Below are 90,358 nucleotides of genomic sequence, written 5' to 3'. Positions count from 1 at the left end.
CTTCTACAATCTGAAGCGCCGCCACTCGACACTGGGCTATCTCAGCCCCAATGACTTTGAAACAAAGGTGGGATTAGCTTAACTCGGTGTCCGAAAAACCGGCAGCAGGCCACAATTCCTTTTTCTTCGAAAGTGAATGCCTGAAAATCATTCCACGTTTCGGTTCCACGTTCAATCCAGTCTCGATCTACGTACTCATCCCCGTCTTCCCCTTGCAGGGCAATAAGATGGGACCGAACCTCGCTTCGAATAGTATCTAGAGCAGCTGTTGCATCCGCAAAGATCATCTCCAAGCTACGAATACAGCAGAGTGGGTCCACGAGAAAGCAATACGTCTTGATGCCATGATTGGGATGCGCTGCCCTAGCGTAGTAGCTATGCAACCAATACGCCAATGACAGTATGCGTCCTTTGATCTTGGGTGTCTGTGGAGACGCGTCGAAGGTGTGGGTGCGCCTATACTTGTCTTGACCGAAATTGAACGCTTCCGGATCAGGTAGGAGAGTTTCATGCCGTAAGTCCGCCAATTCCAGAAACAGTTCACCGCGCACGATGTCTCCGATTTGGGAGACCATCGGGTGTTTCGTTGAACTCAAGCGCGGCAGCCTGAAATCAGCTTCGCATCCTGGAATGCCGTCGCGGAACTCGCGATGACTGTAGAACTGCCAGCTTATCTCGGCCTCATTCTGTGCTACCTCGATTGCGAGCCCAAGGCGTTCTAGCTGGTGCCTAACGGCGTCTAGCAGATGCTCCTGAAATGCTTCATCGTTGTACCGGATGAACTGTAGATCTTTGATCAAATCGGGGACGGTGACGTCCTCATCGAGAAGGACGGGAATAAGGTAGATGTCATCAACCAGCTTTTCCTCTGCCTTCTCCAATGCCAATCGGATTTCCCGTTGGACATAGCCCCGTTTACTTACAGACTTGTCTGAAATGAAGACGACCAAAAGTGCAGCCTTGTCCAGCGCCCTGCGAATCTCGAAATCCCAGTTCTGACCTGCCTTTAATCGCTTCTTGTCCATCCACGCATCTACGCCAGATGCGATAAGGGCGTCGGCGATTGGCTCGACACGATCGCGGTCGCCGGACGTATAGCTAATAAAGACCAGTTGCTCGTCTTCCACCATGTCGCCCCCCGCTGCTGAGAATCGTCAGCACCACAAGTTGCACTTGACGCACACAATTCTCAAGTACTTGCGGCGAAGCAACCACCCACAGACGTCGCGCGCACTAACGCTGCGGCCGAGCCGAAGCAGCGTGCCGGCAGCCAATTCGAACTTGGTCTTAACGATTGGTCTGAATTGGTCTAAGCAAGACCTCGAACTCCGGCCTAGCCTTTTCATTTCATTAAAAAGTCTGAGGGCTATAGAAATTTGGTGGAGCTAAGCGGGATCGAACCGCTGACCTCTTGCATGCCATGCAAGCGCTCTCCCAGCTGAGCTATAGCCCCATCAGGGTACCGGGTATGTTTCCGGCTCCGGGAACCCCTTGAAAGCAGCGCTTCCGTCGGGGTGGCGGCTTGATACTTCCGGTTATCGGAGATGGCAAGCCGAAAAATGAAAGCCCGGGCATTTTTTTGTGCCCGGGCCCGAAATGTTTGAATTCTCAGACTTCGTCATCGTCACCGGTGACGCCGATGAGGCCGGACATGTCGTCGTCGTCATCGTCTTCGTCGGCTTCGAGGAAGGTGTCGTCGTCGTCGCCATCGATCTCGACGTCATCATCGCCCATATCGGGAAGATCATCGCCGCCGGCAGCGTCGTCGCCGTCCTCGAGCGAGACGAGCTCGACATCGGTGTTTTCGGTATCGACTTCCGCCACGTCCTCTTCTTCAGCCTTTTCCATGATGGCTGCGACCGAGGTTTCCTCGAAATAGGAAAGCGGCCAGGACTTGCCCGTGTACGGCGACACGATCGGGTCCTTGTTCAGGTCGTAGAATTTCTTGCCGGTGTCGGGGCAAGTGCGTTTCGTTCCAAGTTCTGCCTTCGCCACTGTCAAAGCCTCATGAAGTCGTGAAGATTAAGGGCATGCGCCTAGCGCCCGGCGCGAGGCCGGCCAAACTGTAGTCGGTCCCCTTAATCGCTGGCGCACGTCCTGTCAAAGGCAATCTGCGCAGGTATTTTGGCAAGCTGCCGATCGAATGCATCGCTTGGCAATCCCATCCAAGATTTGTATCAGCGAGGACATGACAGGCAGAATGGAAGAGGGCCGGATGATCATCGCCATCGACGGACCGGCTGCAGCCGGCAAGGGGACGCTGTCGCGCCGGATCGCGGAGACCTACGGCTTCCACCATCTCGACACGGGGCTCACCTATCGGGCGACCGCAAAGGCGCTTCTCGATGCAGGCCTGCCGCTCGATGACGAGGCGATTGCCGAGCGGATGGCTCTGGCCGTGGAGCTTGCCGGGCTCGACCGGGACATACTCTCTGCCCATGAGATCGGCGAGGCGGCCTCCAAGATCGCCGTCATGCCGGCGGTTCGCCGGGCCCTCGTGGAGGCCCAGCGAACCTTTTCGAAACGCGCACCCGGCACTGTCCTTGACGGACGCGATATCGGTACGGTCGTCTGCCCCGAGGCGCCCGTAAAGCTCTATGTCACGGCCTCGCCCGAGGTGCGCGCAAGACGTCGCTATGACGAAATCCTGTCGAAGGGGGCCCAGGCCGATTTCGAGGCGATCTTTGCGGACGTGAAGAAGCGCGACGAGCGCGACATGGGACGCGCCGACAGCCCATTGAAACCAGCGGATGACGCGCACTTGCTAGACACGTCTGAAATGAGTATAGAGGCCGCATTCTTGGCGGCGAAGGCTCTCATCGACGCTGCCCTGACAAAATGAAGTGACCAGGGGTCGGCAAAGCCGGCGCCTGAGGGCCGACATCCAGTCCCCGCGCCGGAATTGCTCTTTTGAAGAGCGGATCGGTTGCCGGCCAAGATCAACACCAACCCCCGGCGCTCACGCATCCAGTGGGATGCGACTAGGAGATTTCATGTCTGTTTCTACCCCGTCGCGCGAGGACTTCGCAGCCCTCCTCGAGGAATCCTTTGCCAAGACCGATCTGGCCGAAGGCTATGTTGCCAAGGGCATCATCACGGCCATCGAAAAGGACGTCGCCATCGTTGACGTCGGCCTGAAGGTCGAAGGCCGCATCGCTCTGAAGGAATTCGGTGCACGCGCCAAGGACGGTTCGCTGAAGGTCGGCGACGAAGTCGAAGTTTATGTCGAGCGCATCGAAAACGCTCTCGGCGAAGCTGTTCTGTCGCGCGAGAAGGCTCGTCGCGAAGAAAGCTGGATCAAGCTCGAAGCCAAGTTCGAAGCTGGCGAGCGCGTTGAAGGCGTCATCTTCAACCAGGTCAAGGGCGGCTTCACGGTTGACCTCGACGGCGCCGTTGCCTTCCTTCCGCGTTCACAGGTCGACATCCGTCCGATCCGCGACGTCACCCCGCTGATGCACAACCCGCAGCCCTTCGAAATCCTCAAGATGGACAAGCGTCGCGGCAACATCGTTGTCTCGCGTCGTACGGTTCTTGAAGAGTCCCGCGCCGAGCAGCGTTCTGAAATCGTTCAGAACCTCGAAGAAGGCCAGGTTGTTGACGGCGTGGTCAAGAACATCACCGATTACGGTGCGTTCGTTGACCTCGGTGGCATCGACGGCCTGCTGCACGTCACCGACATGGCATGGCGCCGCGTCAACCATCCTTCGGAAATCCTGTCCATCGGCCAGTCGGTCAAGGTTCAGATCATCCGCATCAACCAGGAAACCCACCGCATCTCGCTCGGCATGAAGCAGCTCGAGTCGGATCCGTGGGATGGCATCGCTGCCAAGTACCCGGTCGGCAAGAAGATCTCCGGTACCGTCACGAACATCACCGACTACGGTGCATTCGTCGAGCTGGAGCCGGGCATCGAAGGCCTCATCCACATCTCGGAAATGTCCTGGACGAAGAAGAACGTTCATCCCGGCAAGATCCTTTCGACCACGCAGGACGTAGACGTCGTCGTTCTCGAAGTCGATCCGTCGAAGCGCCGTATCTCGCTCGGTCTCAAGCAGACCCTCGAGAACCCGTGGCAGGCATTTGCCTACAGCCACCCGGCCGGCACTGAAGTCGAAGGCGAAGTCAAGAACAAGACCGAATTCGGCCTGTTCATCGGCCTCGAAGGCGACGTTGACGGCATGGTTCACCTGTCGGATCTCGACTGGAACCGTCCGGGCGAGCAGGTCATCGAAGAGTACAACAAGGGTGACGTGGTCAAGGCCGTCGTTCTCGACGTCGACGTCGAGAAGGAACGCATCTCGCTCGGCATCAAGCAGCTCGGCCGTGATTCGGTCGGCGAAGCTGCCCAGTCCGGCGACCTGCGCAAGAACGCTGTCGTCTCTTGCGAAGTCATCGGCATCAACGATGGCGGCATCGAAGTGAAGCTCGTCAACCACGAAGACATCACCTCGTTCATCCGTCGCGCCGACCTTTCGCGTGACCGTGACGAGCAGCGTCCGGAGCGTTTCTCGGTTGGTCAGGTTGTCGACGCCCGCGTCACCAACTTCTCCAAGAAGGACCGCAAGGTCATGCTGTCGATCAAGGCTCTCGAGATCGCAGAGGAGAAGGAAGCCGTTGCTCAGTTCGGTTCGTCCGACTCGGGCGCGTCGCTCGGCGACATCCTGGGTGCAGCCCTGAAGAACCGCAACAACGACTAATCCTCGCTGTTGAGTGAATGAAGAACCCGCCGGGATCGCTCCCGGCGGGTTTTTTGTCGTTCTTGAGAGTTTCAGGTGAGTCCGGCCATGCGGAGATAGAGCTCGTGGGCCGGCTCCGGCTGGAACTGCAGGGCTTGATCCGAGGGCGGTAGCAGCAATGGCGTCTCGGCGACGGTCGTCTCGGCGGCGGCCGCAGCGATTGCCGTGGTTACCGGGGCCGGAGACTGCACCTCGCTGGCCGCGTCCGGATCTTGATCCTCGGCCTCTTCGCCGGCATCCCGACCCGTCTCCTCATCATCCGTGCCCTGACTGTCCTCCTCCTTCTCCTCAACACGTTCCATCTCGTCGTCGTCAGCGATCAGATAGGGCACGAAAGGCAGAGGCATTCCGTCGCGGACAACGGGATTACGGAGCAAGGCTTGCTCGGGCACGGCAATGGGGAGAGGCGGCGAACGCTCGTCCGCAGGATTCCTGGTGGCGGCTTCGGGCGTCTGCGCAGCCTCTTCGGCAGCGCTGCCGAGAGTCTTGCCGGCTGCGCCATCCTTCAAAGGCTGCTCGGCGACGGTTTTCTCTGAGCCTGGCGGGCCCGAAGGTCTGGCTGCCGCCTGGGGATCGAAAGGCAGCGTCTTCAGCTGCAAGAGGGTGCGGACGAAATCCGTTTCGAACAGTTCGGCGAGCCAGCTTGTCGGGGGAGACACAGAAGGCCGGGTCTGCGGCTGGGCAGGCATCGCCGGGATGGCCGAAGCTGCGGATCGATCTGCGGATGGTCGCAGGCGGTCCTCGAGCGGTTGGTCGGCCTCACCTGTCGGCATGTTTGGTACGGCCGGAAGCCGCTCACGGCCGTTTGCACGCGATTGGGCAGCGTCGGCCAAGGCAGAGGAGCGGCCATCCCCTTCCGGTGCTCCGCTTGCCTGCCTTGTGATTGCGGCTTTCGGATCCGGCTGGGCAGTCAATCCATTTCGCGGTGCCGCACGGAGTTCGCCGGGGGTTTCCAGGTCAATCGGCAGGGAGGGCGACGATGGAGCCGCGCCCCTGGGCGAGACTGTGGCGTCCTGCGCCGTACGCGCCAGCGGCGCGGAAGAGGAGGAGCCGATGTCTCCCCTGCCCCGGATGTCGCCTCCAGGCATCCTCTGCGGCTGACTTGGATCGACCGTGGGCTGCGCTATCCGTTGAGGATCGGGTGACGGCCGGCTGCTATCATTGGCGGCGGCGGGACGGCTCGGACCTAGCGCGCCGCCTCGACCTTCGGCAGCAACTTCACGGTAAGACGAAATCACCGAACGCATCGCCCCGTCCTTGTCGGTCTGGCGATAGAGTTCGAGATAGAGTGCGAGCGTGGCACGCTCCGGCCCGGAGGGGGTGGCCATGGCCTCCAGCAGCGTGCGCAGCTGCAGTCCGGCAAAGGATTGGGTCAAGAGCTTCTGCAGCCGGAGGCGATCGGCCTGAGGCAGATTTGCAATGCTCTCGATAAGGCGGGCCATATAGTCGTTCAGGCCCTCTTCCGGTCGTCGCTCGAGCTTCAGGGCATTGCCCAATACCTCTGCGAGCGTCGCGAGGTTCTGAGACATGCGCTGGGGACCAGAGAGCAGCATGATATTGAGCTGTCCTGCGATGGTCGAATTCTGGCTCAGGCCTGTCGCCTGCGCTGGCGCAGGAGGCGTCACCGGTCGAGGCGTTGCCGACGGATCCGGACGCAGCCGTGGCTCGGCCGCCGTAAAGGTTGCAGGGGACGCAGGGACTGGAGGAAGCATAGGCAACCTCTCCGGTTCTGGTGCCTCGGGATTTTTCAAGGTCGGTCGATCACCATGACGGCATGAAGCGGAACGCTCACATCGTCGGCGGACGCCGATCCTCGATCCTCCCGCATTACGGTTAACGAACCCCTAAATAAGTGGAGTGACGCCCACTCCAGCCTCGCGCATAGATAGGGGTGGATCATGGACGTGCGGCGCACAACAGCCGAATCGAGCAATCACAGGCCCAAGCATGACAGACAATCTTCTTCTGAACACCGACAGCTACAAGCTTGGCGTCTTTCTTCAGTATCCGCAGAATACGCGCGCAGTGAGCGCCTTCGTGACGACCCGAGGCAATTCGTTCCGCCCGGAAGTGATGTTCTTCGGGCTGCAGATGTTCCTTAAACAATACCTGTCCAGGCCGATCACGAGTGCTGATATCGACGAGGCGGAGGAGGTTGCACGCGCCCATGGCCAGCCCTTCGATCGCGGTGGCTGGCAGCATATCCTGAAGACGCATGGCGGCGTCCTGCCACTCAGGATCGAGGCGCTGCCGGAAGGCATGGCCATTCGCCGTGGTGTTCCTGTCATGCAGGTCGTCAACACCGATCCGCGCGTGCCCTGGCTTACGTCCTATATGGAGACGGCCCTTTTGCGAGCTGTCTGGTATCCCTCGACCGTTGCGACAACGGCCTGGCGGCTGCGTCTTGCGATCCAGCCATTTCTGGACAGGACAACCGACGATCCGGCGGGACTACAGCCGAGCCGCATCAGCGACTATGGCTGCCGCAGCACCTCGAGCACGGAGCAGGCCGCCATCGGCGGCGCGGCGCATCTCGTGCATTTCAACAGCTCGGATTCGCTCCCGGCCATCCTTCAGGCACGCCGCTTCTACAGCGCCTCGATGCCGGCCTATTCGATCCCAGCAGCCGAGCACGGAACCATCATCGCCTGGGGACAGTCGCGTGAGGCGGAAGCCTATTCCAACATGATCGACAACTTCGCGAGCTTCGGCGCCTATTCCGTCGTTTCCGACAGTTTCGACCTGCACAATGCCGTCTCGGAAATCTGGGGCAAGAAGCTGCAGACAAAGGTACGTGCCGCCGGCGGCGTGCTGGTCGTGCGTCCCGACAGCGGTGATCCGATCGACACCCCCGTCCAGGTGGTCGCGCAACTCGCCTACGCCTTCGGCACCCGGCTGAACGGCAAGGGATTCAAGGTGCTCGACGGCAATGTCCGGGTCATCCAGGCAGACGGGGTGTCGATACAGGACATCCAGATGATCCTTGGCCGCCTGGAAGGCATGGGCTTTTCGGCCGAGAACATTTCCTTCGGCATGGGATCGGGACTGCTGCACAAGATCAACAGAGACACCATGTCGTTCACGATGCGCACGAGCGCCGTGCAGGATGATGGCGGACAATGGCATCCGATCGCGCGACGTCCCTCCAATCCGCAGGAGAAGGCGCCGATGGCGGGTCGGGTGGCCGCTATTGCGGATGGCTACGACGTTGTGGCCATCCCGCTGCAGGATCTCGGCAACAGGAGCAATCTTCTGCAGCCCGTCTGGCAGGACGGATCGCTGATGATAGACTGGAGCCTGGACGAAATTCGGGCAAGAGCGACGGCTGCCAGCCTGCCGCGTTAACAGATGACCAAATCGATGATCGCAACCTATGGGTCCCTATCATCGAGATCAGGCATCAATCCACGAGGCGCATGTAACTCGGATAGAGGCCGGCCTCGTCAGAGGGGAGTGGAACGCGCTCCCCGAAAGCCTCATCGGAGCGGCTGCGCTCATCGACGATGAAGGCATCGAGCCAGTTGGCCGGGGCGTATCGCGGACCTTCTTCCACCGCAGCTTGCTCATAGGATGAGTCGATCAGCTGGACATCATCGTTGAACGGATTGCTCGACATGGGCTCAAGGAGGATACTGGATGCTTCCATCATGGTCGCCTGATCAACGCTTCTGTAATGCGGGAGACTTGAAAGTCCCCTCTTTGCCACCGATTTGTATGCGGGGATGATGCGAAGTCTCGGTTAACGAATCCTTGGCGAATAGCGCCAACGTCCCATCAATTCTCATCCATGAGAAGATCTAGGCATGAGCTTCAGGCCCCCTGCTTCCCTGCTGTCGTCGGCTTCCAGTCAGGCCCTGACGCCGCTTGACATCGAACTGGCCGGTGAGAAAGCGGACGCGCTCGCACGGGCAGGCCGCAAGGCCGAGGAAGCGCTTGCCACGCTTTCACGCGCGCGCGATCAGGGCAAGGCGGGGCTCGATAACCTGCTTCACGATGCGGCAGATGCCGTGTTCGCGCTGATGGTTCAGCGAGAGCTCTGCGGGTTGCGGAATCAGGCCGACATGATCCGTCGCTATGCCATACCTGCGGATGTCATGGCACGTGTCGGGGTCAACCGCAGAAGGTAGGCAACGATTGTCTGTCAGCTGTGGGCGAAGATATCGGTCTCCTCCCAACCAAGCAGGTCCAGCTTTGACCGGGTCGGGAGGAAAGCGAAACAAGCCTCCGCAAGCTCCATGCGGCCATCACGCACCAGGCGCTGGATCAGTTTTTCCCGCAGAGCATGCAAATGGAGCACATCGGATGCGGCATATTCAAGCTGAGCCTGGCTCAAGGTCTCGGCGGCCCAATCAGAGGATTGCTGCGCCTTGGAGATATCCACTTCGAGCAGCTCCTTGAGATTGTCCTTCAGTCCATGGCGATCGGTATAGGTCCGGCTGAGACGCGAGGCGATCTTGGTGCAGAAGATGTTGGTCGTCGTCACGCCAAAGGTTTGGAAGAGGACCGCAATATCGAAGCGACCATAATGGAAGATCTTCTGTCGTGCAGGATCGGTCAGCATCGCCGTCAGGTTGGGAGCTGTGATCTGCCCCCTTGCGATGCGGATCACGTCAGCTGTCCCATCGCCCGGCGAAAGCTGCACCACGCATAAGCGATCCCGACGTGGAACGAGGCCCAAGGTTTCGGTGTCGATCGCGACCGCATCCACATAACGAGCGGCATCTTGTGCAGAGATGTCACCTTCGTGATAGCGAATGGTCGTCATTGGCGCCTCCGGACGTCATGTTTTTTCGTCAATCCGCTATAGACCAAAGCACATCCACGTACCATCCCGGCACTCCCCATGGCCGTCGATGCATGATCGGGGCGCTCACAGCCTTGTGATAGATGCATGAGAAACTGCTAAGCAGCGTGTAGATTTGCTCAATTGCTACGCAAACGCGCTTTCGTTTTCCCAGAATTGCGTCAATGCGAAAGATATGAAAGCCTTTTTGGACAAGAATCGCGGCACTGATTCATCCGACGGGGCACCAGCCATGCGTTTTTCGCACTGCTGCGTTGCAACAAGCGCGCTTGGCAGGATCGGGCAGCGGGCGTATAACAAAACCATCGAAGCGGCGCACTCCTCCTCCCAGCGCCGCTCGGTAGGATCGGCAATACTCCTCCTCCTCCCAATTGCCGATCAAGTTTAAGAGCCTGGCGCATCCTCCTCCCGCGCCAGGCTCTTTTCGTTTATCCACTTGCTCCCCGCGATCGACGTGCTCGCAGCCCGCTTATGCTTGATGCATCGGGTCGCCGGGCCATATAAGGCCTTCTGTCGGAAAGACGCTCAGGAGGCAATGATGACGGTGAAGTTTGGAACAAGTGGCTTGAGAGGGCTTTCGACAGATCTGGTCGGCTCGGTTTCCGCACTCTATTCGACAGCCTTTGCGCGGCACATGCTGGACAGCGGTGCTCTGAAACCTGGGGCGCCCATTGTTGTGGGTCGCGACTTTCGTCCTTCCAGTCCGCAGATTTCCGCAACGATCCTGGCGGCCGTGAAGCGACTCGGTCTGCATCCCATCGATTGCGGAACAATCCCGACCCCGGCGCTCGCCCTTTATGGTGCCTCGATCGGCGCAGCCGGCATCATGGTTACGGGCTCCCATATCCCTGCCGATAGAAACGGCATCAAATTCTACCGGCCTGACGGCGAGATCAACAAGGCCGATGAAGAGGCCATTACTCGCCTGGCGCAAGAGCTTCACGCCGACCAAGGCGCAAACCGGGTCGAGGCGGGATCCGGCGAGGATCGCGAAGCGGAAGCCACCAAGCTCTTCATCGACCGCAATCTCGGCATGCTCGCGCCCGATGCCCTTGAAGGCAAGCGGATCGGCGTCTACCAGCACAGCTCAGTGGCTCGGGACATGCTCGTCACGGTCTTCAAGCACTTTGGCGCGACCGTCTTCCCATTGGGACGCTCCGAGCAGTTCATTCCAGTCGATACGGAAGCCGTTTCCCCAGACACCGTGGTCAAGCTCGCCCAGTGGACGGACGAACTTGCACTCGATGCGGTGCTTTCGACGGATGGCGACGGAGACCGGCCGCTTGTGGCCGATGAACACGGCGTGCCGCTGCGCGGCGACCTGCTTGGCTTGATCGCTTCTCGCTTCCTGGGCGCAAAGGTCGTCGCCACGCCGGTCACCTCAAACTCCGGTCTTGAACAGGACGGGAGCTTCGTCGTTCGCCGCACACGGGTCGGGTCGCCTTTTGTCATCGCCGCGATGGAAGATGCGCTCGCGGCCGGCGAAACAGGCGTGCTGGGCTTCGAGGCCAATGGCGGCCTGATGCTCGGTTCCGATTTCACACTCGGGGAGAAATTGATTACGGCGCTTCCGACCCGGGACAGCTTCCTGCCGGCAATGGCGGTGCTCGGAACCGCCGCTGAACGGGGACTGTCGCTGTCGCAGCTGGTCGAGGATTTCAGTCTGCCCGTGGCGCTCAGCGATCGCCTGGAGAATTATGCGAGCGAACGCAGCACCTCGCTGATGGCGCGTCTGAGGGCTTCGCGAGAACAGTTGTCCGCGTTTCTCGCCCCGCTCGGCGAGCTGGCGACGGTCAGCGATATCGACGGGCTGCGCGTGACGCTGGCCGATGGTCGCGTCATCCATTTCCGCCCATCGGGCAATGCCCCGGAGATGCGCTGCTATGTCGAGGCGGCAGACAAGGCGAGTGCTGCCGCGCTCCTGGAAGAGGGGCTTTCGCTGCTGGGGCGCTGGTCCGCCTGAACCGTAAGAGGTCCTGCGGCGTATTGGTCATGACAGAAACAAGAGGATGCCATGACCAAAATCGCCTGGATTACCGGTTCCAGCACCGGCATCGGTCGCGCACTTGCCGAACGGCTTGTGCGCGACGGATATCGTGTCGCCGTCAGCGCGCGCAGTGAAGAAGGCCTTGCTACAATTGCCGCGCCCCATCCTCGCAAGGTTGGAGTTTACCCGCTCGATGTGACGCAGCCCGATGCCGTGAAACAGGTGTTCCAGCGGATCGAAAGCGAGATGGGTCCTGTCGATCTCGCCGTCTTTGCCGCCGGTTCTTACACGCGCGACTACGCGGAGGATTTCGATAGCGCCCGCACACGCCAGATGTTCGAATTGAACGTGCTGGGCACGGCTTCGTGCCTGGACACCGTCATGCCGGCCATGATCGCTCGCGGCCGCGGCCATATCGCGGTGGTCGCTTCGGTCTCGGGCTATGTCGGCCTGCCTGGTGCGGCAACCTATGGAGCGACCAAGGCAGCGCTCAACGTCATGTGCGAAGCGCTCTATCCCGAGCTGGAGCGGCATGGCGTCAAGATGACCATCATCAACCCGGGTTTTGTTGATACACCTCTGACGAAGAAGAACGATTTTCCGATGCCATTCCTGATTTCTTCCGAGGAAGCCGCAGACACAATCGCCAAGGGGTTGGAAAAGGGCAAGTTCGAGATCATCTTCCCCTGGAAGATGGCGCTTGCGATCCGGTTTCTGCACGCCCTGCCACACGGCCTGCGCTTTGCTCTGACGCGCAAGATGCTTCGGCCCAGGCCGTGAGCCAGAACGTCGACAACCTCATGCGTGGGTTATGTTCAGGCTGGTTTGTCCAGCCTGAACTGTACGACGTCGATGCGGCCAAAACGGAAGCCAACTGAGCAATAGTGCAGGTAAAGCCGCCACATGCGATAGAAGCGACGGTCGAAGCCGAGCGGCTCGATCTTCTGCCAATTGGCGGTGAACGCGCTGTCCCAGGCGATCAGTGTCCGGTCGTAGTCGCGGCCAAAACGGAAGCGATCTCCAACTGACAGTCCTGCAGCCTGTGCATCCCGTTCGAAGACGGTGACCGACGGCAGCATACCGCCGGGGAAGATATAGGTCTGGATGAAGTCGGCGCTACGGCGATAGTAGTCGAAGCGGCTTTCATCAATGGTGATCGTCTGGATCAAGGCCTGGCCGCCCGAGACGAGGCGCTCCTGTACGGTCTTGAAATAGACCGGCCAGTTTTCTTCGCCCACGGCCTCGAACATCTCGATGGAGACGATCTTGTCATATTGGCCGCGGCAGTCGCGATAGTCTTCGAGGCGGATGTCAACGCGGTCGGCGAAACCGGCCTTTTCCAAGCGCTCACGGGCAAACTTCGCCTGCTCGGTGGACAGTGTCAGGCACGTCACCCGACAACCGGTCTTGCGGATCGCGTGTTCGGCAAAGCCGCCCCACCCACAGCCGATTTCCAGCACATGATCATCCGGACCGATCTTCAGCTCGTCGACGATGCGGGCGTATTTGGCTTCCTGTGCATCGGCAAGCGTCATGCCGGGCTGGTTGTAGAGCGCCGATGAATAGGTCATCGTGCGATCAAGCCAGAGGCCGTAGAAGGTGTTTCCCAGATCGTAGTGGTAGGCGATGTTGCGCCGGCTGCCCTTCCTGGAATTGCGGCGAAGTCTGTGGCGCAGGCGCGCAAGGGTCATGAAGATCGAGGAGGATGCCAGAACCCGACCGAGCTGCGCTTCATTGGCCAGCGCCAACTCAAGGACAGCGCCGATGTCGGGCGAATCCAGATCGCCATCGATGAAGGACTGGGCAAAGCCAAGCGTGCCATTGGTGAGAATGCGCAGGACCGGGCTCGCATTGCGCACGCAGAGGACGGCATTCGGACCTGCATCCGCCCCTATGGCGACATGCTCGCCATAGCCTTCGAATTGCAGGGTCAGCCGGCCGACGGCGATGCGATCGGCCCAGCGGCACATCATCCGCTGCCAGAATGTGAGAGAGCTAACGACAGGGTGCATTTCCTGTTCAGCGTGACTCATGACTTGTTCATCCCATTCTGCACAACGATCGTGGAGGCTATTCTGGCTGCGGCGGGCTTGTGTCGATAGATCGGAACTCCCTTCCACCAGAGCTTCAGTGCCTCCCAATGAATGCCCCCCATCACCTTGAGAGTCATCAAAGGATACTTCAGCGCCATGTGCAACAAGCCCTTGTCCGACAAAGGACGGCGCCGACCGGAAAAAGTTGCAAACAGCAGCGGCCCCTCGGGATCATTTTCGCCGATGTTGATGGCGACATCGTCAGAAGGCGGGCTGATGCGGAAATTATACTCGCAATTCATCGGCATGAAGGGTGAGACGTACATCTCCTTGGCGCAGCGATGCCGAAGGATCGTGTTGCCATCGCCTTCGACGGGAATGACGTAGGTGTGGCGTTCATTGAAGGTGTTGCAGACCTCGTAAAGCACGCCAGCCAGCTCGCTTTCCGGGCTGTAGCAAAAGTAGACCGTCAGAGGATTGAATACATAACCCAGGATTCGCGGATAGCAGAGCATCCGTATTTTCCAGCCCGAGCCTTCGAGCCCCGCTGCCGCCAAGCGCTCTTCGACCCATGCTCTCAGCTCGCCGGTGCGGCCATTGCCGTGGTCGACATCGTGAACCGAATAGAGGGCTGCCCGGTTATAGCCGAATAGGCGCAGGCCCTTGTTCAGCTGGTCGATCTCGTCGAGGTCGACGAGGAGCGAAAAGACGCTGTAACGAAGGCTGTGTTTTTTGGGCCGGCTGCGGACATGCAGCACATGTCCCGCATAGATCGCGGAATTCAAGGTCATTCAGCGGCCTCGAGCTGGCGGCCGATCACGATGCGGCCGGACTCGTTTTCGACAGACCAAGGGCGGCGTAGACCACCGAGCGCCTCAGCGACGGCGAGGCCCGCCTGAAGACCGTCCTCGTGGAAGCCGCTGCCAAAATAGGCGCCGCAAAACCAGGTGTTTCGACGCCCCTGCAGCTGCCAGACCCGACGCTGGGCGCGGATCGCCGCCACGTCGAACAGCGGATGCTCGTAGTTGAACGTCTGGATGATCTTGCCCGGATCGATCGGGCGGCAGGGGTTAAGCGTCACGAAGAGCGGCGTTGCCGGATCAAGCGACTGCAGCATGTTCATCCAATAGGTGACACAGAGCGTCTCGCTGGCATCGGCCTGCTTTTCCGCCACATAATTCCAGCTCGACCACACGGCCTTCCGCTTCGGCATCAAGTTCTCGTCCGAATGCAGAACGGCGAGATTCGGCGTGTACTGGAAGGCTTCCAGCACTTCACGCTCTTGCGTGTCGGCATCTTCGAGCAGGTCGATGCTCTGGTTGGCATGGGTGGCCAGCACGACATCATCGAAGGCATCGACACGGCCATGTATATCTGTCACCTCAACACCGGAAATGCCGCGACGAACGCCGGTTACGGCCGTGCCGAGGCGCACTTCGCCGTCGAAATCGGCGAGGATGCGGGCGACATATTCGCGGCTGCCGCCCTTGACCGTTCTCCAGCGCGGGCGATCCTTGAGCACCAGCAAGCCATGGTTGGCGAAGAAGCGAATGAAGGCGTGCAGCGGATAGAGACGCATCTCGGATGCCGTCGTGGACCAGATGGCGGCACCCATCGGTAGAAGATGATCCTCGACAAAGGAGGGCGCATAGTCGGCGGATGCGAGGTAGTCGCCGAGCGACACACCCTCGAGCTCGCGACGTTCCAGAAGGGCGGGCGCCTCCTTGTAAAAGCGTAGGATGTCCTTGACCATCTTCCAGAAGCGCGGGCGGAAGATGTTCGACTTCTGACCCAGAAGGCCTGAAAGCCCTGATCCGGAGTACTCGAATGCACCGCCGCCGAGCGAGGCTGCAAACGACATGTTCGACGGCAGGGTCGGCACGTCGAGGTGTTCGAAGAGCTTCACCAGATTCGGATAATTGCGATCGTTATACACGATGAAGCCGGTATCGACCGGGATGTCCTTGCGGCTGCCCGGCGCCAAGACGGTGTTGGAATGACCGCCTGGTCGGTTTTCAGTCTCATAAAGAACCACATCGGTGGTCTTGGAGAGCAACCAGGCACAGGAAAGACCTGAAATACCCGATCCGATGACCGCGATCCTGCGTTTACCGCCGAATGCGGCCTTCGTCGTACCAGTGTCCATTACCCGCCCTTTGCCAATCGTTCCATCCAATGGGTTTGTGCCTGATTACGCAAGGCAAATCTCAATGGATTGATCGACACGAATAAATTCACACGAAGTGATCCGGGCGAAGCGCTCCGGCGTAGACCGGCTCATGATGAACGCGATACACATCTCGGCAGATGCGTGCCACAATGACCCCGGGCGGACTGCGCGGCAACAGGTCGTTGCGCCGCTCAAACGAGGGAAAAAAAGCGTTTCGATGACCGAGTCTGTGGAAGAACTGGACCAGCGTAACTTCTCGCAGCTTCTGGCCGCCGTCGGCCGCGATAGAGACATCGAGGCTTTCGAGACGCTTTTCAAGTATTACGGTCCAAAGGTGCGCGCTTACATGGCAAAGCTTGCCCGTGACGGGCAGGCTGCCGAGGAACTGATGCAGGAGACGATGCTTGCCGTGTGGAACAAGGCCGAGCAGTTCGACCCGACCCGCGGCAATGTCTCCAGCTGGATCTTCACGATAGCTCGCAATCAACGCATTGACGCCTTCCGGCGCGAGCGACGACCGACCTTCGACCCGTCGGATCCAGCCTTCGTTCCCGATGACGTCCCCGCAGCCGATGTCGAATACGAAGGCAAGCAGGAGGCAGACCGCCTTCGCCGCGCCATGGAAACCCTACCACCCGAACAGCTCGAACTCCTCAAAATGTCATTCTACAGAGAAGCATCCCACAGCACGATCGCAGCCGAACTCGGCCTGCCTATGGGAACCGTGAAATCGCGCATCCGCCTCGCCTTCGCGAAGCTGCGCGCAGCTTTGGAGGAGCGTGCATGAGCCTCCACGTCCAACACCATATCAGCGACGAACTGCTGCTCGATTATGCCACCGGCAATCTGGCCGAGGGCTGGAGCATTGCTGTCGCGACGCATCTGGCCCTCTGCCCGTCCTGCCGTGACCGGCTGTCGTTCATGGAGCATACTGGCGGCCAGCTTCTTGAGGCGACCGAAGTCAAGGCAAGCGAACCTGCCTCTGCAGATGACAGTTGGGCCATGATGAAGGCCAAGCTCAGGGAGCAGGGACCGTCGCGCGCAGTCGCAGCGACACGCGTCGCGGCGCCTGCAGACATCCCGGTTCTACCGGAGCCGCTCCGCTCCTATCTCGGCAGTGACGTCGAGGGGCTGAAGTGGAAGGCGCTTGGTCGCGGGGCCTATCATATTCCGATCAAGACCGGGGACAGCGAAAGCCAGGTGCGCCTTTTGAAGATCCCGGCCGGCAAGCCGGTGCCCGAGCACTCGCATGGCGGTCGCGAACTGACGCTTGTGCTGAAGGGCGCGTTCACCGATGGTGCGACCGTGTTCAAGCGCGGCGACATCGAGGAAGCGGACGAGACTTTGACACATCAGCCGGTGGCGACCCCTGACGAGGACTGCATCTGTCTGGCGGTCACGGATGCGCCGCTGAAGTTCAAGAGTCTGCTGGTCCGTCTGGTTCAGCCGGTTCTGGGAATCTGAGTGTTGGCCGGGCACCCGCCCGGCCCAAGGGGAAGACCAATGCCTTATGTTATCGCCTATGTCTCGACGGCCGTGGTCTTCTTTGCACTCGATTATCTCTGGCTGACGCGCATTGCGATCGGTTTCTACCGGGAGCATATTGGCGCGCTCCTGCTTGCAACGCCGAACTTCGCAGCCGCGGGCATCTTCTATCTCTTCTATGTCGTAGGCCTTGTCTATTTCGCTGTCATGCCTGCCGTCTCCGCCGGCAGCATCCTGACGGCACTGATCAACGGTGCCCTGCTCGGGCTTCTCGCCTATGGCACCTATGACATGACCAATCTGGCGACACTCAAGGGCTGGTCGCTGCAGGTCAGCCTGGTTGACATGGCCTGGGGTGCATTTCTGTCGGCCACTGCTTCGGCAGCGGGCTATCTGGCGGTATCGCGTTTTGCCACCAACTGATGGCTGGCAGCGCTTGAAGCGCCGCCCTATGTTTTCGGCATGATCAAGCCGGACCTTCTTCTTCATCCGACTCCCGGCGGGCTCTATTGTCCGCTCGGCGACTTCTATGTCGATCCGGTCCGGCCTGTCGGACGGGCGCTCATCACGCATGGCCATTCGGACCATGCACGGTCCGGACACACTCATGTTCTGGCGACAAAACAGACACTCGATATCATGGCGATCCGCTACGGCGCGGACTTCTGCGGCACGTCGCAGAGCGCCGCTTTTGCCGAGACCCATGTGATCAACGGGGTTTCCATCCGCTTTCATCCGGCCGGGCATGTCCTGGGGTCCGCACAGATCGAGATCGAAGCACAGGGGACGCGGATTGTCGTGTCCGGCGATTACAAACGTGGAGCGGACCCCACCTGCGCCAGTTTCGAGCCGGTTCCCTGCGATGTCTTCATCACCGAGGCAACCTTCGGACTGCCCGTGTTCCATCATCCGGACCCTCGGCTGGAGATCCAGAAGCTTCTGACCTCCCTGCATCAGTTTCCCGAACGCAGCCATCTGATCGGTGCGTATGCGCTGGGCAAGGCGCAGCGGGTGATCTCGCTGATCCGCCGCGGCGGTTACGAGAAGCCGATCTATATCCATGGCTCGATGGCCAAGCTTTGCGACTATTACACCGAGCAGGGCGTGGAGCTCGGAGAGCTTCGACCTGCAACAACCGAAGACAAGAAGTCCGGAGCGTTGAAAGGCGCGGTGGTGATCGGGCCTCCATCTGCCTTCAACGATCGCTGGGCAAGACGCTTTGAGGATCCGCTCGCCATCTTTGCCTCCGGCTGGATGATGGTGCGTCAGCGTGCGAAGCAACGGGGTGTGGAACTGCCGCTCGTCATCTCCGACCACTGCGACTGGCCGGAACTGCTCGATACGATCCGCGAGGTCGGGCCGCAGGAGGTCTGGGTGACCCATGGCCGGGAGGAGGCGCTGGTGCGCTGGTGCGAACTCGAGGGCATTTCGGCACGACCTCTGCATCTCGTTGGCTACGAAGACGAGGGGGATTGAGATGAAGGCCTTTGCCCGCCTCCTTGACCGCCTGGTTCTCACCCCGAGCCGCAACGGCAAACTGACTCTGCTCACTGATTACTTCCGCGACACGCCAGACCCAGATCGCGGCTATGCGCTGGCGGCGCTGACGGACGGTCTCGACATCAAAGGGGTGAAGCCCGCTTTGCTCAAGGAGCTGGTGCTGGAGCGGATGGACCCGATCCTGTTTCAGTATTCCTACGACTATGTCGGCGATCTTGCCGAGACTATCTCGCTCGTCTGGGATCCGCAGGCACCAGAGGCCGAAAGCGATCAGGATCTTGAAAGCCTTTCCAAGATCGTCGAGCGGCTGCAGCGGCTTGGGCGTAACGAGACGCGGTCAGTCATGCGCGACCTCTTCGACAGGCTCGACACATCCGAGCGGTTCGCGCTCATCAAGTTCGTGACCGGGGGGCTCAGGATCGGGGTGTCTGCCAGGCTGACCAAGCAGGCGCTGGCACTTTACGGCGACAAGGATGTCGTCGATATCGAGAGCCTCTGGCATGGGCTGAAACCGCCTTACACCGAGCTGTTCGCCTGGCTGGAAAACAGGGTCGAAAAACCTGTCTTGTCGACGCGGGCGATCTTCCATTCGGTCATGCTCTCGACGCCGGTCGAGGACAGGGATCTTCCCAATCTCGATCCGAAGGACTTCGCTGCCGAGTGGAAGTGGGACGGCATTCGCGTGCAGCTGTCCTGTTCCGGCGGGAAGAGCAGGCTCTATTCCCGCTCCGGCGATGACATCTCGGGGGCTTTTCCTGACATCATCGAGGCAGCACAGTTCGAGGGCGTGATCGACGGCGAACTGCTCGTCGGTGGTACATCCCGGACAAATGCGCCGACGCGAACCTTCTCGGATCTTCAGCAGCGGCTCAATCGCAAGACAGTCACCTCCAAGATGCTGGAGGACTATCCGGTCTTCATCCGCGCCTACGACATTATGTTCGACGGCGACGCCGATGTGCGACCGGAGACCTTTCTCACACGCCGCGAACGCTTAAGCGCGCTCGTCGAGCGGCAGGAGCCCAGACGTTTCGATCTCTCGCCGCTGGTTTCCTTCTCGACGTGGGAAGAACTGGAGCAACTGCGCGCTACCCCACCCGATCCCGTGATCGAAGGGGTGATGCTGAAGCGGCTGGACAGCAGCTATCAGGCCGGGCGCGCCAAGGGACCGTGGTTCAAGTGGAAGCGCGACCCGATGAATGCCGACGCGGTGCTGATGTATGCGCAGCGCGGGCACGGGAAGCGCTCGAGCTACTATTCCGACTTCACCTTCGGTGTCTGGACGGCGATCGCCGGGGAAGGGGATGTTCTCGTGCCTGTCGGCAAGGCCTATTTCGGCTTCACCGACGAGGAACTCGAGATCCTCGACCGCTTCGTCCGCAACAATACTGTCGATCGGTTCGGGCCTGTCCGGGCTCTCAGGGCCGAGCCGGAACACGGGTTTGTGGTGGAGGTCGCTTTCGAGGGACTGGCACGCTCAACCCGCCACAAGTCGGGGGTCGCGATGCGGTTTCCCCGCATCGCCCGTCTGCGCCAGGACAAGCTGCCCAGGGATGCCGACCGGCTGGAGACTCTGGTCGCGCTGATCGACAAATAGGTCAGCGGGTGGTCAGGCAGCGGGAGACGCTGTCCTGCCAGCCGGCAATCGCGGCTTCCCGTTCGTCCACATCCATGCCCGGCTCGAAGCGGCGGTCGCGCCGCCAGGTCGCGGCAAAACCCTTCTGGTCCGGCCAGAGGCCGGCGCGGGAGCCTGCGAGCCAGGCTGCACCGAGAACCGTGGTCTCCAGCACGACGGGACGATCGACAGGGGCGGCCAGGATGTCGGCCAGCCGCTGCATCGTCCAGTCGGACGCCACCATGCCGCCATCGACGCGCAGAACCGTCTTCGACGCGCTGCCGTTCCAGTCCTTCTTCATCGCCTCCAGGAGATCATGGGTCTGGTAGGCGACGCTTTCGAGCACGGCACGGGCGAATTCGGCCGGGCCCGTTCCACGGGTCAGGCCGAAGATGGCGCCGCGGGCGTCGGCATCCCAGTGTGGTGCGCCGAGGCCGGTGAAGGCTGGCACAAGATAGACACGCTGATGCGGATCAGCCTTGCTGGCCAGCGCATCGGTTTCGGAGGCGACCTTCACAAAGCCCATCTGGTCGCGAAGCCACTGGACGGCCGCGCCGGCGATGAAGATCGAGCCCTCAAGGGCGTAGGTGGTTTCGCCATTCAGGCGATAGGCGATCGTCGTCAGCAAACGGTTGGACGAAGCGACGCGGTCGGGGCCGGTGTTCAAAAGCGCAAAGCAGCCCGTGCCGTAGGTCGACTTCATCATGCCCGGCTCGAAACAGGCATTGCCGATGACGGCAGCCTGCTGGTCGCCTGCGACGCCGAGAATCGGGATTGCGGCGCCGAGCACGGCAGCATCCGTGATGCCGAAGTCGTCGGCACAATCCTTGACCTCCGGCAGCACGGCGGCGGGAATTTCAAGGATTGACAGAAGCTCGTCGTCGAAGCGGTTGGCGCTGATGTCGTAGATCAAGGTGCGCGAGGCATTGGTCGCATCGGTCACGTGAACCTTGCCGCCGGTCAGCTTGTAGATGAGCCAGCTATCGACCGTGCCGAAGCAGATCTCGCCTTTTTCCGCGCGGGCCTTGAGGCCGTCGACATTTTTGAGGAGCCAGGACAGTTTGGTGCCTGAGAAATAGGGATCAAGCAGCAGGCCGGTCTTGCTCGTGAAGAGCGGTTCCAGGCCCTTCTGCTTCAGTTCGTCGCAAAAACGGGCGGTGCGGCGGTCCTGCCAGACGATGGCGTGGTGGACGGGCTTGCCGCTTTTCCGGTCCCAGACGACAACGGTTTCTCGCTGGTTGGTGATGCCGATCGCCGTCACGTCGCCGATCTTGATCCTGGCAGCGGCGACCGCCTTTTCGATGGTCGCAAGCACAGTCTGCCAGATCTCGTCCGCATCATGCTCGACCCAACCGGAATCCGGGAAATGCTGGGTGAACTCCTGCTGGGCGACGCCGACGATATGCATCTCGTGATCGAAGATCATCGAGCGTGTCGAGGTCGTTCCTTGGTCGATGGCCAGAATGTAACCGCTCATCAGGCTGAGACTCCTTAATTGAAGAAGCCGGGGCGTAGATTTCGCCCCGGCAGTTGTCAATGATCAGGGAATGATCCGGCTCACTTCTGCCAGCTCTTGACCAGTTCGTCGTAGTTGACGGTGATCGGCTTTTCCTTCTCGTTCTCGATCTTCAGCTGCGGAGCAAGGTTACCCTTGGCGACAGCGTCGGCGTTCCACTCTTCGAGGGTCTTTTCCTCGGCGAGCTTCGGTCCGATATCGCCCTGGACGCCAGCGCGCTCGAGACGCTCAAGGACCTTTTCCTGCTCGGCGCAGAGCGAGTCCATGGCTTCCTGGGCGGTCTTGGCGCCCGAAGAAGCGTCACCGATTGCCTGCCACCAGAGCTGAGCGAGCTTCGGATAGTCCGGAACGTTGGTGCCGGTCGGCGACCACTGCAGGCGAGCCGGCGAGCGGTAGAATTCGACCAGACCGCCGAGCTTCGGTGCGCGATCGGTGAAGGACTGGTGGTCGAGGGTCGACTGACGGATGAAGGTCAGACCGACATGGCTCTTCTTCACGTCAACCGTCTTCGAGGTGACGAACTGTGCGTAGAGCCAGGCAGCCTTCGCACGGTCTTCCGGGGTGGACTTCATCAGCGTCCAAGAACCGGCGTCCTGATAGCCGAGCTTCATGCCGTCCTTCCAGTAGACGCCATGCGGGCTCGGAGCAAAGCGCCACTTCGGCGTGCCGTCCGCGTTGACGACCGGCAGGCCTTCCTTGACGAAGTCGGCGGTGAAGGCGGTATAGGTGAACATCTGCTGAGCGATTTCACCCTGCGACGGCACCGGACCGGATTCAGAGAAGGTCATGCCCTGAGCAGCCGGAGGGGCATACTTTTTCATCCATTCGAGATACTTCTCGATGGCGTAGACGGAGGCAGGGCCGTTGGTGTCACCGCCGCGGGCGACGCAGGAGCCGACCGGACGGGAGTTTTCGTCAACCTTGATGCCCCATTCGTCAACCGGGTTGCCGTTCGGGATGCCCTTGTCGCCGTTACCGGCCATCGACAGCCAGGCGTCGGTGAAGCGCCAGCCGAGCGACGGGTCCTTCTTGCCGTAGTCCATGTGGCCGAAGACCTTCTTGCCGTCGATTTCGCGACCGGTGAAGAATTCGGCAATGTCTTCATAAGCGGACCAGTTGACGGGAACGCCGAGGTCGTAGCCGTACTTGGCCTTGAAGTCTGCCTTGTTCTTTTCGTCGTTGAACCAGTCATAACGGAAGAAATAGAGGTTGGCGAACTGCTGGGTCGGCAGCTGATAGAGCTTGCCGTCCGGAGCGGTGGTGAACGACTTGCCGATGAAGTCATCGATGTCGAGGGTCGGGCTGGTGACGTCCTTGCCTTCGTTCGCCATCCAGTCGGTCAGGTTGCGGACCTGCTGGTAGCGCCAGTGGGTGCCGATGAGGTCGGAGTCGTTGATGTAGGCGTCGTAGATGTTTTCGCCCGACTGCATCTGCGTCTGCAGCTTTTCGACGACGTCACCTTCACCGATCAGGTCATGGGTGATCTTGATGCCGGTGATGGCGGTGAAGGCCGGAGCGAGGACCTTCGATTCATATTCATGCGTGGTGATGGTTTCAGAAACGACCTTGATTTCCATGCCGGCGAAAGGCTTCGCGGCATCGATGAACCACTGCATTTCCTTTTCCTGCGTGGCACGGTCCAGTGCCGACATGTCGCCGATTTCGGCATCCAGGAACTTCTTCGCCGCTTCCATATCGGCGAAGGCTACGCCCGTCATGGCAAGAAGCATGGCGGCCGTCGTCGTCAAAAGGTGCTTTCGCATTATGTCCTCCCTAAGGTTGCGATTGCATTCGGTTTGCAGTCTCGAGAATGGCGACCTCCCGCCGCCACCCCGTCTTGTCTGCTCTAGACGTAGCGGAAAACGCCGATGGCGTAGACCACGGACAGAGCAAGAGCCCACCACAGGTTCGGTCCAACGAGACCGAGCCAAGCGAGATGGATGAACGCCGACCCGAGCAGCGACACGAAAAGACGGTCGCCACGGGTGGTTTCGAAGCGCAGGATGCCGATCCGCGGATTGCCGCCCGGGGCGATATACTCCCAGACCGCCATCGACAGGATCAGGCAGAAAATCACGATGAAGAAGATCGCGGTCGGCGTGGTCCATGCCATCCATGAAAAGTCCATGGAAACCTCCTCAGACGCGGCCCAGGGCAAAGCCCTTGGCGATGTAGTTGCGGACGAAATAGATGACGAGCGCACCCGGGATGATGGTCAGCACGCCGGCTGCGGCGAGTACGCCCCAATCCATGCCGGACGCGGAGACGGTGCGGGTCATGATGGCGGCGATCGGCTTTGCATCCGTCGTGGTCAGCGTGCGAGCAATCAAAAGCTCCACCCAGGAGAACATGAAGCAGAAGAAGGCCGCGACACCGATGCCGGAGGCAATCAGGGGCATGAAGATCTTCACGAAGAACTTCGGGAAAGAATAGCCGTCGATATAGGCCGTCTCATCGATCTCCTTCGGCACGCCGGACATGAAGCCTTCCAGGATCCAGACGGCGAGCGGCACGTTGAACAGGCAGTGCGCGATGGCAACGGCGATGTGGGTGTCGATCAGGCCGAAGGCGGAATACAGCTGGAAGAAGGGCAGAGCGAAGACCGCCGGCGGCGCCATGCGGTTTGTCAGCAGCCAGAAGAACAGATGCTTGTCACCGAGGAAGCGATAGCGCGAGAAGGCATAGGCTGCCGGCAGCGCGACGGCGACCGCGATCACGGTGTTCATGCAGACGTAGATGATCGAGTTGATGTAGCCCTTGTACCAGGACGGATCGGTGAAGATCACGACGTAGTTGGCAAGTGTCGGGTTGGCGGGCCAGAGCGAGAAGGCGCCCGTGATCTCAGCATTCGTCTTGAAGCTCATGTTGACGAGCCAGTAGATCGGCAGGAGCAGGAAGATAATGTAGATCGTCGGGACCAGGAAGCCGAGGCCGGCGCGATTATCAGTGCTTTTCATCGATGTCTCCCTCAGTCCTTCGCGTCACTGTTGGTCATGACGGTGTAGAAAACCCAGGACAGAGCCAGGATGATCAGGAAGTAGATGATCGACATCGCCGCCGCCGGACCAAGGTCGAACTGGCCGACCGCCATCTTGACGAGATCGATGGACAGGAAGGTGGTCGAATTGCCCGGGCCACCGCCCGTCAGGACGAACGGCTCGGTATAGATCATGAAACTATCCATGAAGCGCAGAAGCACGGCGATCAGAAGCACGCGCTTCATCTTCGGCAGCTGGATGAAGCGGAACACCGACCAGCGTGATGCGCCATCAATCTTGGCCGCCTGGTAATAGGCATCCGGGATGGAGACGAGGCCGGCATAGCAAAGCAGTACGACGAGGCTCGTCCAGTGCCAGACATCCATCACGATGATGGTAACCCAGGCGTGGATCGGGTTCTGTGTGTAATTGTAGTCGAAGCCCATGGCGTTCAACGAATAGCCGAGCAGACCGATGTCGACGCGACCGAAGACCTGCCAGATTGTGCCCACCACATTCCACGGAATGAGCAGTGGAAGTGCCATCAGGACAAGGCAGACCGGAACACCCAGTCCCTTTTTCGGCATGTTGAGCGCGATGAAAATGCCAAGCGGCACCTGGATCGCCAGAATGATCATCGAGAAGATCAGGTTGCGTCCAAGCGCATCCCAGAAGCGGTCGGAAGACAGGATGTCGGCGAACCAGTCAGTGCCCGCCCAGAAGAACTGGTTGTTGCCGAAGGTGTCCTGAACGGAATAGTTCACCACGGTCATCAGCGGTATGACAGCCGAGAAAGCCACCAGCACGAGGACCGGAATGACCATGAACCAGGCCTTGTTGTTCCAGGTCTTTTCCATCGTCAGCCCTCCAAACCTACGCGCCAGGAATCGGCGTAGATACCGACTCCTTCGGGAACGAATGTGATCTTGGGATCAGCCGGGATTTCGGCATCCTCCGGCACGACAATAGACAAAAGCTGCCCCGCGAAGCTGGCCCGAACGATCTTCTGGCGGCCGATATCCTCGACCTTAACCACGGAGACCGGCATGCCTTCACGCCCGAGGCGGACGAATTCGGGACGAACCCCGAGCTCGATCTTGCCCTGACCGGACAGCTTGGGTGCTCCGGGCAGACTGACGGTCTGGTCGCCGACCGTGGCTGTCGCGCCGCTCACCTTTGCCGGCATGACATTCATGCCGGGGGAACCGATGAAATAGCCGACGAAGGTGTGGCTGGGCCGCTCGAAGAGTTCGGCGGGCGTGCCGATCTGGACGATCTGGCCGTCATACATGACGACGACCTTGTCGGCGAAGGTCAGGGCCTCGGTCTGGTCATGGGTGACATAGACCATGGTGAAGCCCGACTGGCGATGCAGACGCTTGAGCTGCGAGCGCAGCACCCACTTCATATGCGGGTCGATGACGGTCAGCGGTTCGTCGAAGAGGATGGCGTTGACGTCAGAGCGGACGAGGCCCCGACCGAGCGAGATCTTCTGCTTCTGGTCGGCGGTCAGGCCCTGGGCGCGCTTTTTCGCCATGGGCTGGAGGTCGATCATGTCCAGGATCTCGTTGACCCGCTTGTTGACTTGGTCTTCCGGGACATGGCGGTTCCGTAGCGGGAAGGCCAGATTGTCGAAGACGGTCATGGTGTCGTAGACGACCGGGAACTGGAAGACCTGCGCGATGTTGCGGGCGGCCGTCGGCAGGTTCGTGACGTCGACGCCATCGAACTCGATTCGGCCGTCGGACGGATGCAGGAGACCCGAAATGATGTTGAGAAGGGTGGTCTTGCCGCAGCCAGACGGGCCCAGCAGCGCATAGGCGCCGCCGTCATCCCATTCGTGATGGACTTCCTTCAAGGCGTAGTCGCCAGCCGCCCGAGCGGCGGGGGAGTATGCGTGACGGATATGGTCGAGGTTGATGCGTGCCATGACGTTGCTCCTCACGCGGCCAGTTCGGCAGGCGCGCCAAGCGCCCTGCCATCGGCGCCGAACGCCATCAGGTGACGGGTATCAATGAAGACGTCGATCTCGCGGTCCGGATCGATGTCGTGGATGCCATGCGCCAAGCAAACCCAGCGGGCATCGCCATATTCGACGTGAATGAAACTCTCGGAGCCTGCGATCTCCGAGACCAAAGTGCGTGAGCGCATAGGGAGAGCCGAGGGCAGTGCCGCAAGCGACAGATGATGCGGATGAAAGCCGACGGTGACAGGACCGTCTGCGATCGCCGCGAGATGAGCGGGCACGCTCAAGACCGGCTGGCCGTTCAGCTCGAAATGCGCGCCCCGCTTGACCAGCGCAATGGTGTTGAGCGGCGGATCGGCGAAGGTGCGGGCAGTCAGGAGATCGAGGGGGCGGCGATAGACATTGATCGTCTCGCCGAACTGCGTGACCCGACCTTCGGAGAGCGTTGCCGTGTATCCGCCCAACAGCAGGGCTTCCGACGGTTCTGTCGTCGCATAGACGAAGATCGCGCCGGACTCGGCAAAGATCTTCGGCAGTTCCTCGCGCAGTTCTTCGCGCAGCTTGTAGTCGAGGTTGGCCAGTGGTTCGTCGAGGAGCACAAGTGTCGCCTTCTTGACGATCGCCCGGGCGAGCGCCGTGCGCTGCTGCTGGCCGCCGGAGAGATTGAGCGGGGTTCGCTCAAGATAGGGCGTGAGCCGCAGGAGATCGGCAGCCTTGCGAACCTCGCGATCGATGGTGGCTGCATCCTTGCCAGCGACACGCATGGGCGATGCGATGTTTTCGTAGACCGTCAGGGCCGGGTAGTTGATGAACTGCTGGTAGACCATCGCGACATTGCGCTTCTGGACCGGCATGCCCGTGACATCCTGGCCATCGAAATGGATCGTGCCAGACGTCGGCTTGTCGAGGCCCGCCATGAGGCGCATCAGGGATGTCTTGCCCGAAAGGGTGGGCCCGAGCAGGACGTTGAGCGTACCCCGCTGCAACGTCAGGTCGGTCGGGTGAATATGAAATTCACCTCCCGCCTTCTTCGAGACTTTACGCAGTTCCAACATATGTCCTCGGGCCTCCTCCAAACCGTCGGTCTTTATCGAGATGGGCGATCAGGCCGCCGCCAGCATCCCCAGATAGGAATCGAGCCCCTTCGCCTCCTCCGGCGTCAGGAACAGTCCTTGTTTCGTTCGGCGCCACAGCACGTCTTCCGCCGTCACCGCCCATTCCTGCTCGACGAGCCAGCGGACTTCCGCTTCGTAAAGCGTGCCGCCGAAATGGCGACCGAGATCGGCCACGTTCTTCGCCCGCCCGAGAATCGCCTTCGAGTCGGTGCCGTAGCAGCGGATCAGTCGCTCGGCATGGATACGGTCCAGGAACGGATAGGCCTTCAACAGATCGGCGACCGTCGGCTCAAAGGCCGTTGCGGCGAAATCACCACCCGGCAGGCGACTTCCTGCGGTCCAGGGCGTGCCCTTCTGGCCGATCGCTTCACCGATCTTCTCAAGCGCATGTTCCGCAAGGCGCCGGTAGGTCGTCAGCTTTCCGCCGAAGACGTTCAAAAGCGGCCCATCGCCTGCGGTTCCCTCGACCTTCAGGACGTAATCGCGCGTTGCTTCCTGGGCTTTGGAGGCCCCGTCATCGAATAGCGGGCGCACAGCCGAATAGCTCCAGACGATGTCGTCGGGACGCACCGGTTCCTGGAAATACTCGCTTGCCGCATCGCAGAGATAGCTCACCTCTTCGGGACTGATGCGAACATCCTTCGGGTCTTCGGTGTAGTCCCGATCCGTCGTACCGATCAGCGTGAACTCGCCTTCGTAGGGGATGGCGAAAATGATGCGGTTATCCGGGTTCTGGAAGAAGTAGGCGCGCGGGTCGGTGAACTTCTTGCGCACGATAATGTGGCTGCCCTGCACAAGCCGGACATTATGCACGTTGTTGCGACCGAAGGCTCCGGCCAGCACCTGATCGACCCAGGGGCCGGCGGCATTGACGAGCATGCGGGCACGATGGGTCACGGTCGAACCGTCGCGCTGCGATTTCGTCGTCACGACCCAGTGGCCGTCTTCACGATGGGCCGAGACCACACGGTTGCGGCTCAGGATCGTCGCGCCGCGGATCTGCGCATCGCGGGCGTTCAGAACCACCATGCGGGCGTCATCGACCCAGCCGTCGGAATATTCGAAAGCCTTGGAGAAGACCGGCTTCAGCGGCTTGCCGGCGGGATCGCGGCGCAGGTCGAGCGTCTTCGTCGCCGGCAACAGTTTGCGACCGCCGAGGTTGTCGTAGAGGAAGAGGCCCAGGCGGATGAGCCAGGCCGGGCGGATGCCACCCTTCTGGAAGGGAAGGACGAAACGCAGCGGCCAGATTACATGCGGGGCCATGGCCCAGAGCACTTCGCGCTCCATCAGCGCTTCCCGCACGAGACGGAATTCATAGTGCTCGAGATATCGCAGGCCGCCATGGATCAGCTTGGTGGCGCCGGAAGACGTGCCCGAGGCAAAATCGTTCATTTCAGCCAGGGCAACGGAGTAACCACGGCCGGCCGCGTCGCGCGCGATCCCGCATCCGTTGATCCCGCCGCCGATCACAAAGAGATCGTAGATTGGCTGCCCCGACATCGTTCCTCCGCATGTTCGCACCTGCAGCATTTGCTGCTATTGCGAAAGTGTGAGTATATTTTTCGAAATTTAAACGAATGTCAAACGAAAGTTATTCCGCAACGGCGTGGCGGTTTTCAGGCGCTGTTTCGATGATGCGCACATCCCGTTCGGCGCAGATCTCGCGGACGCTGACCGAGGGGCAGTGGTCGGTGATAAAGGTCTGAACCTGGGAGATATGGCCTATGCGGACAGGTGCGGTGCGCTCGAATTTCGATGCGTCGGAGACCAGGATGACATGGCGCGCATTGGCGATGATGGCCTGGGCCACTTTCACTTCGCGAAAATCGAAATCGAGAAGTGCCCCATCCTGATCAATCGCCGAAACGCCGATGACGGCGAAATCCACCTTGAACTGCCGAATGAAATCGACGGCCGCTTCGCCCACGATACCACCGTCGGAGCCCCGCACCACGCCGCCCGCAATCACCACCTCGATCGAGGGAAAAACGCGCAAGCGATTGGCGACATTGATGTTATTAGTGATGACCATCAATTCCTTGTGGTCGACCAGGGCGTCGCCCACGGCTTCCGTCGTGGTGCCGATATTGATGAAGAGCGAGGAATTGTCCGGGATCAGAGCGGCTGCGGCGCGCCCGATTGCCTGTTTCTCTGTCGCCGCCATGGAGCGGCGCGCTTCGTATTTGACGTTTTCATTTCCGCTTGGATAGACCGCCCCGCCGTGGATGCGGTTGAGGGCGCGCGAATCACACAGGTCGTTCAAATCCTTGCGAATAGTCTGCGGCGTGACCGCAAAGCGTGCCGCGAGCTCATCCACCAGAACACGGCCATGCTCCTTGGCCAGAGCCATGATCTCCGCCTGCCTTGCCGAGAACATCATGTCGGCCCCTCCCCTTTTTCGTTTTTCTTCAATCTAGGCAAAAACGAAAGAGGAGCAATAGAGGAAACGGAATTAGCGGCGACGCAGGAGGAGAATGAAGGCGACGCCACCAACCAGTCCTGTGACGACACCGATCGGAACGTCTTCCGGTGCCATGATGGTGCGGGAGACGATGTCGGCGAGGATTAGAATGAGGGCCCCGAGGATGGCAGAGCAGGGAATGACCCTGACATTGTCGCTCCCCACGATCAGACGGACAAAATGCGGGACAAGCAGCCCGACGAAGCCGATGGCACCGGAAAAGGCGACCATGACGCCGGTCAGGAGTGCGGTGACGAGAAACAACTCGGCGCGGAAGCGCGCAACCCTGACGCCGAGGGTGGCGGCCGTTTCATCCCCCATGGCGAGGGCATTGATTTCCCGCGCCCTCAGCATGACGAAGGAAAGGCCGACGGCGAGTGTCACGGCGGGGTAGAGCAGATGCTCCCACTGCGCGAGCCCCAAACCTCCCAGCATCCAGAAGACCACGGTATGGGTGGCGCGCGGATCGGCAAAAAAGATTGCAAGATTGGCGAGCGCCGTGGCGACGAAGGCGATCGCCACCCCTGAAAGCACCAGACGGTCTGCGGCTGCGCCCGAGAAGCGGTTGACGGCCAGGACGGCCGCGGTTGCAAGGAGAGCGCCACCGAACGCGAAAAGCGGAACCGTGAGAAGGCCGAAGACAAGGCCCGTGTGGAGGAGCGCGATGACAGCACCGAGCGCGCCGCCGGAAGACACGCCGAGCAGGTGTGGATCGGCCAGGGGGTTGCGGGTCACGGCCTGCAGCACCGTCCCAACCACCGCCAATCCTGCGCCGACGAGCGCCGCCAGCAGGACACGCGGAAAGCGGACATCCCAGACGATGCTTTCGCGCCCCGGTGACCAGGTCGGCTCGAAAGTGCCCGGCGCGAGCTTGTTGACGATGATCGCCCAGACGGTTTCGGCCGGTATGGCGGCCGAGCCCAAAGACACACCCGCAGTTACGCACAGGACGAGCAGCGCCAGGGCCAGACCCGTCCAGAGAAACAATCGACCCTGCATCAATGCTGCCTTGCCTATTCCTTGCCAAGCGGGGCCGCGTCAACGGCCCCGCCACAAGTGTCACATATTGCGAGGATGGAAGGCCTTCGCGAGGCGATCGATGGCCTGGACATTGCGCGGACCGGGCGTGGCCTCGACATATTCCAGCACCACGAAGCGATCCTGCTTGACGGCGTCGAGGTTCTTGAAGGCAGGGTTTTCCTTCATGAAGGCGATCTTCTGCTCGGCGGTCACTTCGCCGTAGTTGACGATCACGACGACTTCCGGATTGCGCTCGATGACGGGCTCCCAGGATACCTCGGTCCAGCTCTTCTCCACGTCTTCCATGATGTTGACGCCGCCAGCGGCCTCGATCATCGCCGTCGGAATGCCAAAGCGGCCCGAGGTGAAGGGCTTTTCGGTGCCGGAATCATAGACGAAGACGCGCACGGGCTTGTCGACGGCGCCGATCCTTGTGGTGATGTCGGCGAGCTGCTTGCGGTAGCCGGCTACCAGAGCCTCTGAACGATCCTCGACGCCGAAGATCTTGCCGAGGTTCAGGAGATCGACGAACATGTCGTCCATCGTCGGCTTGTTCTTGGCCATGATGTGAATGCAGGATTCGGTCAGCTCATAAACCTTGATGCCGAAGGGAGCGAGCGTGTCGGGTGTGACTTCGCCGCCGACCTTCATGCCATAGTTCCAGCCGGCGAAGAAGAAATCGGCATCGGCGTTCAGCAGGACTTCCTTGCTGGGATATTTGGGCGACAGTTCCGGGAGTTCCCGGACACCTTCCCGCAAGCTCTCGTCCAGGGTCTTCCAGCCGGAAACACCGGTATAGCCGACCATTCGATCCTGAAGCTTCAGCGCCAGCATCATTTCGGTCAGGTTGACGTCGTTGGAAATCGCGCGGGCTGGCGCGGCGTCAAAGGTGACATCGCGGTTGCAGCTTTTCACGGTCACGGGAAAAGCGGCTGCGGACGTTGCGCCAACCAGTCCTGCAACGAGAGCGATCGAGGAAGCGATGAGAGAAATCTTGAACACGGGTTATGCCTTTCAGGTTTAGCTGAGCGTTCTGAAAAAGGTGAAATGGCCGGCATGGCTGGATGCGCTGGGGACCGAATACATGCGGGCACTGACGCCGAAGGTCTGCGATACCGCATCCTCGGTCAGGATCGCCTCCGGACTGCCGAATGCGGTCATCCGGCCGTCATGCATGATGGCGACATGCGAGGCGAAAGAGGCGGCAAGATTGATGTCGTGCAGCGTGGTGATGATGGTCAGCCGGAGCCCAGCCAAGAGATCGAGGATCTCCAGTTGGTGGCGAATATCCAGATGGTTCGTCGGCTCATCAAGGATGATGATCTGCGGGTCCTGAGCGAGGGCTCGGGCCACCAGCACACGCTGCTTTTCCCCGCCTGACAGGGTGGAGAACTGGCGATGAGCAAGCCGCACGACGTCAAGATGTTCGAGCGCATGAAGAACAGCCTGATGATCCCGTTCGCCCCAGCCGGCAAGACCTTGACGCCAGGGCACCCGCCCCATCATCACGACGTCCCGGACGGTGAAGGGGAAATCGGCCGGCATTTCCTGGAGGACGACGCCGATCTTGCGGGCCAGTTCACGCGGCGCGTAACTGCGCAGATCCGCGCCGTCCAATTCAATTCTGCCTTCCAGGGGTGTCACCGCGCGGTAGAGGCAGCGCAGAAGCGATGTCTTGCCCGCACCATTCGGCCCCACGATTGCCAACCGATCACCGGCATCGATGCTGAAGTCGACACCACGAACGAGATAGTGGCCGAGCTTGGGTCCCCAGGCGAGACCGGATACCGTGACCGGGCAGCCGAGCGTATTGCAGCTCATTGCACGCCCTCCGCAGCCAATTCCGACACGAGAATGGCGGCCGGGATGCGTGCCAGGGTCTTGCCACGCAGGCCTGCTGGTCGCTCGGCCTCACGCGTCATGCCATCCGGCATTCTCAGATACAGGTCCGCGAAATCGACCAGAGATGCGATGTCGGTGTCTGGCCGGATGTCGCCAAAGAGATAGGTGGCCTTGCCCGATGCCTGGAAGGCAATCGTGCAGGGGCGATCACAGCCGGCCATGCAGACGGTTCCCGCCACCATGAAGTCGGAGCCAGCGTCGGCACCGAGCCTATGAAGGCTGTCAGTCAGACGATGCAGCAGATCGAGGCCAGGCCGACATGTTTCGCCGCGCCGTCGGCAGTCGGTGCACACAGTTACATGATGTCGTTTTGATTCTGCCACTTAGGCCCTCCGCAGGAGATCTCCGGAGGCAAAATGACTATGTATCGCACGCGCGAAGACGCGCGGCCGCAAAGCCAGTTCGTATCCATCGGCACACCCCGTCCGCTACGTTTTTCCCACTTGACGGCAGGTCTCCTGGCTTACGGATATCTGCTGCATCCACCTTCCCACGACAAAGCGCAGTGGCCCGGCGCTGGCGCGCCGAAAGGATGACAGCAATCCGCCTACAGTTGCGGGGGCAGCCACGGTCTTGGTCCCTATTGGGTCGTCCGCACCGTGTTCCCTATTAATCCCCTCGGAGTCATCCGGCGGGGAACCGTCACCTGCTTGCATAGGGCTAGAAGGACCTCACGGTCAAGTGTCTCTCTCTTTCTGGTAATGTAATATCATTACGCTTATAATCTGAGACTTCTCTTGTCCAGCCCTGGATGGATACCCATCAAACGTGAATTTTGGCCCCGTGGGGAGGCTGATCCGTCGCCACCGCGTCCTCATCGATCAAGCGCGCTCCGCGCTGGCGGGTGACGTAACGCCAGATCCACTGAATGCTGACCAGCATACGCTTCTCGAAATTGACTAGCAGATAGACATGCACGATCGCCCACAGGAGCCAGGCGAGGTATCCTTTCAGCTGCCAGGAGCCGAAATCGAAGATCGCGGCATTTCTGCCGATTACGGCGGTGTTGCCGCGGTTGTGGAACCGAAATGCAGGTATGGGTTTGTCCTTAAGCAGATTTGCTTTCAGCGCTCGTCCCAGGAAAACACCCTGCTGCTTGGCCACTTGCGCCAGCGCTGGGAGTGGCTTGCCATCCTCTGCCTCGGCGAGAGCCGTATCGCCAAGCGCGAAGACATGTGCCTTCCCCTCCACAGAGAGATCGGACGCCACCCGCAAGCGGCCCCCGGGGCCCGGCTCGACATGCAGCCAAGTCGCAGCAGGTGAGGCCTTCACGCCCGCACCCCAAATCATGCAGCCTGCCGGAAGCAGGCTCCCTGAGACCTGCACGCCTTCTGCGGTTATGTTCTCGACACGGGTGTTCAGGCGAATATGCACACCGATGCGGGTCAGATAGTCGACGGCGTAGCTTGAAAGCGATTCCGGGAAGGTGGCGAGAATACGGGGTCCCGCCTCGATCAGCAGAACCTGCAATTGATCAGGGCGAAGGCTTCGGAAATCGCGGGCAATCATGAAACGCCCGAGTTCCGAAATGGCACCAGCCATCTCGACACCCGTGGGCCCGCCCCCGATGATCACGCTCGTCAGAAGTCGACGCTTTTCCTCATCGTCCTTGCTGCGCTCGGCCTTCTCGAAGGCAAGCAGAAGACGGTGGCGGATCTGCCTTGCTTCGTGGATCGATTTCAAACCGGGCGCGTGCTGCTGCCAGTCCTTATGGCCAAAATAGTTGTAGTCCGATCCGGTCGCCAGTACGAGCCGGTCATAAAGGATCTCGTCGCCATCCTTCAGGCCTATGCTCTTTCTGCCCGCATCGACGGCAACGACTTCCCCCATGACCACCCTAACGTTGGCGTACCGGCCCAAGGACCGTCGGATTGGTTCCGAGACATCCGCAGGTGACAGTGCAGCCGTCGCGACCTGGTACAGCAGAGGCTGGAACAGGTTGTGGTTGCGACGATCGATCACGGTCACGTCTATTTCAGAATTTCCGAGCGCCCGGGCGCAAGCCAAGCCTCCGAAACCGGCTCCGACGATCACTATGTGAGGCCTTCCTGCGCGGTCCGTCTCGCTTTTCATCATCACCTCTCTGTTGTTCAACCAGAACAAACAGGAGGCACTCGCAATTGTTCCTGGGGAACGCTTCGGCAAACCAGCAGTTGGTCAGGCTCCAGTGGTGAAGAAGGAGACAGGCTGATGGGAATGAAGTCACCAAAAGACGGGATGCCAGGCACCACCGATCAGAGCCCGCGATGGGAAGGCCCGCAGGAAAATTGTCCGCGCAGTTACATGCCCGCCAAGGACGATCCGGACATCGATCGAGACGCTACAGGCGAAAATCTGCAGGACCCGGAAAAGCGCGACTTCGGCGACGCCCTGAAGACAAGGGACGACAAATAGCTCTACCGAAAATAGCAGCGGATCAGCAGGAACCATCCTCATTGGTTGTTGTTGGAAGACGTCAACACGAGGAAAAGCGCCATGTTCTACACAGACAATCGCCTCCAATATCCCGTTCGCGTCGAGACACCCGACCCGCTGTTTGCCCGCGCTCTGCAGCAGGCCATCGGCGGTGTGGAAGGGGAAATTCGCGTGGCAATGCAGTATTTCTTCCAAGCCTGCGGTGCCCGAGGCAATCCGAAGTTCCGCGACCTTCTCATGAACACTGCCGCAGAAGAATTGGGGCATATCGAGATGCTCGCCACTGCTGTTGCAATGAACCTCGAAGGCGCGCCCCTGTCGCTCAAGGAGGAAATCGCGGCCGACCCGGTCGGGGGTGGAGTGCTCGGCGGCATCAATCTCAAGAATCTTCTGTCGGCCGGCCTTTCCGCGATGCCCGTCGATTCGGACGGCGTGCCTATTGACATGTCGCATATCTATGCCAGCGGCAATATCGCGGCCGACATGACAGCCAATGTCGCAGCGGAATCGACGGGCCGTGTGCTGGCAACACGCCTCTACACCATGACCAATGATCCGGGCATGAAGGATATGCTCTCATATCTGATTGCCCGCGACACGATGCACCAGAACCAATGGATGGCCGCTCTGGAAGAGCTGGGGGGCCCGACGGGCGCGTTCCCCATCCCCAACAGCTTTCCGCAGGAGCAGGAGCAACAGGAATTCAGCTATGCCTATCTGGGTTTCCAGCTGGACGGAAGCGCGCCGGCGCCGGGACGCTGGTCGGAGGGGCGCTCCATTGATGGCAAGGGCGAATTCGTATCTCAACCGATGCAGCCTCTCGGGCAGAAACCGGAACTCGGACCGGCAAAGCCCAATAGCGGCGCTCAGACGGAACAACTCTGACACCAGTAAGCTGGTTCGCGGGTTCTTTGTTCCTTCGATGGAACAATGCCTTCTTTCAGTGGTTCATGGAGACATCTGTATTCCATCCGCCCAACCTCCCCCGGCCGCCCCATGGGCGCCCACCTGGACCCCGCTTCGGCGGGGTCCTTTTTGTTCCGGGAAGAACGCTGGCCGCTGTCAATCGCTCGCAGAGATTGCCTGCTAGTCCATTGGGCAAGTGCTCAACGGCGGCATCGCTCACTGCTGGACACTGTGCGGCGGGAAGTCCTTTGAATCTTCAGGGTCAGTGTCGCCGAGAAGGAAAAATGTCGTGGCCAAGATGGCGACCAAGGCCGCTAAAGCGATGTAGCGAAGATGGGGGCTCATAGGTGTTGCTCCGTTAACGGCGTGGGGGTGATGACCATGGGTGGATGATCGGAGGGAGCAGCGTGATCAGGGATTGCTGATGTCGCCTGTGGCGCTGGGCGGAACGCCCGGGACCGGCTCATGACGGGCCGGTGCCGTTTCGGGTGCCGTGTCCGTCACCTCCTGCTGAAATTGTGCCGCGAGGAGCATGACTATGGCGACAAGTATCGCGCCCAGAAGTGCGGCGAGTTGCCATGTTCTGGCCATCATACCCTCCGTCACGGCGTTGTCTGGGAGTGAGCCCTGACCTTGTGGGTCCGAACCAGCGGATAGTTTGCAACCGCATAGGCTTTCAGACTTCCGGCGGCACCATGGTCGCCATAGGCCCCCAGCAACCTGATGGCCTGATCATGGGCTTTCACCTGAGCTGACATGTATGCACTGTCAAATTGGCTCTCGTCGGCCTGCTCCAGCGCCGCGAGTGTCTGCTTTTGCTCCATCGACAGTTCCATGGTCATGGCAATCGAATCGGCCTTGGCGGCCTCGATCAGCTGTTCCTGAGCTCGACGGTGATCATCAAGCATGGACTGGGCGAAGTCCTTGACCTGGCTATCCTGGCTCCGCTTGAGCGCGATCTCAGCTGACAGAATTTCGAACTCGTTGGACGCAGCCGCCTGCTTGACGAATTCCGCCGGACCTAGCGCCTTCGTCTCTTCTGAAGGTTGCGGCTTTGGCAGTTGCTGGATCGGCGTCGTCTGCTGGGCGGTTGCGGGCATTGCTATCGCGAGCGTGGCGGCGGCGATCAGGGACATCCGGCGAATCATCGTGCGCTCCTTTGGTTGTGGTCATAAAGACCAACCCATCAGCCATCGAAGCGTTCCCCCCATCCCCGCAGACAGACCGACGGCATTTGACACGGATGGGCAAAATTGGCAGCAGTGGATGATCGGGAGGAGACTGCATGGCACGACGCAGTGAGGGGCAGACAAGACTGGATGATGCGGCGCGAGCCGGATGGCTCTACTATGTCGCCGGACGGACTCAGGACGAGATCGCCGCAGCCATGGGGATCTCGCGCCAGAGCGCCCAACGCCTCGTTTCGCTGTCCGTCGCCGAGAAGCTCATCAAGGTGCGGCTCGATCATCCCATCGCTGCGTGTCTGGAGCTTGCGGAAGCGCTCAAGCACAAGTTTGGTCTCAAGGAAGTCGAGATCGTTCCCACGGATTCCGGATCTGAGTCCGCGACGGTGGGAGTGGCAGAAGCCGGGGCAGCACAGCTGGAGCGCTGGCTGAAGCAAGCCGATCCGCTCGTCATCGCGATGGGGACCGGCCGTACACTGCGGGCCATGATCGACCAGCTTTCACCGATGGAATGTCCGCAACACAAAATCGTTTCGCTGACCGGCAATATCAGTCCGGATGGGTCCGCCGCCTATTTCAACGTCATCTTTTCCATGGCCGACGCGATCAAGGCTCCGCATTTCCCCATGCCGCTTCCGGTCATCGTGTCCTCTCCGGACGAGAAGCAGCTGTTGCACACACAGCCTCTGGTGGCTCCGACGATCGCGCTGGGCCACAAATCCGACGTGACCTTCGTGGGCATCGGCGAGATGAACATGAATGCACCGCTCTTGGTCGACGGCTTCCTTAAACCGGGCGAGATGCAGGATCTTCTCGGTGCCGGCGCCGTCGGCGAGATATGCGGCTGGATCTTCGGCGAGGATGGAACTCTGCTGAAGCATCCCGTCAACGATCGGGTCGCCAGCCTGGAGATCCCTTCACGAAAAACCTCGACGGTGGTCGGACTTGCGCGGGGGCGACGGAAGCATCCGGCAATCCTTGCAGCGGTGCGTGGTGGCCATATCAACGGGCTTATCACCGATGAAGAGGCCGCACGGCATCTTCTGGCCAGCTGATATCAATTAAAATTTTCAATTTCCCAACAGAGACTTAACCAGGATTTTCGGCAATGCAGCATGGAATCCCGATTGACATTTTGCGCGCCCAAAGTGAGTAATTGCCCATGAGCAAAGCGAATGCTCATTACTCTTCTGGGAGGAAGACATGAACTTGAAGACGATTTTGCTGGGCGCCTGCTCAGCGCTGGCGCTTGCCGGCATGGCCTCGGCCGAAACCCTGACAATCGCAACCGTCAACAACGGTGACATGATCCGGATGCAGGGTCTGACCTCGGAATTCACGTCGAAGAACCCCGACATCCAGGTCGAGTGGGTCACGCTCGAGGAAAACGTTCTGCGCGAGCGCGTCACGACCGATATCGCCACCAAGGGCGGCCAGTACGACATCATGACGATCGGCACGTACGAAGTCCCGATCTGGTCCAAGCAGGGTTGGCTGCTGCCGCTCGACAACCTTGGCGCTGACTATGCTGTCGATGATCTGCTGCCGGCCATCCGCTCGGGTCTGACCGGCGACGATGGCAAGCTCTATGCCGCGCCTTTCTACGGCGAGTCTTCGTTCATCATGTACCGCAAGGACCTGATGGAGAAGGCCGGGCTGACGATGCCTGACGCGCCGACCTGGGAGTTTGTCGCCGACGCTGCCCGCAAGATGACGGACCGTGCAAACGACATCAACGGCATCTGCCTGCGCGGCAAGGCCGGCTGGGGCGAGAACATGGCCTTCCTGACGGCCACCTCGAATGCGTTTGGCGCCCGCTGGTTCGACGAGAACTGGAAGCCGCAGTTCGATCAACCGGAATGGAAGAACACGCTCGACTTCTACGTCAAGCTGATGAACGACGCCGGCCCGCAGGGCGCCTCGTCGAACGGTTTCAACGAGAACCTCGCTCTCTTCCAGCAGGGCAAGTGCGGCATGTGGATCGACGCCACCGTCGCTGCTTCCTTCGTGACCAACCCGAAGGATTCGACCGTGGCCGACAAAGTGGGCTTCGCGCTCGCTCCCGACACGGGTCTTGGCAAGCGGGGCAACTGGCTCTGGGCCTGGAACCTCGCCATCCCGGCAGGGTCGCAGAAGGCGGAAGCCGCTGAAAAGTTCATCTCATGGGCAACCAGCAAAGCCTATCTCGAGCTCGTAGCTTCGAAGGAAGGCTGGGCCAACGTGCCCCCGGGCACGCGTACCTCTCTCTACGAGAACCCGGAGTACCAGAAGGCGGCGCCCTTTGCGAAGATGACGCTCGACTCGATCAACGCGGCTGACCCGAAGGCCCCGACGGTCAAGCCGGTGCCTTATGTCGGTGTGCAGTTCGTGGCCATCCCCGAGTTCCAGAGCCTCGGCACCTCCGTCGGTCAGCTGTTCTCCGCTGCGCTTGCAGGCCAGATGTCGGTCGATGATGCGCTTGCCCAGGCCCAGAGCCTGACCGAGCGCGAGATGACCCGCGCCGGCTACATCAAGTAATCCACCTCCCGAACCAACCTGCCCGGATCGCGATCCGGGCAGGAGAAGCCCCGACCGCTTGCGACCAATACAAGTCGGCGTCACCTAGCTTCCAACAGGTCTTCGGACCTTGTTTACTGAAGTCCATCAGGGCGAGCTTCATCATGGCTACTCAAAACACACGCACACTGGCCCGTCTGATGATGGCGCCATCCGTCGGTCTCCTGTTGATCTGGATGATCGTACCGCTGGCGATGACTCTGTGGTTCTCGTTCCAGAACTACAATCTGCTCAATCCGGCCAATGTCAGCTTCGGTGGCCTGTTCAACTATCGCTATTTCTACACGGATCCGGCATTCTTCCAGTCGGTATGGAATACGCTGCTGATCGTTGGCGGGGTGCTGTTCATCACGATCGTCGGCGGCATCCTTCTCGCACTGCTGCTGGATCAGCCGATGTTCGGCCAGGGGATCGTGCGCATCCTCGTCATCTCTCCCTTCTTCGTCATGCCACCGGTCGCCGCGCTGATCTGGAAGAACATGATCATGCATCCGGGCTACGGCGTGCTGGCGGACATCAACCGGGCGCTGGGCCTGAACCCGGTCGACTGGTTCGCACAGTATCCGCTGTTCTCGATCATCGTCATCGTTGCGTGGCAGTGGCTGCCGTTTGCGACGCTCATTCTGTTGACGGCGCTGCAGTCGCTCGATGTCGAGCAGAAGGAAGCCGCCGAGATGGATGGTGCGAACTTCATCAACCAGTTCATCTATCTGACGCTGCCGCATCTTGCCCGCGCCATCACCGTCGTCATCCTGATCCAGACGATCTTTCTGCTCGGTGTCTATGCGGAGATCCTGGTCACGACCAATGGCGGTCCGGGCTATGCCTCGACCAACCTCGCCTTCCTCATCTATCGCACCGCGCTTCTCGGTTATGACGTCGGCGGAGCGTCTGCGGGTGGCATCATCGCTGTCGTGCTTGCCAATCTGGTTGCCATCTTCCTGATGCGCGCCGTCGGCAAGAACCTGGACCGGTAAGGAGATCGACCATGGCCCGTGCCACAAGCCCCCGCCGCAAGGTGATCTTCACTCTCCTCGCCTGGATCGTCGCCTTCGTGATCTTCTTCCCGATCCTCTACACGCTGATCACCAGCGTGAAGACGGAGACGGAAGCCATCCAGGGCTTCGACCTGATCCCAACCTTCACGCTCGAGAACTACGTGACGGTGAACACGCAGCGGGATTACATCAAGCCGTTCATGAATTCGGTGATTCTCTCGGTCGGCTCGACGATCCTCGCGCTCATCGTCGGCATTCCCGCCGCCTGGGCCATGGCCTTTTCGCCGACCAGGCGGACCAAAGACATCCTGATGTGGATGCTGTCGACCAAGATGATGCCGGCGGTCGCCGTGTTGGTGCCAATCTATCTGCTGTTCCGTGACTTCGGTCTGCTCGATACCCGCATCGGCCTCACCATCATGTTGACGCTGATCAACCTGCCGATCGTCATCTGGATGCTCTACACCTATTTCCGCGAGATCCCCGGCGAGATCCTGGAAGCGGCGCGCATGGACGGTGCATCCCTTTTCAACGAGATCGTCTATGTGCTGACGCCCATGGCGCTGCCGGGGATCGCCTCGACGCTTCTCCTCAACATCATCCTCGCCTGGAACGAAGCGTTCTGGACGATCCGGCTTACCACCACCAATGCGGCGCCACTCACGGCCTTCATCGCCTCCTTCTCCAGTCCGCAAGGATTGTTCTGGGCGAAGCTGTCGGCGGCCTCGACGATGGCGATCGCGCCGATCGTGATCCTCGGCTGGTTCAGCCAGAAACAACTCGTGCGTGGCCTCACCTTTGGCGCCGTCAAGTAAGGAAACCCGACCATGGGCAGCATCAAACTCGAACAGCTCTCCAAGTCCTTCGGCGAGCATGCGGTCATCCCGGGGATCGACCTTGAAATCAACGACGGCGAATTCGTCGTGTTTGTCGGCCCTTCGGGCTGCGGCAAGTCCACCCTGCTGCGCCTGATCGCTGGCCTGGAGGATGCGACCGGCGGAAGGATCCTAATCGACGGCAAAGACCAAACGCAGACGCCACCGGCGCAGCGCGGTCTTGCCATGGTCTTTCAGTCCTATGCGCTCTATCCACACATGAGCGTGCGCTCGAACATCGGCTTTCCGCTGAAGATGGCGAAAGTCGACCCGGCCGAAATCAGCCGCAAGGTGGAGGAGGCAGCCCGCATTCTCAACCTCACCGACTATCTGGAGCGTCGCCCGGGGCAGCTCTCGGGCGGCCAGCGCCAGCGCGTCGCGATCGGCCGTGCCATCGTGCGCAATCCGCGCTGCTTCCTTTTCGATGAACCGCTCTCCAACCTCGACGCCGCTCTGCGTGTCGCCATGCGGCTGGAAATTACCGAGCTGCATCAGAAGCTCAAGGCAACCTCCATCTATGTGACCCACGACCAGGTGGAGGCCATGACCATGGCCGACAAGATCGTCGTGCTCAACAAGGGACGCATCGAGCAGGTCGGTTCGCCGCTCGAACTCTATCGCAGCCCGGCCAATCTCTTCGTTGCGGGCTTCATCGGGTCGCCGAAGATGAACCTGATTTCCGGCCAGGCGGCTGCGGCGCATGGCGCACACACGATCGGCATCCGGCCGGAGCATGTGACGCTGTCGACCACCGAGGGCATGTGGCGCGGACTGGTCACGGTCGCCGAACATCTCGGATCCGACACCTTCCTGCATGTCCAGGTCGAAGGCGTGGGGACAATCACGACGCGGACCGGTGGCGAATTCCCGGTCCGGCACGGCGACACGGTTTATGTAACGCCGGATCTCGCGCGTCTGCATAAATTCAATGACAAGGGACTGGCAGCATGACCGGTAGACTTCAGGGAAAATCCGCAATCATCACCGGTTCGGCTCGCGGTATTGGTCGCGCCTTTGCGGAAGCCTATGTTCGCGAGGGCGTCGCGGCAGTCGCAATCGCCGATATCGATTTCGAACGGGCCTCGGCGACGGCGGCCGAGATCGGTCCTTCGGCATATGCTGTGAGGATCGACGTCTCTGATCAAGAGTCGATCGATGCAGCGATTGCTGCCTGTGTCGAACGTGCCGGCGGCATCGATATCCTCGTCAACAATGCGGCGATCTTCGATCTTGCGCCCATCGTCGAGATTACCCGCAAGAGCTATCAGCGGGTCTTCGACATTAATGTCGGAGGGTCGCTCTTTACCATGCAAGCCGTGGCGCGCCAGATGATTGCCCAGGGGCGCGGGGGCAAGATCATCAACATGGCAAGCCAGGCGGGACGACGCGGCGAAGCACTCGTCGGCGTGTACTGTGCTTCAAAGGCTGCTGTCATTTCGCTGACCCAATCGGCAGGCCTCAACCTCATCAAGCACGGGATCAACGTCAACGGGATCGCGCCCGGCGTCGTCGGCAGCGAGATGTGGGACGAGGTGGATGCGCTTTTCGCCAAGTATGAAAACCGTCCGCTTGGCGAAAAGAAGAAGCTGGTCGGTGAGGCGGTTCCCTTCGGTCGAATGGGCCGGGCCGAAGATCTGACCGGCATGGCGATCTTCCTCGCCTCGGCGGAAGCCGACTACATCGTTGCCCAGACCTACAATGTCGACGGCGGAAACTGGATGAGCTGACGGTTCCCCCTGTTTCCCAAGCCAAGGAATGCACCCATGACGACCAAACTCTCGCTTGCAACTCTTGCCGACATCGGCGACCGGGCCTCCCTGCCCCGCTATCGTCGCAACGAGATCCGTCCCGGAATCCTGCATTTCGGCGTCGGCAATTTTCACCGCGCCCATATGGCGATCTATCTGCACGAGCTGTTCAACCAGGGGCGCGACCTCGATTGGGGCATCATTGGTGCCGGTGTGATGCCGTCCGACAAGCGCATGCGTGACACGCTGAAGGCACAGGATTTTCTGACGACCGTGGTCGAACAGGACATCGATCGTTCCGCTGCGACGATCACCGGCCCGATGCTCGATGTTATCACGGCACCGGATTTCGACCGGATCATCGCAACACTGGCTTCGCCGGAGATCCGCATTGTGTCGCTGACCATCACGGAGGGCGGCTATTTCATCGATGCCGCGACCGGAAAGTTTGATCCCACCCATCCCGCGATCGTTGGAGATGCCAGTGATCCAGACCATCCGAAGACGGTCTTCGGCCTGATTATTGCTGGCTTGAAAGCTCGCAAGGCAGCCGGGATTCCGGCCTTTACCGTCATGTGCTGCGACAATATCCCCGGCAATGGCGAGGTCACCGAAGCGACCGTCTGCGGACTTGCGCGACTGTCCGATCCTGAAATCGCCGACTGGATCCACCACAACGTCGCCTTCCCGAATTCGATGGTGGACCGGATCACGCCGGCGACCGGACAACGGGAGATCGACATGACCCGCGACGCCTACGGCATCGAAGACGGCTGGCCGGTGTTCTGCGAAGGCTTCAAGCAGTGGGTTCTGGAAGACAAGTTCCCGCTCGGACGACCCGCGCTTGAGGATGTCGGGGTTACCTTCGTTCCCGATGTCGCCCCTTACGAGTTGATGAAACTCCGGATCCTCAATGGCGGCCATGCGGCGATCGCCTATCCGGCGGCGCTGATGGACATCCACTTCGTGCATGAGTCCATGGAAAATCCCTTGATCCGCGCCTTTCTGGCGAAGCTGGAAAATGACGAGATCATTCCTGTCGTGCCGCCTGTCCCGAATACCAGCCTGCAGGACTATTTCTCGCTGATCGAGACCCGATTCTCGAACCCGAAGATCGGCGACACCATTCCGCGCCTTGCGCAGGACGGGTCGAACCGCCAGCCGAAATTCATTCTGCCCTCGACAGCCGACCGACTGGCCAAGGGGCTTGATGTTCAGGGTCTGGCGCTCGTCTCGGCCCTATGGTGCCGTTATTTCGAGGGCGAGAGCGACGGCGGCAAGGCGATTGCCTTCAACGACCCAAGTGCCGAACGGCTGCATTCAGCGGCACTTGCGTCGCGCGGGAATGCGCAGGAGTTTATCGGCATTACCGACATCTTTGGCGCCGTCGGAAGCAATCCCCAGTTCCGCAAGCGTTTCGACGAAGCCATCGGCAGCTTGCGCAGCCATGGCACCGCCGCTACGCTCCAGCGCTACATCGACGGAACCCTTGCCAGCTGAGTGATCATGGACCCGCAGCCGATCCGCCTTGTGATCTTCGACTGTGACGGCGTTCTCGTCGACAGCGAGGGGATTGCGCTGGAGGTTCTGGTCGAGGCGCTCGCAGAAAAGGGGATCTCGCTTTCGACCGACGAGGCAGCGGACCGTTTTCTTGGTCGAAGCCTAGGATCTCTGGCAAAGGTCGTGCGCTCCGAATTCGGCATCGAAATCGACCCACCCTTTCTCGCCAACATGCGCGAAGTGCTCTACGCCCGCTTCCGTTCCGAACTGAAGCCTGTAGCTGGCGTGGCGGCCGCCATCGACAGCCTGAAGGCTGCGGGAGTTGCTTGTTGTGTGGCGTCATCGAGCCAGCGGGAACGGATCGAGCTCTCGCTTTCGGTGACGGGCCTCCTCACGCGGCTGGCGCCCCATATCTTCAGCGCCACCATGGTGGAAAACGGCAAGCCGGCCCCGGATCTTTTCCTGCATGCGGCGCGGCAGATGGGATTTCAGCCATCGCAGTGCCTTGTCATCGAAGACAGTCCAGCCGGCATCCGCGCCGCACAGGCCGCGCGCATGCGGGTTCTCGCCTTCACTGGCGGCTCGCATACGCAGCATGCCAGCTACGAGACATCCCTTGGCAAACTGCATCCGGATGGACAGTTTGACGCCATGGAGAATCTGCTCCACTTTGTCCTCGGCGTGAGGAGACCGGAAGATCTGACTGATGCGTGAACACCTCTTGGCCGTGGATGTCGGCACGGGCAGTGCGCGGGCGGGGGTATTTGACCTCAGCGGCCGGCAGCTGGCGCGGTGCGTCGTCCCGATCAGCGTTCACCACTCCCTCCCCAAGCACATGGAGCAGAACAGCGAGGAAATCTGGTCGGCGGTCTGTGAGGCCGTGAAGGCTGCGCTTGCCGAAAGTGGCATTGGCGCGGCGAGCGTTCTGGCAATCGGCTTCGACGCAACCTGCTCGCTGGTCGTCCGCGATCATCACGGCAGACCACTTTCCGTTTCCGAAACGGGGGCAGCCGGCCTCGATACCATCCTCTGGATGGATCATCGGGCGCTGGCGGAGACCGAGGCCTGCAATGCAACTACCGACCCCATTCTGGAGCGTTTCGGCGGACGGCTTTCGGTCGAGATGCAGATCCCCAAGCTGCTTTGGCTGAAGACCCACCGACCCGATCTCTGGTCCGCCTGCGGACAGATCTTCGATCTCTGCGACTACCTGACCTGGCGGGCGACAGGATCGGCAAAGCGCAGCCATTCGGCGCTTGCCTCGAAATGGGGCTACACGCCCGAGGCGCCTGGTACGCCTCCAATCGACTACCTGAAGAAGATAGGACTTGGCGACCTGATGGAGCGGGCGGGCCTGCCTCTGCAATCCGAACCGCCGGGCCGACCGATCGGCCGACTTTCGACAATCAGCGCCCGTGAACTGGGTCTCGACGAGGACTGCCTCGTGGCGCCTGGGCTGATCGATGCCTATGCGGGGACCGTTGGCCTGTTTGCGGCAGGTGAGCGGCCGGAGGTGCCATTGTCATCGGAAGCCGTGCTGATTGCGGGAACCTCGAGCTGCATCGTGCGGCTTTCGCGCGAACCTGTATCCGGGGCCGGATGCTGGGGCGGGTTCCGCGATGCGGCGATTGCGGACCTATGGCTGACCGAAGCGGGTCAATCTGCGTCCGGCGCCTTCCTCGACCACATCGTCTCCCTGCATCCGTTTGGCGGCATACCGACAAAGGCCCGCCACCGGGCAATCCTCGATGCGATTGCCGAGCATCTTGCCGGCGAGGGCCCGGATTTCGGACTGCCGATCAGTGTGCTTCCAGATCTGCATGGCACCCGGTCACCGGTGTCGGATCCCTTTTTGACGGGCATCATTGCCGGCATGGATCTCGACCGGAGCGAGCTTTCGCTGCACAGGCTTTATTGGCGCAGCTGCGTGGCACTTGCCTGCAGCATCCGGCATATCCTCGACCATCAGCCGCGACGCGCCGGAGCCCCGAGGCAGCTGCTGCTGGCCGGCGGGCTCGCGGACCATCCGCTGCTGGCCCAGCTCTATGCCGATGCCACGGGCTGCGATGTCTTCGTGCCAGCGGATTGCGACGCCGTGCTGCTCGGCTGCGCGCTGCATGCGGCCGTCGCCGCTGGGGCCTTTCCGACAACAGCGGAAGCGGGGAGGCAGATGCGGTTTGCCATGGGACATTTCCCAGCGTCACCGACCCGCCAGGCCGCCCTTTCCCGCGACCACGCCCTGCTCAAGGCGATGATGCGCCACCGGGACGAGCTCACCTTGCTGGCCTCGCCGCGGATCGCCGAGCCGAGTGCCACTCCTCTCGCCATCTGAGCTTTCGCGAAGGCCGAGCGGAATTCCGGCACTCGCCCGACGGTGATTTTCGACTTCGACTGCCAGACCTGTCGAAGCCCTCTTGCGTCAAAACGCTGAACCCGCCATGTTGCCTATACAACTTGCAAAGGTTTCGCGATGAAAGCTTCCCAAAGTCTGTTCTGTGAGCGTGTGCTCCTGCCCGAAGGCTGGGCAAGCGATGTGACAATCGGGATCGATCAGAGCGGCAAGATTGCCTCGATCGAGCACGGTACGGTGCGTGGGCCGGATTCGACGACACTGGCAGGACCTGTGGTTCCCGCCCTGCAAAACCTGCATTCTCACGCTTTTCAGCGCGCCATGGCGGGTCTTGCAGAGCAGGCAGGCTCGTCCGATGACAGCTTCTGGACCTGGCGTGAGACGATGTATCGACTGGTCGGGCAGATGTCGCCCGACGATGTCGAAGCCGTGGCGACGAAGTTGTATAGTGAACTTCTGAAAGGTGGCTTTGGTCAGGTGGTGGAATTTCACTATTTCCACCATGCCTTGACCGAGGTCGGGAGGTCTGACGGCTTCGAAATGTCGAGCCGTATCCTGCGGTCAGCAGAGACGGCGGGGATCGGCCTCACGCACCTGCCCGTCTTCTATGCCCATTCCGGTTTCGGTGGGCTTGCGCCCAATGCCGGACAGCGTCCGTTCATCCATGATATCGACAGTTTCCTCACCCTGCTCGATCGGCTGACACCCGCGTGCAAAGCTGCCGAGGTAGAGCTCGGCCTCGCCATCCATTCGCTGCGTGCGGCCACGCCCGATGAGATGCGTGCCATGCTTTCGGCGGAGCAGACGGGCGGACCGATCCATATCCATGTCGCCGAGCAGGAACGGGAGGTGGAGGACTGCCTTGCCTGGAGCGGCCGCCGCCCGGTCAGCTATCTGCTCGACGAATTTGCGGTCGACGAGCGCTGGTGTGCCATCCATGCGACGCATATGACGGCGGAGGAAACGGCGCGACTGGCGAAATCCGGTGCGGTTGCAGGACTTTGCCCGGCCACCGAAGCCAATCTCGGCGACGGGATCTATCCCGCAACGAACTTCATGGCCCAAGGCGGACGCATAGGAATCGGCACGGACAGCCATGTCGCAACCTCCGTGGCGGAGGAGCTGCGCGTGCTGGAATATGGTCAGCGGCTGCGCGATCGGCGCCGGAACCGGCTTGTGTCGGGTCCCGGAGCCTCGGTCGGCCGCACGCTGATCGACGCCAGCCTCTCCGGCGGGGCTCAGGCTGCGGGTGTCAAGACGAGCGGCATTCGCGTCGGCGCGCGCGCCGATCTTGTCGTCCTCGACGGCGCTAACCCCTTTATCGCCACGGCCAAGGACGACCAGGTCCTTGACCGCTGGATCTTTGCACTCGGCAGCGAGGCCGTGCGCGACGTGATGGTTCGTGGAGACTTCGTGGTCCAGGAGGGTCGCCACCGGGCCGAGGAACGCATCGACAGCTATTTTGCCCGTGCGCTGAAGAGGATCCTGCAATGAGTTTCCTTAGCCGGCAAATTGTTTTTAGCGGATGGAGTGCCTGATGGTGCCGACGATCACTCTCGATACGGTGCTGACATCTGATGCAATCGCTGCCATTGCCGAGGGCGCCAGGCTGGCCTTGAGCGAAACGGCGCGGCAGCGGATTCTCGATGCCCGCGCGATCGTCGATGCCCTGGTCGACCAGGGTATCCGCGGCTATGGCATCAATACCGGTGTCGGCGCACTCTGCGACGTGGTCATCGATCGCGAGGAGCAGGCGTCACTCTCCCGCAATCTGCTGTTCAGCCATTCCTGTGGTGTCGGTGAGCCGCTTGGGCGGGTCGAAACACGCGCCATCATGGCGGCTCAGATCGCCAATTTCGCCCATGGTTATTCGGGCATCCGGCCTGAGGTCGTCGAGACGCTGATTGCGCTTCTCAATAGCGATATGCTTCCGGTGATCCCGTCGAGGGGTTCTGTCGGTTACCTGACGCATGGCGCGGCCATCGGGCTCGTGTTGATCGGGTCCGGCGAATGCCGTCATGACGGCAAGCGAGTGTCGGGCGCGGACGCGCTGGCAGCGCTCGGTCTGAAACCGCTGGTGCTCCAGGCCAAGGAAGGTCTGAGCCTGATCAACGGCACACCCTGCGCCACCGGTCTGGCATCCCTCGCCGTCGTCAGGCTCGCGCATCTCGTCGACTGGGCGGATGCGTCAGCGGCGATGAGTTATGAGAACCTCGGCGCGCAGACCGATCCATTTGCGGAAATGCCGCTTTCCCTGCGGAAGTCCGCTGGCCTGCAGCAGGTCGGAAAGAATCTGCGGACATTGCTGGCCGGGAGTGCGCTTCTGGCGGAATCTGCGGGCAAGCGGACGCAGGATCCGCTCAGCCTCAGGGCCGTGCCGCATGTGCATGGCGCGGTGCGCGATGCGCTCGTTGAGGCCCGTGCGGTCGTGGATCGGGAGCTGGCGAGCGTCACCGACAATCCCGCCGTCAGCGGCTCGCCTCAGGACCCGAAAGTGCATTCGCAGGCGCATGCCGTCGGTGCCGCCCTTGGCCTTGCCATGGATCATCTGGCGACGGCCGCAGCCGAACTCGCCGCCATTTCCGAGCGGCGGATCGACCGGCTGGTCAACCCGCTGGTGAGCGGCCTGCCCGCCTTCCTCGCCTCGGGAAGCGGCGTCGAATCCGGCTTCATGATCATCCAGTATACTGCGGCAGCGCTGGTCGCCGGAAACCGCCGGCTCGCGATGCCGGCAAGCCTCGACGGTGGCATCACCTCCGGGCTGCAGGAAGACATCCTGACCCATGCAACGCCGGCTGCGGCCAAGGCGCTCGCCATCCTCGACAATCTCGAAACGGTGCTCGCCATCGAACTCACTGCCGCCGCGCAGGCCCATGACCTGCAGTCTACCAAGGCGGGCAAGGCTGCGATGACCCAACGAATCTACGAGCGGATCCGCCATGCGGTGCCCTTCTACCGGGACGACCGGCCCCTGAACAGCGACATCCAGCAGATCCGAACACTCCTGAAGACGACGGCAGCCTGGTCCGAAAGCGAGGGCACATGACGACTATCCTCACCAATGCACGACTGGCGACCATGTCACCCGAGCGGCCAGGGCTCGGCATGATCGAGAATGGCAGGGCGGTGATTGAGGGCGGACGGATCGTCGCCGTCGGAGAGACGGACGAGATCGCGATCCCCGGCGGTGCCGACGTCATCGACTGCGAGGGACGGTGGGTGACGCCTGGCCTCATCGATTGCCATACGCATCTGGTGCATGCCGGCAATCGGGCACGTGAATTCGAGATGCGTCTTGCCGGCGCCTCCTATGAGGAAATCGCACGCGCTGGCGGCGGCATCGTCTCGTCCGTGCGCCAGGTGCGAGAAGCGAGCGAGGCGGAGCTTGTCTCGCAAACGCTTTCCCGGCTCGATGCGCTGATCGCCGAGGGCGTGACGACCGTCGAGGTCAAATCCGGCTACGGGCTGACCGTCGATGACGAGCTCAAGATGCTGCGAGCGGCCCGACAGCTCGCCGACAAGCGTGCGATCGCCGTCACCACGACCTATCTCGGAGCCCACGCGACGCCCACCGACTACAAGGGGCGCAATCGCGATTTCATCGACGAGGTCGTGCTGCCGGGCCTTAAGGCAGCCCATGCGGAGGGACTGGTCGATGCAGTGGACGGCTTCTGCGAAGGCATCGCCTTTTCGCCTGAGGAGATGCGGCTTGTCTTCGATGCGGCTCGGTCTCTCGGACTGCCGGTGAAACTGCATGCGGATCAGCTGTCGAACCTCCATGGGGCGGCCCTTGCCTCCGAATATCAGGCGCTGTCGGCAGACCATCTGGAATACACCGATGAAGACGGCGCTTCCGCGATGACCAAGGCCGGAAGCGTCGCGGTGCTCTTGCCCGGCGCCTATTACTTCATCCGTGAGACGAAGAAGCCGCCGGTCGATCTCTTCCGCAAACATGGAACGGCCATGGCGCTTGCCACGGACTGCAATCCGGGCACCTCGCCGCTCACCTCCCTGCTGCTCACCATGAACATGGCGGCCACGTTGTTTCACATGACGGTCGAGGAATGCCTTCTCGGCGTGACCCGCAATGCCGCCCGCGCGCTCGGGCGTCTCGATACGGTCGGCACCATCGAGGTCGGCAAGCGGGCCGACCTTAACATCTGGTCGGTCGAGAGCCCGGCGGAGCTTGTCTACCGCATCGGTTTCAACCCGCTGCATCAGCGCATCTGGAACGGCCACATCACCAAAGGAATTCTGTCGTGACCATTACGCTTCACCCCGGCCGCGTCTCTCTCGCCGAACTGGCCGAGATCTATTGGAGCGGCGAAAGCGCCGTACTCGACCGCAGCTTCGATGCCGGCATCGAGAAGGCTGCCGCCCGCATTGCGGAAATCGCCGCCGGCAACGAGCCGGTCTACGGCATCAATACCGGCTTCGGCAAACTCGCCTCGATCAAGATCGATGCGGCCGACACGGAGACGCTGCAGCGCAATCTGATTCTCTCGCATTGCTGCGGCGTGGGCCAGCCGCTTGGTGCCAATATCGTGCGCCTGATCATGGCGCTGAAGCTGATCTCGCTTGGTCGTGGCGCCTCGGGTGTACGCCTGGACCTGGTTCGCCTCATCGAGAGCATGCTGGAGAAAGGCGTCACCCCACTCATTCCCGAAAAGGGCTCCGTCGGCGCATCCGGTGATCTCGCGCCGCTCGCGCATATGGCCGCTGTGATGATGGGCGAGGCGGAGGCTTTCTATAAGGGCGAACGGCTTTCCGGCGCCGAGGCGCTGAAGCGCGCGGGGCTGACGCCCGTCGTGCTTGCGGCCAAGGAAGGTCTGGCGTTGATCAACGGCACGCAGGCCTCGACGGCGCTGGCGCTGGCCGGCCTGTTCCGCGCCCATCGTGCAGCCCAGGCAGCACTGATTACAGGCGCGCTCTCGACGGATGCCGCAATGGGCTCGTCGGCACCTTTCACTGCCGACATTCACACGCTGCGTGGCCATAAGGGGCAGATCGATACGGCAGCGGCCCTGCGTGGACTGCTTTCCGGCTCCGTCATCCGGGAAAGCCATCTGGAAGGCGACGAGCGGGTGCAGGACCCCTATTGCATCCGCTGCCAGCCGCAGGTCGATGGCGCCTGCCTAGACCTGTTGCGCATGGCGGGGCGCACGCTCGAAATCGAAGCCAATGCCGTCACCGACAATCCGCTCGTGCTCTCCGACATGAGCGTCGTCTCGGGCGGTAACTTCCACGCCGAGCCGGTGGCTTTCGCCGCCGACCAGATTGCGATCGCCGTCTGCGAAATCGGCGCGATCGCACAACGGCGCATCGCGCTCTTGGTCGATCCGGCCCTGTCCTACGGGCTGCCGGCCTTCCTCGCCAAGAAGCCGGGGCTCAACTCCGGTCTGATGATCGCGGAGGTTACGTCGGCTGCGCTGATGAGCGAAAACAAGCAGATGGCGCATCCGGCCTCGGTCGATTCGACGCCGACATCCGCCAATCAGGAAGACCATGTCTCGATGGCCTGCCATGGCGCACGGCGCCTGCTTCAGATGACCGACAACCTCTTCTCGATCATCGGGATCGAGGCGCTGACGGCAGGACAGGGCGTGGAATTCCGCGCGCCGCTGACGACGAGCCCGGAACTGCGAAACGTAATCTCCGCCTTGCGTGCCCACGTTGCCACCCTGGAGGAGGACCGCTACATGGCGCCCGATCTCGAGGCCGCCGGTCGCCTGGTGGCGGACGGGACGCTGGTTTCGGCTGTTTCCGCCGGGCTGTTGCCGGGGCTGGAGGGCTGAGATGGCCGTCTTCGAAATTACCCAAGGCACCTCCCCCGTTGTTCTCGCCTTCCCGCATACGGGCACGGATGTTCCGCCTGCGATCTGGGATCGCCTCAATGACAACGGCAAGCTGCTGGCCGATACCGACTGGCATATCCATGAGCTCTATGCCGGATTGTTGCCGGATGCGACAACGGTCAGGGCGACCTTCCATCGCTATGTGATCGATGCGAACCGCGATCCCGCAGGGGTGAGCCTCTATCCGGGGCAGAACACCACCGGTCTCGTGCCGGAGACGGATTTCGACGGCGTCGCCATCTGGAAAAGCGGCGAGGAGCCGACCGAGGATGATATTGCCGATCGGCTGGCAGGCTTCCACGCGCCCTATCATGCGGCGCTGAAAGCAGAAATCGAACGCGTGAAGGCAATTCATGGCGTGGCGGTGCTTTACGACTGCCATTCGATCCGCTCGCTGATCCCATTTCTGTTCGAAGGGCGCCTTCCGGACTTCAACATCGGCACGGACATGGGCCGCACCTGCGATGCCAGGATCGAGAAAGCCGCCGCCGAGATCGCCGGCCGGGCCCAAGGCTATACGTCAGTGGTCAACGGTCGCTTCAAGGGCGGCTGGACGACACGGCATTACGGGCAGCCCGACACCGGCGTGCACGCCATTCAGATGGAACTGGCGCAGATCACGCACCTGGCCACTGAAGCACCACCCTTTGCCTATGACGCCGGGAAGGCCGAGACACTGCGGCGCCATCTCAAGAACATTCTGACATCCATCGAAACCATCGCGCTCGAGTTAGCAAAGCATGCAGCCCCTCATCCGCCTGCCGGCACCTTCCCCCCGTAAACGGGGAGAAGGCAGCGCGTCGCAGCCTCGCTTTCCCCTCTCCCCGCCTGCGGGGAGAGGGTCAGGGTGAGGGGCCATTCAATAAGATCGATGAGACGTTCCACAAGGAAACAGGACCATGAGCAATCCCAGACACAATATCCGCGACGTCCGCGCCGCCACCGGAACCGAACTCTCGGCCAAGAGCTGGATGACGGAAGCGCCGCTGCGCATGTTGATGAACAATCTCGACCCTGACGTTGCCGAGCGGCCGCATGAGCTGGTCGTCTATGGTGGCATTGGGCGTGCGGCGCGCACCTGGGATGATTTCGACCGGATCGTTGAAACGCTGAAAACGCTGACCGAAGAAGAGACGCTGATCGTCCAGTCGGGCAAGCCGGTCGGTGTGTTCCGCACCCACAAGGATGCGCCACGCGTGCTGATTGCCAATTCCAACCTGGTGCCGCATTGGGCGACCTGGGATCATTTCAACGAGTTGGATAAGAAGGGGCTGGCCATGTACGGCCAGATGACCGCCGGCTCGTGGATCTATATCGGCACACAGGGCATCGTGCAGGGCACCTACGAGACCTTCGTGGAGGCTGGCCGCCAGCACTATAAAGGCAATCTCAAGGGCAAGTGGATCCTGACCGGAGGCCTTGGCGGCATGGGTGGTGCCCAGCCACTCGCCGCCGTCATGGCCGGCGCCTGCTGCCTTGCCGTCGAATGCGACGAGACCCGCATCGATTTCCGCCTGCGCACCCGTTACGTTGATGCCAAGGCGCATACGCTGGACGAAGCGCTTGCCCTCATCGACCAATGGACCAAGGCCGGGGAAGCCAAATCCGTCGGCCTCGTCGGCAATGCCGCCGAAATCTTCCCGGAGCTTGTGCGCCGCGGCGTGCGCCCCGACATCGTGACCGACCAGACCTCGGCCCATGATCCTGTTCACGGCTATCTGCCGCTCGGCTGGACGGTCGCCGAATGGCGGGCAAAACAGGAAAGCGACCCGAAGGCGGTGGAAGCTGCCGCCCGTGCCTCGATGAAGACCCATGTGCAGGCCATGGTCGACTTCTGGAACAGGGGCATTCCGACACTCGACTACGGCAACAACATTCGCCAGGTCGCCAAGGAAGAAGGCTTCGAGAATGCCTTTGCTTTCCCCGGCTTCGTGCCGGCCTATATCCGCCCGCTCTTCTGCCGCGGCATCGGCCCCTTCCGCTGGGCCGCCCTTTCGGGCGATCCGGAGGATATCTACAAGACGGATGCCAAGGTGAAGGAACTGCTGCCGGATAACAAGCATCTGCACAACTGGCTGGACATGGCGCGCGAGCGCATTGCCTTCCAGGGTCTGCCGGCGCGCATCTGCTGGGTCGGTCTCGGCGATCGCCACAAGCTGGGCCTTGCCTTCAACGAAATGGTGAGGAATGGCGAGCTGAAGGCGCCCGTCGTTATCGGTCGTGACCATCTCGATTCAGGTTCGGTCTCGTCGCCGAACCGCGAGACGGAGGCCATGAAGGACGGTTCCGATGCCGTGTCCGACTGGCCGCTTCTGAACGCGCTTCTGAACTGCGCCTCGGGTGCAACCTGGGTTTCGCTGCATCATGGCGGCGGTGTGGGCATGGGCTTTTCCCAGCATTCCGGCATGGTCATCTGCGCCGATGGCACGGATGATGCTGCACGACGGCTGGAACGGGTGCTCTGGAACGACCCGGCAACCGGCGTCATGCGCCATGCCGATGCGGGCTACGACATCGCGCTCGATTGCGCCAAGGAAAAGGGCCTTCGTCTGCCCGGCATTCTCGGCAATTAAGGGAGACCGACGGCCCCATGTCCCTCCGCATCCAGCGCTTCGACGAGCACCTGAAGATGCCCTGGAAAAATGGGCTGGGGATCACCCGCGAGGTAATCTCCCGACCTGCTTCGGATGGCTCCGGCGGGTTCGACTGGCGGATCAGTCTTGCAACCGTCGGGGCCTCCGGTCCGTTCTCGGTCTTTGCCGGGATCGACAGGACGATCGCCGTTCTCAAGGGCGACGGCATGCAGCTGACGGTCGACGGGCGGCGGGAGGTGCCGCTTCTCGTAGGCTCGCCTCCCTTTGCCTTTTCCGGCGATGCGGAGGTGCAGGCGGATTGTCTTGGCGGCGAAACGCTCGATCTCAATGTCATGAGCCGGCGCGGGCGTTTCGTCCATCGCATGACGAAGATTGGCGTGTCAGCCGCGCAGACCCTTTCCATGTCCGGTGACACCGTCGCGATCGTTTTTCGCGGCGATGCTGCGGTTAAGATCGATAGTATGCGATCGGATGTCGGGCTCGGTGATGTCCTGATCTGCGAGCGGATGCCATTCGAGCTCGCGATCGAGCCTCTCGGGGCTGATTGTGGCCTTTACGTCATCGAGGTGTCTGCCGTGACCGATCAGGGATCCGGTTCCGAAACAGTTGCCTCGACAAGGCCTTAGCCGATAAGGAATTGACCGCCGCGCCGCGACACCACATTCGCATCGCCACCAGCAGGATCGACCAGCATGTCCGATGATCAACCAGGCTTTGCACTTCCCGAGGAAGGTCAGGATACGCCGCTCTACGAGCAGATGAAGTCCGAGATCAAGGCGCGGATTGAGCGTGGCGAATGGCCGATCAATTTCCGCATCCCCTCCGAAAACGAGCTCGTCGAGATGCTGGGGGTCAGCCGGATGACGGCGCATCGGGCGCTGAGAGAACTCGCCAGCGAAGGCGTCATCGTGCGGGTCCAGGGGCGCGGCTCCTTCGTTGCGCCGAAGAAGCGTCGGGCCAATGTCAGCGACGTGCGCAACATCGCCGAGGAGATTGCCGAGCGCGGCGGCCAGCATTCGGTCGAGATCGTGCTGATGCAGGCCGAAGTCTGCGATCACGATCTGGCGGACCGATTGGAAGTGGACGCTGGCACCTCCGCCTTCCACTCGGTCATCGTGCACAAGGAAGACGATCTGCCGATCCAGCTGGAAGATCGCTTTGTCCATGCTGAGCTTGCGCCCGCCTATCTCGACCAGGATTTCCGGACGATTACGCCCAACGCCTATCTGAGCGGTATCGCGCCCATCTCCCGCGCCGAACAGTTCGTCGAGGCGGTGTTGCCGCAGCCATGGGAATGCCGGTTGCTGGCGATCGCGCGATCCGAACCCTGCCTTCAGGTCAGGCGTCGGACCTGGTCGGGGGACCGGTTGGTGACATCAGTCAGGCTGCTTTATCCGGGCAGTCGATACAGCCTGGAAAGCTCCTATTGAGCCAGGAGGCTAGCGGCTGACTAGACCTCATCGCTTCGCTTCGTCTGGATCGTCGCGCGGTACAGCAGATAGGCGAAGACACCAGCCAGACCGAACCATGTCATGGCATAGCCGAAATGCTTGTTGGGGAAGGAAACCACCGTAAGTCCGCCGACGGGCAGGTCATCGCCCTGTTCATCGGCATCGACGAAATACGGTGCGACCTCCCCCAGCCCGACGGACTGGGACATGGCGACCGTGTCACGGGAGAACCATCGGTTGGCCGCAGGGTCGTTGTCGCGGAGAAAGGCACCGCCCGGCTGGGTTAAACGCAGCAGCCCTGTGACACTATGCTCACCCTCAGGTCTCGGCCTGTCGGCGACCGAGGTCCGGTCATCGGGAACGAAGCCGCGGTTGATGAAGAGGCGCCAGCCGTCATCCGTCTCGAAGGGCGTCATCACCCAGAAACCGGATCCGCGCGAGGTCACGGCCTTCACCAGAAGGTCGTCCGCGGGCAGATAACGGCCGCGCACTTCGATGCGGCGATACTCTGATGTGTCGAAGCTCACCTGAGCCCAGGCATCGGGACCCGGTGCGGAGACCGGCGGGGCCACAAGCCCCGCCTCGACGCGTTGAATGAGAGCCGTTTTCCATTGCAGGCGCTGGAGCTGCCAGACGCCAAGGCCGACGAGCAGGCCGATGGCGAGGACGCCCAGTCCAATGAACCACCATGGTCTGCGCGCCTCGGTCATTGTCTTACCGATCTCCTCAGGAGCCGAAGCCCTGGAAGCTTTCGTGATCCATTGTCGGCATCATGTTGGTGTTCAGGTTGTACATGACCCAGACCGATCCGGCGATCATGATGACCACGACGATGACTGTGAAGATCATCGACAGCATGGTCCAGCCCTCGTCGGAGCGGGTGTTCATGTGCAGGAAATACACCATGTGAACGAGGATCTGGACGACGGCGAAGCCGATCACCGTGACCGCCGTGAGGACACGGCTTTCGAAGCCGCCGCCCATGACGATGGCAAAAGGAATGATCGTCAGGATCGCGGCCAGCACAAAGCCCGTCAGATAGGAGCGGTAGCTGCCGTGATCATGGCCGGTATTGTCATGACCCGGCTCATGATGGGCATGAGGCTTGATGGAATGTTGCGACATCAGATCATCCCCAGGAGATAGACGAAGGTGAAAACCCCGATCCAGATGACATCGAGGAAGTGCCAGAACATGCTCAGGCATTCCATGCGGCGGGTGTTTGCCGGGATCAGACCCTTCTGGTTGATCTGGACCATCAGGGTGACGAGCCAGATGCAGCCGAACAGCACGTGCAGGCCGTGGGTGCCGACCAGCGCGAAGAAGGCCGACAGGAAGGCAGAGCGCTGCGGACCGGCGCCGAGTTCGATCAGGTGATGGAACTCATAGATTTCGAGCGCCAGGAAGGCGAGGCCCAGCAGCAGCGTGACGGCCAGCCAGATCTGCATGCGGGCCTGCCGGCCCTCATACATGGCAAGCATCGCAAAGCCGAAGGTGATTGAGGAGACCAGCAGGAAACCGGTGTTGATGGCAATGAGCGTCAGATCGAACAGAGCCTTGGGACCGGGGCCGGCCGCATAGCTCTGGCCGACCACGGCGAAGACCGCAAAGAGGACTGCGAACATCAGGCAGTCGCTCATCAGGTAGATCCAGAAGCCGAGCCGCGTGGACGCGCCTTCCGGGTGATGATGCGGCTCGGTTTCCCAATAGACGGCAGGCGTATCGGTTTGGGTGACGGTGTTCACGGTCTTTACGCTCCTACGCTTGCCAGTTCGCGGTCACGGGCCTTTTCGACACGCTCGACCTCGTCGACGGGGACATAGTAATCCCGGTCGTAGTTGAAGGTATGGGCGATCGAGACGGCAATGATCGCGAGGAAGGACAGAGCTGCCAGCCACCAGATGTACCAGACCAGCGCGAAGCCGCAGAGCGTGGCAAGGCCTGAGATGATCACACCCGTGCCGGTGTAACGCGGCATGTGGATCGGCAGGTAAGGTGCCTTCGGACGGGTCTGGCCGACCTGCTTCATGTCGTGCCAGGCGTCGAGATCATGAACGACGGGCGTGAAGGCGAAATTATAGGCCGGCGGCGGAGACGAGGTCGCCCATTCAAGCGTCCGTCCACCCCAGGGGTCGCCGGTCACATCCATGTTGTCCTTCCGCTGCCAGATCGAGACGGCAATCTGGATGAAGAAGGCGGCAATACCGACGGCGATCAGCAGCGCGCCGAGGGCGGCCAGGATGAACCAGATCCTGAGATCCGGGTCGTCGAAGACGCGCATGCGGCGTGTGACACCCATCAGGCCGAGGACATAGAGCGGCATGAAGGCGAGCCAGAAGCCGCTGACCCAGCTCCAGAAGGAGACCTTGCCCCAGAACACGTTCAACGTGAAGCCGAAGGCCTTGGGCCACCAGTAGACGATCGCGGCAAAGCAACCGAACAGCACGCCGCCGATGATGACGTTGTGGAAGTGCGCCACCAGGAAGAGCGAGTTGTGCAGGACGAAGTCGGCCGGCGGAACAGCCAGAAGAACGCCCGTCATGCCACCGATGGTGAAGGTCAGCATGAAGGCCACCGTCCACATCATCGGCAGGTCGAAGCGGACCCGCCCCTTGTACATGGTGAAGAGCCAGTTGAAGATCTTGGCCCCCGTGGGCACAGAGATGATCATGGTGGTGATGCCAAAGAAGGCGTTCACCGAGGCGCCAGAACCCATGGTGAAGAAGTGGTGGAGCCAGACGATATAGCTCAGGATCGTGATGCAGACGGTCGCATAGACCATCGAGCTGTAGCCGAAGAGGCGCTTGCCCGAGAAGGTCGAGGTGATCTCCGAGAAAACACCGAAGAGCGGCAGTATGAGGATGTAGACTTCCGGGTGGCCCCAGATCCAGATGAGGTTGATGTACATCATCGGGTTGCCGCCGAGATCGTTCGTGAAGAAGTTCGTTCCCACGTAGCGATCGAGCGTCAGAAGGATCAGCGTCATCGTCAGCACCGGGAAGGAGGCGACGATGAGGATGTTGGTGCAGAGTGCCGTCCAGGTGAAAACCGGCATGCGCATCAGGGTCATGCCCGGTGCACGCATCTTGACGATCGTGACGAGCAGGTTGATGCCTGAGAGCGTCGTGCCCACCCCGGCGATCTGCAGACCCCAGATGTAATAGTCGACGCCGACCCAAGGACTGTAGCCAATGCCCGACAGCGGCGGGAAGGCGAGCCAGCCCGTCTGGGCGAACTCGCCGACGAAGAGCGAGGCCATGACAAGCACGGCGCCGCCGACGGTCATCCAGAACGAGAAATTGTTGAGGAAAGGGAACGATACGTCACGCGCGCCGATCTGCAGCGGCACGACATAGTTCATCAGACCCGTGACGAAAGGCATCGCCACGAAGAAGATCATGATCACGCCATGGGCGGTGAAGATCTGGTCGTAGTGGTGTGCATTGAGATAGCCCTCGGACCCATTGAAGGCCAGCACCTGCTGCAGGCGCATCATGATGGCGTCGGCAAAGCCGCGCACCAGCATGACCAGCGCCAGGATGATGTACATGATGCCGATCTTCTTGTGATCGACGGACGTCAGCCACTCGCGCCAGAGATAGCCCCAGAGGCGATAATATGTCAGCGCGCCGACGGTGGCGGCACCGCCGATGACGACGACCACAAAGGTCGAGAGAACGATGGGATCCGTCGGGATCGCACTCCAGTTGAGGCGACCGAGAAGAAACGTGGTGGAATGGTCTATTGCAGTGGCCATGCCGGTATCCTGTCAGAGTTGCGGCGCATTGCCGGAGGCCTGCCGAACGAGCGTGATGAAACGCTCGGCATCTCCGCCGAAGGGCGATGCGGGCTGTGGCATGTTGTGTCCCATCAGGGGACCAGAGACGACGGGCTTGTCGTTGAACGAAGCGGGCTTGGCGGCCAGCATCTGCTCCAGTTCCTCGACCGAACAGAAGCCGAGAACCTTGAAGGGCTCCCAGCCGAAGACCGGCTCGCGCGTGCCGCGGCGCTCATGCTTGTCGTAGATCAGCGCGCTCATGTTGACCGTGCCGGCCAGACCCGTACCACCCTGGGCATCCAGCGCCATCATTTCGGCCATGCAGATCTTGCCCTCTTCGACGCACATGTTGACGACGCGCGGAAAGAGCATCGGGTCGACGCTGGCGAAGGTCGTGGGCTTGACGTTCTCGGTGGGGCGCTCAAGCTCGAGATAACGGGTGCGGTCCAGCTTCTCGGTGCCGGCCCGCGCTTGCGCAACCCAGACGTCGAAATCTGCGGGATCGCTGGCCTTCGCCTTGAAGCGCATGCCGGAGAAGCCTGCACCAGAGTAGTGGGATGCCAGCCCCTGGAACGTGCCTTCCTGATTGAAGACACCGTGCAAAGTCGTCTGCATGCCCGGCATCGCGTAGATCATCCCGGCCATGTGGGGGATGTAGAAGGCGTTCATCACCGAAGACGACGTGAGCGAAAAACGGATCGGGCGATCAACGGGCACCGGCATCTCGTTGACGGCGGCCACGCCATATTGGGGGTAGATGAAGAGCCATTTCCAATCGAGAGCGACAACCTGGATCTCCAGTGGCTCTTGTTGTGAATCGAGTGGCTTCTCTGCAGAAACCCGGGCAAGCGGCCTGTAGGGATCAAGCAAATGCGTTCCGACCCACGTCAGCGCGCCCAGGCAGATGATGATCATCAGGGGGATCGCCCAGATGATCAGCTCAAGCTTCGTCGAGTGGGACCAGTTGGGCTTGTAGACCGCTTCCTTGTTTGCTGCACGATAATGCCAGGCAAACCAGCAGGTCATCACCATCACGGGGATGATGATGATCAACATCAAGAGGGTTGAGATGACGAGGAGATCGCGCTGTTGGGCGGCTACATCTCCCGTCGGGGCAAGGACCTCGGCCTTGCAGGCAGACAGGAACAGGACCGCCCCCATGGCGGCCAGTATTTTCGGGAGGCGAAGCTCGTGCATCTCTTACCCTGATACTCTGATGGGTCACAGAGCAGGGGTCCCCCCGAACACCACTCCACGACCATTGATATTCGCCGAGGTAGTTAGTTCGGTTTTGCGGTGCAGCACATACGACAATTTGTCACCTGTCAATTTGGCCGCACCTGAAGCATTTCGTTTCCGCATGTTAGACTACGGCATGGACTGCATATCCCCCGATGCTTGTCCGCCCCATTGCAACCAGAAAGTGAGCACGCGTTATGGCGAGCATGACCGGTTCTGCCTCCCCCGCCGCCCAGAAGGGCCGCACGACGTCCGAAGACGATCATCACGTTTCCCCGTCGGACATCGCGGTCGGCGTCATCATCGGCCGGACCTCGGAGTTCTTCGACTTCTTCGTCTTCGCCATTGCCTCGGTGATCGTGTTTCCGGCGCGAATCTTCCCGTTTCTTGATCCGCTGACCGGTACGCTCTGGTCCTTCGCGCTGGTTGCACTTGCCTTCGTGGCGCGCCCGCTGGGTACCGTTCTCTTCACGGCACTCGACCGCCGCCACGGTCGTGTCACAAAGCTGACGGTGGCGCTTTTCCTTCTGGGAACGTCCACAGTCGCCATGGGCCTCGTTCCCTCCTACGAAACGGCAGGATGGTGGGCGATCGCCATGTTGGCGCTATTGCGGGTCGGCCAGGGCCTGGCGCTCGGGGGGACCTGGGATGGTCTCGCGCCTCTGCTCGCCATCACGGCTTCCAAGGACAAGCGCGGGTTCTATGCGATGATCCCGCAGCTCGGGGCAGTGGTTGGATTGGCCGTTGCGGCCGTGCTGTTTGCCTATCTGGTCATGACGCTCTCGGCTGCCGACTTCCTCGACTGGGGCTGGCGCTATCCTTTCTTCGTTGCGTTCGCTATCAATGTCGTGGCGCTCTTTGCGCGTCTGCGCATCGTCGACACGCCGGAGTTCAAGGAACTGTTCGAGGCGAACGAACTGACGCCCACACGTCTGAGAACGACCTTTTCGCAAGACGGGCGCACGGTGTTGCTCGGCATCTTCGTGCCGCTGGCGAGCTTCGCCATGTTCCACATGGTGACCGTCTTCCCGCTTTCGTGGATTTTCCTTTACACCGATGAGGCGCCCGGCACCTTCCTTCTCATCGAAGCGGCCGGGGCTGCGGTGGGCGTCCTTGCCATGCTGGTTTCGGGCTGGCTGTCTGACCGTATCGGACGCGAGAAGATCCTGATCTGGGGTGCGTGGGCGATCGGCGCCTTCGCTCTCACTGCCCCGCTGCTTCTCAACGCGGGACAATCAGGGGTCATCGCCTACATGATGATCGGCTTCCTGATCCTCGGCTTCAATTTCGCACAGTCGTCGGGGACGATCGCCTCGCTGTTTGACAGGCGCAACCGCTACACCGCGTCGGCGATCGTTTCGGCGCTATCCTGGATGTTCGGCGCCGGCTTCGCGCCGCTGGCAGCGCTTCTTCTGTCGACCTGGTTCGGGCTCTTTGCCGCAGGTCTCTATCTTTTGTCCGGCGCGGTTTGCACACTAATTTCTTTGGCGCTCGCCCGTCAGATCTCCTTGCAACCCAAGGCGCAAGAATAGGCGCTTGCGGGAAAGCCCGGAGTGGTGATCCAAGCCCCCGTCGTCAGCTGGCTTCGGGGGCTTTGTCTTGTATGAACCGATACCGGGCAAACGAAACTGCCGCCAGGACCTGCTTGCGGGCGAGCCGGCACGATTGCCGGCTCCCGCGCCTCCGCCTGGCGCCGAGCTCGTATCTCGGGAGCGGGATTGTCATGCTTCGTGGGTGATGCGCCCGTCACATACCGTCATGACGATGCCAAGGGCGGCGATCTCATCTGTTGGCACCGTCTCGATGTCCCCGGAAAGGAGCACGAGGTCAGCGAACATCCCCGGCTTGAGCCTTCCGGACTTCTCCTCCATGTGGCCCGCGTAAGCGCCGTTGCAGGTAAAGGCTTCCAGCACTTGATGGAGCGGCAGACGCTGGTCCGGCAGGCCCGGCAGATGCGGCTTGCGGGTGAGCGCCGTCTGAATCCCGAGCAGGGGATCGACGGGTACGATCGGCCAATCGGACGAGAAGGCGACGACGGCCCCGGCTTCCGCCAGGGTACGCCAGGCATAGGCGGTGTGCGCCCGTTCGGGGCCGATGCTGCGGCTCGTCGGGTTTTCCCCGTTCGGCGCATGCAGCGGCTGGAACGAGGCGATGACGCCAAGCTCGGCGAAGCGAGGGATATCGGCGGGATCGATCATCTCGACGTGCTCGATTCGATGGCGGCTGTCGCGCGCACCGTTTGCATCTCGTGCCGCTTGATAGCCATCGAGCGCGATCCTGACGGCAGCATCGCCGATCGCATGCACCGTGATCTGCAGACCTCGGCGATCGGCCTCGATTGCTGCTTGCTTAAAACTCTCAAGATCGAAGATCGGGTCTCCGCGCAGACCAGGCCGGTCGGCGTAATCGGCGAGCATTGCAGCCGTGCCGCTCTCGATCACGCCATCCACGAAGATCTTGACGCGACCGCAACGCAGCGTGTCACCGGTAAAGTCGCGGGTCATGGCCGATGCCCGTTCGAGCTCGCTCAGCGGCATTTCGCGCGTCAGGTGGAAGGGTACCGAGGTCCGGGCAAGCAATGCCCCTTCGAGCTCCACGTCGCGCAACAATTCAAGAAGATGACGGTTGCCATCCATGTTGTGAATGGAGGTGATGCCCTTGGAGGCGACGAACCGCATTCCGGCTTTGAGAATTTCGACGTCCTCACGCCACTCGGCCTCCGTCGGAGGCTGCGGCGGCTCGATGCCGGACATGCCGAGCATTTCCCGCCCGCCAGAAGTGCGAAGGTCAAGCACCGGCAGGAGTGCGAACTTCTCGCGCAATTCGCCGGTCGCAAGCCCGTCATCCCCCATCACGACTTCATTGCCAACCGGCAGCTCGCGCCCTTGAAGCAGGCCAGCAGCGTTGAGCGCCGCAGTGTTGGCGAAAAGGGTATGGAAATCATAGGCCATCACGGCGAGCGGCCGATCCGGGCACATGGCATCGAGCGCGTGGCGATCAAGCCGCGTGCCGCGTCCAAGTATATCGTAGTCTGCACCCTGGGCAAAGAGCAGCCCCTCATTCGGACGGGCGGCAGAGAACGCTTCGACCGCGGCCTTCATTGCGTCGAATCCTCTGATATCGGCGAGCTGCAACAGGGTCTGACCGTATGCGCCCGAGAAGATGTGCAGGTGGCTCTCGACAAAACCCGGCATCAGTGTCGCGCCCTGAGCGTCGATGACCCGCGTTTCAGTGTCGATATGACCGCGTATCTCGTCTTCGTCGCCCACGGCGAGGATGCGATTGCCGGCAACGGCCAGAGCCGACGCGCGTGGTCGAGCCGGATCCATCGTCAGGATCCGGGCGTTGATGAAGACGAGCGAAGCTCTCATGCAGGATGTCCTTTGCGCTGGGGCGCCTTGGCGCAGCTTTCGTCGAAGAGCAGCCGGAATAGTGGCAGCATGCGCTCGCGCAACATGGCCTCGTGATCGGCAAGGCTCTGCTCTTCGTTGGTGATCAGACTGATGAAGCAGGGCATCCAGACATCGTGGAAAAGCCGTGCGGCGAAATGCGGCGACAAAGCCTCTCCTGATCGGGACCGCAGGTTGAGATCTGACAGGAACTCCGCGACGACCTCCACGAGCGCATCTGAAACTCCTTGATATTGCAGGGCGAGTTCGGTTTCCGGGTGCCGAATGGCGGCTGCCTCCGCGTAGCGCCAGACCTGTTTGTCGGCAATCTCCAAGGTCCTGCGCGAGACCCGCAGGAACAGCCCGACGACGAGCGTCGCAAGGTCTGCGCCCTCGCGCCAGTGCTTGTGCCGATCAGTCTCGCGCGCCTCCGTCGTGCCATCGGTAATCAGCGCAATCAGCACGCCGTCCTTGGAACCGAAATAATTGAAGACAGTCGGCGCCGATATGCCAGCGGCAGCCGCGATGTCGGCCATCGTCGTGGCATCTACTCCGTTCTTCGCAAACAGAGTTCGCGCGGCCGCAATGATCTCGTCTCGCCGCTTGGCCTTCTTGCGACTGCGCAGACCGAGTTCGGCCGTAGTCACGTCACTGGAAAGCTCCACCATCAGCTTGTCGCCATAAATTATTTTTCTCACTAAAAAATTTTATTGACTAAAGTAATTTTGTCAATTCCCATATTGGCAGACCCTGGGGGACGAGAGGCACATGCTCGACATTCGTGAATTATCCAAACGGTTCGGTCATGGAAAAGGGACAGTCACCGCCTTGCATGAGGTGAGCTTCTCCATTGCCGAAGGAGAGTTCTTCACACTCCTGGGGCCTTCTGGGTGCGGCAAGACCACCCTGTTGCGGCTGATTGCCGGCTTTAGCAGTCCAAGCAATGGTGCACTCGTCCTCGACGGCGAAGACATCGCCCATATGCCGCCCAACCGGCGCCCCGTGAACACGGTGTTCCAGAACTATGCTCTCTTTCCGCATATGACTGTCGCCCAGAACGTCGCCTTCGCTCTGGAGGCACTGGGCCGGCCGAGCAGCGAGATCGAGCCGGCTGTCGATGCGATGCTGAAGCTGGTGCAGCTTTCGCACCTGAAGCACCGGAAGAGTGTGGAACTGTCGGGGGGACAGCAGCAGCGCGTGGCCCTCGCCCGGGCGCTGGTCGCCAAGCCACGTATCCTGCTTCTCGACGAGCCGTTGTCCGCGCTCGACATGAAGCTGCGCAAGGAAATGCAGACCGAGCTCAAGCGCCTGCAGCGCGAGACGGGCCTTACATTCATCTTCGTGACTCATGACCAGGAGGAGGCCCTGACCATGTCCGACCGCATCGCCGTGATGAGCGGCGGGCGTGTTCAGCAGATCGCAAACCCGGTCGAACTCTACAAGAACCCGGCCAACCGTTTCGTGGCCTCCTTCATCGGGGAATCGAATTTCCTGACCGCTCATGGGGCCGCAGGGGTCGTGAAGGTCGGAGCAGGCACGGTGGCGCTGGCCGATGCATCCGACGGCATTCTGACGCTGATGATCCGTCCGGAACATGTGACGCTCGGCGAGCATCGTAACGAAGCCCTGAACCTGACGGGCACCGTGACACAGGTGGTGTTTCTCGGGACTGACAGCCACGTACATTTGGCTTTGCCCGACGGGACGGCTCTCGTCGCTCGCGTGCAAAACGCCCTGCACGGTGCACGCAGCTTTGCCGAGGGAGAAACGATCCCAATCTGCCTTCCGGCAGAGGCGATCAAGATCATCGCGGACGAGGAGGCTGCGGCATGACCGGCTCCGATACCTCCCGCCGCTGGATCCTGTTGCTGCCGGCGATCCTGACAATCGTGCTGTTCTCGATCCTTCCGCTCGGGATCGTGCTCGTCTACTCGTTCCTCACGCCCGGCGACTTCGGCAACGTCAAATGGATCTTCTCGACCGAGGGCTGGTTTTCGGTTCTCTTCGAGCGTGACATTTTCGATGACACGGTGACCATCTCCCAGGCCAATCTGAATATCCTTGGCCGGTCCGTCGGCCTGTCGCTCGCCACCACGCTGCTAACCCTGATCTTCGGACTGCCGACGGCCTGGTTCATCGCGACGAGGCCGGCGTCGCAGCGTGGTTTCTGGCTCTTCCTGATCACCATACCGTTCTGGACGAACCTCCTGGTGCGTACCATCGCCGTGCAGGAAATCATCCGCTCGGAGGGTGTCCTGAACCGGATCCTGATGGCGCTCGGTCTCATTCAGGAACCGCTGCAACTGATGTTCACCAATTTCGCGGTGCTGCTCGGGATGGCCTATGTCTTCCTGCCGCTGATGGTGCTGCCGGTCTATGCGGCGATTGAAAAATTCGATTTTACCCTCGCCGAGGCCAGCTACGATCTCTACGCTTCGCGGTGGTACTGCTTGCGGCGGGTGATCCTGCCCCTGGTGCGCCCCGGCATCATCGCCGGCTCCATCCTTGTCTTCGTGCCGTCGCTCGGCGCCTACATCACCCCGCGCATCATGGGTGGCGGCAAGTCCATGATGCTTGGAAACCTGATCGAAATGCAGTTCGGCCAAGGCCGAAACTGGCCCCTCGGCGCGGCACTCGCCATCACGCTGACCGTTCTCGTGATGGTGGCGCTGATCTGGTACACCCGCGTCACCTCCGACAAGACGGAGCGCAGTCATGGCTGAGGGTGCATTCAACGTCAAACGTCTACCTGGCGCTGCAGCCCTTGCGATCACCTGCTTCGTCATTCTCTACGTGCCGATGGCGATCCTCGTTGCCTATTCCTTCAACTCGGGACGGGTCATCGGCAACTGGCAAGGATTTTCGCTGAAGTGGTACGAGGCCGCACTGCGCAATCAAGCCTTCCTGGATGCTGCCGTCAACTCGCTGATCCTGGCGACGAGCGCCGCCGTTCTGGCAACGATCATGGCGACCATGGCAGCCCTTGCCACGAGCCGCACCGCAGCCTTCCGCGGCGAAGGCATCGTGCATATTATCCTGAACCAGCCTCTGATGGTCCCAGAGATCGTCCTCGCCATCGCGCTCCTGATCATCATCGGCCAGATCAAGGAAATGACCGGCTACACCGGCCTAGGCTTCTTGATTGCAGCCCATACGACCTTCTGCATTCCCTTCGCCTACCTGCCGATCCGTGCACGGCTGGCGAGCATGGATCTGAGCCTGGAAACTGCCGCTGCTGACCTCTACGCCAGCCGCTTTTACGCCTTCAGGCGGGTCACGCTGCCGCTCATCGCACCCGCCATCATGGCCGGCTTCATGCTGGCCTTCGTGGTTTCGCTCGACGATCTCGTCATGACCGAATTCTTGAAGTCCCCGGGTCAGGAGACCCTGCCGACCTACCTGATGGGCGAGCTGCGGCGAAACCTGACCTCCGAAATCTACGCCATTTCCTCGCTTCTTCTTCTGATCAGCGTGCTGATCGTTGCGGGGTCGTGGGTGGCAACACGAAAGAAAAACTAGAACTTTCAGAGGAGAACAACATGAACAGTGCATCGAGACTGACGCTTGCAGCAAGCCTCCTGTTGACCACTGCAATCCCGGCCCTGGCCGAAGGACAGCTCAACATCTTCAATTTCGGCCTCTACACGCCGCCGGACCTGATCAAGAAGTTCGAAGAAAAATACGATGTGAAGGTCACCCTCACCGAATACGATTCCAACGAGACCGCAATTGCCAAGATCGAGGCTGGCGGTCACGGCTTCGACATCATCGTTCCCTCCGCCTCCGTGGTCCCGATCTACATCGAAAAGGGTCTCCTGCTGAAAAGCGAGCCCAACCAGATGGCGAATTTCAAGAACGTCAACCCCGAATGGGTCGACGTCGCCTGGGACAGCGGCCGCCACTACACCGTGCCGTGGGTTTGGGGTACCACCGGCGTCATGGTCAACACCAAGGTCTACAAGGGTGACATCAATACATCTGCTGTCATCTTCGACCCGCCCGAGGAACTGAAGGGCAAGATCAACGTCGTCCCCCAGATGAATGATGTCATCGACATGGCGATCACCTATGTCGGCGGCGAAGCCTGCACCACCGACAAGGAGATCCTGAAGGCTGCACGGGACAAGCTGATGGCCGCGAAACCCTATTGGGCTTCGATCGACTATGCGAGCTTTGAAAAGTTCATCAAGGAAGACCTGAATGCCTCGATCTTCTGGTCGGGTGCCGCGATGCGCATCCGCGCCGAAAATCCCGGCTTCGCTTACGGTTATCCTAAGGAAGGCTTCTCGATCTGGCAGGATAATGTCGCGATCCTCGCCGACGCGAAGAATGTCGAAAATGCGAAGCTCTTCCTGGACTTCATCATGGATCCAGAAAACGCCGCGATGATTTCCAACTATACACGTTATGGCAACGCGATTGTCGGTTCGGAGAAGTTCATGGATCCCGAACTGCCCAAGGCACCCGAAATGAACATTCCGGCCGAATTCAAGGATGCCGCCCATTTCCAGGTCACGTGCCCGCCTGACGTGCAGCAGATCTATGCCCGTATCTGGACTGATCTGACGAAGTGAGCCATTGGATCCGGCTGGGTTTCGAACCAGCCGGATCCGCAGCTTGCCGCTATAGGCGCGCGAGCCAAGTCGCGATCGACGGGAAGACCACGATCAGAGCGATCGACACCAGCATGGCCAACACGAAAGGCCAGGCTCCCCTGAAGATCTCGCCCACCTTAAGGTCTGGGTCATCCATGGCCGACTTGATGACATAGACCGATAGGCCAAATGGGGGCGTGAGCAATCCCACCTCGACCGCCACCACGGTCAACACGCCGAACCAGATCAGATCGAAACCAGCGGCCTCTGCGATCGGCAAGGCGATTGGTAACAGGATCAGCATGATGGAAATGGAATCGATCAGGCAGCCCAGCGCGATGATCAGTGCAAGATAGAGGAGAAGGAAACCATAGGGCCCGAGAGGGCTACCCAAAAACAGTTCGGCCAGTCCAGTCGGGACACCCGACAGAGCCAGCATGCGGCTGAAGAACGTCGCAGCGAGTATAAGAAACAGGACCGAGACGGTAATCTGGCCAGTTTCGACCAACAGTCGCCACAGGGTTCGACCGCCGAGGGATCGACGAAGAGCTGCGATCACAAGGGCCCCGAAAGCACCGGCTGCGCCCGCTTCCGTTGGGTTGAGGAATCCGCCATAGAGCCCGCCCAGCACTACCAAAATGAGGGAGACGATCGGGAGCGACTTCCTCGTCAGGTCCACTAGACTCAAGGGCGGAGCTTCCACCGAATCCGCGTGGCCATCAAACACAAAGTCTTTGCGGAAGCGCGCCAGAAGCATGATCGTGACGCAGAAGGCAAAGGCAAGCAACACGCCAGGGCCGAGGCCGGCAAGGAACATGCGCCCGACAGATTCTTCAGCGAGGACCGCATAGACAATCATCAGCAGGGAGGGCGGTATCAGCATACCGAGGACGGACGATCCCGCAACGACGCCGGTCGCGAACTTGCGCGTATAGCCGTGGCGGACCATTTCGGGGACTGCCACACGGCTGAAGACTGTTGCCGATGCAATCGAAATGCCAGTAATGGCTGCAAACACGGCGTTGGCGAACACCGTCGCCATGCCAAGGCCGGCCGAAATCCGCCCGAAGACATACTGGAATACGTCGAAGGTGTCCTTACCCACTCTCGACACTGTCACCAGCAGACCCATCAGCACGAAGAGTGGAACCACCGCGAACAGGTATTCCCGCAAACTGTCGTTTGCAACAGCGCCCATCATTCGCAGCGATACCCCTTCGCCGCGAATGGCTGCCACACCAACGAAGGAGACGGCAAGCATGCTAACCCCGATTGGCATGCCGAGATAGATGAGGACGAGAAGTGCCGCGATCGCCGCAGCGCCGATTTCAATCGGAGACATGTGACGGACCTCTCCAGTTGACCGATCTCGCTTCGGCGACCGCCTGTACGAGAAACTGGATTGATGAGACGGCAATGCCGATGAATATCAGGATGCGAAACGGATAGGTCGGAAGGGTGGCGATGCCTGTCACGCCTATGAACTCGCCGCTCTCGAAGTCCTTGACCAGAATGGACAAGCTTGCCCAGGCGATGGCGCCCAACACGCAAGAACCGACGAGATTGAACAGGCATGACAAGGCCGCGCCCGCTTTTGGATGGCGTTCACGAATGGGAATGTAAAACACTTCCGTACGCGCCAGACGATCAGCCCTGACGGTGGCAGGCAATTGCAGGCAGACGATCATCACCAGCAGCAATGCGCCCAGTTCCGACACGAGAGGCAGCGAAGAGCCCATCGCGTTTCGGGCGAGTATGTCTGTGCAGATAATGACCATCAGGACGCCGATGAGGATGGTCCCCAGCACGGCGAGGCCATCTACGAAGGTCAACCACAGCCGGGCTGACCTGCCCGGAGCAGGCGACGGGCTTCGCGCCTGCCCCGCAGCGTGTTCGATATCATGAGCCACGTTTCACTCGCCCCAGTTTCGCATGGGAGTCTCGCCGCGATCGCGAAGTCCCTGCATGTAGGCCTTGAGGAATTCGCTCGCCGGATGCCCCTTGGCATCCAGATCTGCGGCCCACTCGCCGGCGATATCAGGCAGCTTGTCAACCCAGGCCTTTCGTTGTTCGTCGCTCATCTTGACGATGGTCACGGGCGGGTTCTGGGTGGCACCCAGTTCCACCATCTTGTTCATCGCGATTTCGTGGCGCTCCAGCAAATCCTTGCCATGCGCTTCGGTATAGTACTTGCCGGCCTCGACCATCGCTTGCTGGACTTCTTCGGGCAGGCCGTCCCAGCTGTCTCGATTGATGGCCACAGCGCCGGAGAAGGCGACGCCCGCGTCGAACCGGTTGATATAGGGCGCAACCTCATAAAGCTTAGCCGGCAACGCACCCAGAGCCAGGGAAAGAACGCCGTCCGAGATCCCGGTCTGGATATCGGTGTAGAAACTCGTCAGCGAGCCATCGACCGCATTGGCTCCCGTGCCGCGCAGCCAGGTTCCGAGCACGCCCGGAGCCGACAACTTCATACCGTTGATGTCGTCTATCCCCTGCAGCGGTTTCTTTGTGTAGATGTCGTACATGTCGGTGCCGGTGAGACCGAGAACCTTGAGATTGTACTGCTCCCACTCTTTGCGAAACGCTTCGTTGTTCTCCAGAAGATCTTGCATGACTTCCAGTTGAAGCGGGGGGTTGACCGTGGCAAAAGGCGCATAGCTCGATGCCTGGCTGAGCGGCAGTTTCGCGGGCTCAAGGAACGAAAACACCCAGCCGATATCGGTGATACCCTGCTCGACGGATGTCAGCGTGGCATTGGCCTTGTAAAGCTGCCCGCCGAATGCCTCGTTCCACTCGATTTTGTAGTTGCCGCTCTTCGCGAGGATTTCATCGGTCCGTGCCATGAAATGCGTTTTCATCATGCCGACCCACGGAATGACCGTCGGATGACTCGATGCTATCGTCAGATTGATAGTCTCTTGCGCCGTCGCTGCGCCCGGCAAGGCAATCATGCCCGCCGTGAAAAGTCCGAATAGAATACGCATTGGTCTCCTCCCAAAGTTTTGCGTTCAAACTCCTGAAAACATGTGGCTCGACTCATGGAGCCGGACCGTCGCCGTTGCTTCGATGATCGTCCAAGGTCTGATGCGGTAGTTGCTTGCATCGGCTTTCTGCCTTGGCTCTTGTTCTGGTACTGGAATTGCCCCCTCACGAGGTGCCTCAGGTACAGTGACGAGGCCCGCGTCCTCCGATTTTCTGGCACACCAGCCGCGGCATCGACAAAGCTGCGACACGTATTCCGCGCCTATCCAGCCCCACTGGAATCCGAGGTGCTCTTCCATCACCGCAGTGACCGGAGTCGGGCGTTCACCCTCGTGGTGAAGATGGCGGACAGTTGCATCGCAGCATGGCCAAAAACGGCTGAGCTCGACCCCATCAGCCGTTGCGTTTCATCCTCCCTTGTCCTCGCTCTTCGCCGATCCGGTCCGCTTGAGGCGCGTCAGTTCCTCGCGAATTTCCGTGCCATGCTGATCAAGCGTCGGCGGTGGCAGCATGTCGAATTCCGGCTCACCGTCGAAGCTGTAGGGCGCCCTGATTGTGGTCGAGTGGCCCAGCTCCGGATGGGCGATGGGCACTGCCAGTCTCAAATGTCGGGCTTGCGGATCTTCAAGTGCTTCATCGGCGTCGTATGCCGGAGAATGCGGCACTTCCTGCGTCAGCAGACGTTCGCACCAGACGTCGCGGCTCTCCGTCTTGAAGACCGGCGTGAGGATCTCGATTAGATCGTCCTGGTGCTTGATTCGCTGCAGGCGTTCACTGAAGCGCGGATCAGACGCCAGAGCCTGCTGCCCCGTCGCTTCGAGAAGGCCTTCCCAGAACTTGGGCGGAGACGACAGGTGGATTGCAATCCATTTTCCGTCCTTGCATTCGAAGGTATAGCTCTGCGAGACGACCGGACGGGACAGCGGCCCCATGACCTCACCAACAGCGTAGTAATGGGTGAAGCTGTCGAGATTGAAGTGGGTCATTGCCTCCAGCATCGAGATGTCGAGCCGCCGCCCCCTGCCGGTCCGAGACCGTTCAAGCAAGGCTGCCATGATCCCCATGGCGGCGTACTGGCCGGTGATCGCGTCGGCAATGGCCGGGCCTATGACACGCGGGTTGGTCGGCGGAGTGACGAGGCGCAAGAAACCGCTGGCCGCCTGAGCAACAGTATCGAATGCCGGGCGGTCGCGTGAGGGACCACTCTGGCCAAAGCCGGATATCGCGCAGTAGATCAGCTGTGAATTGACCTGCCGCAGATCGTCTTCACCGCAGCCCAACTTTTCCGCAACGCCTGGCCGGAAATTCTGAATGAACACATCGGCTGTCGCGATCAAATCCCGAAAGATCGCGAGATCCTCCGTTTTCGTCGTGTCCAGGGCAATCGAACGTTTGTTGCGGTTGTATGTCTGGTAATGCGGCGAATAGAGGCCACCCTTGAACGCGCGAAATGGATCACCCGTTTCCGGGCGTTCCACCTTGATGACGTCCGCTCCCAGATCGGCCAGATGCATGCTCGCAGCGGGACCGGTAATGTAGGTTCCGAGCTCGACGACGCGGATGTCCTTCAAAAGCTTCACCATCGTTACTGTCCTTCCGCGTCGGCAGGGTTCTTGTCCAACGGTGGCCCATCGTAGGAAATTGCGAGGTCGGCGTGATGGGACATGATGAAACCAATGGAGCGCAGGGACTCCTCGTATAGGTGCGCTGCAAGACCGGCCGTGCGGGCGAGAAGCGGTACGGCCTTCAGCGCCTCAAGTGGCCATCCAGCGTCGAGCATCACCGCCGGAATGGCGCCGGAGACATTGATCGGAAGCGGACGCTCCATAATTGCAGGTGCGTGTTTGGCGAGTGTGCGCAGCGTCTCCACATGGCGGCCACTGATGCCAAGCGAATCAGCGAGATCGAGCAGCCGATTTGCTCTCGGATCCCCAGCACTATGCTGAGGGTGCCCTAAACCAGGGACTTTCTTGCGGGACGATTTCAGGTCTTTGAGGCTCGCGGTGATCGCGTCTTCAAGACCTGTTGCGCCTGCATCCGCATGATCAATCACGGCTGCGAGATACCGCCCCGCCGCCTCAGAACTGCCCGCAACCACGCTGCCCATGCCAAGCAAGCCTGCAGCAACGGCTCCCTGCCATGCCTCCGGTCCAGCCGCGAGAGTCATCCGGGCAGCCTGAACGCTGGGCACAAGCCCATGTTCGGCGATCGCCACCAGGCACGCATCAAGAATGGCACGCTGGGCCTCCGTCGGGCGGTGCCCGATGACGAGAAACCAGAAATAGTCGGTGAAGCCGATCTGCCCAATCAACTCGGTGCAAAGATCCAATCCGCGCACATTGATCGAATCCGCATCCGACGTCGCAATGGCGGTGCTGGCGTTATCTTGCTTTCCTATTCGCATTACGACCCTCGTTTTCGCTGTGCGAAATTATTTCCTCTTGCCGAAAACGTTAGCACTATTTATCTTGCCGTCAAGTCGCCAGCTCGGATCGGGCACGGGCCCGGCATCCGGAGCACGCAGACCAGGGGTTTAAGGGATTGCCGATGGATAGGCGAAATCGCGCCAACTGCACAAACGTCGACAGGGCGCACGTCATCAGTCGTGCGCTGTTGGTCAAACACCCGTATGAACGGAGGTGATCAACATGCAGGAGACCGCGATCATGTTTACCGAGGATGGAGAGCGACCAGCAGAATTCGTGGAGGCTCTGGCGAAGGGAATTGCAATTCTCGAAAGCTTTGACGCCTCTCATCCGGAGATGACGCTGAGCGAGGTCGCAAAGCGCGTCGGTCTGTCGCCTGCTGCCGCGCGCAGGAGCCTGCTCACGCTGCAGGCGCTCGGTTATGTCGAACAGACTGGCAAGCGCTTCCACCTGCGACCCAAGATCATGACGCTCGGATCCGCCTTTTACTTCTCGGCCCGTATCGAGGAAGTGCTGCAACCGGACCTTAGAGAACTGGTGGAAAAGTTCGGCGACGCCTCATCTGCCGGCACTCTCGACGGAGAGGATGTCATCTACGTCGCCCATGTATCGGTCCAGAGAGCCCGCCGGGCGGCCGCGGTGATGGGTGCGCGATATCCCGCTTTTGCGACGTCCCTGGGGCGTGTCCTGCTTGCCGGGCTGACAGACGAGGCACTGGAGCGCTACCTCAGCAAGGTTCGTCTGACGGCCCTCACATCAAGAACGATTACCGACGTCGAAATACTCAAGCGAGAGATCCTTGTCGTTCGCGAGAAGGGCTATGCGACAACCGTAGACCAACTGGATTACGGCATTACGGCTCTCGCAGTTCCAATCCGCGATATGGAGGGGCGCACGATCGCCGCGCTGAATACGTCCGGCTACACCGGCATCGTGACGCCGGAAACGCTTGTAGCCGAGCGCTTGCCGGCACTGCGACAGGCGGCATCCCACATTGCTCACGCCATAACACGCTATCCGGTCCTGCAATCGATCATAGGGACCTGACGACAAAAGAACGCATCACGGCCAGGGAGGAAGAGCCATGTGCAGACTGTGTAAGAGTGATACCCGATCGCCCTGCCCCACGCGCTTCGAAGCGAGCGCAGTGGAGAGCAATTCGAGATCTGCAGCAGCGCAGGCCGCGGCGGCGGCAAGCTTGCCAAAGGGGATCGGGGAGTCTGGCCGCAAGACGCTGATCAAAGGCGGCGTGATTCTGTCCATGGACGACCAGGTGGGCAATTTCGAAAGCGGCGATATTCTGCTCGAGGGCTCCAAGATCATTGCGGTTGGACCGTCTCTTTCCGCTGACGGCGCAGCCGTGATTGGCGCTCAGGGCAAGATCGTCATGCCGGGCTTTGTCGATACCCACCATCATCAGTTCGAGACTGCGCTCAGAGGTCATCTCGCCAACGGCATCCTGATCAATGACGGTCGACCGGAATCACGCTCGAACTACTACGAGATCATTCTGCAGAAGTTCTCGATGGTCTACCGGCCAGACGACATCTACATCAACGAACTCTTCGGATCGCTGTCGCAGCTCGATGCCGGCGTGACAACAGTGATGGACGTCAGTCAAATTCATCATTCGCCGGAGCATTCGGATGCGGCCGTCGAAGGCCTGCGGGATGCCGGCCGCCGGTCAGTCCTCGGGTACTTCGAGGGATGGGGCGAAAAATCAGTCTATCCTTCGGACGCAAAGCGGATCCATCAGACGCATTTTTCATCAGATGACCAGCTGTTGACCATGGTCATGGGGGGAGAGATCTATATCCCCGGATATGAAGACGCCTGGCGTATCGGCCGGGAACTGGGAATCCCGATCGCGCTCCATGTCGTGGGCACCTTCGGCATGCAACCCACCTTCGATGAACTGGGTGCCCGGGGGATGTTCGGTCCGGACAATATCTTCATCCACATGACGGGGATGTCCGAACAGGGCTGGAGATATGCTGCCGATGCGGGTGCGCACGTATCCCTGTCAGTGCCGATCGAGATGCAGATGCGTCACGGGACGCCGCCGTTGCAGACCTCGATCGATCTGGGAATGAGCATATCGCTTTCGACCGACGTCGAATGCACCATGACGGCCGACTTCTTCACGCAGATGCGCAGCTTCGTCACGCTGCAGCGCATGGAGGCGAATGCCAAGGCCCTTGCAGGTCAGGAGTATCCCCGGCTTGCTACCGCCACCGACGCCCTTCGCACCGCCACGATCGGCGGCGCGCAAGGCCTTAAGCTGGATCACAAAATCGGATCGCTAACGCCCGGCAAGGAGGCCGACATCATCCTGCTGAGTGCAGATGCCCTGAACGTTGCGCCGCTCAACAATGCCGCGGGCGCGGTGGTCACCTTGATGGAGCGGTCCAACGTCGAGGCTGTCCTGGTCGCCGGCAGGGTGAAGAAGTGGGACGGGCAGCTGCTTGGTTTCGACATCGACCGGCTGCGGCGCGAAATCGAGAAGAGCCGTGACTACCTCTTCGAGGCGGCCGGCATCCATCGCGATCTTTTTGCCGACTGAGTGAGGATGCCGGCCCGGAACACTCCGCCGGCAATGCGACAGGCGCGGCAGAGCCGCCAAAATTGAGGGAGAAGTACTTTGGCCAAACTAGTTGCGACGCTTGCGTCGACCCATCACCCCTTCTACCTGAAAGCGACCACGGCACCGCCGGAGCAGCAAATGCCTCAGGCGCCAGAATGGAAGAGGAAAATCGAAGCCTATCGGGAAACGCTGGCACGAACCAAGCCTGACATTCTCGTCATGATCGGTTCAGACCACTTTCACCAGATTTTTCTGGACAACTGCCCACAGTTCCTGATCGGCAAAGCACCTCGCTATGATGCGACATTCTATAATGAAGAACGCGAATTCGGCATTCCCAAATATGTCCTCGAAGGCAACGAGGACATGTCGCGCTTCATGCACCAATCACTGATGGACCAGAATTTCGATTTTGCCTTTTCCAACGAACTCAAGATCGATCATTCGATCATCTGCCCAATCATCACGGTTCGTCCCCAGAACGATCTTCCGGTCGTACCCATCTACACCAACATCTTCGCCCCACCACTCCATTCTCCCCGACGGTTCTATGATCTGGGACGGGCAATCCGCAAAGCGATCGATGACTATCCTTCCGACAAACGTGTCGCGGCAATCGGCACGGGTCACCTCTCCCTCGAACTCGGCGGCCCGCGCCAATTCATGGAAACGGGACCGGACCCGGTATTCGACCGACAGGCGATCGAGTGGCTGCGCGCCGGCGACATTGATTCCATCCTCGCCAATGTGACGCACAAAAGCATGGAGCAAAGCGGCAATGCGACCCATGGCTTCCTCAATTTCATCCTGATGCTGGGCATAGCCGGTCCTGAAGGCGCCGACTACGTCGACAACCTGGACCTCTTCCACACGATGGAAGCCTATTTCACCTGGTATCCGAAGGAGCAGGCGGCATGAGCAAGTATTACGTCAACAAGTTCCTCTATACGGTGGATCGAGATCCGGAATACCTGAAGCGGTATATCGAGGATCCGAAAAGCTTCGTTGCGACGTGGGAACAATCGATCGGCCCGAAGCTGCTTGGCAACGATGTGGAAGCGTCGACCGTTCACGCCCTGACGGATGAGGAGCGGTCCGCCTTGGTCAACCACGATTTTGTCGCCCTGTTCGAAATGGGCGCGCATTTCTTTCTCAACCTGACTTTGTTCATCGGGATCTACGACGAGCCTTATTTCAACAAATCCGGCCCGCTTGCCTTTCAACGCGAATTTGCCGCAAAACTGCAGCATTGGCGCGACCGCGCCTATCCCTCGGTGGAAACCTGACAACCGGCTGATGCTGGCGTGTCATTGCTGCCTTGATATCGCCGGCATGATTGCACGGAGATCCGTGCCGAGCGGCCTGATATGCGGGTATCAGGCCGCTCGGCATGCTCTCGACTGACAAACGATCCTAAGACTCTTGGCTGGCATTGATCGTCCCATGTCGGCGGCGACCCGGTACATCCGGCCAATCAGACCGATCGCAGTTTCCTCGCGGTATCCTGCAGGTGCAGGAATGCGCCGTACCGTCGCTCATGTGCCTGAGCGACATCCGCCCCGGCCGGATGGTAAACCGTGGCCACTGCACAGAGCTTTTCCATCGCATGGCGCATGTCCGGGAAGGCCCCCGCCGCCACACTGGCGAGGATGGCGGAGCCGAGCAATACAGGCTCGTCGGCAGCGGTCGCAACCAGCTGCTTACCGCAGGCATCGGCAAGGAGCTGGCGCACCAGCGGGCTTGCACCCGCACCGCCGCTGATCACCACCCGCTCGACGGAGGCACCGGACTTTGCCTGTGTCTCAATGATCTGGCGTAATCCATAGCCAATGCCGCAGAGCCCGGCGATGTAGAGCGCAATCAGACTGTCGAAGTCGCGCTCCATACCAAGCCCGGCAATGACGGCGCGCGCATGCGGATCGGCAAATGGCGCTCGATTGCCAAGGAATTCCGGCACGACGTGCAGGCCAGCCGCCAGGTCGATGGCCTTCGAGACATTCGTGACCTTCTCTTCTGCATGCTCAGCCATGAAAGCGGGGAGGGACTTGCCCGCGGCCTTTGCCCGCAAGGTCGCCTCGGCGGCAGCGGGATGGAAGGAGAGGAGCTGATCTATCGCCGCGCCTGCGGCACTCTGGCCGCCTTCGTTCAACCACATGCCGGGCACCATGGCCGAGTAATAGGGTCCCCAGACGCCCGGCACAAAGATGGGATCTGCAGTCGAGGTCATGGTACAGGACGAGGTGCCGAAGACGTAAGCCAGGTTCTCGGCGGGCTTGCCGCCGATACCGACAGTGCCAATCCCGCCGGCATGGGCATCGATCATCCCAGCTGCGACAGCAGTCCCCGGATTCAGCCCCATGGCTTCAGCCGCCTCTTTCGTCAGCCCCTGCCCCAGGCGGGTGCCGGGCTCAACGATATCAGTGCCGATGCGGGCAAAGCCCTCGTCGGCCAGTTCTTCGAGGCCGATCTTCCTGAAATAGTTGTCATCCCAGCGCGCCTCATGGGCGAGATAGGTCCATTTGCAGGTGACGGTGCAGGTCGAGCGGGCGAGATCGCCGGTCGATTTCCAGGTCAGGAAATCGGCGAGATCGAAGAACTGCCAGGTGGCCTTGAATGTCGTCGGGCGGTTTTCCTTCAGCCACAGGATCTTCGGCGTCTCCATCTCCGGGGAGATGCGCCCGCCGACATAACGCAGAACGTCGTGCCCGATTGCGTTGATGCGCTCGGCCTGGGCAAGGGCGCGATGGTCCATCCAGACGATGATGTCACGCTCCGCCTCTTCCGAGGGGCCGACGGCGAGCGGCTTGCCGCCCGCGCCCAGCACCACCAGCGAGCAGGTTGCGTCGAAGCCGAGCCCGACCACCTGCTCGGGCAACACGCCGGCTTCCTGCACCGCTTCACGGATAATCGCGCAGACGGCGTGCCAGATCTCGGTGCTTGACTGCTCGACGATCGAGCCCGCCTCGCGATAGAGCGTGATGTCGCGCTTGGCGACCGACAGCATCCGGCCATTGAGGTCGAAAAGACCGGCACGCGCGCTGCCCGTTCCGACGTCGACGCCGATGACGTAACGTCTGGTCTTCTCATCCACGTCCATGGTGGAGGTCATGATGGTCACCTCTAATGCTTGCAAAGCTGGATGGTCATGGGCTCACGCGCGTGGCCGCGCCACATCGTTGGATCCTTCCGCCTCTGGTCCAAGACCGTAGCTCATACGCTTCATCTGGCCGATTACCCGCTCCATTTCCTCATCGGACAGGATTGGCGGTTCACCCAGGGTCAGGACCTGAACATACATGCGCGACAGGGTCTCGATCTCGATTGCGAGCCATAGTGCCTGTTCGAGATCCCGACCCAGCGAGATCTGTCCATGCTGGCCAAGCAGGCAGGCGAGCCGCCCTTGCAGTGCCTTCAAGGCATGATCCGACAGGGCTTGCGTTCCGAAGGTCGCATAGTCTGCGCATCGAACCGTGGTTCCACCGGCAACGCCGACCATGTAGTGGAAGGCCGGTATGGTCTTGTGATGGCAGGCAAGGGTTGTCGCATACATCGAATGACAATGCAGAACGACATTGATGTCCGAACGGTTTTTCAGGATGTCGCGATGAAACCGCCATTCAGAGGAGGGACGGCGTCCGGCATAGGTGCCATCGAAGTCCATCTCCACGAGGTCTTCGGGTGTCATCACGTCATAGGGCAGCGAAGAGGGCGTGATCAGAAAACCGTCCGGCGTTCGCACAGAGAGGTTGCCGGCTGTTCCCTGATTGATGCCGCTAGCGTTCATCCGGCGACATATCTCGACCATCTTCCTGCGCAGATCCTGCTTGGTCTGGTCGGTCTTGCTCTGGCTCATGTCATGTCCTTTCTGGAACTGCTCATCACCGGCGGGCGTCCTCGCGCCAGCGTCGATGATAGGCTTGGAAAAGCTCCGCCGACTCCGTGATCGGTTCGGCCGTCTGTAGATGCAGGCTCTCGGCCGCAAGCGAGGTCGCGTGGGATGCAAGCAGGGCCGCTCCGGTCGCCACGCCATAGGTATCGAGATTGATCAGCGTCTCGCCTCCACGCCGGAGTGTGCTGACGAGCCGCGCAAACAGCGGATCCCGGAGATAGCTGCCGTCCAGAACAACAGTATCCCTCACCTTCAGCGCATCAAGGCATTCGACTGCCAACTGCGCGACATAGATGAGGCCGAGTGCGCGGCGCTCACGCGTGCCCGTCAACGCGGGTCCTGTCACGTGACCGCGCCCGGCGCTTCCGGGGAAGAAGCCATCTCCATCCCCAAAACTGGGCATAGCCATGGTCCCGCGCGTCATCACGTTCAGCACAGTCTCGATGTCGACGGGTCCGTGGCCATCCTCTCCGGCAACATGGGCAAACTCCCGCCCGCCCATCACCAGAGCGCCAGCGATCGGACGACCATAAACATCGCTATTGATGGTCATCCCGGCATGCTCGTTGAGATCGTCGAGTGGCGTTTGCCCACTCATGCCGACGATCCAGGTCCCGGTGGACAATATGGCGGCGTCGGCGCGGCCAGCGGCCTGGTAGCGGTAGAGATTTGCGCTGCTGTCATGAATACCGGCCAGAACGGTGAGGTTTTCGGGCAGACCGAAGCGGTCGACCAGCGGACGGCGAAGACGACCCAGGTTCGTCCAGGCTGGCACAATATCAGGCAGAAGGTGACCCCATCCACGAAGCCCGACGATCGGCGCGGGCCTGTCATCAGGCGTGTTCCAGAGATGGGACTGGGCCCCGAGGCTCGTGCGCTCCGAGACGGCATGACCTGTCAGCCACCAGGCCCAGTATTGCGGCAGGTTCAGGAACCATCGCGCTTCCCTGAACTTGGCCGGTTCAGCCATTTCCATCCATAGAAGCTGGCGCGCCTGATGGGTCGCCCCATGCATGATGGCACTGCCTCGATCGTGGAAGGAGCCCGCAAGGGGAGGATAGGCCTCAGCGACGTCAGCCGGCAACGGCTGCTCGTAATCAATCATCGGCAGAGCCGTCCCGTCGCCTTCAGCGGGGTCGGATCCAACCAGGACCCCGCCGGAGCCATGGGCGGTCGTGACAAAGGTCGAGATCGGGAAATCCCGAGCAAGACTACGAAGGCCATCGAGAACCCAGCCACCCAGAAGAGAAAGATTGTGATGTCGCCAGGGCGGCCCCGGGCGAACTGGGTTTTCGACGGCAAGAGTTTGGAGAACCTCGCCATGGGCGGTCAAAGCACTGAGCTTGACATTGGTCTTGCCGACATCGAGGACGCAGACTCCCTGATTTCTCGCACTATCGGCCCCGGACACTCTCTCGACCTGCCGACCGACTGGAAAACCCTTTGCTGTCTGCGGGGTCGATATCCTTCTCGGCTCGGTCATTGCTCACCCTTCCTCGCTTCAGTTGATCAGCACGAGGTCGGGCTTGGCACTCAATCTGGCGATGGCGATCCCGTTTGGGAGATCGTTTTCCTCCACCTTGAAGCGGATGTCTTCGTCGCTCAGCCCAAAGCCGCGCCAACGCGCCTCAAGCCTCTGGCGCAAGGTATCCGGCGTCACCTCGATGAAGACGGTGGCGTCGAAGATGGGCTTCAGGCGATCCCATGGAGGCTGGCTGAGCAGAAGATAGTTTCCCTCGCAGATGATGATGCTGGTCTCATTTGAGATCAGCCGCGCACCGGCTCTGGCGATCTCGATGGCACGATCAAAGACCGGCACGGCAATCATGTCTTCACGATTGTCCTTCAGCCTTTGAAGCATGTGGCTCAAACCATAGACATCGAATGTGTCGGGGGCCCCCTTGTGGGCACGTCTGCCGATCGCATCGAGGACCTGATCGTCATAGTGATAGCCATCCATGGGAAAGACAGCGGCAAGACCAGGCGCGTCTGTATTGATCCTCTCGACGGTGGCCTCGGCAATCGTCGATTTGCCAGACCCTGGAGCACCGGCGACCGCGATCAGAACACGCTGACCCAATGCTTCCCGGTAACGTGCATACGCCAGCTCGGCGAGCCTCTGCGAATGGTCTGTGATGGCTGCCATCGTCTATAAACCTCCTCCCTTCGATCAAGCCTTGCACCAGGTGCTTGGTTCAGAAGCGACCTTAGGCCATGCCGAACGGTGTCTGATACCCGGGGATGCGACTGGACCGGCCTTATCCGATTTCCGGACGAAGCAGGCCCGCACGTTTCAGATCAGACCGTATTGTTCGGCCTTGTTGCGCAGGAATGGCAGGCCCTTGCCCATGACCTCCTCCATGTCGCGGGCAACCGGTCGCCAGACAGCAAGACCATACGCGACTTCAGGAGGCATGTTGATGAAGCTTTCCATGGCAAGCCCCCCCTTGAAGCCGATTGCGGCCAGTGTCGCGTAGATTTCGTCCCAGGGAATATTGCCGTAGCCGGGGGTGCCGCGATCACTTTCGGAGAGATGGATGTATTTCAGGTGGTCTCGGGCAATCAGAATGCCGTTGGCCGCACCCTTTTCTTCGATGTTCATGTGATAGGTGTCGAGATGGACGAAGATGTTGTCGGCACCGACCCGCTCCACGACATCGACCGCCTGCTGGGCGGAATTGACGAGATGGTTTTCGTAGCGGTTAACCGCTTCGACGCCAAGCTGAATACCGTGTTGCTTGGCGTGTTTGGCGGCGGCTTCGAGCACGCGGGTGATGTTGTCATATTCGGCCTGTGTCGGTGGCACGCCGGTTCGCTCGCCGATGCCACCATAGATGACGCCGGATAGCGCTTCACCCCGCATTTCCGCAGTTTTTTCAATGGCGACCTTCAGGTGTTCGATCGCAGCCTCGGGTCGTACAGAGGCCCAGGCATGTTCGGGCAAGCCGAGTGAGCAAACCGCACGCATCTCATGTTTTTCAAGCAGGTCGCGCGTGTGCTTGGCGTCGACGGCGGGTGCATTCAACAACGCGATCTCGATGAAATCCATCTTGTAGTGGGCGGCGCCAGTGATCGCCTTTTCCGCGCCGGCCCTGTCCCAGTTCATGGTCCACATGCTTGTGTGAACGCCAAAGCCTTGCATGGGTTTACTCCTTATCTGATCTTTTTGATGAATTTGACCGAAGCCCAGCGCAACACCATCACGGTGACGAGCAGGAGACCCCAGACTGCGGTTGCGAGATGCTGGTTGGCGCCCATGAGGTTCAGGCCGGACGACAAGAGCTGCAGGACGACCAGGGCCACAAAGACGGGAACGACGCGGCCGAAGCCGCCGAATGGATTGATCCCGCCGAGGAAGCAGGCGAGGACGGTGATCAGCAGATAGGATTCGCCGTGGCCGACCCTGACCGAGTTGAAGCGGGCCAGCATGATGATCCCGGCGATCGCGGCGATCGCCCCCGAGAGCACATAGACGAGGACCAGAACCTTGCGCGTGTTGATGCCGGAATAGCGGGCCGATTCCATGTTCGAACCGATCATGTAGGTGGCAAAGCCGAGACGGCTGCGCGACAGGAGCACATGAACGGCAAAGACCGCGACGATCAGGATGAGCAGCGGGACAGGGATACCGAAGAGATCGCCATGACCGATCGGGGCAACGAACTCCGGAAAGCCGGAAATGTCCCCGCCCCTGGTCAGAAATTCGCCAAGCCCGCGCAAAAAGATCATCATCGACAGGGAGACGAGGATGGGATGAGCGCGGGTGAAGGCAATGACCAGCCCCATGACCAATCCGCTCGTCGCACCGACGGCGATTGCAAGGAGCGAGCCGAGGGCAAAGACCATAAGGCTCGCATCGGCGCCGCCATTGATCGTCAACACCCAGGCCAGGGTCAGACCGGCGATGTTGGCGGTAAAGGTGATGGCGAGATTGAGCCCTCCTGTCAGGATCGGCAGGAGCATGGCGAGCGTCAGGATACCCAGTTCAGGCAGCTGAAAGGCCACGGATCCAAAGGTGGCGCTCGTGAAGAACTGCGGCGAGGCAAGGCCGAAGATCACAACGACGATCAATAGCGCGGCGAGCGGACCTGCCATGTCTGCGCCGAAGATCGCATTGAAACGAGAAACGAGGCGGTTCATCGGTGCGCTCCCTTATCTGGGTCTGCGTCAGGCGAAGTCTTGTCCTTTCGAGCGGTCGCAAAGAGGCCGTCAAAGCGCATGCTGGACAGCGTGATGGCGACGAGGATGATCGCGCCGACAATCATCTTGAATGCGAAGGGTGAGACACCGAGAAGATTGAGGCCGTTCTGAGTGATCGATACCAGCAGCACACCGAGCACACAGCCGAGCACCGAACCCTTGCCACCACCGAGGCGGGCACCCCCGAGGACCACGGCGGCAAGCACGTCGAGTTCGCGTCCGTAGAGGGCGTTCGGCACCACCTCCTGGGCGTAATGGGCTTGCATCAGGCCGGCAATCCCGGCCATCAGCCCGAGCCAGCCAAAGGCGATATACTGCATGGCGCCGATGTTGATCCCGAAACGCCTCGCGCCTTCGGGATTGTCCCCGAATGCATAGAGCTGGCGGCCGGTGGTCGTGCGGGTGACGAAAAACCAGGTGGCGAATACACAGACCGCCATGACGACAACCGGCAGCGTGATCTCAGCCCAGCTGCCATCGGCCATTTCCCGCTCATAGACGATGACGCGGGTCGTCAACCAGTCGGGCAGGTTGTAGATCGATACGCCCTTGGTGAAGAACATCAACAGTCCGAAATAGATGTTGAAGGTCGAGATCGTCGCGACAATCGAAATGATGTTGAAGCGATGGATCAGGAAGGCGTTGATCAGGCCGAGCGCGATGCCGAAGAAGGAGGCGATCAGAAGGCCAGATATCCAGTCTCCGCCACCAAGCTGGGCCAGAGCAAGGGCCGTGGCATATTGGACGACGGAGGCCGCGACGGCAAAGGAGATGTCGATGCCGCCGGCAATCAGCACAACAAGAAGACCGACGGCGAAGATGATGTTGACCGCACTGATATTGAGCAGGTCAAACGCATTGCCAAGCGTGAAGAAGCGGTCGGTGAGGAGCGACAGCGCCAGACTGATGGCCGCAATCACAAGGATCAGCACCAGTTCGGTCGGGTGGGACACGAGAAGCTTACGCATAAACAGCCGCCTCCATCTCAGAAAGCGTGGTCAGGCGCGGGTCGAAGCTTGCACGGATGTGGCCCTTTTCCATTTTCAACACCCGGTCGGCGTTGAAATAGACCTCGGGCACCTCGTCGGAAATCAGGATGATCGCAAGGCCCTGATCGGCAAGGCGCGCAACGATCTCGAATATGCCGGCTCGCGCACCGACATCAACGCCGACCGTCGGAGCATCCAGGATCAGCACCCTCGGATCGGTTGCAAGCCATTTGGCAATGGCAACACGCTGTTGATTGCCACCCGATAGGGTTGAGATTGGATCTTCCGCCATCCCGATCTTGACACCGAGGTCAGCGATCCAGCGCGACACCAGACTGCTTTTCTTGTCCGGTGCGATGAGCCCGCCTCGCAGGATGCGATCAAGTGAGGCCATGACAAGATTGTCTGCGATCGACTGGGGCTGGTTCAGCCCGAGGGCCAGTCGGTCCTCTGACAGATAGGCGATACCGGCCGCAATGGCCTGCCTGTTGGATGAAAAGGCAACTTCCCGCCCATCAAGACGAATGACCCCTCTGTCGGGTTTACGCATGCCAAACAACGTGAGCGCAAGCTCGGTACGGCCGGAACCAAGAAGGCCTGTGATCCCGAGCGTTTCACCGCGCCGCAGTTCCAGGTTGATATCAGAGAACTCACCGTCACGGCTCAAACCTTCGACCGACAGAACCACGGGAGCATCCTCGAAGGCGCGTGCCCTGATGGCCTGATCGAAGGTCCGGCCGGTCATCAACTCGGTCACCTTCGATTGAGTCATGCCCTCGACCGGATAGACGCCGACAAGCTTTCCATCACGCAGAACGGTGATGCGCGAGGAGATTTCCAGAACTTCTGCGAGCCGATGGCTGACAAAGACGACAGCCACGCCGGAGGAAGACAGGGTGCGGACGATATCAAGAAGATAATCGGTTTCCGATTGAGTGAGCGAAGCCGTCGGCTCGTCCATGAAAACGATACGCGCTTCGCCGACCAGCGCACGAGCGATCGCCACGATCTGACGCTGGGCAATGGCGTAGTCCTTTAAGGGACGATCGACATCCAGGGTGACGCCAAGCCTGGCGAGCGCTTTCTCGGCGATCTCCCGGATCCGTTCGTAGCGGACGAGCCTGGGCTTCGCGCCCGTAAGGGTCTGGAAGGCAATGTTTTCGGCGACCGTCATTTCCGGGAAAAGGGCAAGGTCTTGCCAGATCACCTGGATGCCGAGTGCCTGAGCCTTGGCCGGGCTCATCTGGGCAATCGTCTCGCCGTCGAATTCGATCTCTGCTCCAGGCGCAGGCCGATAGACGCCCGTGATCACCTTGATGAGCGTGCTCTTGCCGCATCCGTTCTCGCCGGCGAGACAATGGACTTCGCCTGGCATGACCTGGAAATCGACATCTCTCAGGGCCTTCACACCGCCAAATGTCATGTTGATGGCGCGCAGCGAAAGAAGCGGCCGGGCCGCAGCGCCCTGCTCCGTTGCGATTGTCATGGCTGGCCTGTCTAATCTTGCTTTACTGGGATGTGCGGTGTCCGGTTCAGGAGAACCGGACACCGGTGATCAGCGAAGGTTCGGGAGCGTGAGGGGATACGCTCCCGAAACCGGGGAGGCCTTTCGCTGGATCAGAGCCCCATGGCCGCGAGTTCGTCGACCGTATCCTTGTTGATGGCGAGCAGCTGGTCGACGATGATGTCGTTGCCGACGGGCTTGATCACACCAAGTCCCGGAATGTCGTCGCCTTCCTTGACGCTCTCGCCCTTGATGAGGCGATCCGCCATGGTCACAAAGACCTCACCGGCCTGTTTCGGATTCCACATGAAGCCACCCGTGATCGCGTCGGCCTTGATCAGCTTCTGGCCCTGGCCCGGCGAGAAAGGACCGATGACGAAGATCTCGCCCGTCTTGCGCCGCTCCTCGACGGCACGACCAGCCCCGATCGGACCCTGGCTGCCGAAGGCGAGGAAGCCCTTGAGCTCAGGATGGGCGGCAATGAGGTCCAGTGCAGTCGAACGGCTCTTGTCAACATCTTCGGCAACGCCATAGCGGTCGCCGACCAGCTTCATGTCGGGATAGTTCTGCTTCAGATATTCAATGGCCGCATCCGCCCAGGCATTGTGCAGAGGGACGGTCAGGGAACCGACATAGACGGCATATTCGCCCTTGCCGCCCATTTTCTCGGCCAGCAGCTTAGCGTGAGCCTCACCGAAGCCGGTGGAGGATGCGAGTTCGAAGTTCCAGTCCGCCCCCTTCTGAGACGGGGATTCATGGGTGACGACCTTGATGCCAGCGGCTTGCGCCTTTTCAAGCACGGGCTCAAGGACCTTGGCATCGTTCGGAACGACGCCGATAACCTTGACGCCCTGTGCGATCATGTCCTCGATCGCGCGGACCTGAAGCGCAGGGTCGGCACTGGTCGGGCCAACCATGAAGGCATCGAGCCCGAGCTTTTCACCCTGCGCCTTGATGCCGGCTTCCATGGCATTGAACCACGGAATGCCGCCGATCTTCACAACGACACCGACCTTGTCAGCGGCACTGGCAATGGTTGCGACACCAAGCGAAAGCGATG

General features: G+C 60.7%; 83 protein-coding genes, 1 tRNA gene, 1 pseudogene and 1 riboswitch (1 of these 86 running past the window's edge). Of the genes and pseudogenes, 39 read left to right on the top strand and 46 right to left on the bottom strand.

Annotated features, from left to right (window positions below):
- Positions 1–764: 764 nt before the first annotated feature.
- The 3 genes and pseudogenes from H6M51_RS24680 to H6M51_RS17565 all read right to left on the bottom strand — a co-directional run.
- Positions 765–1,130 (bottom strand): annotated as a pseudogene (locus tag H6M51_RS24680) (toll/interleukin-1 receptor domain-containing protein); the annotation flags it as partial.
- A gap of 247 nt (positions 1,131–1,377) precedes the next feature.
- Positions 1,378–1,453, bottom strand: a tRNA-Ala gene (locus tag H6M51_RS17570).
- A 155-nt stretch (positions 1,454–1,608) separates the two neighbouring features.
- Positions 1,609–1,995 (bottom strand): TIGR02300 family protein, encoded by a 387-nt coding sequence (locus H6M51_RS17565; protein ID WP_185811124.1) that lies wholly within the window; start codon positions 1,993–1,995, stop codon positions 1,609–1,611.
- Positions 1,996–2,215: 220 nt separating this feature from the next.
- On the opposite strand from H6M51_RS17565, the gene cmk reads away from it, so the two are divergent.
- Together cmk and rpsA are read left to right on the top strand one after the other, a co-directional pair.
- On the top strand, positions 2,216–2,842 hold the full coding sequence (cmk, locus tag H6M51_RS17560) for a (d)CMP kinase (protein ID WP_246780551.1): 627 nt from the start codon (positions 2,216–2,218) through the stop codon (positions 2,840–2,842).
- 151 nt (positions 2,843–2,993) lie between these two features.
- Positions 2,994–4,697, top strand: coding sequence for a 30S ribosomal protein S1 (rpsA, locus tag H6M51_RS17555; protein WP_185811123.1), 1,704 nt, complete (start codon positions 2,994–2,996; stop codon positions 4,695–4,697).
- 71 nt (positions 4,698–4,768) lie between these two features.
- Here rpsA and H6M51_RS17550 read toward each other — a convergent pair whose 3' ends face one another.
- Positions 4,769–6,448 (bottom strand): hypothetical protein, encoded by a 1,680-nt coding sequence (locus H6M51_RS17550; RefSeq protein ID WP_185811122.1) that lies wholly within the window; start codon positions 6,446–6,448, stop codon positions 4,769–4,771.
- Positions 6,449–6,683: 235 nt separating this feature from the next.
- Here H6M51_RS17550 and H6M51_RS17545 point away from each other — a divergent pair, with 235 nt between their 5' ends.
- Positions 6,684–8,081, top strand: coding sequence for a nicotinate phosphoribosyltransferase (locus H6M51_RS17545; protein ID WP_185811121.1), 1,398 nt, complete (start codon positions 6,684–6,686; stop codon positions 8,079–8,081).
- 55 nt (positions 8,082–8,136) lie between these two features.
- Here H6M51_RS17545 and H6M51_RS17540 read toward each other — a convergent pair whose 3' ends face one another.
- Complete coding sequence (locus tag H6M51_RS17540) at positions 8,137–8,382, bottom strand: hypothetical protein (protein ID WP_185811120.1); 246 nt, start codon at positions 8,380–8,382, stop codon at positions 8,137–8,139.
- Between the two features lie 157 nt (positions 8,383–8,539).
- Here H6M51_RS17540 and H6M51_RS17535 point away from each other — a divergent pair, with 157 nt between their 5' ends.
- Positions 8,540–8,863: a DUF6665 family protein gene (locus H6M51_RS17535; protein WP_185811119.1), complete on the top strand. Its 324-nt coding sequence runs from the start codon at positions 8,540–8,542 to the stop codon at positions 8,861–8,863.
- A gap of 14 nt (positions 8,864–8,877) precedes the next feature.
- On the opposite strand, the gene H6M51_RS17530 is transcribed toward H6M51_RS17535, so the two are convergent.
- Positions 8,878–9,501, bottom strand: a complete 624-nt coding sequence (locus H6M51_RS17530) for a ribonuclease D (RefSeq protein WP_185811118.1) — start codon at positions 9,499–9,501, stop codon at positions 8,878–8,880.
- Positions 9,502–10,078: 577 nt separating this feature from the next.
- Here H6M51_RS17530 and H6M51_RS17525 point away from each other — a divergent pair.
- Entirely contained in the window at positions 10,079–11,503 is a 1,425-nt protein-coding gene (locus tag H6M51_RS17525) for a phosphomannomutase (RefSeq protein ID WP_185811117.1), read from the top strand.
- A 51-nt stretch (positions 11,504–11,554) separates the two neighbouring features.
- Positions 11,555–12,307, top strand: coding sequence for an SDR family oxidoreductase (locus tag H6M51_RS17520; RefSeq protein WP_185811116.1), 753 nt, complete (start codon positions 11,555–11,557; stop codon positions 12,305–12,307).
- Positions 12,308–12,342: 35 nt separating this feature from the next.
- Here H6M51_RS17520 and H6M51_RS17515 read toward each other — a convergent pair whose 3' ends face one another.
- Genes H6M51_RS17515 through H6M51_RS17505 form a run of 3 tightly spaced genes read right to left on the bottom strand, consistent with a single transcriptional unit; the run spans position 12,343 to position 15,706 of the window.
- The gene (locus H6M51_RS17515) at positions 12,343–13,560 is read right to left on the bottom strand and encodes a cyclopropane-fatty-acyl-phospholipid synthase family protein (RefSeq protein ID WP_185811115.1); all 1,218 of its coding nucleotides are present in this window, start codon (positions 13,558–13,560) and stop codon (positions 12,343–12,345) included.
- Entirely contained in the window at positions 13,557–14,351 is a 795-nt protein-coding gene (locus H6M51_RS17510; RefSeq protein WP_185811114.1) for a DUF1365 domain-containing protein, read from the bottom strand. Before H6M51_RS17510 ends, H6M51_RS17515 begins: the two co-directional genes overlap by 4 nt.
- Positions 14,348–15,706, bottom strand: a complete 1,359-nt coding sequence (locus tag H6M51_RS17505) for an NAD(P)/FAD-dependent oxidoreductase (protein ID WP_185811113.1) — start codon at positions 15,704–15,706, stop codon at positions 14,348–14,350. Before H6M51_RS17505 ends, H6M51_RS17510 begins: the two co-directional genes overlap by 4 nt.
- A gap of 241 nt (positions 15,707–15,947) precedes the next feature.
- On the opposite strand from H6M51_RS17505, the gene H6M51_RS17500 reads away from it, so the two are divergent.
- From H6M51_RS17500 to H6M51_RS17480, 5 genes are read left to right on the top strand one after another with little or no spacing between them, the layout of a single operon-like run.
- Positions 15,948–16,517: a sigma-70 family RNA polymerase sigma factor gene (locus H6M51_RS17500; protein WP_185811112.1), complete on the top strand. Its 570-nt coding sequence runs from the start codon at positions 15,948–15,950 to the stop codon at positions 16,515–16,517.
- The gene (locus tag H6M51_RS17495) at positions 16,514–17,194 is read left to right on the top strand and encodes a ChrR family anti-sigma-E factor (RefSeq protein WP_185811111.1); all 681 of its coding nucleotides are present in this window, start codon (positions 16,514–16,516) and stop codon (positions 17,192–17,194) included. Before H6M51_RS17500 ends, H6M51_RS17495 begins: the two co-directional genes overlap by 4 nt.
- Before the next feature lie 39 nt (positions 17,195–17,233).
- Positions 17,234–17,638 (top strand): DUF2177 family protein, encoded by a 405-nt coding sequence (locus H6M51_RS17490; protein ID WP_185811110.1) that lies wholly within the window; start codon positions 17,234–17,236, stop codon positions 17,636–17,638.
- Positions 17,639–17,677: 39 nt separating this feature from the next.
- The gene (locus H6M51_RS17485) at positions 17,678–18,691 is read left to right on the top strand and encodes a ligase-associated DNA damage response exonuclease (RefSeq protein ID WP_185811109.1); all 1,014 of its coding nucleotides are present in this window, start codon (positions 17,678–17,680) and stop codon (positions 18,689–18,691) included.
- Between the two features lies 1 nt (position 18,692).
- Positions 18,693–20,312, top strand: a complete 1,620-nt coding sequence (locus H6M51_RS17480) for a cisplatin damage response ATP-dependent DNA ligase (RefSeq protein ID WP_185811108.1) — start codon at positions 18,693–18,695, stop codon at positions 20,310–20,312.
- 1 nt (position 20,313) lies between these two features.
- Here the strand turns inward: H6M51_RS17480 and glpK are convergent, their stop codons facing one another.
- The 14 genes from glpK to H6M51_RS17410 form a co-directional block, all read right to left on the bottom strand.
- A complete protein-coding gene (gene glpK, locus H6M51_RS17475; RefSeq protein WP_185811107.1) occupies positions 20,314–21,807 on the bottom strand; it encodes a glycerol kinase GlpK in 1,494 nt (497 codons plus the stop codon).
- 80 nt (positions 21,808–21,887) lie between these two features.
- The gene (locus H6M51_RS17470) at positions 21,888–23,609 is read right to left on the bottom strand and encodes an ABC transporter substrate-binding protein (protein ID WP_185811106.1); all 1,722 of its coding nucleotides are present in this window, start codon (positions 23,607–23,609) and stop codon (positions 21,888–21,890) included.
- Positions 23,610–23,692: 83 nt separating this feature from the next.
- Entirely contained in the window at positions 23,693–23,974 is a 282-nt protein-coding gene (locus H6M51_RS17465) for a DUF2160 domain-containing protein (RefSeq protein ID WP_185811105.1), read from the bottom strand.
- Between the two features lie 10 nt (positions 23,975–23,984).
- Complete coding sequence (locus tag H6M51_RS17460; RefSeq protein WP_185811104.1) at positions 23,985–24,803, bottom strand: carbohydrate ABC transporter permease; 819 nt, start codon at positions 24,801–24,803, stop codon at positions 23,985–23,987.
- Between the two features lie 11 nt (positions 24,804–24,814).
- Positions 24,815–25,681 carry a carbohydrate ABC transporter permease gene (locus H6M51_RS17455; protein ID WP_185811103.1) on the bottom strand — a complete coding sequence of 289 codons (867 nt, stop codon included), beginning with the start codon at positions 25,679–25,681 and terminating at the stop codon, positions 24,815–24,817.
- A 2-nt stretch (positions 25,682–25,683) separates the two neighbouring features.
- Entirely contained in the window at positions 25,684–26,754 is a 1,071-nt protein-coding gene (locus H6M51_RS17450; protein WP_185811102.1) for an ABC transporter ATP-binding protein, read from the bottom strand.
- Between the two features lie 11 nt (positions 26,755–26,765).
- Positions 26,766–27,845, bottom strand: coding sequence for an ABC transporter ATP-binding protein (locus tag H6M51_RS17445; protein WP_185811101.1), 1,080 nt, complete (start codon positions 27,843–27,845; stop codon positions 26,766–26,768).
- Between the two features lie 48 nt (positions 27,846–27,893).
- Complete coding sequence (gene glpD / locus H6M51_RS17440) at positions 27,894–29,405, bottom strand: glycerol-3-phosphate dehydrogenase (protein WP_185811100.1); 1,512 nt, start codon at positions 29,403–29,405, stop codon at positions 27,894–27,896.
- 91 nt (positions 29,406–29,496) lie between these two features.
- Positions 29,497–30,285, bottom strand: a complete 789-nt coding sequence (locus tag H6M51_RS17435; RefSeq protein ID WP_185811099.1) for a DeoR/GlpR family DNA-binding transcription regulator — start codon at positions 30,283–30,285, stop codon at positions 29,497–29,499.
- A gap of 72 nt (positions 30,286–30,357) precedes the next feature.
- Positions 30,358–31,365, bottom strand: coding sequence for an iron ABC transporter permease (locus tag H6M51_RS17430; protein ID WP_185811098.1), 1,008 nt, complete (start codon positions 31,363–31,365; stop codon positions 30,358–30,360).
- A gap of 60 nt (positions 31,366–31,425) precedes the next feature.
- Positions 31,426–32,388 (bottom strand): ABC transporter substrate-binding protein, encoded by a 963-nt coding sequence (locus tag H6M51_RS17425; protein ID WP_348644520.1) that lies wholly within the window; start codon positions 32,386–32,388, stop codon positions 31,426–31,428.
- An 18-nt stretch (positions 32,389–32,406) separates the two neighbouring features.
- Positions 32,407–33,207, bottom strand: coding sequence for an ABC transporter ATP-binding protein (locus H6M51_RS17420; protein ID WP_185811097.1), 801 nt, complete (start codon positions 33,205–33,207; stop codon positions 32,407–32,409).
- A complete protein-coding gene (locus H6M51_RS17415) occupies positions 33,204–33,581 on the bottom strand; it encodes a DUF1636 domain-containing protein (protein WP_348644524.1) in 378 nt (125 codons plus the stop codon). Before H6M51_RS17415 ends, H6M51_RS17420 begins: the two co-directional genes overlap by 4 nt.
- A gap of 137 nt (positions 33,582–33,718) precedes the next feature.
- Positions 33,719–33,947, bottom strand: a riboswitch (cobalamin riboswitch).
- Positions 33,948–34,050: 103 nt separating this feature from the next.
- Positions 34,051–35,361, bottom strand: coding sequence for an NAD(P)/FAD-dependent oxidoreductase (locus tag H6M51_RS17410; RefSeq protein WP_185811095.1), 1,311 nt, complete (start codon positions 35,359–35,361; stop codon positions 34,051–34,053).
- A gap of 117 nt (positions 35,362–35,478) precedes the next feature.
- Between H6M51_RS17410 and H6M51_RS17405 the strand changes: the two genes are divergently transcribed.
- Both H6M51_RS17405 and H6M51_RS17400 read left to right on the top strand, forming a co-directional pair.
- On the top strand, positions 35,479–35,682 hold the full coding sequence (locus tag H6M51_RS17405) for a hypothetical protein (protein WP_185811094.1): 204 nt from the start codon (positions 35,479–35,481) through the stop codon (positions 35,680–35,682).
- Between the two features lie 81 nt (positions 35,683–35,763).
- Positions 35,764–36,588 (top strand): manganese catalase family protein, encoded by an 825-nt coding sequence (locus H6M51_RS17400; RefSeq protein WP_185811093.1) that lies wholly within the window; start codon positions 35,764–35,766, stop codon positions 36,586–36,588.
- 432 nt (positions 36,589–37,020) lie between these two features.
- Here H6M51_RS17400 and H6M51_RS17395 read toward each other — a convergent pair whose 3' ends face one another.
- Positions 37,021–37,200 carry a hypothetical protein gene (locus tag H6M51_RS17395; RefSeq protein WP_185811092.1) on the bottom strand — a complete coding sequence of 60 codons (180 nt, stop codon included), beginning with the start codon at positions 37,198–37,200 and terminating at the stop codon, positions 37,021–37,023.
- A gap of 11 nt (positions 37,201–37,211) precedes the next feature.
- A complete protein-coding gene (locus H6M51_RS17390; protein ID WP_185811091.1) occupies positions 37,212–37,757 on the bottom strand; it encodes a DUF4142 domain-containing protein in 546 nt (181 codons plus the stop codon).
- A 137-nt stretch (positions 37,758–37,894) separates the two neighbouring features.
- On the opposite strand from H6M51_RS17390, the gene H6M51_RS17385 reads away from it, so the two are divergent.
- From H6M51_RS17385 to hutC, 17 genes are all read left to right on the top strand, one after another.
- On the top strand, positions 37,895–38,848 hold the full coding sequence (locus tag H6M51_RS17385) for a sugar-binding transcriptional regulator (RefSeq protein WP_185811090.1): 954 nt from the start codon (positions 37,895–37,897) through the stop codon (positions 38,846–38,848).
- Between the two features lie 148 nt (positions 38,849–38,996).
- The gene (locus H6M51_RS17380; RefSeq protein WP_185811089.1) at positions 38,997–40,310 is read left to right on the top strand and encodes a sugar ABC transporter substrate-binding protein; all 1,314 of its coding nucleotides are present in this window, start codon (positions 38,997–38,999) and stop codon (positions 40,308–40,310) included.
- Positions 40,311–40,453: 143 nt separating this feature from the next.
- Positions 40,454–41,326, top strand: coding sequence for a carbohydrate ABC transporter permease (locus tag H6M51_RS17375; RefSeq protein ID WP_185811088.1), 873 nt, complete (start codon positions 40,454–40,456; stop codon positions 41,324–41,326).
- 11 nt (positions 41,327–41,337) lie between these two features.
- Entirely contained in the window at positions 41,338–42,162 is an 825-nt protein-coding gene (locus tag H6M51_RS17370; protein ID WP_185811087.1) for a carbohydrate ABC transporter permease, read from the top strand.
- A 12-nt stretch (positions 42,163–42,174) separates the two neighbouring features.
- A complete protein-coding gene (locus H6M51_RS17365; protein ID WP_185811086.1) occupies positions 42,175–43,173 on the top strand; it encodes an ABC transporter ATP-binding protein in 999 nt (332 codons plus the stop codon).
- Positions 43,170–43,949, top strand: coding sequence for an L-iditol 2-dehydrogenase (locus tag H6M51_RS17360; RefSeq protein ID WP_185811085.1), 780 nt, complete (start codon positions 43,170–43,172; stop codon positions 43,947–43,949). Before H6M51_RS17365 ends, H6M51_RS17360 begins: the two co-directional genes overlap by 4 nt.
- Positions 43,950–43,985: 36 nt before the next feature.
- A complete protein-coding gene (locus H6M51_RS17355; protein WP_185811084.1) occupies positions 43,986–45,470 on the top strand; it encodes a mannitol dehydrogenase family protein in 1,485 nt (494 codons plus the stop codon).
- Positions 45,471–45,476: 6 nt separating this feature from the next.
- Entirely contained in the window at positions 45,477–46,184 is a 708-nt protein-coding gene (locus H6M51_RS17350; protein WP_185811083.1) for an HAD family phosphatase, read from the top strand.
- Complete coding sequence (locus H6M51_RS17345; protein WP_185811082.1) at positions 46,177–47,802, top strand: FGGY family pentulose kinase; 1,626 nt, start codon at positions 46,177–46,179, stop codon at positions 47,800–47,802. The genes H6M51_RS17350 and H6M51_RS17345 overlap by 8 nt, the downstream gene beginning before the upstream one ends.
- A gap of 138 nt (positions 47,803–47,940) precedes the next feature.
- Entirely contained in the window at positions 47,941–49,314 is a 1,374-nt protein-coding gene (gene hutF / locus H6M51_RS17340; RefSeq protein ID WP_185811081.1) for a formimidoylglutamate deiminase, read from the top strand.
- A gap of 43 nt (positions 49,315–49,357) precedes the next feature.
- Positions 49,358–50,866 (top strand): histidine ammonia-lyase, encoded by a 1,509-nt coding sequence (gene hutH / locus H6M51_RS17335; protein WP_185811080.1) that lies wholly within the window; start codon positions 49,358–49,360, stop codon positions 50,864–50,866.
- Positions 50,863–52,083, top strand: a complete 1,221-nt coding sequence (hutI, locus tag H6M51_RS17330) for an imidazolonepropionase (RefSeq protein WP_185811079.1) — start codon at positions 50,863–50,865, stop codon at positions 52,081–52,083. The genes hutH (H6M51_RS17335) and hutI overlap by 4 nt, the downstream gene beginning before the upstream one ends.
- Positions 52,080–53,615 carry a histidine ammonia-lyase gene (gene hutH, locus H6M51_RS17325; protein WP_185811078.1) on the top strand — a complete coding sequence of 512 codons (1,536 nt, stop codon included), beginning with the start codon at positions 52,080–52,082 and terminating at the stop codon, positions 53,613–53,615. Before hutI ends, hutH (H6M51_RS17325) begins: the two co-directional genes overlap by 4 nt.
- Before the next feature lies 1 nt (position 53,616).
- Positions 53,617–54,456, top strand: coding sequence for an N-formylglutamate deformylase (hutG, locus tag H6M51_RS17320; protein WP_185811077.1), 840 nt, complete (start codon positions 53,617–53,619; stop codon positions 54,454–54,456).
- A gap of 118 nt (positions 54,457–54,574) precedes the next feature.
- Positions 54,575–56,248, top strand: a complete 1,674-nt coding sequence (gene hutU, locus H6M51_RS17315; RefSeq protein ID WP_185811076.1) for a urocanate hydratase — start codon at positions 54,575–54,577, stop codon at positions 56,246–56,248.
- 17 nt (positions 56,249–56,265) lie between these two features.
- Positions 56,266–56,895 carry a HutD family protein gene (locus H6M51_RS17310; RefSeq protein WP_185811075.1) on the top strand — a complete coding sequence of 210 codons (630 nt, stop codon included), beginning with the start codon at positions 56,266–56,268 and terminating at the stop codon, positions 56,893–56,895.
- Positions 56,896–56,961: 66 nt separating this feature from the next.
- Positions 56,962–57,699, top strand: coding sequence for a histidine utilization repressor (gene hutC, locus H6M51_RS17305; protein ID WP_185811074.1), 738 nt, complete (start codon positions 56,962–56,964; stop codon positions 57,697–57,699).
- A 20-nt stretch (positions 57,700–57,719) separates the two neighbouring features.
- Here the strand turns inward: hutC and H6M51_RS17300 are convergent, their stop codons facing one another.
- Genes H6M51_RS17300 through cyoA form a run of 5 tightly spaced genes read right to left on the bottom strand, consistent with a single transcriptional unit; the run spans position 57,720 to position 62,695 of the window.
- Positions 57,720–58,430, bottom strand: coding sequence for an SURF1 family protein (locus H6M51_RS17300; protein WP_185811073.1), 711 nt, complete (start codon positions 58,428–58,430; stop codon positions 57,720–57,722).
- Between the two features lie 16 nt (positions 58,431–58,446).
- On the bottom strand, positions 58,447–58,845 hold the full coding sequence (cyoD, locus tag H6M51_RS17295; RefSeq protein ID WP_185811072.1) for a cytochrome o ubiquinol oxidase subunit IV: 399 nt from the start codon (positions 58,843–58,845) through the stop codon (positions 58,447–58,449).
- A complete protein-coding gene (gene cyoC / locus H6M51_RS17290; RefSeq protein ID WP_185811071.1) occupies positions 58,845–59,465 on the bottom strand; it encodes a cytochrome o ubiquinol oxidase subunit III in 621 nt (206 codons plus the stop codon). The genes cyoD and cyoC overlap by 1 nt, the downstream gene beginning before the upstream one ends.
- 5 nt (positions 59,466–59,470) lie before the next feature.
- The gene (gene cyoB / locus H6M51_RS17285) at positions 59,471–61,477 is read right to left on the bottom strand and encodes a cytochrome o ubiquinol oxidase subunit I (RefSeq protein ID WP_185811070.1); all 2,007 of its coding nucleotides are present in this window, start codon (positions 61,475–61,477) and stop codon (positions 59,471–59,473) included.
- A gap of 12 nt (positions 61,478–61,489) precedes the next feature.
- Positions 61,490–62,695, bottom strand: coding sequence for a ubiquinol oxidase subunit II (gene cyoA / locus H6M51_RS17280; protein ID WP_185811069.1), 1,206 nt, complete (start codon positions 62,693–62,695; stop codon positions 61,490–61,492).
- A 239-nt stretch (positions 62,696–62,934) separates the two neighbouring features.
- Here cyoA and H6M51_RS17275 point away from each other — a divergent pair, with 239 nt between their 5' ends.
- Positions 62,935–64,269 carry an MFS transporter gene (locus H6M51_RS17275; protein ID WP_185811068.1) on the top strand — a complete coding sequence of 445 codons (1,335 nt, stop codon included), beginning with the start codon at positions 62,935–62,937 and terminating at the stop codon, positions 64,267–64,269.
- Positions 64,270–64,458: 189 nt separating this feature from the next.
- Here the strand turns inward: H6M51_RS17275 and H6M51_RS17270 are convergent, their stop codons facing one another.
- Together H6M51_RS17270 and H6M51_RS17265 are read right to left on the bottom strand one after the other, a co-directional pair.
- Positions 64,459–66,108 (bottom strand): amidohydrolase, encoded by a 1,650-nt coding sequence (locus tag H6M51_RS17270; RefSeq protein ID WP_185811067.1) that lies wholly within the window; start codon positions 66,106–66,108, stop codon positions 64,459–64,461.
- Positions 66,105–66,824 (bottom strand): TetR/AcrR family transcriptional regulator, encoded by a 720-nt coding sequence (locus tag H6M51_RS17265; RefSeq protein WP_185811066.1) that lies wholly within the window; start codon positions 66,822–66,824, stop codon positions 66,105–66,107. Before H6M51_RS17265 ends, H6M51_RS17270 begins: the two co-directional genes overlap by 4 nt.
- Before the next feature lie 70 nt (positions 66,825–66,894).
- On the opposite strand from H6M51_RS17265, the gene H6M51_RS17260 reads away from it, so the two are divergent.
- Genes H6M51_RS17260 through H6M51_RS17245 form a run of 4 tightly spaced genes read left to right on the top strand, consistent with a single transcriptional unit; the run spans position 66,895 to position 70,700 of the window.
- Positions 66,895–67,959, top strand: a complete 1,065-nt coding sequence (locus H6M51_RS17260) for an ABC transporter ATP-binding protein (RefSeq protein ID WP_185811065.1) — start codon at positions 66,895–66,897, stop codon at positions 67,957–67,959.
- Positions 67,956–68,849, top strand: a complete 894-nt coding sequence (locus H6M51_RS17255) for an ABC transporter permease (protein ID WP_185811064.1) — start codon at positions 67,956–67,958, stop codon at positions 68,847–68,849. Before H6M51_RS17260 ends, H6M51_RS17255 begins: the two co-directional genes overlap by 4 nt.
- Positions 68,842–69,645, top strand: a complete 804-nt coding sequence (locus tag H6M51_RS17250) for an ABC transporter permease (RefSeq protein WP_185811063.1) — start codon at positions 68,842–68,844, stop codon at positions 69,643–69,645. The genes H6M51_RS17255 and H6M51_RS17250 overlap by 8 nt, the downstream gene beginning before the upstream one ends.
- 20 nt (positions 69,646–69,665) lie before the next feature.
- Complete coding sequence (locus H6M51_RS17245; RefSeq protein ID WP_185811062.1) at positions 69,666–70,700, top strand: extracellular solute-binding protein; 1,035 nt, start codon at positions 69,666–69,668, stop codon at positions 70,698–70,700.
- 49 nt (positions 70,701–70,749) lie between these two features.
- Here H6M51_RS17245 and H6M51_RS17240 read toward each other — a convergent pair whose 3' ends face one another.
- The 5 genes from H6M51_RS17240 to H6M51_RS17220 all read right to left on the bottom strand — a co-directional run bounded on the left by H6M51_RS17240 (position 70,750) and on the right by H6M51_RS17220 (position 76,110).
- On the bottom strand, positions 70,750–72,063 hold the full coding sequence (locus H6M51_RS17240; RefSeq protein WP_185811061.1) for a TRAP transporter large permease: 1,314 nt from the start codon (positions 72,061–72,063) through the stop codon (positions 70,750–70,752).
- Entirely contained in the window at positions 72,050–72,631 is a 582-nt protein-coding gene (locus H6M51_RS17235) for a TRAP transporter small permease subunit (RefSeq protein WP_348644518.1), read from the bottom strand. Before H6M51_RS17235 ends, H6M51_RS17240 begins: the two co-directional genes overlap by 14 nt.
- A gap of 3 nt (positions 72,632–72,634) precedes the next feature.
- Positions 72,635–73,708 carry a C4-dicarboxylate TRAP transporter substrate-binding protein gene (locus H6M51_RS17230; RefSeq protein ID WP_185811060.1) on the bottom strand — a complete coding sequence of 358 codons (1,074 nt, stop codon included), beginning with the start codon at positions 73,706–73,708 and terminating at the stop codon, positions 72,635–72,637.
- 405 nt (positions 73,709–74,113) lie between these two features.
- Complete coding sequence (locus H6M51_RS17225) at positions 74,114–75,289, bottom strand: CaiB/BaiF CoA-transferase family protein (protein ID WP_185811059.1); 1,176 nt, start codon at positions 75,287–75,289, stop codon at positions 74,114–74,116.
- 2 nt (positions 75,290–75,291) lie between these two features.
- A complete protein-coding gene (locus H6M51_RS17220) occupies positions 75,292–76,110 on the bottom strand; it encodes a citryl-CoA lyase (protein ID WP_185811058.1) in 819 nt (272 codons plus the stop codon).
- Positions 76,111–76,354: 244 nt separating this feature from the next.
- On the opposite strand from H6M51_RS17220, the gene H6M51_RS17215 reads away from it, so the two are divergent.
- The 4 genes from H6M51_RS17215 to H6M51_RS17200 all read left to right on the top strand — a co-directional run bounded on the left by H6M51_RS17215 (position 76,355) and on the right by H6M51_RS17200 (position 80,002).
- Positions 76,355–77,179 (top strand): IclR family transcriptional regulator C-terminal domain-containing protein, encoded by an 825-nt coding sequence (locus H6M51_RS17215; RefSeq protein ID WP_185811057.1) that lies wholly within the window; start codon positions 76,355–76,357, stop codon positions 77,177–77,179.
- Between the two features lie 37 nt (positions 77,180–77,216).
- Positions 77,217–78,695 carry an amidohydrolase family protein gene (locus H6M51_RS17210; RefSeq protein ID WP_185811056.1) on the top strand — a complete coding sequence of 493 codons (1,479 nt, stop codon included), beginning with the start codon at positions 77,217–77,219 and terminating at the stop codon, positions 78,693–78,695.
- A 78-nt stretch (positions 78,696–78,773) separates the two neighbouring features.
- Entirely contained in the window at positions 78,774–79,634 is an 861-nt protein-coding gene (locus tag H6M51_RS17205) for an extradiol ring-cleavage dioxygenase (protein ID WP_185811055.1), read from the top strand.
- Positions 79,631–80,002, top strand: coding sequence for a hypothetical protein (locus tag H6M51_RS17200; RefSeq protein WP_185811054.1), 372 nt, complete (start codon positions 79,631–79,633; stop codon positions 80,000–80,002). The genes H6M51_RS17205 and H6M51_RS17200 overlap by 4 nt, the downstream gene beginning before the upstream one ends.
- Positions 80,003–80,190: 188 nt before the next feature.
- Here H6M51_RS17200 and H6M51_RS17195 read toward each other — a convergent pair whose 3' ends face one another.
- From H6M51_RS17195 to H6M51_RS17155, 9 genes are all read right to left on the bottom strand, one after another.
- Positions 80,191–81,825 (bottom strand): FGGY-family carbohydrate kinase, encoded by a 1,635-nt coding sequence (locus tag H6M51_RS17195; RefSeq protein WP_185811053.1) that lies wholly within the window; start codon positions 81,823–81,825, stop codon positions 80,191–80,193.
- 42 nt (positions 81,826–81,867) lie between these two features.
- Complete coding sequence (locus H6M51_RS17190; RefSeq protein WP_185811052.1) at positions 81,868–82,569, bottom strand: class II aldolase/adducin family protein; 702 nt, start codon at positions 82,567–82,569, stop codon at positions 81,868–81,870.
- 25 nt (positions 82,570–82,594) lie between these two features.
- On the bottom strand, positions 82,595–84,088 hold the full coding sequence (locus H6M51_RS17185) for a carbohydrate kinase (RefSeq protein WP_185811051.1): 1,494 nt from the start codon (positions 84,086–84,088) through the stop codon (positions 82,595–82,597).
- A gap of 18 nt (positions 84,089–84,106) precedes the next feature.
- A complete protein-coding gene (locus H6M51_RS17180) occupies positions 84,107–84,751 on the bottom strand; it encodes a nucleoside/nucleotide kinase family protein (protein ID WP_185811050.1) in 645 nt (214 codons plus the stop codon).
- Positions 84,752–84,898: 147 nt separating this feature from the next.
- Positions 84,899–85,747, bottom strand: a complete 849-nt coding sequence (locus H6M51_RS17175; protein WP_185811049.1) for a sugar phosphate isomerase/epimerase — start codon at positions 85,745–85,747, stop codon at positions 84,899–84,901.
- Positions 85,748–85,758: 11 nt separating this feature from the next.
- Entirely contained in the window at positions 85,759–86,745 is a 987-nt protein-coding gene (locus H6M51_RS17170) for an ABC transporter permease (protein WP_185811048.1), read from the bottom strand.
- Positions 86,742–87,773 (bottom strand): ABC transporter permease, encoded by a 1,032-nt coding sequence (locus tag H6M51_RS17165; protein WP_185811047.1) that lies wholly within the window; start codon positions 87,771–87,773, stop codon positions 86,742–86,744. Before H6M51_RS17165 ends, H6M51_RS17170 begins: the two co-directional genes overlap by 4 nt.
- Positions 87,766–89,280 (bottom strand): sugar ABC transporter ATP-binding protein, encoded by a 1,515-nt coding sequence (locus H6M51_RS17160; RefSeq protein WP_185811046.1) that lies wholly within the window; start codon positions 89,278–89,280, stop codon positions 87,766–87,768. Before H6M51_RS17160 ends, H6M51_RS17165 begins: the two co-directional genes overlap by 8 nt.
- 131 nt (positions 89,281–89,411) lie before the next feature.
- Positions 89,412–90,358: the 3' portion of a substrate-binding domain-containing protein gene (locus tag H6M51_RS17155; protein ID WP_185811045.1), read on the bottom strand. 31 nt of this gene lie beyond the right edge of the window; only the last 947 of its 978 coding nucleotides appear in the window; the start codon falls outside the window, past its right edge — the gene reads right to left on this strand; its stop codon occupies positions 89,412–89,414.

Source organism: Rhizobium sp. AQ_MP, assembly GCF_014237835.1.
GTDB lineage: Bacteria > Pseudomonadota > Alphaproteobacteria > Rhizobiales > Rhizobiaceae > Allorhizobium.
The sequence above is the reverse complement of the archived record's forward strand: the minus strand, read 5'-3'. Positions and strand labels throughout refer to the sequence as shown.

What these genes read in the sequence shown, in the direction of transcription:
- cyoB (WP_185811070.1), bottom strand. Translation starts at nt 61,477, where the DNA reads ATGGCCACTGCAATAGACCATTCCACCACGTTTCTTCTCGGTCGCCTC.
- H6M51_RS17200 (WP_185811054.1), top strand. Translation starts at nt 79,631, where the DNA reads ATGAGCAAGTATTACGTCAACAAGTTCCTCTATACGGTGGATCGAGAT.
- H6M51_RS17175 (WP_185811049.1), bottom strand. Translation starts at nt 85,747, where the DNA reads ATGCAAGGCTTTGGCGTTCACACAAGCATGTGGACCATGAACTGGGAC.
- hutC (WP_185811074.1), top strand. Translation starts at nt 56,962, where the DNA reads ATGTCCGATGATCAACCAGGCTTTGCACTTCCCGAGGAAGGTCAGGAT.
- H6M51_RS17195 (WP_185811053.1), bottom strand. Translation starts at nt 81,825, where the DNA reads ATGACCTCCACCATGGACGTGGATGAGAAGACCAGACGTTACGTCATC.
- H6M51_RS17260 (WP_185811065.1), top strand. Translation starts at nt 66,895, where the DNA reads ATGCTCGACATTCGTGAATTATCCAAACGGTTCGGTCATGGAAAAGGG.
- H6M51_RS17185 (WP_185811051.1), bottom strand. Translation starts at nt 84,088, where the DNA reads ATGACCGAGCCGAGAAGGATATCGACCCCGCAGACAGCAAAGGGTTTT.
- H6M51_RS17380 (WP_185811089.1), top strand. Translation starts at nt 38,997, where the DNA reads ATGAACTTGAAGACGATTTTGCTGGGCGCCTGCTCAGCGCTGGCGCTT.
- H6M51_RS17470 (WP_185811106.1), bottom strand. Translation starts at nt 23,609, where the DNA reads ATGCGAAAGCACCTTTTGACGACGACGGCCGCCATGCTTCTTGCCATG.
- rpsA (WP_185811123.1), top strand. Translation starts at nt 2,994, where the DNA reads ATGTCTGTTTCTACCCCGTCGCGCGAGGACTTCGCAGCCCTCCTCGAG.
- H6M51_RS17445 (WP_185811101.1), bottom strand. Translation starts at nt 27,845, where the DNA reads ATGTTGGAACTGCGTAAAGTCTCGAAGAAGGCGGGAGGTGAATTTCAT.
- H6M51_RS17550 (WP_185811122.1), bottom strand. Translation starts at nt 6,448, where the DNA reads ATGCTTCCTCCAGTCCCTGCGTCCCCTGCAACCTTTACGGCGGCCGAG.
- H6M51_RS17210 (WP_185811056.1), top strand. Translation starts at nt 77,217, where the DNA reads ATGTGCAGACTGTGTAAGAGTGATACCCGATCGCCCTGCCCCACGCGC.
- H6M51_RS17510 (WP_185811114.1), bottom strand. Translation starts at nt 14,351, where the DNA reads ATGACCTTGAATTCCGCGATCTATGCGGGACATGTGCTGCATGTCCGC.
- H6M51_RS17215 (WP_185811057.1), top strand. Translation starts at nt 76,355, where the DNA reads ATGCAGGAGACCGCGATCATGTTTACCGAGGATGGAGAGCGACCAGCA.
- H6M51_RS17220 (WP_185811058.1), bottom strand. Translation starts at nt 76,110, where the DNA reads ATGCGAATAGGAAAGCAAGATAACGCCAGCACCGCCATTGCGACGTCG.
- hutI (WP_185811079.1), top strand. Translation starts at nt 50,863, where the DNA reads ATGACGACTATCCTCACCAATGCACGACTGGCGACCATGTCACCCGAG.
- H6M51_RS17540 (WP_185811120.1), bottom strand. Translation starts at nt 8,382, where the DNA reads ATGGAAGCATCCAGTATCCTCCTTGAGCCCATGTCGAGCAATCCGTTC.
- H6M51_RS17535 (WP_185811119.1), top strand. Translation starts at nt 8,540, where the DNA reads ATGAGCTTCAGGCCCCCTGCTTCCCTGCTGTCGTCGGCTTCCAGTCAG.
- H6M51_RS17225 (WP_185811059.1), bottom strand. Translation starts at nt 75,289, where the DNA reads ATGGTGAAGCTTTTGAAGGACATCCGCGTCGTCGAGCTCGGAACCTAC.
- hutG (WP_185811077.1), top strand. Translation starts at nt 53,617, where the DNA reads ATGGCCGTCTTCGAAATTACCCAAGGCACCTCCCCCGTTGTTCTCGCC.
- H6M51_RS17495 (WP_185811111.1), top strand. Translation starts at nt 16,514, where the DNA reads ATGAGCCTCCACGTCCAACACCATATCAGCGACGAACTGCTGCTCGAT.
- H6M51_RS17490 (WP_185811110.1), top strand. Translation starts at nt 17,234, where the DNA reads ATGCCTTATGTTATCGCCTATGTCTCGACGGCCGTGGTCTTCTTTGCA.
- H6M51_RS17230 (WP_185811060.1), bottom strand. Translation starts at nt 73,708, where the DNA reads ATGCGTATTCTATTCGGACTTTTCACGGCGGGCATGATTGCCTTGCCG.
- H6M51_RS17270 (WP_185811067.1), bottom strand. Translation starts at nt 66,108, where the DNA reads ATGAGAGCTTCGCTCGTCTTCATCAACGCCCGGATCCTGACGATGGAT.
- H6M51_RS17170 (WP_185811048.1), bottom strand. Translation starts at nt 86,745, where the DNA reads ATGAACCGCCTCGTTTCTCGTTTCAATGCGATCTTCGGCGCAGACATG.
- glpK (WP_185811107.1), bottom strand. Translation starts at nt 21,807, where the DNA reads ATGAGCGGTTACATTCTGGCCATCGACCAAGGAACGACCTCGACACGC.
- H6M51_RS17390 (WP_185811091.1), bottom strand. Translation starts at nt 37,757, where the DNA reads ATGATTCGCCGGATGTCCCTGATCGCCGCCGCCACGCTCGCGATAGCA.
- H6M51_RS17500 (WP_185811112.1), top strand. Translation starts at nt 15,948, where the DNA reads ATGACCGAGTCTGTGGAAGAACTGGACCAGCGTAACTTCTCGCAGCTT.
- H6M51_RS17250 (WP_185811063.1), top strand. Translation starts at nt 68,842, where the DNA reads ATGGCTGAGGGTGCATTCAACGTCAAACGTCTACCTGGCGCTGCAGCC.
- H6M51_RS17480 (WP_185811108.1), top strand. Translation starts at nt 18,693, where the DNA reads ATGAAGGCCTTTGCCCGCCTCCTTGACCGCCTGGTTCTCACCCCGAGC.
- H6M51_RS17240 (WP_185811061.1), bottom strand. Translation starts at nt 72,063, where the DNA reads ATGTCTCCGATTGAAATCGGCGCTGCGGCGATCGCGGCACTTCTCGTC.
- cyoA (WP_185811069.1), bottom strand. Translation starts at nt 62,695, where the DNA reads ATGCACGAGCTTCGCCTCCCGAAAATACTGGCCGCCATGGGGGCGGTC.
- cyoD (WP_185811072.1), bottom strand. Translation starts at nt 58,845, where the DNA reads ATGTCGCAACATTCCATCAAGCCTCATGCCCATCATGAGCCGGGTCAT.
- H6M51_RS17275 (WP_185811068.1), top strand. Translation starts at nt 62,935, where the DNA reads ATGGCGAGCATGACCGGTTCTGCCTCCCCCGCCGCCCAGAAGGGCCGC.
- H6M51_RS17400 (WP_185811093.1), top strand. Translation starts at nt 35,764, where the DNA reads ATGTTCTACACAGACAATCGCCTCCAATATCCCGTTCGCGTCGAGACA.
- H6M51_RS17365 (WP_185811086.1), top strand. Translation starts at nt 42,175, where the DNA reads ATGGGCAGCATCAAACTCGAACAGCTCTCCAAGTCCTTCGGCGAGCAT.
- H6M51_RS17515 (WP_185811115.1), bottom strand. Translation starts at nt 13,560, where the DNA reads ATGAGTCACGCTGAACAGGAAATGCACCCTGTCGTTAGCTCTCTCACA.
- H6M51_RS17420 (WP_185811097.1), bottom strand. Translation starts at nt 33,207, where the DNA reads ATGAGCTGCAATACGCTCGGCTGCCCGGTCACGGTATCCGGTCTCGCC.
- H6M51_RS17255 (WP_185811064.1), top strand. Translation starts at nt 67,956, where the DNA reads ATGACCGGCTCCGATACCTCCCGCCGCTGGATCCTGTTGCTGCCGGCG.
- H6M51_RS17165 (WP_185811047.1), bottom strand. Translation starts at nt 87,773, where the DNA reads ATGCGTAAGCTTCTCGTGTCCCACCCGACCGAACTGGTGCTGATCCTT.
- H6M51_RS17465 (WP_185811105.1), bottom strand. Translation starts at nt 23,974, where the DNA reads ATGGACTTTTCATGGATGGCATGGACCACGCCGACCGCGATCTTCTTC.
- H6M51_RS17245 (WP_185811062.1), top strand. Translation starts at nt 69,666, where the DNA reads ATGAACAGTGCATCGAGACTGACGCTTGCAGCAAGCCTCCTGTTGACC.
- H6M51_RS17410 (WP_185811095.1), bottom strand. Translation starts at nt 35,361, where the DNA reads ATGAAAAGCGAGACGGACCGCGCAGGAAGGCCTCACATAGTGATCGTC.
- H6M51_RS17160 (WP_185811046.1), bottom strand. Translation starts at nt 89,280, where the DNA reads ATGACAATCGCAACGGAGCAGGGCGCTGCGGCCCGGCCGCTTCTTTCG.
- H6M51_RS17460 (WP_185811104.1), bottom strand. Translation starts at nt 24,803, where the DNA reads ATGAAAAGCACTGATAATCGCGCCGGCCTCGGCTTCCTGGTCCCGACG.
- hutH (WP_185811080.1), top strand. Translation starts at nt 49,358, where the DNA reads ATGGTGCCGACGATCACTCTCGATACGGTGCTGACATCTGATGCAATC.
- cmk (WP_246780551.1), top strand. Translation starts at nt 2,216, where the DNA reads ATGATCATCGCCATCGACGGACCGGCTGCAGCCGGCAAGGGGACGCTG.
- glpD (WP_185811100.1), bottom strand. Translation starts at nt 29,405, where the DNA reads ATGTCGGGGCAGCCAATCTACGATCTCTTTGTGATCGGCGGCGGGATC.
- H6M51_RS17370 (WP_185811087.1), top strand. Translation starts at nt 41,338, where the DNA reads ATGGCCCGTGCCACAAGCCCCCGCCGCAAGGTGATCTTCACTCTCCTC.
- H6M51_RS17545 (WP_185811121.1), top strand. Translation starts at nt 6,684, where the DNA reads ATGACAGACAATCTTCTTCTGAACACCGACAGCTACAAGCTTGGCGTC.
- hutU (WP_185811076.1), top strand. Translation starts at nt 54,575, where the DNA reads ATGAGCAATCCCAGACACAATATCCGCGACGTCCGCGCCGCCACCGGA.
- H6M51_RS17455 (WP_185811103.1), bottom strand. Translation starts at nt 25,681, where the DNA reads ATGGAAAAGACCTGGAACAACAAGGCCTGGTTCATGGTCATTCCGGTC.
- H6M51_RS17375 (WP_185811088.1), top strand. Translation starts at nt 40,454, where the DNA reads ATGGCTACTCAAAACACACGCACACTGGCCCGTCTGATGATGGCGCCA.
- H6M51_RS17355 (WP_185811084.1), top strand. Translation starts at nt 43,986, where the DNA reads ATGACGACCAAACTCTCGCTTGCAACTCTTGCCGACATCGGCGACCGG.
- H6M51_RS17310 (WP_185811075.1), top strand. Translation starts at nt 56,266, where the DNA reads ATGTCCCTCCGCATCCAGCGCTTCGACGAGCACCTGAAGATGCCCTGG.
- hutF (WP_185811081.1), top strand. Translation starts at nt 47,941, where the DNA reads ATGAAAGCTTCCCAAAGTCTGTTCTGTGAGCGTGTGCTCCTGCCCGAA.
- H6M51_RS17525 (WP_185811117.1), top strand. Translation starts at nt 10,079, where the DNA reads ATGACGGTGAAGTTTGGAACAAGTGGCTTGAGAGGGCTTTCGACAGAT.
- H6M51_RS17485 (WP_185811109.1), top strand. Translation starts at nt 17,678, where the DNA reads ATGATCAAGCCGGACCTTCTTCTTCATCCGACTCCCGGCGGGCTCTAT.
- H6M51_RS17350 (WP_185811083.1), top strand. Translation starts at nt 45,477, where the DNA reads ATGGACCCGCAGCCGATCCGCCTTGTGATCTTCGACTGTGACGGCGTT.
- H6M51_RS17180 (WP_185811050.1), bottom strand. Translation starts at nt 84,751, where the DNA reads ATGGCAGCCATCACAGACCATTCGCAGAGGCTCGCCGAGCTGGCGTAT.
- H6M51_RS17520 (WP_185811116.1), top strand. Translation starts at nt 11,555, where the DNA reads ATGACCAAAATCGCCTGGATTACCGGTTCCAGCACCGGCATCGGTCGC.
- H6M51_RS17435 (WP_185811099.1), bottom strand. Translation starts at nt 30,285, where the DNA reads ATGATGTTCTCGGCAAGGCAGGCGGAGATCATGGCTCTGGCCAAGGAG.
- H6M51_RS17190 (WP_185811052.1), bottom strand. Translation starts at nt 82,569, where the DNA reads ATGAGCCAGAGCAAGACCGACCAGACCAAGCAGGATCTGCGCAGGAAG.
- H6M51_RS17385 (WP_185811090.1), top strand. Translation starts at nt 37,895, where the DNA reads ATGGCACGACGCAGTGAGGGGCAGACAAGACTGGATGATGCGGCGCGA.
- H6M51_RS17360 (WP_185811085.1), top strand. Translation starts at nt 43,170, where the DNA reads ATGACCGGTAGACTTCAGGGAAAATCCGCAATCATCACCGGTTCGGCT.
- H6M51_RS17505 (WP_185811113.1), bottom strand. Translation starts at nt 15,706, where the DNA reads ATGGACACTGGTACGACGAAGGCCGCATTCGGCGGTAAACGCAGGATC.
- H6M51_RS17530 (WP_185811118.1), bottom strand. Translation starts at nt 9,501, where the DNA reads ATGACGACCATTCGCTATCACGAAGGTGACATCTCTGCACAAGATGCC.
- H6M51_RS17450 (WP_185811102.1), bottom strand. Translation starts at nt 26,754, where the DNA reads ATGGCACGCATCAACCTCGACCATATCCGTCACGCATACTCCCCCGCC.
- H6M51_RS17345 (WP_185811082.1), top strand. Translation starts at nt 46,177, where the DNA reads ATGCGTGAACACCTCTTGGCCGTGGATGTCGGCACGGGCAGTGCGCGG.
- H6M51_RS17405 (WP_185811094.1), top strand. Translation starts at nt 35,479, where the DNA reads ATGGGAATGAAGTCACCAAAAGACGGGATGCCAGGCACCACCGATCAG.
- H6M51_RS17430 (WP_185811098.1), bottom strand. Translation starts at nt 31,365, where the DNA reads ATGCAGGGTCGATTGTTTCTCTGGACGGGTCTGGCCCTGGCGCTGCTC.
- H6M51_RS17300 (WP_185811073.1), bottom strand. Translation starts at nt 58,430, where the DNA reads ATGACCGAGGCGCGCAGACCATGGTGGTTCATTGGACTGGGCGTCCTC.
- H6M51_RS17395 (WP_185811092.1), bottom strand. Translation starts at nt 37,200, where the DNA reads ATGGCCAGAACATGGCAACTCGCCGCACTTCTGGGCGCGATACTTGTC.